Genomic DNA, 115,343 nt, shown 5'->3' on the forward strand with positions numbered 1-115,343 from the left:
AAGCGCAAACCTTAAACCGGTGGGAGCGGGCTTGCCCCGCGATTGCGATACAACTGACACGCCGCAATCGCGGGGCAAGCCCGCTCCCACAGGTGGTGCAAGACAGTTCCCTCCGTCGGTGAAAAGCGGGCAAAAAAAAGCCCCGCCAAAGTGGCGGGGTTGAGGTACGAGCGTGGCAGCTCGAAAAGGGAGCCTGTCTCCCCCGGCAGAGGGAGACAGGGAACAGCATTACAGCAGCATGGTGCGGATGTCGGTCAGCAGGTCGCCCAGACGCTTGGTGAAGCGTGCAGCAGCTGCGCCGTTGATCACGCGGTGATCGTAGGACAGCGACAGTGGCAGCATCAGCTTCGGCTGGAAGGCTTTGCCATCCCAGACTGGCTGGATGGTGGCCTTGGAAACACCGAGGATCGCCACTTCCGGCGCGTTGACGATCGGCGTGAAGCCGGTGCCGCCAATGTGACCGAGGCTGGAGATGGTGAAGCAAGCGCCTTGCATGTCATCAGCCGAGAGCTTTTTGGTCCGGGCTTTTTCAGCCAGGGCCGCCGCTTCGCCAGCCAGTTGCAGCAGGCTCTTCTGGTCGACGTTTTTGATCACAGGTACCAGCAGGCCATCCGGGGTATCAACGGCGAAACCAACGTTGACGTACTTCTTGCGGATGATCGCTTTGCCGCTAGGGGCCAGCGAGCTGTTGAAGTCTGGCAGTTCCTTGAGCAGGTGTGCACAGGCCTTGAGCAGCAGCGGCAGTACGGTCAGCTTGACGCCAGCCTTTTCTGCAACGGCTTTCTGCGCAACGCGGAAGGCTTCCAGTTCAGTGATGTCGGCCGAGTCGAACTGGGTCACGTGAGGTACGTTCAGCCAGCTGCGATGCAGGTTGGTCGCGCCCATCTGCATCAGACGGGTCATCGGCACTTCTTCGACTTCGCCGAAGCGGCTGAAATCGACTTCCGGAATCGGCGGGATGCCTGCACCACCGGTTGCACCGGCGGCTGGAGCTTCCTTGGCCTTCTGCATCATGGCCTTGACGTAAACCTGCACGTCTTCCTTGAGGATACGACCGTGCGGGCCAGTGGCGGCAACGGCGCTCAGCTCGACGCCGAACTCACGGGCCAGCTGACGTACGGCAGGGCCGGCGTGAACTTTGGCACCGCTGACAGCGGCAGGCGCGGCAGCCGGTGCTGCTGGAGCAGCTTCAGCCTTGGCAGCTGGCGCCGGAGCAGCAGCGGCCGGAGCGGCAGCAGCAGGTGCAGCGGCGGGTGCTGGAGCTGCTGCAGGCGCAGCGCCAGCGACTTTCAGCTTGAGGATCAGGTCGCCAGTGCCGACTTCGTCGTCCAGCTTGGCCACGATGGCTTCGACCACGCCAGCGGCTGGAGACGGGATCTCCATCGAGGCTTTGTCCGATTCCAGGGTGATCAGCGACTGGTCAGCTTCGACGGTATCGCCGACTTTGACCAGCATTTCGATGATCTTGGCTTTGCCCGACGAGCCGATGTCCGGGACATGAATGTCCTGAACAGCGGCAGCAGCCGGTGCAGCAGCCGGGGCCGGAGCGGCCTCGGCAACTGGAGCAGCAGGCGCCGGTGCAGCAGCCGGTGCGGCAGCGGCAGGAGCCTCAGGCGCAGCAGCTGCGCCCTCGACTTCCAGTTCCAGCAGTTCGTCGCCTTCCTTCAGACGGTCGCCCAGCTTGACCTTCAGCGCTTTGATCACGCCGGCCTTAGGGGCCGGGATCTCCATGGAGGCCTTGTCGGACTCCAGGGTCAGCAGGCTTTGGTCAGCCTCGATGCGGTCGCCGACTTTGACGAACAGCTCAATGATTTCACCTTCACCGCTGCCGATGTCAGGTACGCGAATGAGTTCGCTCACTTAAAAATACTCCTCAGCAGTCCAGTGGGTTGCGCTTGTCCGGGTCGATGCCGAACTTGGTGATGGCATCGGCCACAACCTTAGGTTCGATCTCGCCACGGTCAGCCAGGGCTTCCAGGGCAGCCAGCACCACGAAGTGACGGTCGACTTCGAAGAAGTGACGCAGCTTCTTGCGGCTGTCGCTGCGACCGTAGCCATCGGTACCCAGGACTTTGAATTCTTTGCTCGGCACCCACTGACGGATCTGCTCGGCGAACAGTTTCATGTAGTCGGTAGAGGCAATGACCGGACCTTTGCGACCGTTCAGGCACTGCTCGACGTAAGTCTGCTGTGGCTTCTGACCAGGCTTGAGGCGGTTGCTGCGCTCTACGGCCAGGCCGTCGCGACGCAGTTCGTTGAAGCTGGTGACGCTCCAGACGTCGGCGCCGACGTTGAACTCTTCACGCAGGATCTTCGCCGCTTCACGCACTTCACGCAGGATGGTGCCGGAGCCCATCAGCTGAACGTGGTGTGCCGCTTCGCGGGTATCTTCCTCGAGCAGGTACATACCTTTGATGATGCCTTCCTCGACACCGGCCGGCATGGCTGGCTGCTGGTAAGACTCGTTCATCACGGTGATGTAGTAGAAGACGTCCTGTTGCTCTTCGGTCATCTTCTTCATGCCGTCCTGGATGATCACCGCCAGCTCGTAGCCGTAGGTTGGATCGTAGGTGCGGCAGTTCGGGATGGTACCGGCCATCATGTGGCTGTGACCGTCTTCGTGCTGCAGGCCTTCACCGTTGAGGGTGGTACGGCCGGCGGTGCCGCCGATCAGGAAGCCACGGGTACGGCTGTCGCCAGCGGCCCAGGCCAGGTCGCCGATACGCTGGAAGCCGAACATCGAGTAGAAGATGTAGAACGGCAGCATCGGCTGGTTGTGGCAGCTGTACGAAGTACCGGCAGCGATGAACGACGACATGGCGCCGGCTTCGTTGATGCCTTCTTCGAGGATCTGACCTTTCTTGTCTTCGCGGTAGAACATCACCTGGTCTTTATCGACTGGCTCGTAGAGCTGGCCGACGGACGAGTAGATGCCCAGCTGGCGGAACATGCCTTCCATACCGAAGGTACGGGCTTCGTCCGGGATGATCGGAACGATGCGCTGGCCGATTTCTTTGTCTTTGACCAGTTGCGCGAGGATCCGCACGAAGGCCATGGTGGTGGAGATTTCGCGGTCGCCCGAGCCGTCCAGGATCGCCTTCAGGGTTTCCAGTGGCGGGGTTGGCACGCTGAAGCTCTTGGCGCGGCGCTGTGGAACGAAACCACCCAGTGCGGTGCGGCGTTCGGCCAGGTAACGGGCTTCGGCGCTGCCTTCTTCTGGTTTGAAGAACGGCAGGTTTTCCAGTTGGTCGTCTTTGACCGGGATGTCGAAGCGGTCACGGAACTGACGCAGGCTCTCGACGTCGACCTTCTTGGTGTTGTGCGCGGTGTTCTTGGCTTCGCCAGCACCGGTGCCGTAACCCTTGATGGTCTTGGCCAGAATAACGGTTGGCTGGTCTTTGTGGTTGACCGCCTGGTGGTAGGCCGCATAGACCTTGTACGGGTCGTGGCCGCCACGGTTGAGCTTCCAGATTTCTTCGTCGGACAGGTCTTCGACCATGGCCTTGAGTTCTGGGGTGTTGAAGAAGTGCTCACGGACGAACGCGCCGTCTTTGGCTTTGTAGTTCTGGTACTCGCCGTCGATGACTTCGTCCATGCGACGCTGCAGGGCGCCGTTGGTGTCTTTGGCGAACAAAGGGTCCCAGAAACGGCCCCAGACCACTTTGTTGACGTTCCAGCCACCGCCACGGAACACGCCTTCGAGTTCCTGGATGATCTTGCCGTTGCCGCGAACCGGGCCGTCGAGGCGCTGCAGGTTGCAGTTGATGACGAAGATCAGGTTGTCCAGCTTCTCGCGGCCAGCCAGGGCGATTGCACCCAGGGATTCTGGCTCGTCGCACTCGCCGTCGCCCATGAAGCACCAGACTTTCTGCTTGCCAGCCGGGATGAAACCACGGGCTTCCAGGTACTTCATGAAGCGTGCCTGGTAGATCGCCTGGATCGGGCCCAGACCCATGGAAACGGTCGGGAACTGCCAGAAGTCAGGCATCAGCCATGGGTGCGGGTAGGACGACAGGCCTTTGCCATCGACTTCCTGACGGAAGTTGTTCATCTGGTCTTCGTTGATGCGGCCTTCCATGAAGGCGCGGGCGTAGACACCAGGCGAGGCGTGGCCCTGGAAGAAGATCAGGTCGCCGCCGTGTTCTTCGGTCGGGGCCTGGAAGAAATAGTTGAAGCCAATGTCATACAGAGTGGCACTGGAGGCGAAGCTCGAAATGTGGCCACCCAGATCCGAGTCTTTCAGGTTGGTGCGCATAACCATTGCCAGCGCGTTCCAACGGACCATCGAGCGAATGCGGCGTTCCATGAACAGGTCGCCAGGCATGCGTGCTTCGTGGGTGACAGGGATGGTGTTGCGGTATGGCGTGGTGATGGCATATGGCAGCTGGGAGCCACTACGGGTGGCCAGCTCGCCCATACGGGTCATCAGGTAGTGAGCGCGGTCTTCGCCTTCTTTGTCGAGAACCGACTCCAGGGCGTCCAGCCATTCCTGGGTTTCGACGGGATCGAGGTCTTGCATGGCTTGCTCCAGGGCGGAAAGGCTTCCAGAATCGGTTGCCTGAGTTTGCGACTGGCCTTTTGGGCAGACGACATGAAATTCTTGGATTACCGGAGAGTGTACCGGCGTTGTGTAGTTTTACTACAAATGAATCGCCATTTCATGCTTTTGAAGTGAAGAAGCAGTAGTAAAACTACAGAAAACTGGCTTATGGCCTCAGTTCAGGTTGTGGGGAAAAACGATACCGGTGGTTAAAAGCAAGTTAAGAAAAGGTTTGCTGCGATGGTTTCTGCCAGAGAATCATGTTTTTCAGCTATTTCTAACTTTTGTATGACAGTCCATGTGGGAGCGGGCTTGCCCCGCGATTGCATTTCGTCAGGCGTATCGCATCGCGGGGCAAGCCCGCTCCCACATGTCGCCGCTAATCTTTTCTCGCCGATCAAGGATAGACCATGAGCCTGCCTTTGCTGGTTGATCTGCCCGCCACCCTTGCACCGTTAGTCAGTCGCAACGAGCAATCGCTGCGTGCCGCAGTTGCCCAGGTGCCGGATTTATCCCTTGATAGCTGGACGGCTGAACGTTGGGCGCAGTTCGCCCGAGTGACGGCAGCTAGCGATTTTGTCCTTGAACAGGCATTACGCGATCCGGCCATGCTGCTTGAACTGGTTGCCAGCGGCGAACTCGACCGCAGTTTCGCGCCGGGCGAACTGTGCGCGCAGATTGCTGGTGCTGCTCAGGCAGCCGACAGCGAAGACGCGCTGGCGCGTAACCTGCGCCGCCAACGTAACCGCCAACAGGTACGGATCATCTGGCGCGACCTGAACCGCCAGGCCGACCTGGTGCAAACCTGCCGCGACCTCTCCGACCTGGCCGACGCCTGTATCGACCAGGCTTACCACTGGCTGTACCCACGTCACTGCCAGCAGTTCGGTACGCCGATCGGCCATCGCAGCGGCCTGGCGCAGCACATGGTGGTGCTGGGCATGGGCAAGCTGGGTGCGGTCGAGCTGAACCTGTCATCGGACATTGACCTGATTTTTGCCTTCCCTGAGGGCGGCGAGACTGAAGGCGTCAAACGTTCGCTGGATAACCAGGAGTTCTTTACCCGCCTGGGCCAGCGCCTGATCAAGGCCCTGGACCCGATTACCGTCGATGGTTTCGTGTTCCGCGTTGATATGCGCCTGCGGCCTTATGGCTCGTCGGGGGCGCTGGTGCTTAGCTTCAACGCGCTGGAGCAGTACTACCAGGACCAGGGCCGCGACTGGGAACGCTACGCGATGATCAAGGCGCGAGTGGTGGCCGGCGACCAGCAGGCCGGAGCTCAGTTGCTGAATGTGCTGCGACCGTTCGTTTACCGGCGATATCTGGACTTTTCTGCCATCGAAGCGCTGCGCACCATGAAGCAGCTGATCCAGCAAGAAGTGCGGCGCAAGGGCATGGCCGACAACATCAAGCTGGGAGCGGGCGGTATTCGGGAAGTCGAGTTTATTGCCCAGGCTTTCCAGCTGATTCACGGCGGGCGCGACCTGAGCCTGCAGCAGCGGCCCTTGCTCAAGGTGCTGTCGACCCTTGAAGGGCAGGGGTACCTGCCGCCTGCGGTGGTCACTGAACTGCGCGAAGGCTATGAATTCTTACGCTACACCGAGCATGCGATCCAGGCCATTGCCGATCGCCAGACTCAAATGCTACCGGACAGTGACCTCGACCGTGCGCGTATTGCCTTTATGCTCGGTTTTGCCGACTGGGCGAGTTTCCATGCCCAACTGATGCACTGGCGCGGGCGAATTGACTGGCACTTCCGTCAGGTCATTGCCGACCCGGACGAAGATGAGAGTGAAGAGGGCGAAGTCATCGTTGGCGGTGAATGGCTGCCGCTGTGGGAAGAAGCCCAGGATGAGGAAGCCGCCTGCCGTCAGCTGCAGAACGCCGGTTTTGCCGACCCAGGCAAGGCGCTCAGGCATCTGGCCGGGCTGCGTAACAGTGGCCAGTTGCGCGCCATGCAGCGTTTGGGGCGCGAGCGTCTGGATGCATTTATTCCCCGCTTGTTGGCGCAGGCGGTGGAGCATGCTGACCCGGATCTGGTGCTGGAGCGAGTATTGCCGTTGGTAGAAGCGGTGGCTCGGCGTTCAGCGTATCTGGTGCTGCTGACCGAAAACCCAGGGGCGCTGCGGCGCTTGTTGACCTTGTGCGCTGCCAGCCCATGGATCGCTGAGCAAATCACCCGCTTTCCGCTGCTGCTCGATGAGCTGCTCAACGAAGGCCGTTTGTTCAGCCCGCCGAAGGCGCCGGAGCTGGCCGCCGAGTTGCGTGAGCGACTGACGCGCATTCCCGAAGACGACTTGGAACAGCAGATGGAGGCGTTGCGCCATTTCAAACTGGCTCACAGCTTGCGGGTGGCTGCTTCTGAAATCGCCGGTAACTTGCCGCTGATGAAAGTCAGCGATTACCTGACCTGGCTGGCTGAAGCCATCCTCAACCAGGTGTTGGCGCTGGCCTGGCGCCAGACAGTCACGCGCCATGGCCAGCCCAAGCGCAGTGATGGTAGCCTGTGCGACCCGGGTTTCATTATTGTTGGCTACGGCAAAGTCGGTGGTATCGAGCTTGGCCACGGTTCAGACCTTGATTTGGTGTTCATCCATGATGGCGACCCGCAGGCGGAGACCGACGGTGCCAAGCCTATCGATAGCGCCCAGTTCTTCACGCGCCTGGGCCAGCGCATCATTCACCTGCTGACTACCCAGACCAACTCCGGGCAGCTGTATGACGTGGACATGCGCTTGCGTCCTTCCGGCGCCTCGGGGTTGTTGGTCAGTTCTGTGGGCGCCTTTGAGCGTTATCAGCAGAACGAGGCCTGGACCTGGGAGCATCAGGCGCTGGTGCGCGCCCGCGTGCTGGTGGGTTGCCCGCAGGTGGGCGCGGCATTTGAGGCCGTGCGTGCGCGGATTCTCGGCCAGGCTCGGGACTTGCCCAAGTTGCAGGCCGAAGTCAGCGAGATGCGCGCCAAGATGCGCGATAACCTCGGGACCAAGGTCAGCGCTGCGGGTACCGGCGCCAACGCTTTTGAGCCTGGCGTGCCCTTTGATATCAAGCAGGATGCCGGTGGTATCGTCGATATCGAATTTATGGTGCAATACGCCGCTTTGGCCTGGTCTCACGACCATCCGGAACTGCTGCGCTGGACCGACAACATCCGCATCCTTGAAGAGCTTGAACAAGCCGGGCTGATGCCCGCCAGCGATGCTGTGCTGTTGCGTGAGGTGTACAAGGCGTTCCGCTCGGCTGCACACCGCCAGGCCCTGCAGAAGCAGGCCGGGGTGATCGATGCCTCGCAGTTTGTTCAGGAGCGTCGTGAAGTGCGGCGCATCTGGGCTGAGATGGGACTGACCTGAGCGGTTGAACCAGGCGAATCAGGCGGCAGGAAGCCTGCCACGACCACACTACAGCCCGAGTGGCGTACACTGGTCGCTATATAGCCTGAATATAAAGAAGGGAGGCCAGGCTGTTCGCGGACAGGCTGCAGCCTCCCTGATCGTTTCTGGATAAAGCATGAGAATTTTGATCATTGGCCCCAGCTGGGTGGGCGACATGGTAATGGCGCAAACCCTGTTCCATTGCCTGAAGCAGCAACATCCGGCGTGTGTGATCGACGTGCTGGCCCCCGAGTGGAGCCGGCCGATCCTCGAGCGCATGCCTGAAGTGCGCCAGGCCTTGAGCTTTCCGCTCGGCCACGGCGCGCTGGAACTGGCGACCCGGCGGCGTATCGGCAAGTCCCTGGCGGGTCAGTATGACCAGGCGATTCTGCTGCCCAATTCGCTGAAGTCGGCGTTGGTGCCGTTCTTTGCCGGCATTCCCAAGCGTACCGGTTGGCGCGGCGAGCTGCGGTTCGGCCTGCTCAACGATGTGCGCAAGCTGGACAAGGCGCGCTACCCGCTGATGATCGAGCGCTTCATGGCCTTGGCCTACCCGGTAGGCACCGAGCTGCCTAAGCCTTACCCGCGCCCGAGCCTGCAAATCGAGGCTGCCAGCCGCGATGCCGCCTTGGCCAAGTTCGGCCTGAGCCTGGATCGCCCGGTGTTGGCGTTGTGTCCGGGCGCCGAATTCGGCGAGGCCAAACGCTGGCCTTCGGAGCATTACGCCAAGGTGGCCGAGGTCAAGATTCGCGAAGGCTGGCAGGTATGGCTGTTTGGCTCGAAGAATGACCACGCGGTGGGTGAGTCGATTCGTGAGCGGTTGATTCCAGGGCTGCGTGAAGAATCTTATAACCTCAGCGGTGAAACCTCGTTGGCCGAAGCTATCGATCTGCTGTCGTGCAGCGATGCAGTGGTGTCCAACGACTCCGGCCTGATGCATGTCGCCGCTGCGTTGAACCGTCCACTGGTGGCGGTCTATGGCTCAACCTCGCCGGGTTTCACGCCGCCGTTGGCCGATCAGGTCGAAGTGGTGCGCTTAGGGTTGGAGTGCAGCCCGTGTTTCGACCGTACCTGCCGTTTTGGCCATTACAACTGCCTGCGCCAACTCGAACCTGACGCTGTGGTGGCTGCCTTGCAGCGCCTCGATGGTCCGAGCCTTGTCGATGTTTTGGCTGAGGTCGACTAAGTGCGGGTATTGCTGATCAAGACCTCTTCCCTGGGCGATGTGATTCACGCGCTGCCGGCACTCACCGATGCGGCCCGGGCGATTCCAGGTATTCGCTTCGACTGGGTGGTTGAGGAAGGCTTTGCCGAGATTCCCAGCTGGCACCCGGCGGTCGACAAGGTTATCCCGGTAGCGATTCGCCGCTGGCGCAAGAACCTCTGGCAGACCTTCAAAAACGGCGAATGGCGCCAGTTCAAGCAGCGCCTGCGCGAAACCAAATATGACTTGGTGATCGACGCCCAAGGCCTGGTCAAATCGGCCTGGCTGACCCGTTACGTCAAGGCACCGGTGGCCGGGCTCGACCGGTATTCGGCCCGTGAAGGGCTGTCGAGCCGCTTCTATGACCGCCGCTTTTCAGTGCAGCGTGGGCAGCATGCGGTTGAGCGGGTGCGCCAATTGTTCGCTTTGGCCCTGGGGTATGACCTGCCAGCTGGCCTGGGTGACTACGGCCTCGACCTTAACCGCCTGCAGTTGCCGCCGGCAGCGCCGTTCGTGGTGTTTCTGCATGGCACGACCTGGGCCACCAAGCACTGGCCTGAGGCTTACTGGCGCCAGTTGGCCGAGCGTCTTGGCCAGCAAGGCCTGCAAGTGCGCCTGCCATGGGGCAACGCGGCCGAGCAGGCCCGCGCCGAGCGTATTGCCAAGGGCTTGAGCAACTGTCAGGTGCTGCCAAAATTGAACCTGGTCGGTGTCGCCCGCGTGCTGGCGGCGGCAAAAGCCTGCGTAGCAGTGGATACTGGTCTGGGCCATCTGGCGGCAGCGCTGGATGTGCCGACCCTGTCGCTGTTCGGCCCGACCAACCCAGGGCTGACCGGCGCTTATGGCAAGTCGCAGGTGCACTTGGCCAGCGACTTCGCCTGTGCACCGTGTTTGCAAAAGAAATGTACCTATAAACCGAGTGCTGAAGATCAGCGCCGGTTCGATCTCAAACGCGAGTGGCCACTGTGCTTCACTCGCCTGAATCCCGAGCGTGTGGCGAGCCAATTGCGCGCGTTGCTGCTGGCTGAGGATGTTCGTTAATGCAACTGGCTTTTGTGCTGTACAAATATTTCCCCTTCGGCGGGCTGCAACGCGATTTCATGCGAATTGCCCTGGAGTGCCAGCGCCGTGGCCACAAGATCCGTGTTTACACGTTGATCTGGGAAGGCGATGTGCCGGAAGGTTTCGAGGTGCTGGTGGCGCCGGTCAAGGCGCTGTTCAACCATCGCCGTAACGAAAAGCTCAGTGCCTGGATGGAAGCAGACCTGGCCAAGCGCCCGGTCGACCGCCTGATCGGCTTCAACAAGATGCCGGGGCTGGATGTCTACTATGCCGCCGACGGCTGCTTCGAAGACAAAGCGCAGAACCTGCGCAACTCGTTGTACCGCCGCTGGGGCCGTTACCGGCACTTCGCCGAGTACGAGAGGGCAGTGTTTGCCAAGGATGCCAAGACCGAGGTGCTGATGATCTCGGAAGTCCAGCAGCCCTTGTTCATCAAACACTACGGCACGCCGCTGGAGCGCTTCCATCTGCTGCCACCGGGGATTTCCCACGACCGTCGGGCACCGGCCAATGCCGCTGAGATCCGTGCTGAGTTTCGCCGCGAGTTTGACCTCAAGGATGACCAGTTGCTGATGGTACAGATCGGCTCCGGGTTCAAGACCAAGGGTGTCGACCGCACGCTCAAAGCCTTGGCAGCCTTGCCTTCGGCCCTGCGCAAACGCACCCGGCTGATGGTGATCGGCCAGGATGACCCCAAAGTATTTCAACTGCAAAGCACGGCACTGGGCCTGAACGATCAGGTGCAGTTTCTCAAGGGCCGCAGTGATATCCCGCGATTCCTGCTCGGTGCAGATCTGTTGATTCACCCGGCCTACAACGAAAACACCGGCACGGTGCTGCTTGAGGCGCTGGTTGCCGGGCTGCCGGTGCTGGTATCGGCAGTGTGTGGCTATGCCCATTACATTGCCGAGGCCGACAGCGGCCTGGTGCTTGATGAGCCGTTTGAACAGGAGCAGCTCAACCAGTACCTGCAACGTATGCTCGAAGACGATGCCGCCCGCGCCAGCTGGGCACGCAATGGGTTGGCTTTCGCCGACACCGCCGACCTCTACAGCATGCCTGAGCATGCCGCCGATGTGATTCTGGCCCCGGAGCGTAAATGAAACTGATATTGGCCGAGCCGTTCAAACGCCTGTGGGCCGGGCGCGATGCCTTCGACGCTGTGGAGGGCCTGCAGGGGCAGGTGTACCGCGAGCTGGAGGGCCGCCGCACGCTGCGCACCGAGGTCGAGGGGCGTGGCTACTTCGTCAAGATTCACCGTGGCATCGGTTGGGGTGAAATCTTCAAGAACCTGTTCACCGCCAAGCTGCCGGTGCTCGGCGCCGGTCAGGAATGGCAAGCGATTCAGCGCCTGCATGAAGTCGGAGTGCCGACTATGACTGCCGTGGCGTACGGTGAGCGTGGCAGCAATCCGGCGGCGCAGCATTCATTCATCGTGACTGAAGAGCTGGCACCGACCATCAGCCTGGAAGATTTCAGCATCGACTGGGTCAAGCAGCCACCACCGCCGCGCCTCAAGCGCGCGCTGATCGCTGAAGTGGCGCGCATGACCGGGATGATGCACCGCGCTGGGGTCAACCATCGTGACTGCTACATCTGTCACTTTCTGTTGCACACCGACCGGGAAGTGACGGCCGATGACTTCAAACTGTCGGTCATCGACCTGCACCGTGCGCAGACACGTGCGAGCATTTCGCGTCGCTGGCGTAACAAGGACCTGGCCGCGCTGTATTTCTCGGCGCTGGACATCGGCCTGACCCGGCGCGACAAACTGCGCTTCTTGCGCGGCTACTTCCAGCAGCCGCTGCGTCAGATCCTTGCTGAGGAAGCCGCGCTGTTGCGCTGGCTGGAAGGCAAGGCCCAGAAGCTCTACGAGCGTAAACAACGATATGGGGATGCGCTCTGATGGCGGGATGGACACTGGCGCCTGATTATCAGGCACTGGCGGCGGATTTTGGCAGTATCGAGGCAGTCTTCGCCTTGCAGGGTGAGCGGCTGACGCACGACCCCTTGAGTGAAGTGATTCGGGTCGAACGCGACGGAGTTAACTACTACGTCAAGCGTTACACCGGTGCTGGTAAAGGCTTGCGTCGCTATCTGGGACGCCCGCGTATCAAGGCCGAGTGGCAGAACCTCAAACAGTTCGCCAAATGGGACATCCCGACCGCCGACGTGGTGGCCTGGGGCCTGGAACGTAATGGCCTGGCCTTTGGCCGCGGGGCGATGATTACCCGTGAGCTGCCGCGCACCGAAGACCTTTCGGCGTTGGCTGATCGCAAAGACCCACGCTTGGCCGATCGCGGTTGGGTCGACCATATCAGCCGTCAGCTGGCCCGGCATACGCGGGTCATGCATGATCACCACTTCACTCATAACGACCTGAAGTGGCGCAACCTGTTGGTGGATGACCAAGCGCGGCTATTCTTCATCGATTGCCCGACGGGCGACTTCTGGTGGGGCTTTATGCTGCGCTACCGGATCACCAAAGACTTGGCGTGCCTGGATAAAGTGGGCAAGTATCACCTGTCGGCCACGCAACGTTTGCGCTTTTACCTGCAGTATCGCGGGCGCGAGCGCCTCAATGCTTCGGACAAGCGCCGCATTCGGCATGTCGTGACGTTTTTCGAGGGACGCGAATGACTGATTTTCTCGCCAGTGCCGACATCGCACTGCTTGAACGCCATGGACTGAACGGTTTCGACCAGCTCTGGGCGCTGCAGCTTGATGCGGTGGATGAGCCCAACACTGGCCGTGGCGGCTGGAGTAGCGTTTATCGTCTGGAACTTGAGGGCAAGGGTTACTACCTCAAACGCCAGAGCGACTACCTGACCCGCACCTTGCATCGGCCCTTCGGTGAACCGACCTTTGCCCGTGAGTTTCGTAATATCAGCCGCTATAAAAAGCTCGGTATCCCCGCGCTGCAGGCGGTTTATTACGGCGAGCGCAAGGTTGATGGCGAGCGCCGGGCGATCCTGCTGACCCGCGCCCTGGACGACTGGAGCGATCTCGATAACCTGCTGGGGCTGTGGCCGACGCTGGAGATTGGCCAGCGCCAAGGCATTCTGCGCGCTTGTGGCCTGTTGGCCCGCACCCTGCATTCGGCCGGTCAGGTGCATGGCTGCTTCTATCCCAAGCACATCTTTCTGCGTGAGCGTAGCGATAGCTGGCAGGCGCAACTGATCGATCTGGAGAAAACCCGACCGCTGCTGCTGGGCATGCGCGACCGCCTCAAAGACCTTGAGCCGTTGTTGCGCCGTGCACCGGTCTGGAGCGAGGCTGAAGTGCGTGTGATGCTGGCATCCTATCTGGACCAGCCCACCGACAGCTCGCTGGTTGATACCTGGCTGCAGCGCCTGTCGCTGCGCCGCCGTGTGAAAGAGGCTCGCTGATGCGTTTGTCCGAACTCAAGGATGCCGGGCGTCACCCGGACCTGCCCCTGAACATAACCCTGGCCGATGCTGCGGGCACGGCTGATTTGCAACTCCTCAGCTTGCTGCGGGTGCTACCCGGACAACGCTATGTCGGTGCCGGTGTCTGGCGCGGCAAGCCGGTGTTGGCCAAATTGCTGGTGGGCAGCAGTGCGCCCCGGCATTTTCAGCGTGAGCTCGAAGGAGCACGGCTGTTGGCGGCCCAAGGGCTGACCACTCCGCTGTTGCTGGCAGATGGTTTGCGCGAGGGTGAGGGCGGCTGGTTACTGTTTGAATTCCTCGAAGGTGCCCAGAGCCTGGCGGACGCCTGGGCCGCGGTTGAAGCGTTGCCGCCGCTGGCAGACGAGCAAACCCTGGTACTCGGTGAAGCATTGACGGCGGTGGCGCAGATGCACGCCAAAGGTCTGTGGCAGGAAGACCTGCACCTGGACAACCTGTTGCGTCATGGCGGTCAGCTGTACCTGATCGACGGCGCGGGTATCAAAGCCGAGACCTTGGGCAAGCCTCTGTCGCGCCCGCAGGTGTTGCAAAACCTCGGTGTACTGTTCGCGCAACTGCCCAAGCGCCTGGAGCCGTTCATTGAAGAACTGCTGGTGCATTACCTGCTGGCCAACGCAGAACATGCGTTGCCACTGGAGGCGTTGCAGAAGCAGATCGACAAGGTGCGCAGCTGGCGCTTGAAGGATTACCTGGAAAAGGCCGGGCGCGAATGCACACTCTTTAGTGTTGAGCGCGGTCTGAGCGGACTGCGCTCGGTTCGCCGGAATGAATTGGCCGTCATGCTGCCGGTGCTGGAGCAGGCCGATAGCCTGATTGACCAGGGGCACCTGTACAAGACCGGTGGCGCGGCCAGTGTCGCGCGGATCGAGGTGGATGGCCGACCGCTGGTGCTCAAACGCTACAACATCAAGAACACCGCCCATTGGTTCAAGCGCTTCTGGCGCCCAAGCCGGGCTTGGCACTCGTGGATCGAAGGGCATCGCCTGGAGTTTCTCGGCATTGCCACACCACGGCCACTGGCAGTGTTGGAGCAGCGGGTCATGGGCTTACGCAGCCGTGCCTACCTGGTGACCGAGTACGCCGACGGCCCGGACTTGATCGAATGCTTCGCGCCTTACGTCGACAGCGGCGAGGTGCCTGAAGCGCAACTTCAGGCTTTGCAGGCGTTGTTGAAGCAGTTGATCCATGAGCGCATCAGCCACGGCGACATGAAAGGCCACAACCTGTTCTGGCAGGCGGGCCAATGGTCGCTGATTGACCTGGATGCCATGTGCCAACATGCGACCCAGCTCAGCTTCGCCCCGGCCTTTGCCCGTGACCGGGCGCGGTTGCTGCGTAACTGGCCGAGTGCCAGTGCCTTGCACAAGCGCCTGGATGAATGCTTGCCCAAGCTGACTGACTAGGGTCCCTTCCTCTGTGGGAGCGGGCTTGCCCCGCGATGCGGTGTGTCTGTTATGCCGCTATCGCGGGGCAAGCCCGCTCCTACCGAAAGAGCCCGCGCAGGCTCAGCAGCGCGGGAATGCCTAGCCCCAGCCAGGCCAGGACATCCCAGCCGCCATCGCCGAGCAGCGCGGCAAACAGCCCGGCTGCCCCTAGCAGGCCGATCAGCAGTGGCCAGGCAAAGATCGTGCGGGTTGATTGCGAGCGATGGCTCATACGCTGGCCTCCTGCACCCGAGGGCGCCGATGTTTGCTCCACCACAGGTATAGGCCGCTGCCCAGCACAATGATGGTCAACACATCGAGTACGGCCCAGAGGATCTGCATCGGACGGCCACCGTAGTCACCGAAGTGCAGGGGTTGCGATAGCAACATCGCGTCCATGTACCAGGGGCGGTCACCCACAGCAGTCACCGCCAGCGTTTGCGCATCGATCAGTACCGGAGTGAGCAGGTGTGAGGTGAGGTGAGTACCGCCTTTCATGAATACCGCGTAATGGTGCTCACTGGAAAAGCGTGTGCCGGGAAACGCGATGAAGTCCGGTTCCATGCCGGGAGCGGCTTCGCCTGCAATGTCCAGGACGCGGCTGACGGGCGCCAGTTCGGTCAATGGCGGAGCATCGCGGTAGGGGGCCACCAACGCGCTCAAACTGTCATTGCGCCAGGCAGCGATTACCAGGTCTGACAGGGCGCTGATCACGCCGGTTACGCCGACCACCAACGCCCAGGTCAGGGTAACGATGCCGATCAGGTTGTGCAGGTCGAGCCAGCGCAGCCGCTGCGATTTTTCGTTGCGCACGGTGGCGAACTTCAGGCGGCGCATGAACGGGGCGTAAAGCACCACGCCGGAGATGATTGCCACCACGAACAGCAACCCCATGAACGCCAGCAGCAGCTTCCCGGGCAACCCGGCAAACATGTCTACGTGCAGGCGCAGCATGGTCATCATGAAGCCGCCGTTGGCCGACGGCATCTCGACTGCTTCGCCTGTGCGGCCATCGAGCATGAAGGTGTGAGACAAGTCAGGGTGGGTGCCAGCTGTGGCCGCCATGATTGCGATCACACCGTTGCTGTCGTCCTCATCCCAGCCGAAGTACTGCATGGCTTCGCCCGGGCGATGGGCTTGGGCTTTGAGTACCAGCTGTTGCAGGTCCAGCTTCGGCGTGTCGGCAGGCATCTCTTTCAACTCCGGAGCATCGCCCAGCAAGTGGTCGATCTCGTGGTGAAAGATCAGCGGCAAACCGGTGACTGCCAGCATCAGCAGGAACAGGGTGCAGATCAGGCTGGTCCAGGTATGGATGAAGGACCAGCGGCGTATGGTTGAGCTTTTCATTACATTTTATTTCTCAGCTTTCAGAAATACCAAAGCCGTCCACAGGGGGACGGCTTGGTTGTTACGCAGCTTATATCAGGCCGTTACCACTTGTAGGTGGCGCTGGCGACGACGCTGCGCAGGTCTCCGTAATAGCAGTAGAAGCTGTCGCAGGTGGAGATGTAATCCTTGTTGAACACGTTGGTCGCGTTGACGGCCAGCGATGCGCCTTTGAGGCTGTTGTCCAGGCGGCCCAGGTCGTAATGCACAGCGGCATCAAACACGGTGTAGGCATCAGCCTTGCCCAGCCAGGTATTGGCCTGGTCACCATAGGTATTGCCGGTGTAGCGCGCACCACCACCGATACCGAAGCCGTCGAGTACGCCGGTGTGCCAGGTGTAGTCAGCCCATACCGACGCTTGCTGGTTCGGCATCAGTTGCAGGCGGTTGCCTTTGTACTGGCCGTCCTGAACTTCGGATTTGGCCAAGGTGTAGGCGGCGATCACTTTCAGGTTTTCGGTAACGTCGGATACGGCTTCGAGCTCCAGACCACGGACTTTCACTTCACCGGTCTGGCTGGTGACGGTGATGTTGCCGACGTTGTTGGTTACTTCCACGTTTTTCTGGGTGAGGTCATAAATTGCCGCACTCAACAGCGTGTTGGAACCCGGCGGTTGGTACTTGATACCCAGTTCCCATTGCTTGCCTTCAGTAGGCTTGAAGGATTCTTCCGGATCAGCACTGGCGTTGCTGGTTGGCTGGAAGGATTCGGCATAGGACAGGTATGGCACAAAGCCCGAGTCGAACACATAGCTGATTGCAGCGTTGCCACTGAATTTTTTATCGCGTTCGGTGTTGGTGGCATCGCCTTTGTTATAGAACTTGGTGCCGGTATGTACCCAGTCTTCACGCCCACCCAGGGTCAGACGCCAGTTGTCGAGTGCCATTTGGTCCTGGATGTAGAGACCGGTTTGGCGAGTTTTCTGGTTGTAATCGAAATCGAAAGGGCCGGGTACAGTTGGGCGAACAATTGGCAGCCCGTACTCCGGGTGGTTCACATTAACGCCTGGCGCAGTACCAAATATCGACAGATAGTTGGTGTTGATGCGCTGGTGATCCAAGCCAATCAGTAAGGTGTGGTTAATGTCGCCTGTGGCGAAGTCGGCCTGGAAGTTGTTATCCACCGCGAACTGGCTGATGTCTTCATCCACGTTGGTGGTAGACCTGCCAGTGTTTCCTTGATCGTCGACCTCAAGGCCAAACTCGGGGAAATAGGCGCTGACGGTAATTGTCTGGAAAGCCAAGTCCGATTTGGTATAGCGCAGATTCTGGCGGAACTGCCAGACATCATTGATGCGATGCTCGAAGGCATAGCCCAGCGCGTAGTAAGTACGGTCATAGAACTCGTAGTTCGGGTCGCCCAGGTTCTTGTGGTGCGAGATATCGCCGAACGGCATGTCGATCTTCGTGCCCTGGATCGGGCGAAATTGGCTGGTTACGCCCGTATCGTCGCGGGTGAATTGCGACAGGAAGGTCAGTTTGGTGTCTTCGTCGATGTTCCAGGTCAGGCTTGGCGCAATGTTGTAGCGCTTGTCGTCGATATGATCGACCTGAGTGCCGCTGTCACGCAGTACACCGCTCAGGCTGTAGAGAAACTGGCCTTCATCATCGATTTTACCGGTGCTGGCAAAGTTGATCTGGCGATGATTATCACTGCCGTACTGGAGCTGAATCTCGTGACTGCTTTCAGCCTGCGGTCGACGGCTGACCATGTCCAGCAAGCCGCCGGGAGGTGTCTGGCCGTAGAGTGAGGACGCAGGGCCGCGCAGCAAGGCAAGGCGGTCCAGGTTCCAGGTTTCGGCTTTTGGGTTGGCATACACGCCGCGTGGTAGCGGAAGGCCGTCGAGGAACTGAGTAGGTTCAAATCCACGCACGCGCATCCAGTCGTAACGCGTGTCACTGCCATAACTGGCAGAAACGATTCCCGGCATATAGCGCACGGCATCATCAAGGCTGTGGACACTGCGGTCATCCATTTGCTCACGGGTAGCAATGGAAATAGAGCGAGGCGCCTCGACGAGAGCAGTATCTGTTTTCGTGCCTGCGGCGGTACGTTTGGCGAGATAACCCTCTACAGGCCCCCAGGCACTTTCAGAATCGCCAACGGCATTGATGCTGGTTTCCGGCAAGGCCATGGCGCCTTCCGGCGTTGCCACCAGGGTGTAGGTGCCCGCGCTGCTTTGCTCCAGTTGCAGACCAGTGCCGCGCAAGGCTGCCTGCAGGGCGCCGACGCCGTTGTACTGGCCGTTGACCGGTGCCGAGGTGCGACCGTTGGCCAAGCTCGGGTCCAGGCTCAGGGCAATGCCGGCCTGGCTGGCGATCTGGTTCAGGGTGCTCGACAGCGGGGCAGCGGGCAGGTTGTAGCTGCGCAGGCCCGATTGTTCGGCGGCGATCAGCGAGCTGCTCACCACCGGGGCGGACAGGGCAATGGCCATGGCCAGCAAGCTGGGGCGCAGGAAGGATTTAACAACGCGGGACATGCAGCAACTCCTCGACGAATAAGTGCTAACTAGCTTCCTTGCCGAGTGAGATGAGAAAAGTGTTAGGGCTTAGTGAAAATAATTTAGATTTTGATTGCACGGCACGCTGAAGGCGCAGCAAATCGCGGGGCAAGCCCGCTCCTACACGGTAGGAGCGGGCTTGCCCCGCGATAAATTCTTCAAGGCGTACCGGGTTTGGCCACAACCGTCACCCACCACGGGGTGTGCTGTTCGATCTGTACTGGCAGCGTCGGCAGCAATGAAGTCAGGGCCAGGTCGGTATCTTTCAGTGGGAAGCTGCCAGTAATTCGCAGGTTGGCCACCTCTGGTGCCACGCCAAGATGGCCAGTGCGGTAACGGCCCAGTTCATCGATCAGGTCTTCCAGGCGCACGTTGTCGACCACCAGCATGCCGCGAGTCCAGGCATCGGCGCCGATGCCCAGGCCAGCAATCTCGCTGAGGCGGTCATGGCTCATGAGCACTTGCTGGCCTTCACGCAGAACCTGTTCGTCGCCACTGTCTTGAGGTTTGGCCGCTACGGCTGACTGTAAGACGCTCAGGCGCGTGCCTTGATCTTCCACTTTGACCAGGAAGCGGGTGCCGAGCGCACGCATGCGTCCGTCTTCGGTGGCAACCACAAACGGACGGTCGTCCTTGTGGCCGGTCTCGATAGAGATTTCGCCTTCGTGCAATACGATCAGGCGCTCTTTTTCACCGAAGCGAATATCCACTGCCGAATGAGTATTGAGGCTGATCAGGGTGCCGTCGGTCAGGCGCAGGCTGCGCTGCTCGCCGGTGGCCGTGCGTTGGTCGGCGAGCCAGTAGCCCAGCGACTGATAGGTGCTGACCCAACTCAGCAAGCCCGCCACCAGTACCACACTGGCCAGGCCACTGCCGACTTTGCGTACGCGCTGGCGCAGGCTGGCGCGCGATTGCAACAAGGCCTGGCGCGCCGGCCCTGCGGCAGCGCTGAAACGTTGGTCAAGCATGCCCAGTTGCATCCAGGCCCGGGCGTGCTCTTCACTGGCGGCATGCCAGTGGGCGAATTCGGCGTGCTCTTCCGCGCTGCCGCTGCCTGAATCCAAGCGCAGCTGCCAGGCGATTGCGGCGTCGAGGACGCGAGCACTGACCGGTTTGGTGTTCATGTCGGCTCGCCGTACAGAGCGATGTAGCACTGGCGCATGCCTTGGGCCAGGTACTGGCGCACGCGAGAAACCGAAACACCCAGGCGTTCGGCTATTTGCGCGTGGTTCAGGCCGTCCAGACGATTGTAGAGAAACGCCGCACGGGCTTTGCTCGACAACTTGCTTAGCAGGCGGTCAATGGCCTTGAGGTCTTCGAGAATCAGGTGTTGTTCTTCCGGGGAAGGTTGTTCGGCTTCGGGGATCAGCATCAGCTCGGCCAGGTAGGCCTGCTCCAGCGCCGCGCGGCGAAAATGATCGAACAACAGACCCTTGGCAATGGCCATGAGGAAGGCTCGAGGTTCACGCGGTGCGGGCAGGTCGTCACGACCGAGCAGGCGCACGAAAGTGTCCTGGCTCAGGTCTTCGGCTCGCTCGGCGCAGGCGATATTACGCCGTAGCCAGCCAAGTAGCCAACTGCGATGGTCGCGGTAGAGCGTACCGACCAGCTCACTGTGTGGGCTTTGTGCGGACGACAAGGCGTTCCCCGAAAAAGATACGTTAACTAACGATAATTATTCGCAATTGTTACAGAGTCTTCCGGGAAAACGCAATTGACGCTCATCGGATGTCGCTAGAAGCCAAGGCTTTGTTGCCGCCTGCGCCGCGAACGCTGCAGGTGCTGGTCGAGCAGAGCCGAGCTGTCCAGGTGCTGGCGCCGGGCCTGGCTGAACAGAATCAGGGCCAGCTCGGCGGTGACCATGGCATCGGCACTGGCGTTGTGCCGTTCGATAGCTTCCAGGCCAAAACACGCGGTCCAGTCATCGAGCCCGGCTTCGCGCAGGGTGATCTGCGGGTTCAGCAGCGGCGCCAGTTCGGCCACATCGAAGAACGGGTGCTGCAAGCGATAGCCCAGGTGGTCTTTCAGCGCCCGGGCCAGCATGCGCTGGTCGAAGGGGGCATGGAAGGCCAGCACTGGGCTGTCACCGATGAAGTTCATCAGGTCGAGCAGCGCCTCGGCCGGATCACAACCCGCCGCGATGGCGCTGGGGCCCAGGCCATGGAGCAATACACTGGAGGTCAGCTTGTGGTCGCGCTGATGCAATGTGCGCTCGAACTGCTGGCTGAAGTCGATGGCGCCGTCTTCGATAACCACCGCACCAATCGACAGCACGTGGTCACGTTGAGTGTTCAGGCCGCTGGTTTCCAGGTCCAGCACCACCCAGCGCTGTGCACGCAGTGAGCTTTCACTGAGTGTGGCCGCAGATGGAAGCCGGGCGACGCGCTGGCTGATGTGGTCATCGATCTGGCGCGGACGCAGCCAGGCAAACAGGCTCACAGCTGGTACCTCAGGCTCAGGCTGCTTTGCAGGCGCTGGGCCTGACGCAGGGACTCACGCAGGATCCGCCGATCGAGGTGGTTAAGGCTGTCGGGATCGACCCGGTTGGAGTACGGCAAATTCTGCCGGCTCTGCAACTGGTGTTGCTGCATGCGGGTTTGCTGGATGAAGTGATAGGCCTCCTCGTAGGCGGCGCCATCAAGTGGGTCGATCACTTCGCGAGTAACCAGTTCACGCAGGCGTTCCAAGGTGTTGTTGGCGCTGATGCCGTTGGCCAGGGCCAACAGGCGGGCGCCGTCGACGAACGGAGTCAGGCCTTGCACCTTGAGGTCCAGGGTAGCTGCCTTGTCACTGCCCTGGCGGGTCAATACGAATTCACGGAAACGCCCTACCGGTGGTCGCTGGCGCAAAGCGTTATCGGCCATCATGCGTTGGAACAGGCGGTTATCCGCAACTTGCTCAAGAATGCTCTGGCGCAGCTGTTCACAGGCCTTATCGTCGCCCCAGACCACGCGCAGGTCGAAGTAGATGCTCGACGCCAGCAGGTTCTCCGGGGTGGCCTCGCGAATGAATGCGGCAAAGCGTCGGGCCCATTCGGCGCGCGACAGACACAGCTCAGGGTTGCCGGCCATGATATTGCCCTTGCACAGGGTAAAGCCGCATTGCGCCAGGCTCTGGTTGATGTGCTGGGCGAGTGGTAGCAGACGTCCGCGGATTTCGGCGGCGTGGGCAGCATCGCGGGCTTCAAACAGAATGCCGTTGTCTTGATCGGTGTGCAGGGTTTGTTCGCGGCGGCCTTCACTGCCAAAACACAGCCAGCTGAACGGTACGCCTGGGTCGCCTTTCTCTTGAATCGCCAGCTCGATCACCCGGCACACGGTGTGGTCGTTGAGCAGGGTGATGATCTGGGTGATCTGCGTCGAGGAGGCACCATGGGCGAGCATGCGCTCGACCAACTGACTGATCTCGCCACGCAAGGACACCAAGTGCTCGATTCGTGTGGCATGGCGAATGGTTCGCGCCAGGTGCACCAGGTCGACCCGTTGCAGGGAGAACAAGTCACGTTCGGAAACGACACCGCACAGGCGCTTGTCTTCGACCAGGCAGACGTGGGCAATGTGCCGTTCGGTCATGGCAATGGCCGCATCAAAGGCACTGGCCTGCGGGCTCAGGTAGAACGGGTTGACGGTCATGTGGGCGCCGATCGGCTGGACGAAGTCGGCGCTGGCGTCGGCCACCACCTGGCGCAAGTCGCGCAGGGTGAAGATACCAATCGGAAAGCGCTGCGCATCGACAATGACGATACTGCCGACCTGCTGCTCGTGCATCAAGGCCACGGCTTCGCGTAGGGGTGTGTGCTGATCGCAGACCACCGGATGACGCATGGCCAGTTCGCCTAGGCGAGTATTGAGCGAGTATTGGGTGCCGAGAGTCTCCACGGCACGCCGCTGGACCTGCTGATTGACCTGGTCGAGCAGGCTGCTGACACCGCGCAGGGCGAAATCGCGGAACACTTCAGACAGGGCAAACAGGCGAATGAACGCCGCTTTGTTCAGTTGCAGGCAGAAGGTGTCTTCGCCGGCCAGATGCTCGGTGCGGGTCGCACGTTCGCCGAGCAGGGCGGCCAGGGGAAAGCATTCGCCAGTGGTGATTTCGAAGGTGGTTTCCGTACCTGCGCGGGTCACATGCTGGCGTTCACCAACTACACGACCCTGCTTGACGATGTAAAAGTGCTCGACCGGGCCGTCGCTGGGTTTGATGATGCTGTCATTGGCAGCATAGAAACGCAGTTGGCACTGTTCGACGAGAAACGCCAGGTGGGCGTTCTCCATCTGATTGAAGGGTGGAAAGCGTTGCAGAAACTGCAGGGTTCCCTGGATGTTCTGCAGCACTGCAGTTTTTCCAGCCTGGGTGAAGGCGTCCATTTTGCTCATGAGCATTACCGCGTATTTATGTCGAGCTGTGTACATCGACCTTGTTGTTTTCAGTGCTCATGGTCGGTCGCAGGGTGCGTAGTGCCCATTGGACGTAAGTCTAAATGGTGCGGCGGGGCAGATGAGAAACACGACCTGTGTCAAATTGCCGACGAGAGGTGGGTTGCAAGGCGATCAAAAGCAGTCTGAACTTGATTTGAGGGACATTTTTCCGGTCATTGATGATGAGACAGCCATGCCCGACCCAGACGACCTACTGAGTGACGCCGAACGTGAAGCGCTGGCAACGGTTACAGCGCCGCGTGCTGCGCCACAGAAGGTATTGGTCGTTGATGACAACCAGAGCGCGCGTGATGCACTTGTCAGCTACCTGAAGACCAAGGGCATAAAATGCCTGGTCGCGCAGAATGCCGAGCAAGCGCTAAGGTGCCTGGAAGACGAGCGTGATATCGGTCTGTTGATCACTGACCTGCGAATGAAACCCTTGGATGGTCTGGAACTGATTCGGCAAATCCGCGAGTCGGACAAAGCGGCGTTGCCGATCATTATCGTGTCCGGGGATGCCGATGTGCCGGATGCCATTGCGGCGATGCACTTGAGTGTCGTCGACTTCTTGCTCAAGCCGGTCGATACGGACAAGTTAATGGGTTTGGTACGTAAAGAGTTGGGGATTGTTTGAAAAGATCGCGGGGCAAGCCCGCTCCCACAGAATGAACTCTGTGGGAGCGGGCTTGCCCCGCGATGGGTTAGTTACAGACCGTTTTTGGCCTTGAACTCACGACGACGACGGTGCAGCACTGGCTCGGTGTAGCCGTTTGGCTGCTTGGTGCCTTCAACCACCAGTTCGATTGCCGCCTGGAAGGCGATGTTGTTATCGAAGTCGGGTGCCAGCGGGCGGTACAGCGGGTCGTTGGCGTTTTGCTTGTCGACCACTGGAGCCATGCGCTTGAGGCTTTCCACTACTTGAGCCTCGGTGACGATACCGTGGCGCAGCCAGTTGGCCAGCAGTTGCGCGGAGATACGCAGGGTGGCGCGGTCTTCCATCAGGCCGACATCGTTGATGTCTGGCACTTTCGAGCAACCGACGCCCTGGTCGATCCAGCGTACAACGTAGCCAAGGATGCCCTGGGCGTTGTTGTCCAGTTCGTTGCGGATTTCTTCTTCCGACAAGTTGGTGTTTTCCGCCAACGGGATGGTCAGGATGTCATCCACCGATGCTGGTGTACGCTTGGCCAGTTCTGCCTGACGAGCGAACACGTCGACTTTGTGGTAGTGCAGCGCATGCAGCGCAGCAGCAGTCGGCGACGGTACCCAGGCGGTGTTGGCGCCGGCCAGCGGGTGAGCGATCTTTTGTTCGAGCATGTCGGCCATCAGGTCCGGCATGGCCCACATGCCTTTACCGATTTGGGCGCGGCCTTGCAGGCCGGTAGCCAGGCCGATATCGACGTTGGAGTTCTCGTAGGCGCCGATCCACTTCTGGGTTTTCATCGCGCCTTTGCGTACAACAGCGCCGGCTTCCATGGACGTGTGAATTTCGTCGCCGGTACGGTCGAGGAAGCCGGTGTTGATGAACACCACGCGCTCGCTGGCAGCCTGGATACAGGCCTTGAGGTTGACCGTGGTGCGGCGCTCCTCGTCCATGATGCCAACCTTCAGCGTATTACGCTTCATGCCCAGCACGTCTTCGATGCGACCGAACAACTCGTTGGTGAACGCCGCTTCTTCAGGGCCGTGCATCTTCGGTTTAACGATGTACACAGAACCGGTACGGCTGTTCTTGCGGCTGGTATTGCCGTTGAGGTTGTGGATCGCGGCAAGGTTGGTCACCAGGCCGTCGAGAATGCCTTCAGGTACTTCGTTGCCGTCTTTGTCGAGGATGGCGTCGATGGTCATCAGGTGACCGACGTTACGCACGAACAGCAGCGAACGACCGTGCAGGGTGACAGTGCCACCGTTCGGCGCGGTGTATTCGCGGTCCGGGTTCATGGTCCGGGTGAAGGTCTGGCCGCCTTTGCTGACGCTTTCTGCCAGGTCGCCCTTCATCAGGCCTAGCCAGTTGCGGTAAACCACAACTTTGTCGTCGGCATCAACCGCAGCAACCGAGTCTTCGCAGTCCATGATGGTGGTCAGGGCGGCTTCCATCAGCACGTCCTTGAGCCCGGCAGCGTCGGTTTGGCCGACCGGGGTGCTGGCGTCGATCTGGATTTCGAAATGCAGGCCGTTGTGCTTGAGCAGAATGGCGGTCGGAGCTGCGGCGTCGCCGTGGTAGCCAATCAGCTGTGCGTCATCGCGCAGGCCGCTGTTGCTGCCACCCTTGAGTGCAACAACCAGCTTGCCACCTTCGATGCGGTAAGCGGTGGAATCAACGTGAGAGCCGGCAGCCAGTGGCGCGGACTCATCGAGGAAGGCGCGAGCGAAGGCGATGACCTTGTCGCCGCGAACCTTGTTGTAGCCTTTGCCTTTTTCTGCTCCACCGGCTTCGCTGATGGCATCGGTGCCGTACAGGGCATCGTACAGCGAGCCCCAGCGGGCGTTGGAAGCGTTCAGGGCGAAGCGCGCATTCATTACTGGTACGACCAGTTGCGGGCCGGCCATACGGGCGATTTCGTCATCGACGTTCTGGGTCGAGGCCTGGAAATCTGCGACTTCTGGCAGCAGATAACCAATTTCCTGGAGGAAGGCTTTGTAAGCCACTGCATCGTGAGCCTGGCCTTTACGCGCTTGGTGCCAGGCATCGATCTGTGCCTGCAGTGCGTCACGTTTGGCCAGCAGTGCTTTGTTCTTTGGAGCGAGGTCGTTGATGATCTTTTCTGCCCCCACCCAGAATTGCTCGGCGTTGACGCCGGTTCCGGGAATGGCTTCGTTGTTCACGAAGTCGAACAGGACTTTGGCGACCTGAAGGCCACCGACTTGAACGTGTTCAGTCATTGCTTGCCTCACTCTGCTCAGCTATTGCTCTTCTATTTAAGCCTTACGCGCTTCTCTAAACACGGCACCAGAACATGCCCGATGGGCGGCTGGGTGCGGCCAGCCAGACAGGCTGGCGAGCGGTTGCGTATTTTCACAGGCGCCTTGGCAGACATCGATTTGACGTTTTGTAGTCCGCGCTGCGGCATACTACATGATGCGCTGCGGATGTGAAAATCAGACTAAATACGTCGTTCTGCGACCAATTGGTCGCATAAGGTCACGCTGGGAGACAGTATGTTCTCAAAAAAGTGGCAGATTGTTCCAGATAAATCTTGAAACAGTACACGATTGGTCGACGAAAGCTGCTGCGGCAGGTTGCCGCGCCTTGCCTATACTTTCTGCGCACCCCTTGAATTCAGGGGCTGAACCTTTAAAAGCAGAGGGTTACCGCGTGGATCATCTCGTACTGACAGTGATCGCCCCCGACAAGGCCGGCCAGGTCGAACGTATCGCTCAATGCATTGCCGAGCACAACGGTAACTGGTTGGAAAGCCGTATGTCGCGCATGGCCGGGCAGTTTGCCGGGATCCTCAAGGTAGCGGTGCCGGCTGAGTCCTACGACGAGCTGGTTGAAGCCCTGCAAGCGTTAGGCAAACATGACATTCGTGTGCTGATTGCCGAAAGCGGCATCGAGCCTTCTTGCACCTGGAAGCCGATTGCCATGGAGCTGGTGGGCAATGACCGTCCGGGTATCGTGCGTGACATCACCCGTTTGTTGGCCGAGCTGGGCATTAATGTCGAACGGCTGGCTACAGATGTGCGCCCGGCGCCGATGAGCAGTGAGCCACTGTTCCACGCTGATGCTTTGTTGGCGATGCCTTTGACGCTGTCGCTCGATGTGCTGCAGAGCAAACTGGAAGCCTTGGCGGATGACTTGATGGTGGAATTGAAGCTGCGACCTGAGGAATAAAGAGTTATCCCGGTTTGTCGGGGACCGGCCTGTGGATAAGCTGGGGGAAGCCTTCGCCAGCCCAGGCAGGCTGTGGCTTTGCCGTAGTTGAGCAAAAAACCACCAATAATCAGTGGCTTGTGCACAAAGCACGGGGATGAGGGTGTGGATAACCTTGGGAGAGGTTGCTGTAGGCCACGGATTACGTGGCCTACAGAGCTTTGTGCGTTTTTTGATCAGCTACGCTTGCGCAAGCTCAGCCAGGCATCGACGCTGTAGAGGGCAAGGCCTGCCCAAATGAACATGAAAGCAACCAGCGTGCTGCTCGACAGGTGTTCACCAAACAGCAGCACTGCTTGCAGCAGTACCAGCGTTGGTGCCAGGTACTGCAGAAAGCCTAGTGTGGTGTAGGGTAGGTGGCGCGCCGCCGCGTTGAAACATACCAGAGGGATCAGAGTGACTGGGCCTGCGGCCATCAGCCAGAGTGCTTCGCTGCTGGTGTAGAAACTGGGGTTGGCGCTGGTTGCCGTGGGGTTAAGCAGCAGCCAGCCAAGGGCCAACGGCACCAGCATCCAGGTTTCCACTACCAACCCTGGCAAGGCGGCGACGGGGGCTTTTTTGCGGATCAGGCCGTAGAAGCCAAAGCTCAGGGCCAGGAACAACGAAACCCAGGGCAGGCTGCCAACCTGCCAGACCTGCTGGGCCACACCGAGGGCGGCCAGGCCGACGGCAACCCACTGCAGGCGGCGCAGGCGCTCACCTAACAGCAGCATGCCCAGCAGCACGTTGACCAGCGGGTTGATGTAGTAGCCCAGGCTGGCTTCGAGCATGCGGTCGTTGTTTACCGACCACACATAGATCAGCCAGTTGCCCGCGATCAACGAGCCGCTGAGGGCCAGGATCGCCAGGCGCTTGGGGTTCTCGCGCAATTCGCGCCACCAGCCGGGATGCTTCCAGACCAGCAGCAGCAGCGAACCGAACAGGGCCGACCAGAGCACGCGATGGACGATGATTTCGACTGCTGGGATGCTTTGCAGCGCTTTGAAGTAGAGCGGGAACAAACCCCAGATGATGTAGGCACTCAGGCCCAGGATGTAACCGCGGCGCGGGTTGGCAGCGTGCATGCAATTTCCTTGCTTAGGTAGCTATCTAAAAGCCCCGCTATTGTAGACAGACTTGCCCGCGCTTCAGAACAATTTCAGTGGCTCTTCATCCAGTGCGGCCATCTGTTCGCGCAAGGCGAGAATCTGGTCGCCCCAATAACGTTCCTGCCCGAACCAGGGGAAGCTGCGCGGAAATGCCGGATCGTCCCAACGACGCGCTAGCCAGGCGCTGTAGTGCAGCAAGCGCAAGGCACGCAGCGGTTCGATCAGCGCCAGCTCACGCGGGTCGAAATCGTGGAATTCATTGTAGCCGTCCATCAGTTCGGCCAATTGACCCAGACGCTCCTGGCGGCTACCAGCGAGCATCATCCACAGGTCTTGAACTGCGGGGCCCATGCGGCAGTCGTCAAGATCGACAATGTGGAAAACCTCATCGCGGCACATCATGTTGCCGGGGTGGCAGTCACCGTGCAGGCGAATGACGTGGTGCGGGGTGTTGGCATAGATGGCTTCAACGCGCTTGAGCAGGTCGCGCGCAACCGATTCGAAGGCGGGCAGCAGGCTTTGCGGAACGAAATTGCCTTCAAGCAGCGTGTTGAGTGAGGCGTGGCCGAAGTTATCCACCGCCAGCGCTTCACGGTGCTCGAACGGGCGGGTAGCGCCGACCGAATGCAAACGACCGAGCAACTGGCCGAGGCGATAGAGTTGGTCCAGATTACCGGGCTCTGGCGCGCGGCCCCCGCGGCGAGGGAACAGGGTGAAGCGAAAACCGCTGTGTTCGAACAGCGTTGAGCCGTTGTGGATAAGTGGTGCCACTACCGGAACTTCGCATTCGGCCAGTTCGGCGGTGAAGGCATGCTCTTCAAGAATGGCCGCATTGCTCCAGCGGTCCGGGCGATAGAACTTGGCGATCAGCGGTTCATCGCCTTCGATGCCGACCTGGTAGACACGGTTCTCGTAGCTGTTGAGTGCCAGAACGCGGGCATCGCTGAGAAAGCCGATACTCTCCACCGCATCAAGGACCAGATCGGGGGTGAGTGTGTCGAAGGGGTGTGACATGACGGCTCCTGCTGTGCGGTTCCCTGCATGGTATCGCACATCCTGGTAGGAGCGGGCTTGCCCCGCGATTGTAGTGTGTCAGGCACATCGTAATCACGGGGCAAGCCCGCTCCCACAAAGTCATCACCGGCTATCAGGCGCCAACGATACCGCCGTCTTCGCGGACAATCGCCATCACGCAAGAGCGTGGCTTGCCGTTGGGCAGGTGCTCCGGGAAGGTCGAGCCGCCGGTTTCGCCCGGATGCTGAATCCCCACGAACAGGGTGCGCTGGTCAGGTGCAAAGGCAATACCCGTCACCTCGCATCCCACCGGGCCCACCATGAAACGGCGGATTTCGCCGCTGACCGGGTCGGCACAGAGCATCTGGTTGTTGCCCATGCCAGCAAAGTCACCGGTGTTGCTGTAGTCACCATCGGTGAGGATCCACAGACGGCCAGCGTCATCGAAGCCCAGGCCATCTGGGCTGTTGAACATGTTCTGCGGGGTAATGTTGCTTGAGCCGCCCTTGGCATCACCGGGGTGAACCGCAGGGTTGCCAGCAACCACGAACAGGTCCCAGTCGAAGGTCATTGCACCGTGATCATCTTGTGTTTCGCGCCAGCGCAGAATTTGCCCGTAGAGGTTCTTTTCGCGTGGGTTGGGGCCACCGGCTGGTTGGCCTTCTTCCCCGCGTTTGACGTTGTTGGTCAGGGTGCAATACACCTGGCCGTCTTTGGGGCTGACCACGATCCACTCCGGCCGGTCCATGCGCGTGGCCTTGAGCAGGCTGGCGGCCAGGCGTGCATGGATCAGCACCTGAGCCTGACTGGCGAAACCGTTGGCGGCAATCAGGCCATTCTTGCCGTGAGTCAGTTCAAGCCACTGGCCTTTGCCGCGAGGGTGGTTGGCATTCTGGTCGCCGTCGTCGAAACGGGCGACATATAGGGTGCCGTGATCGAGCAGGCTGCGGTTGGCACTGGGGTTCTTGTGGTCGATACGGTCACGGCTGATGAATTTGTAGATGAATTCACCGCGCTCATCGTCGCCCATGTAGACCACGGCGCGGCCGTCACGGGTTTCGCTCAGGGCGGCGTTTTCATGTTTGAAGCGGCCCAGGGCGGTGCGTTTGACTGGGGTTGAATCCGGGTTGAACGGATCGATTTCGACCACCCAGCCGTGACGGTTCAGTTCATTGGGGTTCTTGGCCAGGTCAAAGCGCGGGTCGTGCGGATGCCAGCCTACTTCTTTGCCCGTCACCGACGCGCCGTAGCGTTTTTGCCCGGCATCAAACACCTGAGCCGGATCGCTGCTGCCGAAACAGTCGGTGAAGTTTTCTTCGCAGGTCAGATAGGTGCCCCAAGGGGTCTTGCCGTTGGCGCAGTTCTGGAACGTACCGAGCACTTTGCGACCGCTGTTGTCTGCGGCGGTTTTCAGCCAGGCATCGCCGGCTGCCGGGCCGCTGACGCGAATCGGCGAGTTGCCATGAATGCGTCGGTTGTAGGGCGAGCCCTGTACGAACTGCCATTGGCCATTGTTGCGCCGCACCTCGATCACCGATACGCCTTCGGCGGCCTGTGCCTTGTGCACCTCTTCGGCGGAGTTTGGTTGCCCGCCATGGGCAAACAGGTAGCGGTAGTTGGTGTACTCGTTGTTGATCGCCATCAGCGCCCGATTTTCATCATCGGGGAAGGGAAACAGGCTCATGCCGTCATTGTTGTCACCAAATTGCAGTTCCTGAGCCTTGGCACTGCCGTTGCCGCTGACGTCGAAGGCCGGCGAATCGGCGTGCAATGGCTGCCCCCAACTGATCAGCACCGAAGCTTTGTAGCCCGGCGGTAGGCTGATGCTGTCAGCCGTTGCACTTGGAATGCTGGCAAAGCCGAGCAAGTTGCTGTTGGCAGCGCTGACGCTGGCGGCCATGACGCTGCGGCTGAGCAAGTTGCCACCGAGAAACAGCGCAGCGCCGCACAAGGCGCCGGCGCCTATAAAGCGACGACGGCTCAGGTTGACCAGTTGTTCGAGGTCGGTGGATTGGTGTTCTTCTAATAGGTTCATGACAGGCTTCCTGCGGGTTTGGCAGTCACCTTAGTCAGCACGTATGACGGTTTTGTGTCTGTTTTTATAAGGGCGTTCCGATAAGAACGTAGGACGGCTGGAACTGAACACGAATCTCGCTGCCTGCCGTCACGGTATGGCTGTTGAGCCAGCTGGGCTCTGCGAAGGCGCAAAGAGTCTGCCCATTGCTCAATGTCAGGCGAACTTCGGTGGGCCCCAAGGGTTCATCCAGCAGCTGTTCGACCTTGGCTTGCAAGCAGTTGTAGCCTTCCTGCGGGCTGTCCTGTGGCCCGAGCAGGGTCAACCAGCCGGCTTTGATCAAGGCCACCACGGCCGTGTCGGGCATCAGTTCCAGGCGCTGGGTGCTGTCGCGGGTGATCAGCGCGTCGATGCTCAAGTCACCGGCCAGTGCCAGGCTGATGCGGTCGTAATGCCCTTCGGCGTGAATGGTACTGACCCTTCCGTGCAACTGATTACGTGCACTGGTGCGTAGCATCAGGCGGCCCAACAGGTCGAGGTCGCTGGCATCTTCGGCAGCTTCCAGAATCTGCGCCTGCAGTGCTTGCAGGCGCTGATACAGGCGTAACACACGCTGACCTTCCTGCGACAGCTTGGCACCGCCGCCACCGCGGCCACCCACGCTGCGCTCCACCAAGGGGCTGGAGGCCAGATTGTTGAGTTCGTCGATGGCATCCCAGGCCGCTTTGTAACTCATGCCAGCGCTCTTGGCGGCACGGGTGATTGAGCCTTGTTCGGCGATGTGCTGCAGCAAGGCAATGCGCTGCGGGCGGCGAACGATATGTTGGGTGAGCAGGGCTGGCAAGGACATGTGCGGGCACGGGCTGTGGGCGGTATCAGCCACGAAAGTGCCCGCAGCCTTGCGGCAAGTCAAGCGCTGCCGGGCTTGGCCGTACGTGCCAGGCAATAGATATCGACCCGCCGGGCCCCGGCGTTGAGCAGCAGGTTGGCCAGCGCTTGTGCGGTGGCGCCGGTAGTCATTACGTCATCGATGAGCGCTACGTGACGGCCTTCGATGAGTTCGGGATTTTCCACGGCAAAGGCCTGGCGCAAGTTACGTTGGCGTTTCCGGGCGCTGAGGCCTTGTTGTGCCGGGGTGTCGATCACACGCTTGAGTGCTCGTTCGGTGTAGGGGATGTCGGTGTGCCCAGTCAGCCAGCGAGCCAGCATCGCGGCTTGGTTATAGCCGCGTTGACGCAAGCGGCGACGGCTCAGGGGCACTGGCAGGAGTAATGCCGGGCGGGGCAGCCCTTCGTTGAAACGGTGAGCCAACCACCGTCCAAGCAGTTGTGCCAGCAAATTTCCCAATGGCCACTGGCTGTTGTATTTGAACCGGCTGATCAGTGCATCGAGCGGGAATCCGTAGTACCAGGGGGCCTCTACCCGGTAGAAGGCCGGTGGTCGACGGCTGCATTGGCCGCACGTCATGCCGTGCATTGGCAAAGGCAAGGCGCAGACCTGACAGCCATCTTGTAGCCAGGGCAATTCGGCCTCGCAGGCAACGCAGAGCGGGTAATGCTGTTCGGCGGGTTCATCGCAAAGCAAACAGCTTTGGTTGTTATTTAACCACTTGTAAACCATGATTTTGAGAGGTGGTTGACAGCGCATCGAGCTTCCTTAACTATGCGAGCTATCCGTGATGCGCTGGCGGGCAGTCCTGCCCCGGCGCCAGACAAAGCCTAAAACAAGGAACCGCCGATGAGCGCCAGCACAACTGCAACAACACGTCACGACTGGTCCCTGGCCGAGGTCAAGGCGCTGTTCCAACAGCCGTTCAATGACTTGCTGTTCCAAGCGCAGACCGTGCACCGTGCGCACTTCGACGCCAACCGCGTGCAGGTCTCGACCCTGCTGTCGATCAAAACCGGCGCCTGTCCGGAAGATTGCAAATATTGTCCGCAGTCCGGCCACTACAACACCGGCCTGGAAAAACAAAAGCTGATGGAAGTGCAAAAGGTCCTGGAAGAAGCGGCCCGCGCCAAAGCTATCGGCTCCACTCGCTTCTGCATGGGCGCGGCCTGGAAGCACCCGTCGGCCAAAGACATGCCGTACGTGCTGCAGATGGTCAAAGGGGTCAAGGCCATGGGGCTGGAAACCTGCATGACCCTGGGCAAACTCGACCAGGAGCAGACTCAGGCGTTGGCCGCAGCCGGCCTGGACTACTACAACCACAACCTCGACACCTCGCCGGAGTTCTACGGCAGCATCATCACCACCCGTACCTACAGTGAGCGTTTGCAGACCCTGGCTTACGTGCGTGATGCCGGCATGAAAATTTGCTCGGGCGGGATCCTGGGCATGGGCGAGTCACTGGACGACCGCGCGGGCCTGTTGATTCAACTGGCCAACCTGCCAGAGCACCCGGAGTCGGTGCCGATCAACATGCTGGTGAAAGTGGCCGGTACTCCGCTGGAAAATGCCGAAGAGGTCGACCCGTTCGACTTTATCCGCATGCTCGCCGTGGCGCGGATTCTGATGCCCAAATCCCACGTACGCTTGTCGGCTGGCCGCGAGGCAATGAACGAGCAGATGCAGGCCCTGGCGTTTTTCGCTGGTGCCAACTCGATTTTCTACGGCGAAAAACTGCTCACTACCGCCAACCCGCAAGCCGACAAAGACATGCAACTGTTCGCCCGCCTCGGCATTCAGCCTGAAGCTCGCGAAGAGCATGCCGATGAGGTACACCAGGCGGCCATCGAGCAGGCCCTGATCGAGCAGAAGAGCAGCGAACTGTTCTACAACGCCGCCTCGGCCTGAGGCGGTCATGGCGTTCGATCTTCGTGCGCGGCTGGAACAACGCCGCGCCGCTGACCTGTATCGGCAGCGTCCTTTACTGCAAAGCCCGCAAGGCCCTGAAGTGGTGGTCGATGGCCAACCGTTGCTGGCTTTTTGCAGCAACGACTACCTGGGCCTGGCCAATCACCCTGAAGTGATTGCTGCCTGGCGAGCGGGCGCCGAGCGGTGGGGCGTTGGTGGTGGTGCGTCGCACTTGGTCATTGGCCACAGCACACCGCATCATGAAGTGGAAGAGGCGTTGGCCGAACTCACCGGCCGTCCGCGCGCGCTGCTGTTTACCACCGGCTACATGGCCAATCTGGGCGCACTGACAGCGCTGGTGGGGCAGGGCGATACGGTGCTGCAAGACCGCCTCAATCACGCCTCGCTGCTGGATGCCGGGTTGCTCAGTGGCGCGCGCTTCAACCGTTACCTGCACAACGATGCCGCCAGCCTGGCCAGCCGCCTGGACAAAGCGGTGGGCAATACCCTGGTGGTCACTGACGGGGTGTTCAGCATGGATGGCGACATTGCCGACCTGCCTGCCCTGGTCGCAACTGCCAAGGCCCGCGATGCCTGGTTGATGGTGGATGACGCCCACGGTCTGGGGACGTTAGGCCGCAACGGCGGCGGAATTGTCGAGCATTTCGGTTTGAGCCATGAACAAGTGCCAGTACTGATTGGCACGCTTGGCAAGGCGTGCGGTACGGCAGGGGCGTTTGTCGCGGGTAGCGAAGAGCTGATCGAATGCCTGATTCAGTTCGCCCGTCCTTATATTTACACCACCAGCCAGCCACCTGCGTTGGCCTGTGCCACGTTGCGCAGCTTGCAATTACTGCGCAGTGAGCACTGGCGGCGGGAACATCTGGCAGCGTTGATCCAACAATTTCGCAGCGGTGCCGAGCAGATCGGGTTGCAGTTGATGGATAGCTTTACCCCGATTCAGCCGATTCTGATCGGTGACAGTGCGCGGGCCTTGCGCCTGTCGCAGATGTTGCGTGAACGCGGCTTGCTGGTGACCGCGATTCGCCCGCCGACGGTGCCGGTCGGCAGCGCGCGCCTGCGGGTGACGTTGAGCGCGGCCCACAGCGCGGCGCAGGTGCAGCTATTGTTGGATGCGTTAGCCGACTGTTATCCGCTGCTGGAGCCTGCTGATGCGTAATCGACTGGTACTACTGCCGGGCTGGGGCCTCGGACGTTCTGCGCTGCAACCGCTGGTGGCCGCGTTGCGCGCCATTGATCCCGGTTTACAGGTCGAGATTCACGACTTGCCCAACCTGGTGTCGAGTGAACCGAAAGACTGGCTCGACAAACTCGATGGGCAATTGCCGCGTAATGCCTGGTTAGGCGGTTGGTCGCTGGGCGGCATGCTGGCTGCCGAGCTGGCGGCGCGTCGGGGTGATGACTGCTGTGGTTTGGTCACGCTGGGCAGCAATCTCAGCTTCATCAATCGACCCGACTGGCCGCACGGTATGGCTGTCGATACCTTCCAGACCTTTCTCGAAGGCTGCCGCTATCACACTCAAGTGACCTTGAAACGCTTCATTTCATTGTGCAGCCAAGGCGCTGAAGAACCTCGCAGCCTGGCCCGTTTGCTCGGTGCCAGCTTGCCGGAGCCTGCGCCTGAGCAACTGGTGGCCGGGCTGGAGGTTTTGGGCAAGCTCGACACCCGGGCTGCGCTGCAGGCCTATGGCGGCCCGCAACTGCATTTGTTCGCTGGCCGTGATGGCTTGGTACCGGCCGAGGTCGCCGGAGTGTTGCTTGAAGAACTGCCTGACGTGGAAGTTGGGCTGCTTGAAGACGCAGCTCATGGTTTTGTAATGGAAACCCCCCATGAGTTGGCGGCTGCCATAAAGGCCTTTGTACATGAGAGCGGCGATGACTGATCTTTCTCTACCGGGCCTGCCCGGTGCCTTGCCCGACAAGCGTCAGGTCGCCGCGTCGTTCTCGCGTGCAGCCGCCAGTTACGACAGCGTGGCCGAGCTGCAGCGCGCGGTGGGGCACGCATTGCTTGAGCAACTGCCCAGCGATGTCGAGCCACAGCACTGGCTGGACCTGGGCAGTGGCACCGGCTATTTCAGCCGTGCGTTGCGCAGCCGTTTTCCACAGGCCGCAGGCGTTGCCGTGGATATCGCCGAAGGCATGCTCCAGCATGCCCGTGGGCAAGAAGGCGCACACTATTATGTGGCCGGTGATGCCGAGCGTTTGCCGCTGCAAGATGCCAGCGTCGATCTGATTTTCACCAGCCTGGCGGTGCAGTGGTGCGGCGATTTCCGCGCCGTGCTCGATGAAGCATTCAGGGTTTTGCAGCCCGGTGGTGCGCTGGCATTTGCCAGCCTGTGCGCAGGCACCTTGCATGAGCTGCGCGAAAGTTGGCAGGCGGTCGACGGCCTGGTGCATGTCAATCGCTTCCGGCCATTGCAGGACTATCAGCGCTTGTGTGAGCAGAGTGCATTGCGAGTGTTAACCCTGCAGGTTCGCCCCCACGTGTTGCATTACCCCGATGTGCGCAGCCTGACCCATGAACTCAAAGCCCTCGGCGCGCACAACCTTAACCCGGGACGCCCAGCTGGGCTGACCGGGCGGGCGCGCATGCAAGGGTTGTTGCAGGCGTACGAGCAGTTCCGTCAAACGCAAGGGCTGCCAGCCACCTATCAAGTGGTCTACGGTGTACTGCAAAAGCCACTGATAGAAGGGGAATGAGATGAGCCCAGCCTATTTCATCGCCGGAACCGACACCGATGTCGGCAAAACCACTGTGGCTGCTGGGTTGTTGCATGCGGCACAACTGGCCGGCCTGAGCACCTTGGGCGCCAAACCGGTGGCGTCTGGATGCGACGCTACCAGCACCGGGCTGCGCAATAGCGATGCGTTGGCGCTGATCGCACAGAGTTCGATCAAGTTGCCGTACGAACAGCTCAATCCCTTTGCGTTTGAGCCTGCGATAGCCCCGCACTTGGCCGCCCGTGAAGCGGGTGTGGCGCTGAGTGTCCAGGCGCTGCTGGAGCCGATGCGTGAGATATTGGCTAAAAGGGCTGATTTCACGTTGATCGAAGGTGCCGGTGGCTGGCGAGTGCCGCTGTCTGATCAGGCCAATCTGTCGGACCTGGCGATTGCTTTGAAACTACCGGTCATTTTGGTGGTGGGGGTGCGTCTGGGGTGTATCAGCCATGCATTGCTCAGCGCTGAAGCCATTGCCCGCGACGGGCTGCAACTGGCCGGGTGGGTCGCCAACATCGTCGATCCGAAGACGTCGCGTCTTGAAGAGAACCTTGCCAGCCTGGCTGAGCGTTTGCCGGCGCCGTGCCTGGGGCGAGTGCCCAAGCTCAAGCAAGTGAGCGCGGAAGCGGTGGCTGAGCATTTGCAACTGGACCTGCTGGACTAGCCTGACTCTATTGCATGGCAACATGCTATTAGCGATTACAACGGGCCTTTTGCCGGTGGGTCTGCTTCAATAGGTGCTGTTCGCCTTCAGCGTCATGGAGTTTTGACATGGAAATCTCGGGCAACTCTGCATTCTACGCAGGGCTGGGCGCCATCCAGGCGGGGCAAAGCCGCGTCGACCAGGCCGCCAGCCAGATCGCCAACACCACCGTTGAACGTGCAGCCACCAGCCAGTCCAGTGACTACCAGGCCGAGCGCCTGCGTTCGGTCGATCGCAGCCAGCAAATGGATCTGGCCACCAGCACGGTGGAAATGGCCTTGGGTAAGCACCAGGTCGAATTGGGCGTCAAAGTGGCCAAAGCATCCGACGAAATGCTCGGCACGTTGATCGACACCTACGCCTGACCTTTCCGACGCGCCTACCGCGCGCCTTCAACTAACCTTTGAGTACCAGCGCCTGGCCTTGGCGGGCAGGCGTGCGGCTGTGTGTTCGTACGGTTTTTTACCGCCGAAACCGCGCAGTTTTACATGACTGACCAGTCTCCTGGTTGATGCTTGACAAGTTTTCGGCGTAAACGTATGTTTCAAACAACTGTTTGACCGAAAGCCACCAAGAGCTGGTCGGTCTGTCGCGGTCTCCCTATCCAGGATTCATCAGCAGAGGTTCATCGCTATGCCTGATTACAAAGCCCCCTTGCGTGATATTCGCTTCGTTCGTGACGAGCTGCTGGGTTACGAAGCGCATTATCAGAGCCTGCCGGCTTGCCAGGACGCCACTCCAGACATGGTGAATGCCATCCTCGAAGAAGGCGCCAAGTTTTGTGAACAGGTGTTGGCCCCGCTGAACCGTGTCGGCGATCTGGAAGGCTGCACCTGGAGCGAGTCGGGCGTGAAAACCCCAACCGGTTTCAAGGAAGCCTACAACCAGTTCGTTGAAGGCGGCTGGCCGAGCCTGGCCCATGACGTCGAACATGGTGGTCAGGGCCTGCCTGAGTCGTTGGGCCTGGCAATCAGCGAAATGGTCGGTGAGTCGAACTGGTCGTGGGGCATGTACCCTGGCCTGTCCCATGGCGCGATGAACACCATCTCCGAGCACGGCACCCCCGAGCAGCAGGAGACCTACCTGACCAAGCTGGTGTCTGGCGAGTGGACCGGCACCATGTGCCTGACCGAACCTCATTGCGGTACCGACCTGGGCATGCTGCGCACCAAGGCCGAGCCTCAGGCTGATGGTTCCTACCAAGTTACCGGCACCAAGATCTTCATCTCGGCCGGTGAACACGACATGGCCGACAATATCGTGCACATCGTGCTGGCGCGTCTGCCCGATGCACCGGCTGGCACCAAAGGCATCTCGCTGTTCATCGTGCCGAAGTTCCTGCCAACCGCTGAAGGCTCAGTCGGTGAGCGCAACAAGGTCAGCTGTGGCTCCATCGAGCACAAGATGGGTATCCACGGCAACGCCACCTGCGTGATGAACTTCGACGCAGCGACCGGTTACCTGATCGGCCCGGCCAACAAAGGCCTGAACTGCATGTTCACCTTCATGAACACTGCGCGTCTGGGTACCGCGCTGCAAGGCCTGGCCCACGCTGAAGTGGCGTTCCAGGGTGGCCTGAAATACGCTCGCGACCGCCTGCAAATGCGTTCGCTGACTGGGCCGAAAGCGCCGGACAAAGCCGCTGACCCGATCATCGTCCACCCTGACGTGCGTCGTATGCTGCTGACCATGAAGGCCTTCGCTGAAGGTAACCGTGCGATGGTTTACTTCACCGCCAAGCAGGTCGACATCGTCAAATATAGCCAGGACGAAGAAGAGAAGAAGAAAGCTGACGCACTGCTGGCTTTCATGACCCCAATCGCCAAAGCTTTCATGACCGAAGTCGGTTTCGAAGCAGCCAACCACGGCGTACAGATCTATGGCGGCCACGGCTTCATCGCCGAGTGGGGCATGGAGCAGAACGTTCGCGACAGCCGTATCTCTATGCTGTACGAAGGCACCACCGGTATCCAGGCGCTCGACCTGCTGGGCCGTAAAGTGCTGATGACCCAGGGCGAAGCGCTCAAGGGCTTCACCAAGATCGTGCACAAGTTCTGCCAGGGTAACGAAGGCAACGAAGCGATCAGTGAGTTCGTCGCACCGCTGGCCCAGCTGAACAAAGAGTGGGGCGAGCTGACCATGAAAGTGGGCATGGCCGCGATGAAAGACCGCGAAGAAGTCGGTGCTGCATCGGTGGACTACCTGATGTATTCCGGTTACGCCTGCCTGGCTTACTTCTGGGCCGACATGGCGCGCCTGGCTGCCGAGAAGCTGGCTGCCGGTACGTCTGACGAAGCGTTCTACACCGCCAAGCTGCAGACCGCGCGCTTCTACTTCCAGCGCATCCTGCCGCGTACCCGTACTCACGTGGCTGCCATGCTGTCGGGTGCCAACAACCTGATGGACATGAACGAAGAGCACTTCGGTCTCTCGTACTGAGTCATCTGCTGTAACGAAAACGCCTGCCCTTACCGGCAGGCGTTTTTTTTGCCTTGTGGTAGGAGCGGGCTTGCCCTGCGATTGTGGTTTACCTGTCACACCGCTATCGCGGGGCAAGCCCGCTCCTACAGACAGTTCCCGACCAAGTGCATTCATCTATTCATGTGCGCTGCCGACACATTAAAGGCACAATGCCATTATTGATCTGCCGGGTCGGAGATTACCCTTGTTTCGTTTATCCGCTGTACGCCCAAGCCACTTCCTGCCGTCAGTCTGTCTGCTGGTGTCTGGGCTCGCTGCTGCGTATGTGAAAGACCTCAACGTCTTTTTCACGTCGCTGTTCAATGTTTTGCCTACCCTGGTTTTGTTGCTGGGCGGCGCCTACTGCACCGTGTATCGCCGCCAGCGCGAGCTGTTCCTGATGGTCACGGTGTATATCGCTTATTTCCTGCTCGATACCCAGGCCGACTTTTACCGTGACAACAGTCGCGTACGGGAAGATGCGGCGATCGTTTTCCATCTGGTCTGCTTGCTGTTGCCGCTGATGTTCGCCCTTTACGGTGCTTGGCAAGAACGTACCCATCTGTTCCAGGACATGGTTGCGCGCTTTGCAGTTTTGCTGGCCGTTGGCAGTGTCGCCCTGGGCCTGGAGCAAAGTTTTCCACAAGCGCTGCTGGGCTGGTTGGCCGAGATCCGCTGGCCGTCGCTGCATGGCCAGTGGATGAGTTTGATTCAGCTGGCCTATCCGGTGTTCTTGATTGCTTTCGTGGTGCTCGTGGTGCAGTACCTGCGACAGCCCAGGCCCCTGCATGCAGCACAGATTGTCGGCCTGATCGGGATCTTCTGGATGTTGCCGCAAACCTTCATTCTGCCGTTCACCCTGAACATCATGTGCAGCCAGGTGATGCTGATGATCGCGGCGGCGGTGTCGCACGAGGCCTATCAGATGGCCTTTCGTGATGAGCTGACCGGCCTGCCGGGGCGTCGCGCACTCAATGAGCGCATGCAGCGTCTGGGGCGCAACTATGTGCTGGCGATGACGGATGTCGATCACTTCAAGAAATTCAACGACACCCATGGCCACGATGTCGGTGATCAGGTGCTGCGTCTGGTCGCCAGCAAGTTGTCGAAGGTCACAGGTGGTGGGCGTGCCTATCGTTACGGCGGTGAAGAGTTTGCCTTAGTGTTCGCCGGCAAAAGCATTGAAGAATGCTTGCCTCATCTGGAGGCGGTGCGCGAGGTGATCGCGAACTACAACATCCAACTGCGTAACCAGGAGAGCCGACCGCAGGATGATCATCAAGGTCGTCAGCGGCGCGGCGCCTCAGCGGCTTCCAGTGTGTCGGTCACCATCAGTATTGGTGTGAGCGAGCGTCTTCTCGATCATCGCTCACCCGACGAAGTGCTCAAGTCGGCAGACCAGGCGCTGTACAGCGCCAAAGGCGCAGGGCGCAACTGCGTTATGGCTTACGGTCATCAGGCCAAGCGAGGGGCGGTGCGCACGGCGTGACTGAAAGTGACTATTCGGTCGCTAGATGACCCTATGTCTCGCAAAAGTTGTTCGGTTACACTGGCTGCATAACAGTGAAACGGTCCTGCGGGGCCGTCCCCGACTCTAGTGTGAGAGGTTGCCATGGCTGACTATAAAGCGCCCCTGCGCGATATGCGCTTCGTCCTCAATGAAGTCTTCGAGGTTTCCAAGCTCTGGGCGCAGTTGCCCGGCCTGGCCGAAGCGGTCGATGAAGACACCGCGCTGGCGGTGCTGGAGGAAGCCGGCAAGGTCACTGGCAAGAGCATTGCTCCGCTCAGCCGCAGCGGCGACGAAGAAGGCTGCCATTGGGACAACGGTGCTGTAAGCACCCCGGCAGGCTTCATCGATGCCTACAAAACCTACGCCGAAGGCGGTTGGGTTGGCGTGGGCGGTGACCCGGCCTACGGCGGCATGGGCATGCCCAAGGTGATTTCGGCGCAAGTCGAGGAAATGGTCAACTCGTCGAGCCTGGCATTTGGTCTGTACCCGATGCTGACTGCGGGCGCCTGCTTGTCGATCAACGCTCATGCCAGCGAAGAGCTCAAGGAAAAGTACCTGCCAAACATGTATGCCGGTGTTTGGGCAGGTTCCATGTGCCTGACCGAACCGCATGCGGGTACTGACCTGGGCATCATTCGTACCAAGGCCGACCCTCAGGCCGACGGTAGCTACAAAGTCAGCGGCACCAAGATCTTCATCACCGGTGGTGAGCACGACCTGACCGAAAACATCATCCACCTGGTGCTGGCCAAACTGCCAGATGCGCCCGCTGGGCCGAAAGGGATCTCCCTGTTCCTGGTACCTAAGTTCCTGGTCAACCCAGACGGTAGCCTAGGCGCGCGTAACCCGGTCCATTGCGGTTCAATCGAGCACAAGATGGGCATTCAGGCCTCCGCCACCTGTGTGATGAACTTCGACGAAGCGGTAGGTTACCTGGTCGGTGAGCCGAACAAAGGCTTGGCGGCGATGTTCACCATGATGAACTACGAGCGTCTTGGCGTGGGTATCCAGGGCCTGGCTACGGCTGAGCGCTCTTACCAGAATGCCATTGAATACGCCCGTGACCGTCTGCAGAGCCGTGCTCCGACCGGCCCACAAGCCAAAGACAAGGTTGCTGACCCAATCATCGTTCACCCGGACGTGCGGCGCATGCTGCTGACCATGAAGGCGCAGAACGAAGGTGGTCGTGCCTTCTCTACCTATGTCGCCATGCAACTGGACACCGCCAAGTACAGCGAAGACGCCGGTACCCGCAAGCGCGCTGACGACCTGGTGGCGCTGTTGACTCCGGTTGCCAAGGCGTTCCTGACCGACCTCGGCCTGGAGTCTGCGGTACATGGCCAGCAAGTGTTTGGTGGTCACGGTTACATTCGTGAATGGGGCCAGGAGCAACTGGTGCGCGATGTGCGCATTACTCAGATCTATGAAGGCACCAACGGCATTCAGGCACTGGACCTGATGGGGCGTAAGGTGGTGGGCAGTGGTGGTGCGCTGTACAAAGTGTTCGCCGACGAAATCCGCCATTTCACCGCGAGTGCCGGCAGTGAGCTGGGCGAGTTCGTCAAGCCGCTGAACGCTGCGCTGGACAACCTTGATGACCTGACAGCATGGGTACTGGACCGGGCCAAGAGCAATCCGAATGAAATCGGCGCTGCATCGGTGGAATACTTGCAGGTATTCGGCTATACCGCTTATGCGTATATGTGGGCGCTGATGGCGCGCACGGCGTTGGCCAAGCAGGGCGAAGACGATTTCTACGCCAGTAAGCTTGGGACCGCGCGTTTCTACTTCGCACGTTTGCTGCCGCGGATCCACTCGCTCAGCGCCTCGGTGAAGGCCGGTAGCGAGTCGTTGTACCTGCTGGATGCGGCACAGTTCTGAAAAATTACGTCGTGTAAGCATTCTCGTACACGACGTGATGGTTTTTCGCCTCTATCGAAAGATTGGATCCACAGCTAATCTTCACACATGGACGTCGCGCAGGAAGCGCAATGTACAGAACAGGGACACGTAGGATTCCTGCCAGGATGGTGGGGCGAAATGGATGTCAGGGAAACAGTCTGCAAAGCCCCGCTTCGGCGGGGTTTTCTTTTGCCTGAAGAAAAGTTGCGACGCGCTTCAGCCCAGCACATCCAGCGGTGAAACACCCATGTGCCTTGGGTCGGCTTCCTCTTCCAGCAGTGTGCGCAGCAATTCAACCGATGCTTGCTGGCGCTGTGCATCACGAAATACCAGGCCAATCTTGAGTGGCACCCGTGGCTCGCTCAGCGGCTTCCACAGCAGTTCCTGATCGTCCTCGACCACTTCCTTGGCCCGCCCCGGCAACACGGTTGCCAGCGAGGTATGGCCCAGGCTGTCGAGAATCCCGCCCATGTTGTTCATTTCGGCTTGTACCTGTGGCCGTCGGCCGAGGTTGGCCAATTGCGTTTGCCAGATCTGTCGCACCTGAAATTCTTCGCCGAGCAGCAGCATGGGGAGTTCGGCAGCTTGTTTGAGCGAGACTTTCTTGAACTCCCGCAGTGGGTGCGTGTTAGGGATTACAAGCTGTAGCTCATCTTCGTACAGCAGCAAACCGTGCAAGCCGGGTTGGCGTGGGGGCAGGTAGCTGATGCCGATGTCCAGGCTGCCGTTGAGCAGGCGCCGCTCGATTTCCAGGCCCGACAATTCGTAAATCTGCACCACCAGGTGCGGCTGCGCCTTGCGTACCCGATCGAGCAATTGAGGTACCAGGCTCGGGCGCACGGTTTGCAGCACACCAATGGCCAGCGTGCGCAGCGACTGCCCCTTGAAGTTGCGCAACGCCTCGCGTGCGCGCTGCATGCCGTCGAGCAAGGGCAGGGCATGGTTGTACAGCGTGTGCGCAGCCAAGGTCGGCAACAGGCGCTTGTTGCCGCGTTCGAACAAGCTGACATCCAGGCTGTGTTCAAGCTGACGAATCTGTTGTGAGAGCGCTGGTTGCGACAACGACAGGCGCTCAGCGGCCCGGCCGACATGGCCTTCTTCGTAGACCGCGACGAAATAACGCAGTTGGCGAAAATCCATAAGTATTACTTATCAAAAATGCTCGAAAAACCAAATGGCTGTTGGCAGCCAATGCGCCTAGTCTATCCCGTATTCATAAGGCTTGCAGGGCCACAAGGCGGGATGAAAACTGTGTATCTCGATGTTGTTTACATAGGATTGGCAAAAGGGTTGAAAGCATGAATTTATTCAGTTTTCGCCGCCCGACGCCCGTAGTGGCTGAACGTAAGCCCGTGGCGGTTGCCGAAGCACCCCGCGAAGCACTGTCCCGTGAGTATCTGATGCCTGCCACTGAGCGTGCGCCCCAAGTGTTCGTGCGCGGTCAGGGCTCCTGGCTTTGGGACAAAGAAGGCCATGCCTATCTCGATTTCACCCAGGGGTGTGCCGTCAACAGCCTTGGCCACAGCCCGAACGTGTTGGTCAAAGCCCTGGGCAGTCAGGCTCAGGCGCTGATTAACCCGGGAGCCGGATTTCATAGCCGTGGCTTGTTGAAGTTGGTCAACTTGCTGTGCCAGAGCACTGACAGTGATCAGGCTTACCTGCTCAACAGCGGTGCCGAAGCCTGTGAAGGGGCGATTAAGCTGGCACGCAAGTGGGGGCAGCTGCATCGTAATGGCGCCTATCACATCATCACCGCCAGCCAGAGTTGCCATGGGCGCAGCCTGGGCGCGTTGTCGGCGTCAGACCCATCGCCGTGCAATCGCTGCGAGCCGGGTCTGCCAGGTTTCAGCAAGGTGCCGTTCAACGATCTGGAAGCACTGCACGCGGCTGTCGACTCGCGCACAGTGGCGATCATGCTTGAGCCTATCCAGGGCGAAGCCGGGGTGATTCCGGCCACGGCCGCCTACCTCAAGGGCGTCGAGCGGCTGTGCCGTGAGCTGGGTATTTTGTTGATCCTGGATGAAGTGCAGACCGGTGTTGGCCGATGTGGTGCTCTGCTTGCCGAGCAAACCTACGACGTGCGTGCCGACATCATCACCTTGGGCAAGGGCTTGGGCGGCGGTGTACCGCTGGCGGCCTTGTTGGCCCGCGGCAGCGCCTGCTGCGCCGAGGCCGGCGAGCTTGAAGGCAGCCATCATGGCAATGCGTTGATGAGCGCAGCGGGCCTGGCTGTGCTGGAGACCGTGCTGGAACCGGGCTTCTTTGAACACGTCCAGGATGCCGGGCGCCACTTGCGTGATGGCCTGAGTCGCCTGGCGGGTCGTTATGGCCAGAGCGAGGTGCGCGGCCAAGGCCTGCTTTGGGCGCTGCAATTGAGCGAAGACAACGCCGCCGAGCTGGTCAAGGCAGCGCTGCAGGAAGGCTTGCTGCTCAACGCCCCGCAACCCGATGTACTGCGTTTGTCACCCGCGTTGACGGTGAGCAAGGGCAACATCGATGAAATGCTCCTGCGCCTGGCGCGCGCTTTTGCCCGAGTGCATTCGGCACAGCAGCACCAGCGGCGTGAAGCCACGGCCTGAGCCCCTCGAATTAACGAATTTTCTGAACCGTCTAGCGTTCCTGCGCATCGCCCCGGGCCTGAAGTATTTGGCCTGGGGCGTTTTTTTATGGGTTGAACCCTGAGGCGGCGCTACAGTCAGTTCTATTACATTACCGAAGGGAGCTGCCCCATGGACTTCATCCGCATCATCATTGCCATTCTCCTGCCACCGCTTGGCGTGTTCCTGCAGGTTGGCTTCGGCGGCGCCTTCTGGCTGAACATTTTGCTGACGTTGCTGGGGTATATTCCGGGCATCGTGCATGCGGTGTATATCATCGCCAAGCGTTAAGTGCTTTTCGCGGGGCAAGCCCGCTCCTACCCTGTGGGAGCGGGCTTGCCCCGCGATTGCTGCAGTACCTGGCGATAAAACTTCCACTCCTCTTCCAGCGCATGGGCCAGGCTGGCCGCAGTGCGAAACCCATGACGTTCCGAGGGGTAGAAGTGGCCTTCAACGTGGATGCCATTGGCTTTGAGCGCCGCCATCATCGAGCGGGTCTGTTCGGGCACCACCACAGCATCCAGCTCTCCCTGAAAGAAGATCACCGGTACCTTGATGCGTGAGGCATGCAGCAACGGTGTGCGCTGTTGGTAACGTTCACTATCGGTGAGTGGGTCGCCGATCAGCCAGTCCAGGTAATCGCCTTCGAACTTATGCGTGGCCCGGGCCAACGCCTGAGGATCACTGACGCCGTAAAGGCTGGCACCCGCACGGAACACATCATGAAAAGCCAGCGCGCACAGGGTGGTGTAGCCACCGGCGCTGCCACCGCGGATAAACGCCAGGCTCGGGTCAATCAGCCCGCGTTTGGCCAGGTGGCCTACGACCGCGCAGGCATCTTCGACGTCGATCTCCCCCCAGCGCAGATGCAGGGCCTGACGATACGCCCGGCCATAACCGGTGCTGCCGCGGTAATTGAGGTCGGCGACCGCGAAGCCACGTTGGGTCCAGTACTGTATGCGCAGGTCGAGTGCCGGATAGCAGGCCGAAGTAGGACCGCCGTGTACGAACACGATCAACGGTGGGCGCTTGCTGCCGTTCATGGCCGGGTAGAAGAAGCCGTGAGCGGTGCCATCGCCACTGGGGTAACTCAGGGGCTGGGGGCGGCTGATGCATTCAGCCGGTAATGGAGAGGTGCCGCCAGCGAGGATCTGCACGCGATGGTCAATTCGATTGATGGCAATGACAGCAGGCGGACGAGTTGGCGATGCAGCGATGGCGTAGAAAAAATGCTGATCCAGATCCAGGCAGCGTAAGCGGCTGTAGTCGGTTTCCACCGACTGCTGTGAGCCGTCCGCCTGGCACAGGCCAAGGCGGTTGAAGCCGCCTTCGAACCAGGTCGCCAGATACAGCTGTTGCTCAAGTGGCAGCCAGGTGCAGGCCCCCAGTTGCCAGGGTGCAGCTGCATGGTCAGCGTTTGTCGCCGCTAGCGCACACCAGCCTTGAGCTGTTTCCCCCCAGGGCTGCCAGAAGCCATTGCGGTCAGACAGGCAATACAAGCGGCCCTGCTCATCGAAGCGCGGCTGTTGCAGGGATTGCGCAGGGCCTTGCTGACCCGCGATGCACAGCGCTGCGCCCCATTGGCCGTCGCCTCTACGTTCACGGCAGAGCAACCGGGTTGCAGTCCAGGGTTGTTCGGGGCGGCTCCATTCAATCCATGCCAAGCGTGCGCCATCGGCACTCAGGGTGGGCGCAGCATAGAAGTCAGCACCTTCGGCCAGCACTTCGCGCTGCTGCTGGCTAACTGCAACCAAACGGTGTTCAACGCCCTTGGCTGTATGAGTTTCCTCAACTGCTAATACTTGGCCCTCGGCCCAGCGCAGGTCGCCGTAACGGCGCTCGCCCAGTGTGATCGGCTGGGGAGCGTCACCTTGCAGGCCCTGACTGTAGAGCTGCTGGTCGGCTTCATTGACGAACACCAGACCTTCATCGCTCAGGCAGAAGCTACCGCCGCCATATTCATAAACCCGGCTGCGTACGCTGAAGCCATCTGGTGTCAGGCAATGCGCCTGGCCATCACGCCAGTGCCAGATACGGCAGGCACCATCGCGCGGGCGAAACTCGTTCCAGAACAGGCCCTGTGGACCAACCCGAAGCTCGGCGAAGTCGGTGCCGGCGGCAACGGCCTGTTCGGCACTGAAGCGCTCAGCCACGGGCGATGACACGGGAATTTCGCTCATTACGGAAGGTTAACTCATCAATATTCAACCGGGCGTGCTCGGCTTCTTCACGGGCCTTGAGGATGATGCCGTGGTCGGCTGATTTGGCGCACACCGGGTCGGCATTGCTGGCGTCACCGGTGAGCATGAATGCCTGACAGCGACAGCCACCGAAGTCTTTTTCTTTCTCGTCGCACGAGCGGCAGGGCTCGGGCATCCAGTCATAGCCGCGAAAACGGTTGAAGCCGAACGAGTCGTACCAAATGTGCTGCATGCTGTGTTCGCGCACATTGGGAAACTGCACCGGTAACTGGCGTGCGCCGTGGCAAGGCAAGGCGGTGCCGTCTGGGGTGACGGTGAGGAACACGCTGCCCCAACCGTTCATGCAGCCCTTGGGGCGTTCTTCGTAATAGTCCGGAGTGACGAAAATCAGCTTGCAGGGGTTGCCGGCAGCCTTGAGCCGTTCGCGGTACTCGTTGGTGATGCGCTCGGCGCGCTCCAACTGCGCGCGGGTTGGCAGCAAGCCAACGCGGTTGAGGTGGGCCCAACCGTAGAACTGACAGGTGGCCAACTCTACGAAGTCGGCATCCAGGGCGATGCACAGCTCGATGATGCGGTCGATCTTGTCGATGTTGTGCCGGTGTGTGACGAAGTTCAGCACCATTGGGTAACCGTGGGCTTTTACCGCACGGGCCATTTCGAGCTTTTGTGCGAAGGCTTTTTTCGAGCCCGCCAGCAGGTTGTTGACCTGTTCATCGCTGGCTTGAAAGCTGATCTGGATGTGGTCCAGACCGGCCGCTTTGAACGCGGCAATCTTTTCTTCGGTCAGGCCAATCCCGGAGGTGATCAGGTTGGTGTAGTAGCCCAGGCGCCGGCCTTCACCAATCAGCTCGGCGAGGTCCTGGCGCACCAGCGGCTCACCACCGGAAAAGCCCAATTGCGCCGCACCCATCTCGCGGGCTTCGGCCATGACTTTGAACCACTGCTCGGTGCTTAGCTCCTGGCCTTGGGCGGCAAAGTCCAGCGGATTGGAGCAGTAGGGGCATTGCAGCGGGCAGCGGTAGGTCAGCTCGGCGAGCAACCACAGCGGCAAGCCGACCTCGGGTTTTGCTGGTACCTCACTCAAGGACGATCCAGTGTTCGGCACGGGCGACCTCCATGAATTGCTCAATGTCGTCAGCCAGCTCGGCCACACCGGGGAACTGCTTGTCCAGCTCGGCGATGATTGCCGCGACATCTCGTTGGCCATCGATCAGCCCGCCGATCAGCGCCGCGCTCTCGTTGAGCTTGATCATGCCCTCGGGGTACAGCAGCGCATGCGCCTTTTGCGCCGGTTCGTACTGAAAGCGATAACCCGGTCGCCATTTCGGGATTTGCGCGCGGTCGAAACTCATAAGGCGATACCTTTGTGCCAGACCCGTTCGTTGGTGACACTGTGATAGGGCGGACGGTTCAGTTCATAGGCCATGCTCATGGCATCGAGCATGCTCCAGAGAATGTCCAGTTTGAACTGCAGAATCTCCAGCATGCGTTGCTGGGCCTCTACTGTAGTGTAGTGCTGCAGGGTGATCGCCAGCCCGTGTTCAACATCACGACGCGCCTGGCCCAGGCGCGTGCGGAAGTACTCGTAGCCCGCCGGGTCGATCCAGGGGTAGTGCTGCGGCCAGCTGTCGAGGCGCGACTGGTGAATCTGCGGGGCGAACAGTTCGGTGAGCGAACTGCTGGCCGCTTCTTGCCAGCTGGCGCGACGAGCGAAGTTGACGTAGGCATCGACGGCAAAGCGTACGCCGGGTAGTACCAGTTCCTGAGAGCGCAGTTGCTCAGGGTCAAGACCGACAGCTTGGCCCAGGCGCAGCCATGCTTCGATACCGCCGTCTTCTCCGGGGGCACCATCATGGTCGAGTAGGCGCTGTATCCACTCGCGACGCACTTCGCGGTCCGGGCAATTGGCCAGAATCGCAGCATCCTTGAGCGGAATGTTGACCTGATAGTAAAACCGGTTGGCTACCCAGCCCTGGATCTGCTCGCGGCTGGCGCGGCCTTCATACATCGCCACATGGTAGGGATGATGGATGTGGTAGTAGGCACCCTTGGCGCGCAGGGCCTGTTCGAACTCGGTGGGGGACAGTGCTTTGGCGTCGCTCATGTCGGCTCCTAGAGAGTGATGCTCATGCCGTCGAAAGCCACTTCGACGCCGCGGCGATCCAGCTCAGCGCGTTCGGCTGAAGCTTCATCGAGGATCGGGTTGGTGTTGTTGATGTGGATAAGTACCTTGCGCTGCGTCGGGAACTGTTCCAGTACTTCCAACATGCCGCCGGGGCCGCTCTGTGCCAGGTGGCCCATCTCCCGCCCGGTGCGCGTACCTACGCCACGGCGCTGCATTTCATCATCGTCCCAGAGCGTGCCGTCGACCAGCAGGCAGTCGGCCTCGCTCATCATCTGTAGCAGCTTATCGTCGACCTGGCCCAGGCCTGGGGCATAGAACAGCTTGCCGCCAGTGCGCAGGTCTTCGACCATCAGCCCGAGGTTGTCGCCAGGGTGGGGGTCGAAGCGGTGTGGTGAGTAGGGCGGCGCTGCACTGCGCAATGGAAACGGCGTGAATCGCAGATCCGGGCAGGCCTCGATGACAAAACTGCCGTTCAGCTCAATGCGGTTCCACTCAAAGCCACCGTTCCAGTGGCTGAGCATGGTGAACAGCGGGAAACCGGTACTCAGGTCTTGATGGACCATGTCGGTACACCAGACTTGGTGTGGGCAGCCTTCACGCAAGCTCAGCAAGCCGGTGGTGTGGTCGATCTGGCTGTCGAGCAGGATGATTGCATCGATACCGCTGTCGCGCAGGGCGCGCGCAGGTTGCATGGGGGCGAATGCTTGCAGTTGCGCGCGGATATCGGGCGAGGCATTGCACAGCACCCAGTGGACACCGTCGTCGGAGAGGGCAATCGACGACTGGGTACGCGCCGACGCACGCAAGGTGCCGTCACGCAAGCCTTTGCAGTTCACGCAGTTGCAATTCCACTGCGGGAATCCGCCACCGGCGGCGGAACCTAGAATCTGGATGTACATGGCCACTCCTGCCGCGTCTTGAAATAAAAACGCCCCGGCTGACCGAGGCGTTGGTACGCAAGCAAACTCAGCGGCTTGCGAAATACATGGTCACTTCAAAACCGATACGCAGGTCAGTGTAAGCAGGTTTGGTCCACATGGGATTACTCCTTCCGGATAGGTCTGGGGTTGGACAGCTACTTATTTAGTTCACCCTCGATGGGAGGGGTTCCAAAAGCAGAGATTGCGCTATCTTACTAAAAAACGACGTGCTGAAAGGTTAAATCTACGATAAACGTCGTTACATTTTTGACAAGAGTGGCTCGGTTACCCAGCCGCCCGCTTCCGGAGCTGGGCCATTGGCCAGGCAAAGCCAGCCGTGCCTGGCGTGTAACAGGTTGTCTGCACAGTGCCGTAACTGCTGATTATCTACGGCAAGAATTGCGGCCTTCAGTTCAGTCAGGCGTGCCTGGCTTCGGCCTGCCAGTTGGGCCTGCCAGGCCCACTCGGCGACATCGGCATTGCTCATGACAGCTTCGTCCATCTGCTCGGCGAGGGCCTGACGGGCCTCGGTGTCACACTTCAGGATAGACGGCAGTGGTGCTAAAAAATCATAGAGGTGGCCGAGGATTTGTTCATGGCTGGTCTGTGGTGACTGTACGCCGAACAGCAATCCTCCACAGCCCTGTAGCTGACGGAAGGCGCTGAACACGGCGTAGCCCAGCTGCAGCTCAACCCGCAGACGCTGGTAGCACGGCCCTTGAATATGCTGCGCCAATACGCGGGCGCAGGCTTCGTCAGCGGCAGCGACCGGGCAGAACAGAAGCAGTGCCTGCTCACTGGCCCGGGGCAGCGGCATTTGCCACCGACGAACTGCGTTCAGCGCCAGAGGCTGATGCTTGCCTGGGGCCCCCGGAACCTGTTGTAGCGCACCATTGAGCGCGTGCTGCAAACGCACGTCGAAGCCGCTCGCCATCGCTTGCCATTGTGCCTGTGCCCACAATGCCTGCAGATCGCTCTGATCCAGTGGGCCGACGACTGAGTTGGCTGCTTGGCGGCTGAAAAGCTGTTCAGGCAGTAGTCGCAGCAAGGCTCTGATCGGCATGTTCTCGGGTTCATCCGAGGGCACCGTGGCCCAGTCGGATGCGCTTGGGTGTTGCAGTGTGTACAGGGCGTGTTGGGTTATCGCGACCACGCGGTCGGGTATACCGGCGCAGCGCAATTGCCAGGCATCGCCGCTGGTATCGAATTGCAAGCTGGCACCAGCTTTCAGCGCACGCTGTTTTAGCGGTTGCAGCGCGCGATCAAGGACCGGCCAGAGCCGATCCCGTGTAGCTGCTGTGAGTTGCCAGCGCAGGTAAACGACACCATGTTGGCGCTCGGGGGGTAACAGCGGGCTAAAGGTCAGGCCGGCCGGAGCCTGGATGGCACTGTTGTTGGAGAAAACTACGTCGAGCAGCGGCTCCGGGGCAGGCAGATGCCAAGGTTCAGTGCTCGATGCTGGGGTGTCTTTAAGCAACTCCTTGAGCAGGCTGTCGAGCGCCCGCCGGGCTTGCGCGTCCATCGGCGTAAACGGCCGGGCGGCACTGTCACGGCATGCCAGTTCCAAGGCGCTGGCGGTCTGCGCACGGCACTGTTGCAGGCGCGCATATTCCTCATACAGCGGGCTACGGTCGGTACTGTGGAAAAACTTCAGCCAGTCTTGCAGCAGCGCTTGTGCAGAGGCGGCCGCATCGGTATCAGTGAGTTTCAGGCGGGTATGCAGCAGCGCCTGACCGGCGAAGCTGTACAAAGGCGTGCTCTCGATTGACTGCGCCACGCGCCGTTGTCGCAGCGCCGCCAGCAATCCGCCTGGCCGCGCATCGGTCAGCCAGGTCGTGAGGAAGTCGATAGCCTGCTCCAGGCCTGGCGGTTGTTGCTCGATGGCGTGCAGCAGGTTCAGCTGTTGGCCGTTCAGGTGCGCAGTGAGTATGGCGTCGGTCAGTGTTTCCGGGGGCTGCCGTTTGACCGGCTTGCCCCTCGCGAGGCTGCTTGCAGCGCTGTGCGCCAGCGCTTGAAGTTGCTCAAAACTCTGCGGGCCGCATAGGCTCAAGACCATTTGTCCCGTCTGGTAATACCGTTGGTGATAACCCTGCAAGGCGGCCTGAAACGCTGGGCTATGCACCGGCAGGCTGTAGCGATTGCCTGCCTGAAAACCGCGCAGGGGATGCCACCGGGAAACCCCTTGTAGCAAGGCGAATTGGGCCTGGGCCTGTGGATTGCGTGACCAGGCGATGAATTCGGCATGGATCACCTCGCGCTCGCGCAGTTGCTGCTGATGATCGAAAACGGGTTCGGCGAGCATGTTGCACAAGCGCTCAAGGCCACCGGCAAATGCCGCCTGCGGGACTTCAAAGAAGTAGTCGGTGGTGCGCTCCCGAGTGCTGGCATTGACCTGGCCACCATGGCGTTGCACATAGCGCATCAGGCCTTCGTCGACGGGGAAGCGTTGGGTACCGAGAAACAGCAGGTGTTCAAGAAAGTGTGCGAGCCCGCCATACGCATTCGGGGCGTCATGACTACCGGCCAGCACCCGCACTGCGGCAGCGCAGCGCTTTAACTGCGGGGCGTGCCGCAAGGTGACCTGCAGGCCGTTATCGAGGGTGAGGTGTTGCACAGTGCTGGGCATGACGGTTCCGTTGCAGCGCGAACCGTCATGCTAGCGGATTATCCGCGATCGCGCGGATCGCCATAGAGCTCAGGGCGCAGGTCGTGCAGGTAAGGCGTGCTGGCGCGGCCTTCGTGAACCCGTTGCAATTCCAGATCTGCTTGCAGCAAGGCGCTGTCGCGGCCCGCCATGGCCAAGATGCTGCCGTCTGGCCCGACAACACTGCTTTGCCCGCAGTAGTGAATCTCGTCCTCGCTGCCGCAGTAGTTGGCGTACACCAGGTAGCACTGGTTTTCGTAGGCGCGGGCACGCACGGTCACCTGCGCGACGAAGTCGTAGGGCACCATGTTGGCGGTTGGCACCAGAATCAGCTCGGCACCGGCCAGGGCCAGGCGTCGGGCATTTTCCGGGAACTCGATGTCGTAGCAGATCAACAATCCCAGACGCCAGCCATTGAGCTCCACCACCGGAAAGTGGTCAGGACCGGGGCTGAACATCGCCCGGTCGAGGCCGCCGAACAAGTGGGTCTTGCGGTAGTTGCACAGACTGCTGCCGTGGGCGTCGATCAACTGCACGGCGTTGTAAATCCGGCCGTCGTCGGACAGTTCGGGGTAGCCGTAGGCGATGGCGATACGGTGACTCTGGGCAATCTCCACAACAGCCATGGCCGAAGGCCCGTCTTCGGCTTCGGCCAGGCGAGCCACTGCTTCGCTGCCGATGTTGTAGCCGGTCAGGAACATCTCCGGGCACACCAGCAACTCAGCGCCACGCGCTGCGGCCAACTGCGCCTGCTGATGCAAGCGCTCAAGGTTGCCGGGTACATCCAAAGGCTGCGGTGCACCTTGATACAGCGCGATGCGCATGGCGTTTCTCCCGTCAGTCGGCCAGGGCGATCGGTCCGATTTCGTTGAACACATCGCCTGGGCCTGGGTTGTCCGGATGGGTATGCCCACCGAAGTGAGTCATGATACCCCACACCGCATTGAGCGAGGTCTGTACCGCGCCTTCGACCCAGGCCGGTGTCCACGACACGTCGTCGCCGGCGATGAAAATCCCGCGTTGCTCGGCAGGCATGTCCTGCTGCATGAAGTGCGCATACATGCGCTGGTTGTAGCGGTAGTGGCCGGGCAGGGCACCTTTGAAGGCGCCGAGGAAGTGCGGGTCGGCTTCCCAGGACACCGTGATCGGATCGCCGATGATGTGACCCGCGATGTCCACTTTCGGGTAGATCTTCTTCAAGGCGTCGAGCGCCAGCTTCACGCGCTTTTCCACCGGGTGCGGCAGCATCTTCAGGGCATCGCTCATCCACGAGTACGACAGGCAGATAACCCCTGGTTTGTCGTCACCGTTGTCGAACAGGTAGGTGCCGCGGGTCAGGCGGTCGGTCAGGGTCATGCTCATCAGGTCGCGGCCGGTTTCCGGGTCTTTGTCTTTCCAGAACGGGCGATCAACCATCACGAAGGTTTTGGAGGACTGCATGTAGCGGGTGCGGTCCAGGGCCATCCACATCTTTTGCGAGAACAGCGATTCTTCGCATTCGATCTGGGTGGTCAGCAGCCAGCTTTGACAGGTGGTGAGCACGGCGGCGTAGTGGCGCGTGTCACCCCAGTTGTCGGTGACTGCCAGGCGTCCATCGGCGTTGCGGGCAATGCTCTTCACACCTGGCCGCGGTGCACCACGGTGCAGGGAGCTGAGGCTGGTACCGGCTGGCCAGTGCGCACAACGCTCGGGGACATGGCGCCAGATGCCCAGAGGCACCTGCTCGACACCGCCCACCACCAGATGCTGGTGATCGTCGCAGTTGGTCATGACCACGCGGAAGATTTCCAGCATCGAATTGGGGAAGTCCGAATCCCAGCCCCCGGTGCCGAAGCCGACCTGGCCGAAGACTTCCCGATGCAGGAAGCTGAGTTTGGCAAACGCCTTGGAGGTGGCGACAAAATCGTAGAAAGTGCGGTCATCCCAGAGTGGAACCAAGGTGTTCCATAGCTCTTTGAGGCGTGGTACATCGCGATCACGGATTGCCTGCTGGATATCCCCGAAGCGGGCACCGTCTTCCAGGGCGTCGGCCCAGGCATCGGCAACTTCCTGGAACAGCTTGGGCAGGTCGGAGAGCTTTTCGGCGTAATGCGTCTGGCCTTCCAGATCAACCACCGTACTGCCCGATGCGGGGGTCAGCGGGTTGGGGAAAGGCTTGGTCTGCAGGCCCAGTTTATCGACGTAGTGGTAGAACGCTGTGGACGATACCGGAAAGCGCATGCCGCCCAGCTCGGCGATGATGCCGTCGGTGCCCTCGAAGGCTTGCGAGCGCAGCCGGCCGCCCATTTTCGATGCTTCGTAGACCACCGGCTTTAGCCCCAGCTTCATCAGCTCGTAGGCCGCCACCAGCCCCGCGATACCGGCACCGACAATCGCGACCTCTTCGCCGTGGCGTTCAGCCGGAATACTGCCCAGGCCTGCGGGATGCTCGATCCAGTCGTCAAAGGCGAAGGGAAAATCCGGGCCAAAGATGGTGACAGGTTTCTTGCCGTCGGCGGGGTGGCGATTGTTCTTGTTCATAGATGACCTTGCCAGTGCTGCGCAGGATGCGGAGCTTGAATGTAGGAGAGTGCTGGAGGTCAGTTTAGTGGGTGGTGATTACGTAATTAAGATGAATTGTGTCGTCGATATGCGGTGTTTTAAGTCGTTATGACTTACTGATAGAGCATATCGACAGCATCGGTGGGAGCGGGCTTGCCCCGCGATTGCGTTTTATCAACCACGCCGCAATCGCGGGGCAAGCCCGCTCCCACAGAAAATCCGCTCCCACCGTTAGCCCCGATCTACCTTGCTGCTGAGGATGATTGAGGTGGTGGTTTTTTCCACTCCATCGACACTGCCGATCTGGTCGAGCAACTGATCCAGTTGTTCGGGCGAATCACTGCGCAACCACGCCACATAGTCGAACTCACCACTGACCGCGCAGAGTTGTTGAACCTGCCCCATCGCGCTTAGTCGACGCACTACTTCCTTGCCTGAACGGGGTTGTACCTTGATCCCGACATAGGCTTGCAAACCGCCATCGATCAGGCGCTGCCCCAGGCGCACGCCGTAGCCACTGATGACCTTGGTTTTTTCCAGGCGGGCCAGGCGTGAAGTCACGGTGGTGCGGGCAATGCCCAGTTGCCGGGCGAGGGTGGCGACGCTTTCACGGGCATTGATTTGCAGCAGTGAAATCAGTTGGCGGTCGATATCGTCGAGGGCGACGGGGCGGCTGTCGGACATGAGAGCTCTCTGGCGGGCGCCGCTCGGTGTGGCGCAGAAAATGTCGCGCTAGCCTATCGACTCCCCTTGCCGGGCAGCAAGGGGCTATCAACCAATCAACCGGCGCGGAGCATGGCCTGGACTTGCTCCAGCGATTTGTAGGGGGCGACCGAGCGTGGCAACCGTGACGTTGGTGACAGGTTGTAGACGGCGAATTCGTCCCCTACCACCGAATCGGCCACAAGCTGGAAAGACGGCAGGATCCTTGATTCGAAGTGCTGATCCAGCCCACAGGGCGACAGCTTCGAGTGGTGGTTTTCATAGAACCTGCCGGCATTCTGGTTCAGGTCTACGCCAACCAGAAACACCTGGTTGAAGCCTGCATGATAGGCAATCTGCAGGGCTACATAGGCGACTGTGCGCGCATCGAAAAAGCCCCGCTGCAGGTTCTTGCTGAACCCCAGAGGCTTTCTGCCGCTCCCAGGAAAGGGGTGGTTGCGCACCAGTTCATGGTCTTTGCGCAACCTTTCCAGGAAGCGTGCCTTGGGAGGCTTGCGCAGAAAGTACAACTCACCCTTGGCCTCAACTTGTGCAGACGCGTAGTGATCCTCCCACAGCGCCACTCGCTCACTTCGACGCAGGGCTTCAGCGAACAATTCGGGTTGCTGATTGGAGAAGTCGCGGTCTGTGCAGACGTAAAAGAATGGCTTGATAGGCGTGTCGATGAACATCGATATCGCACCGTTCATCGTGATCATGGGAATGTCGGCAAAAGACTCAAAAGGAAAGCCTTTGGCTGAGCTTCCTGAGGCAATCACAAAAACGGCACCTGATCCTGCATTGCGGCAATCATCAAAATGGCCGGCTCTGATGGGCACGTTGGACATCAATCGTGCTGAGGAAGCGTCCATCTTACAAATCCTTAAACCTGTATCAGCGATGAAAAGCGATATGCGCGAATGGATAAATATCCGCGATGTCTACACGCAAAACGTCACAAAGTATTAGCAATTGTAAGTGTTTGTAATCAAATGCGTCCAGCTTGGGTTGTTATTTCTGCATGACCTGCATCTCGCGTAGCAAGCTCAAGCGGTGTGTAACATCTTGAGAAAAAGTTGACCGGGCAGCACCGCCCTCCCTCGTTAAAATCGCGCGCTTCCACGGTGGTGCGCTTAAGGAGAGGTTGGTGTTGCAAGGAATGGGCAGTGAGTAAAATTGAATTTGATGTTGATGCCGTGTACTGCATTTCTCTCAAGGAGCGTAACGATCGTCGCGAGTTGTTCAGGCGCACGGTGGGAGCTTTGTTGGAGAACCCTGTGGTTTTCCACATCGTCGAGAAAGACAAAGACCCGGTAAAAGGCTGCTACGAGTCCCACCAGGCAATTGCGAAAGCGGCCCTGGCTGAAGGCCGGAAGCGCGTCCTTATTTTTGAAGATGACGTGAAGGCCTACGAATTGAAGGCTGCACCGATTCGCTGGATAAACCGCTTCATGCGCACTCGAAGGTTTGAAGTGCTGCATCTGGGCTACAGCATGGGGAAAACCTGGCTCACGTGGTTTCCTTTCATTGCACGCGGTCGCGTCGTCGCGCTGCATGCCTATGTTCTGTCTCGCGAGGGCTGCCAGATTCTGGCTGACACGCCCTATACCGGCGTTCCTGTAGATGTGGTGTTCAAGCAGCGGATCAAACAGCACTGCGTGTTTCCGATGCTGTTCCGTCAGCATGCGGCTTCAGTGACGGGCAGTGATCTTGAAGCGGTAGTGAAGAATGAAGACGAGTGGTGGCAGCGCAATTGGGACAAGCATTGGAAGTCGCCGCTCAAGAACTTTTGGCGTACGGTGCTGCGCTTTAACTTTTGATCGTTACGTTGAACGTAGAGATGAAAAAACCGCGCAAAGCGCGGTTTTTTATTTTGGTGGGCCCACACGGACTCGAACCGTGGACCAAAGGATTATGAGTTGCTGGGCTAACCAATATGCCTAGCGTAATCTCTCAAAGCTGAGCGTAGGTTAGCATAGCTGGAAGCCTCGTAATACAAGGGTTTGAGAGTAGTTTAGTAAGGTTTGTCCAAGCTAGGTGCTGTACCGCCAGTGTACCCGTATATCTAGTGACGGTCTGGTACGAAGAAACTCGCGCTGGAGCAAGTAGCTGAGCCTGTTGTCCACGGCAGCCATTTGCTTCGCCTTCCATAAGGTAAATGAGCTGGACGGTGAGCCACGGCAGTGCAGAGTTTTGACTGACAGCTGCGGCATTTAGTCAGAATGCTACTCATAGTCTGTAGACGCATAGTCTTCATGGTTACAGCATTCCCAGATGAACGACGTCCAAAAATTATTGGGGAACAAGATCCGCTTAATGCGGATAGCGCTGGGACTTTCACAAGAAGGATTAGCCGACGCCACCGGCTTACATAGGACCTACATTGGTTCGATAGAGAGAGGTGAGCGCAATCTAAGCCTGAAGAACATTGTGATCATTACTAGGGCTTTGTCTACGACCCCATCAGAACTTTTTAAGGATATAGAATGAGTTCGCCTTATCTGGGGCAGCCGGTGGAGAACTGGCCTTGCATAACTAATAAGCTCATTGAAGATCATCCTCTCGAAGAGAGTCAGATAGTAGAGTGTTGCCTGGCAGCCTGGAATGATATCTATTATTCTAAGATTGGGAGGCATGGTTTTCGGATTGGAGTTGATATATTTGTTCGCCCTCAGATTATCGGCGCACTTCTCCATGAGCTGATTCCTGCGGAAATTGTAGCTAGTAACCCAGGGCTGTGGCAGCGTGAGCAGCGTTATGATGATAAAGATATCGTTTACATACCGAACAGTAATTATTCAATTGAATTGAAGACGTCCTCGAATGCTTCTAAAATCTTCGGGAACCGAAGCTACGCACAGGCTCCTACGGAGAGTAAGAAAAGTAAGGATGGATACTATTTGACGATAAATTTCGAACAGATCAAGGAGAGATCAGACTCGCCGCCCGATATCACCATAATCAGATTTGGCTGGATTGATCATACTGATTGGATCGGCCAGGCTGCTGAAACTGGGCAGCAAGCCCGGCTCTCTAAAGATGCATATGCGTATAAGCTAAAAACCTTATACTCAAAACGCTAGTTCGGGTTGGGTTTCGAGAGCTTTTTTTTCACTAAAATAGCTCTCGATCCTTGTTTTAGCTAGCTCTACATATGCTTGATTTATTTCAAAGCCAATTACTTTTCTATTATTAGAAAGCGCTGCAATGGCCGTGCTTCCTGAGCCCATAAATGGATCTAAAATTAAATCTGACTCGTTAGAGCTAGACTTGATGATGCGCTCGATCATCTCTGTCGGGAATTGAGCGGGGTGGGAGGTTCTCTCTTTTGAAGAACGATTGGCTCCTGAGGTGACTTTAGCTATTTGCCATACATCCGAAGGGTTCTTTCCCAATGGATTGCACTTAAGCTTCCCATTTTTTTTCTGGTTAGGGTATTTGACGTTGGGGTCTCGTACTGCGTCTAAGTTGAAAGTGTATTCTGCTGGGTTTTTTACGTACCAAAGAAGCTTTTCGTTTCTAGGTGAGAACCTTGTTCTACAAGCTACACCAGCAGAATAGTTCCAAACTACTTCTTGAAGGAAGTAGAAGGGGGTTTTATCCCAAAGTAGGTAAGAAATAGGCACGGCGAGGCCGCGATTTTTTACCTCGAAATAGCCAACATTCAACCAGAAGGTTCCATTGCTCCGAGTGATTCTATGTATTTCACTCATCCAAGAAGAACACCACTCTATATATTCCGACGTTTCGATTAGGGACTCGTACTCTTTTCCGATGTTATATGGAGGGGATGTAACAGTTAGGTTTATAAGTTCGGAAGGGATCGATTTCATGGCGTGAAGGCACTCCATGTTATATATCGCAACACCCTCGTTTTGATACGATGGCGGTCCCAGGTGTTCGATCGCCAAGTCAAAGCTGGAAGTTTTCATGCCTGTAGTGATGCTCAATAGCGAAGTTGATAATTTCCGAACTATACCACTAAACGCTTGTGAGCTCCAGTTTTGGCCGCCAGGTGGTATGGCAGGCATAAAGATAAAGTAAGTTATGATGGGTATGCTTTAGGTTGGCATGGGTATTAAAAGGGACGCGATTCAAGGGCAGGTGATACTGCTTTTTGGGTCTGGAGTTTTTAACCGCGCGGGCTTTGTTTTTTTGAGCGGCTCTCCTGAATCATGCTGTCTTTCCATCATTTACTGGTCGCGGCAGCGATCGTATGCCTCGCAGAGCTTCGCGAACTAGCTGATCCTAGCCGCCTACGCTACTTCACCTTCACCTTCAGTCTGACCTCTCTTTGAGGTTCACAGAGTCGCGGCAGCGACTGCCTCGCAGAGCAAGACAGCATTGAGCGCCGAAGGCGCGAATACGCGAGAGTGAAATTAGATAGCCGACTTGTCGGTTAGCTAACTTCACCTGTCTTGCCCTGAATATTCGTATGGCTGGCATGAGTGTCAGCAGTGCTCTCGGGTAAACAATAGGGTTGCTACAGCGTTCAGTTATGAGGTGATCGCTGAAACAATGGTATTGATCGAATATTGAACGCTTGTGCAACGATTGTTCGGCTCAGCAACGGTTTGCAATAGCTATTGAACGCCGCAGTGTACGGGTAGCAATCGCTTGGCGTAGCGACGAAACGCTTGATAGCCAAAGTCGATAGATCCCTCATCATGCAAGGTCGTCCATATCCCTAACAAAGACCAACCACCTTCAATCGCTTGCAGAATATCCTCGCGTAGCAGGATGAACTTGGCCAAGTTGGTAGCAGGGCTTGAGGGCGGATAGGTTGCAGCTACTCGTTCCGCGATCCGTACAGTAAGTGGTTTCATTTCGACCTCTTGGACGACTATGTCTCAGAGTTAGGCTCTGGACCCTCAACTGTCAAAATCCGAACTGGTGATAAGCCAGAGCTAGACCTGTTTACCTTTAACTTCTTTAAATATTCCTTTCCTACGGTAGACCGACTCTCGTTCTTGACAGTTGAGGGGCTTTCTTTCGGAGTTGCTGTTGGGGTCCTTGGAGGCGCGTTATCGGAACTCGCTGGCTCCCATGAAGATGATTGGTCCTTGAAGTTATAACTGCCGTCTCGGTAGCGCTTGATCACTCCGTGGAACCACCTGATCGCTGTGGTTTTGATCGATCCTGCTTTGATTGCAGCTGACAGCTCGTTCAGCATCCGCTGCTGGTCAATGGGCGCAACCTGCTCCAGCGCCTTGAAAATTTGGCTCCTGGTTTCTGCGGAGACCAATGCCGCCAACCGTAGCGGAGGATCCCCGGCCGCCGGGGCTGGGTTGGGCGACGTAGTAGTTTTTTTATTTTTTGGTTTTATTGTTTGTTTAGTATTTATATGTGCTTGTTTGTCCGGGTGCGGCTGATCCGTCTTCGGTTTATCCACGTTTGGGTTTTCGCAATATGGTGCAGAGTCGGCCCTTTCAGACGGTTCGTCAGAGATATGCCACACCGTCTTTGCGAATCGACCTCGGGAGTCGTGGGTGCGCTCGATGCTCAGATAGCCTGCGGTCTCAAGCTCTTGCAGTCCGCTCCTGGTTGCGGCTGCACCAGTGCCATTTTTCTTGGAGAGCGATTCCATTGTTAGATACGGATAGCCTGGGGGTAGGGACAGCAATTTCACCAATAGTCCTAACGATTTCCAACTCAGGTTTTGGTCACTTATTACATCGTTAGGGATAATTGTGAAATGACTGGACACTTTTCTTTTTACAATTAGGGATATAGACATTTTCGTCAGCCCTGCTCGAGAACCTTGGCTACATCTGCGGTTCTAAAGTAAATCCTTCTGCCAATTCTGACCTTGCAAGGAAGAAATTTTCTCGATACCTCATTGTCGCCACTCAGGCTGATTCTCAGGCCGTCCTTGCTTCTATGTAATACCTCTGCAAGCTGCTCAAGGGACAAAAGTGGAGCCCCAGAGAATAAGTCGCGTATGTATTCTTCCGTGGTCATGTTAGGTGTCCTCCGCTTAATTTCGGATATCCTATGACACCTAACGCAATTTTTAAAAGTATTTTTTCAAGCTCCACTTGACAGTGAAAAAGTTTAACTATAGTGCCTCTTGGTTGTTTAGTTAAACTTTTCCACAGCTGTAGTTTTTTAGCGGCTAAAATTTATTTCCAGCTTGCGGATTGCGATAAAAATAGCTAAGGACTTTAGCTAAACTACCTTCTGGGTTTTAGCTAGACTTTTCTTTCTTTTTGATATGCTATCTAGTCGGGCAACTAGATCTTCGGGGCGTAAGTGCGTATATCTCTTCAACATTTGCATTGATTTGTGGCCGCTGATGCTCGATACCTCTTGGTCGGAGAGACCGCCCTCCACAAGGCGGCTTACCGCCTCATGTCTCAAATCGTGAAATCTGAAGTCGGATAGCTGTAGCTTCTTGACCAGTAGCCCCCAGATTTTTGTGAACGCGTAGGGGCGGCGTTTCCCATCCTTCCCAGGTTCACCAAAAAACACCAGGTCGCATTCGCTAGGGCGAGCGGGGTTCATCATCGCGGCTTTGAAAAGCGCAGTCGCTCGCTTGCTCAGTGGGACAGTTCGTTGACCATCATTTTTCGTGTCAACGAGTCTTACGATACGTCGCTCTGTATCCACCTGAGGTCTGCGTAGCGACGCGATTTCACCTGAGCGCATACCAGTTTCCAGAGCGATGCCAACGATCCACCCAAGCATTGGATTGCTATGCCGATTCACCTCTGCGAACAGCCGCCGTTCCTCATCCGGCGAGAGTCTACGATTGCGACCCTCCCCGGGGCTTGGCTTGCGTATATTCAACACGGGGTTAAACGTCAGGCCCAGCCCCCATTCTTGGATCGCGACCGTGAAAACGTGGCTCAGTAGAGCCAGCTCCAGGCGAACGGTGTTGTTGCTGGTCGTGCCTGCGCGGCCTGGCTCGTTAAGGCGCTTGTCGCGATAGTTGGCAATGGTTTCAGCGGAAAGGGCTGCGAGAGAATACTTGCCCAGATGCTCCGTTAGCTTTTTAGCCTTGGAGATCTCACCGCGTTGAGTCGTAGGCTTCTTTGTAGGTGTAATGTCGGTCAGGTAGCGCTTGAGCGCTATTTCAAGCGTCATGCGCTCGTAGCCGCTGCGCTGGATGTACACACCGCGCACCATCTCGTCTTCGGTGCGTCGTGACCAATCCTCAGCGTCGCGTTTGGTGCGGAAGGTTTTGGCGTTGGTCGGCCATCCGGTCTTGCGGATAACGGCCTTCCAGGTGCCGGCAGGGGTTTTGACGATTGTAGCCATATGAAGGACTCCAAAGGCGTGCAAGCGAAGCCGCACTGTACCTAATTTGTACCTTTAGACCATAGGACTGTATCTGAGGTGGTTCCGCCAAAAACACGAAAGCCGCGCAGTGCGCGGCTTTGAGTATGGTGGGCCCACACGGACTCGAACCGTGGACCAAAGGATTATGAGTCCTCTGCTCTAACCGACTGAGCTATAGGCCCCAGTGGTCGCGGATTATAACGAGGGTTTCCTTGCGGTGCTATCCGAAAAGTCTGAAATAGCTGCGCTAAGAAATGAGGTGGCAAATTCTTCGGCGGGTAACGGCAAACTGACGATGTACCCCTGTATCTGCTCACAGCCTTCGGCAGCAAGAAATTGCTGTTGAGCCTGATTCTCGACGCCTTCGGCAATAATGGTCAGTTGCATGCTGCGCCCCAGGGCAATGATCGCGCGGGCAATCGCTGCGTCGTGCGGGTCGTCCGGCAAGCCGCGGATAAACGATTGATCGATCTTCAGGATGTCCAGGGGCAGGCGCTTGAGGTAGCTCAGTGACGAATAGCCTGTACCAAAGTCGTCGATAGCCAGTTGAACGCCTAGGTGTTTGAGTTGATGGAGCACGGCCAGGGATTCTTCGGCCTGGCTCATGATGAAGTTCTCGGTAATTTCCAGCTGCAGGTCTCCGGCTTTGAGCTGGTGGGTTTTGAGCAGATGCTCAATGCGTTTGATCAGGCCGGGTTGGCGCAGTTGTGCGCCCGCGAGGTTGACTGACAGCGGGCCGAAGGCCTTGTAATGTTTTTTCCATACCTGCATTTGCCGGCATGCATGTTCCAGTACCCAGTCGCCCAGTTGCAGGATCATGCCGTTCTCTTCAGCCAGGGCAATGAAATGCTCCGGAGGGACGTCGCCGAACAGTGGGTGAGTCCAGCGAATAAGCGCTTCGGCACCCACCAGACTCTGGGTTTTCAGGCTGAATTTGGGTTGGTAGTTCAGGCTCAGCTCATCACGCTCGATGGCCCGGCGCAATTCGTGCTCCAGCGCGATCCGTTCGCTGGCCTGGGCCGTCAGGTCGCGGGTGTAGGATTCGACGCGATTACGGCCTTTGGCTTTGGATCGGTACATGGCGGCGTCGGCATTGCGGATCAACGAGGCAACATCGCTTCCGTCCTGTGGATAAAGGCTGGTGCCAATGCTGGCGCTGGTGAAAAACTCATGTTCCCCGGCCTGGAAGGGGGCGCTGAAGCAGGCCAGCAGTTTATTGGCGATCAGGCTGGCATCACTGGGTTGGTGCAGGCCAGGCAATAGAATGATGAATTCATCGCCACCCAGACGCGCGACCGTGTCGACATCACGTACCTGCTCCTTCAGCCGTTGGGCAATGCCCTTGAGCAGCAAGTCGCCCACGGGGTGGCCAAGGCTGTCGTTGATGTGTTTGAAGCGATCCAGGTCGAGGAACAATACCGCACCCTGGCGTTTGGAGCTTTGCGCGCAGGTCAGGGCGGCTTGCAGGCGGCTTTCGAACAGCGTGCGGTTGGGCAGGCCGGTGAGCGGGTCGTGGTGCGCCTGGTAGTCGAGTTTCGCCTGAGCATGTTTGAGGCTGGAGATATCGGCGAACACCGCGACGAAGTGGGTGATCAAACGGTCGTTGTTACGTACGGCGCTGATGGTCAGCCAGCTGGGGTACAGCTCGCCATTTTTACGCCGGTTGTGGATTTCGCCTTGCCAGTGCCCTTCGGCATTCAGTTGGTGCCACATGGCGATGTAAAACGCACTGTCATGCTGGCCCGAGGCAAGCAGGCGTGGTGTTTGCCCCAGTGCTTCGAATTCGCTGTAGCCGGTGATTTCGCTGAAGGCGCGGTTGACGGCACTGATGCGTTGCTCAGTATCAGTGATCAACACACCTTCGGCGGTGTTTTCGAACACGGTGGCGGCCAGTTGCAGCTTTTCCTGCATCAGATGACGTTCGGTGATATCGCGGGCAATGGTCAGCATGCAATCTTCCCCGGCGATTGGCAGGGGGCGGGCAGACAGTTCACACAGGCGTATCTGGCCATCGCTGCGGCGAATGTGGCAGCTGAAATCGCGGACGAAACCGTCGCGCTGCAGCATATCCAGCAGGCGCCGACGTTCGTTCAGGTCAACCCAGATGCCCAGGTCCAGAGTGGTGTGGTCCAGTGACATATGGCTTTCAAAGCCTGTCAGGCGACAAAAGCCTTCGTTGACTTCGATGAGCAAACCATCGCTCTGGCGAGACAGCAGCAGGCCATCCGGGGAGGCGTGGAACGCTTTGGCGAATTTCTCCTCAGAGGTTTGCAGTTGCTCTTGGGTTTCCTTGAGTTGGCTGATGTCACGCACCGCCACCACCAGGGCGGGCGTGCTGTCGAGCTCGAAGCTTTCTGCCGATATCAGGCCTGTGAACAACTGGCCGTTGCTGCGGCGAAACAGGGTTTCCAGGTTACGAATGCTGCCAGACTGCAGGCGAAGGAGCAGCCCTGGGCCCAATCCTGCATTGCCCCAGATGTTCAGCTCCGTGGCTGTCCGTCCTACAACCTGCGCCGAGCTCAGGCCCATTTGCTCTTCGAAGGCCTCGTTGACTTCCAGCAGGCAACCGTCGCTGAGCCGGGCGATCAAAAGGATGTCAGGGCACTGCTGGAACACCGACGCAAACTTTTGCTCCGAGAGGCGCAGGGCGTCTTCGGTGTTCTTGGTTTCGCTGATGTCGATCATTAAGCCGCGCATTACCGGCTTATGCCCGTGCTCGATCAGGCTGACGATGTCGCGCACCCACAGTGTGCGGCCGTCAGCGCGAATCACACGGTAATCGAGGCTGTGGTCGCGCCCGGCGGCGGTTTCACTGTCGCAGAAGGCCTGGGCCCAGAGCGCATCGTCGGGATGGATGATGCTGCGCCAAAAACCTGGGCGCAGCCAGTCGTTCAGCGGATAGCCGAGTAGGTCTTCGGCGTGCGGTGAAACATAGTTGTAGGTGAAATCATTGGCGTCGGCTTCCCAGGCAATGGCCGAGAGGCTTTCGACCAAGCCGCGGTAGTGGTATTCGCTGCTGCGCAGTTCCTGCTCCAGGGCAATGCGTCGGGAAATCTCCGAACTCAGTCGGCGGTTGACCCGCACCATTGCCGCCAATATTGCCACCAGGATCAGTACGCCTGGCAGCCCGTAGATCAGCAAGTCGTACCATAGGGTGCGGTGATCCAGAACCTTGCCGACCCAGCGCTCCTGGATGTTGCTGATTTCACTCGCGCTCATGTCGGCCATGACTTTATCGATAATGCCGACCAGGATTTTTTTCTCACGCGGTACGGCCATGGCCAGTTGATAGCGGTAGGGGGTTTCACCGCTGACATACAGACCTTCGAGCTTTAGCTGGCGCAGGCTCCAGATACTGGAGGCAAGGTCGCCGACCACGGCATCGACTTCATCGGTGGCCAGTGCCTGCAACGCTGAGCTGACGTTGGGCAGGGGGACCAGGTTGAGGTCGGGGTGGTGAGTGCGTAGCAGCTCGTGTGGCGCATAGTTTTCGACAACGGCAATCTTCAGCCCGTACAGCTCTTTGAGCGTGCGCGGCTGTGCCCCGCCTTCATGGGCGAGGATGACAATCGGAAAGTCCAGATAGGGGCGGGTGAACGCCAGAAACCCCTGGCGTTCGGGGGTCGACATGATGCCGGGGAGCAGGTCCAGCTTGTTTTGACGTGCCTGTTCGAGCACAGCGGTCCAGCTGGACGGTTCAACCGGTTTGAACGCGACGCCCAGTCGCTCTTGAATCACAGCAATGTAGTCGGCAGCCAATCCCTGGTAGCGGCCATCCTGGTCACGGTATTCAAACGGTGGCCAAGACGCATCGACGCCCAGACGCAGCTGCGGATGCGCGCTGAGCCAGGCTTGTTCTTCTTCGGTCAGGGTCAAGGCGCCGGCCGTTGCACTCCAGAATATCTGGACCAGCAACAGGAGGGCCGGCAATTTGGGCATAGCGGCCTCGTTACACAAATGGATTGCTTCGAGTGTAGACGGGCATTTCTGCGGTGGGGTAGTGGCGAAAGTCTTAAAGTATCGGCGGCACAAAAGAAAAACCCCGGCCTGGGCCGGGGTTTTTCATCACTCGTCGAGGAAGGAGCGCAGATGCTCGCTTCGCGTCGGGTGGCGCAGCTTGCGCAGCGCTTTGGCTTCAATCTGACGAATCCGCTCACGGGTTACGTCGAACTGCTTGCCGACCTCTTCGAGGGTGTGATCGGTGTTCATGTCGATACCGAAACGCATGCGCAGCACTTTGGCTTCGCGTGCGGTCAGGCCGGAGAGCACGTCACGGGTTGCTTCCTTGAGGCTTTCGACCGTGGCCACGTCGATTGGCGATTGCATGGTCGAGTCTTCAATGAAGTCGCCCAGATGCGAATCTTCGTCGTCACCGATCGGGGTTTCCATGGAGATCGGCTCTTTAGCGATCTTCAATACCTTGCGGATCTTGTCCTCAGGCATTTCCATGCGTTCACCCAGCTCTTCCGGGGTCGGTTCGCGGCCCATTTCCTGCAGCATCTGCCGGGAAATACGGTTGAGCTTGTTGATCGTCTCGATCATGTGCACCGGAATACGGATGGTGCGCGCCTGGTCAGCGATCGACCGGGTGATCGCCTGACGAATCCACCAGGTGGCGTAAGTCGAGAACTTGTAACCACGACGGTATTCGAACTTGTCCACCGCCTTCATCAAGCCGATGTTGCCTTCCTGGATCAGGTCGAGGAACTGCAGGCCACGGTTGGTGTACTTCTTGGCGATCGAGATCACCAGACGCAGGTTGGCCTCGACCATTTCCTTCTTGGCACGACGAGCCTTGGCTTCACCGATCGACATGCGACGGTTGATGTCCTTGATCTCGGCGATGGTCAGGCCGGTTTCGCTTTCGAGGTCGATCAGCTTTTGCTGGCAGGCCACGATAGCGTCGCTTTTCTCACCCAGAGCAGCTGCCCACTTGGTGCTGCGCTTGGCCAGGTCGCTGGCCCAGGTCTGGTCGATTTCGTTGCTTGGGAACAGACGCAGGAAGTCGGCGCGTGGCATGCGTGCATCACGGACACACAGTTGCATGATCGCGCGTTCTTGCTGACGCAGACGGTCAAGGGCGCTACGAACGCGCTCTACCAGGACTTCGAACTGCTTGGGTACCAGCTTGATTGGCATGAACAACTCTGCCAGATCGAGCATCGACTGCAGGCTGTCCTTGTGCAGGCGGCCGTTCTTTTTCAGTACTTTGAGGGTAGCGTTCAGTTGTTCCTGAACAGCACCGAAGCGCTGGCGAGCAACTTCAGGGTCTGGACCGCTTTCGGCCTCTTCCTCTTCGTCGTCGCCTTCTTTCTCTTCGTCTTCGTCGTCAGATTCGTCTTTGGCCGGGGCCTTCGGATCGATCGGCGGCGGTACTTCGGCCGGAGGGGCAATGCCGTCATCCGGGTCGATGTAGCCACTGAGAACATCGGACAGGCGGCCACCTTCGGCGGTGACCCGATCGTATTCGCTGAGGATGTATTCGACAGTACCCGGGAAATGGGCGATAGCACCCATGACTTCGCGAATACCTTCTTCGATACGCTTGGCGATTTCGATTTCGCCTTCGCGGGTCAGCAGTTCGACGGTACCCATTTCACGCATGTACATGCGCACCGGGTCAGTCGTGCGACCGATATCGGTTTCCACAGCCGCCAACGCAGCAGCGGCTTCTTCAGCTGCAGCTTCGTCGGTGTCGGCTTCGGCCAACAAAAGGGCATCCGCATCCGGAGCACTCTCGAATACGTTGATCCCCATGTCGTTGATCATGCGGATGATGTCTTCCACCTGCTCCGGATCTGAAATATCCTCTGGCAGGTGGTCGTTGACCTCCGCGTAAGTCAGGTAGCCCTGCTCACGGCCGCGGGTGATCAACTCTTTGATGCGAGACTGCTGTTGCGCTTTTCCGGACATAACACCCTATCCACTGAAGGTCTTGGCGGGCAAAAAACAAGCCGAGGATTATACCCGAGCTAGGACCTCACGCGCCAGTTGAGGTCGGGGTTTGTGCGGGAACATTCCGGCTTAGCAGGTCGCGCAGCTGATTTTTTTCCTCTGCGCTTAACTCGCTTTGACGTGCTTTTCTGAGCAAATGTTCCAGGCTTCGCTCGCGTTGGCGAGCTGACAAGCTAGTTATAGTGTCGAAAAACTGTTGTTCAAGGTTGTCGGCATCGATCAGCCATTCCTTTTCCGCCAATGCCCGCAGCAACCGGCCTTGCTCGGTGCCGTGCCAGCGCGCGATCAGCTGTAGTGAGCGTAGCTCAGGATTCTTCTGCAAGGCTTCGAGCAGCGCCACCAGCAGTTGGGCGTAGACGTGTTCTTCGGCAGCAAAATGGCCGGCATCTTCGACTTTTTTGGCCAATTGCGGATGGTGCAGCAGGGTACGCAGGGCGCTCAAGGTCGGGGGTTCTACAGAGGTCGGCACGCGTGGTGGTGCGTCCTGGCGCTGGCCGTTACGCTCCCAGGGTTTGCCTTTCTTGTCCCACGGCTTGCCGTCCCACTTCTTCTTGCCGCCCTTGTTCGGAGTCCACTGCTGCTGTGGTGGCGCGTATTCGGGCTGGTGAAAATCGCTGTAATCCGGGGTGTAGTCGGGGATGGCGTCGTAATCGATACCCGGGTCGTAAGCGGGCGGCGCTTCGGGGGCGGCGCTGTGGCTCAGTTGCTCGACCTGCTGATTGTCGAGGCCGGTGATCTCTTTCAGGCGACTGCGCATCAGGGTGCGAAGGTTGGCGCCGGGTACTTTTTCGATCAACGGTGCTGCCAGGGTCGCCATGTGCGCTTTGCCTTCAAGCGAACGCGGGTCTGCTTCCTCGGTCAACTGCTGGAAAAAGTAGTCGGCCAGCGGTTGGGCGTGCTGGTTGATGCGGGCGCGGAATGCGTCAGTGCCTTCGGCGCGGATCAACGTGTCCGGGTCTTCACCTTCGGGGAGAAACAGGAAGCGCGCCTTGCGGCCATCCTGCAGGCTCGAAAGGGTGGCCTCCAGTGCACGCCAGGCAGCATTGCGGCCCGCCTGGTCGCCGTCGAAGCAGAACAGTACGCTGGGAACGACGCGAAACAGGCGTTTGAGGTGTTCTTCGCTGGTCGCCGTGCCCAGGGTTGCCACGGCATTGCGCAGGCCTTGCTGGGCCAGGGCAATGACATCCATGTAGCCTTCGACCACGATGATTTCATCGAGGTTGCGGTTGAACTTACGCGCTTCAAACAGCCCGTAAAGTTCCTGACCCTTGTGGAATACAGGGGTTTCCGGCGAGTTCAGGTACTTGGGCTTGTCGTCGCCGAGTACCCGGCCGCCGAAGGCAATGACCCGGCCGCGGCTGTCACGGATCGGAAACATCACCCGGTCGCGGAATCGGTCGTAGCGTTTGCCTGATTCGGCGTTCTCGATCAGCAGACCGGCATCGATCATGGCCTTTTGTTGCAGGGTGTCGCTGCTCAAATGCTTGAACAGGTTGTCCCAGCCCGGCGGGGCATAGCCCAGGCCGAAATCGCGGGCGATTTCACCAGACAGGCCACGGCCTTTGAGGTACTCCACCGCCGAGCGGCGGGTGGGGTGGCTTCGCAAGGCCTGACGATAAAATTCGGCAGCCGCTTCCAGTAGGGGGTACAGCGGCGAGTCGGTTGGTTGTCGGGGCTTGTGCCCGCGACCGCCTTCTTCGCGTGGCACTTCCATGCCGGCAGCTTTGGCCAGCTCTTCGACAGCCTGGGGAAAGTCCAGGTTGTCGTGGTCCATGATGAAGCCAAGGGCATTGCCGCCTGCGCCGCAACCAAAGCAGTAATAGAACTGCTTGTCGGGGCTTACGCTGAAGGACGGTGTTTTTTCCTTGTGGAATGGACAGCAGGCGGTGAGGTTCTTGCCGGCCTTTTTCAGTTGCACGCGCGAGCTCACCACATCGACGATGTCGGTACGGTTGAGGAGGTCGTCGATGAAACTTTGGGGAATCAGCCCGGCCATGGCACTCTCATCATCAGGCGATAAACAAGTGTAATCGCTAATGCTGCGGGAACGGCTTCGCGTTCGAGCGGTATCGAATGGCGTAACACAAAATTCGGAAAGACGTGCTCGTCTGCAGCCGGTTAGGGCTCGTCAGTAATGACGTGCACAGCTGGCGTTGAGGCCAGTTCTGACGATTCAGGCAGGTTGTTCACATTGCAGGGCAATGGAACGCCTCGGGCGCAAAGGCCAGAGGATCAAGCAACTACTGCCGGCAGCCCGGCTTTGGGCCGGGCGAGGCAGAAGCTTGCGACGGGCGTCTGTATTAGTACAGACGAACGGCGCGGCGCTGTTCGCGCTGAACTTTCTTGGCGTGACGTTTAACAGCGGCTGCTGCTTTGCGCTTACGCTCAGAAGTCGGCTTCTCGTAAAATTCGCGGCTACGAACTTCAGCCAGAACACCGGCTTTTTCGCAGGAGCGCTTGAAACGACGCAGAGCTACGTCGAAGGGTTCGTTCTCTTTAACTTTGACGGCTGGCATCCAGAGCTACCTTCATTCATTACCGGGGGTCAACGAACTCGTGGCAAAAATGTGCACTGGAGAACGTCGGTTTTTAAGGGTTGCGGATGTTAACCCTTAGCCAGCCGGAATGCAAAGCCTCTGATCGAAAACCGCTGGTCGGCATCGGGAGTGAGGACTATCATGCGCGCCTTCGAATTCAGCCTCCACAAGGCGCAGACCCATGCTAGTACTGGGATTGGAAACATCCTGCGACGAAACCGGCGTCGCATTATACGACAGTGAACGTGGCCTTTTGGCAGATGCACTGTTCAGTCAGATCGACCTGCACCGCGCCTATGGTGGCGTGGTGCCGGAGCTGGCCTCGCGTGATCACGTCAAGCGCATGCTGCCGTTGATCAAGCAGGTGCTGGCCGAGGCCGACTGCGTAGCCACCGAAATCGATGCCATCGCTTACACCGCTGGCCCAGGTTTGGTCGGTGCGCTGTTGGTAGGGGCCTCGTGCGCGCAGGCGCTGGCGTTTGCCTGGGGTATCCCGGCGCTGGGCGTTCATCATATGGAAGGTCATTTGCTCGCGCCGATGCTTGAAGAGCAGCCGCCTGAGTTCCCGTTCGTCGCCTTGCTGGTGTCCGGCGGGCATACCCAGCTGGTGCGTGTGGACGGCATTGGCCGTTATGAACTGCTGGGCGAAACCCTCGACGATGCCGCAGGTGAAGCCTTCGATAAGACCGCCAAATTGATGGGCCTGAATTATCCAGGTGGCCCGGAAATCGCGCGCCTTGCGACTCAGGGCATGCCCGGGCGCTTTGTGTTCCCGCGGCCGATGACGGATCGCCCCGGCCTTGATTTCAGCTTCAGTGGCCTTAAAACCTTTGCCTTGAACACCTGGCAGCAATGCCAGAGTGCCGGAGACGACGGTGAACAAACCCGTTGCGACGTGGCACTGGCCTTCCAGCAGGCGGTGGTAGAGACTTTGACCATCAAGTGCAAGCGGGCCTTGAAGCAAACCGGCCTCAAGCGCCTGGTGATCGCCGGTGGTGTCAGTGCCAATAAGGCCTTGCGCACTTCGTTGGAAGAAATGCTCGCGGGCATCAAGGGTAATGTGTATTACGCCCGGCCACAGTTCTGCACTGATAACGGCGCCATGATTGCCTATGCAGGCTGCCAGCGTCTGGCGGCAGGGCAGCATGAAAGCCTGGCGATCAGTGTGCAGGCTCGTTGGCCAATGGAGCAACTGGCGCCGTTGTAATGAACGGCGCTCATGCGCAGGATTCAGAAATGCCGTTCGCGGCCGGCAAAAAGGTCGCGTAAATTGCCACGGTGACGCCAGACGATCAGCACGGTCAGCACGCTGATCGGCAGCAACGCTTCTGGCTCGCGCCAAGCCAGCAACGGCAGGGTCAGGGGAGTGGCAATCAGTGATGCCAATGAACTGGTGCGGGTCAGGTAGAAGGTAAGTACCCAGGCGCTGATGGCCAGCAGTGCTGCGGGCGGGTAGAGGCCCAGCAGCAGGCCGGCGGCGGTGGCAACACCTTTGCCGCCACGAAAACAGAAGTACACCGGGAACAGGTGGCCGATGACTGCACACAAGCCAATCCAGGCCTGTTGTTGCAGGTCGAGGCCGGCAAGATTGGCGATCAGTACGGGTAGCAAGCCCTTGCACAGGTCGCCTAGCAGGGTCAGGATCGCCAATTTGCGGCCGGCCAGGCGCAGCATGTTGGTTGCACCGGCATTGCCTGAACCGCTCATACGCGGGTCCGGGCTGCCATTGAGGCGGCTGAGGAGAATGGCAAAGGACAGCGAGCCGAGCAGGTAGGCGAGCAACGCCAGTAACCAAAACATGCTAACTATTCCGGGCGAGGACGCCCTGATTCTAACGGCGCCAGTCGCCCTTGTCGTGCAGTGGAGAGAAGTGCTTGGACAGAGTGTTCATCGAAGGCCTGGAAGTCGATACCGTCATCGGTGCTTATGACTGGGAGCGGGGGATTCGCCAGTGCCTGCGTCTGGACCTGCGATTTGCCTGGGATAACCGTCCGGCAGCGGCGGGTGACGACCTGACCTTGGCGTTGGACTACGCCAGCGTGACTGCACGCATTCAGGCGTTTGCCGAAACATCCGAGTTCCAGTTGGTTGAAACCTTTGCCGAGCGGCTGGCAGCGGTGTTGATGCAGGAGTTCCAGATCCCCTGGTTGCAGCTCAAACTGACCAAGCCCGGCGCTGTGTCGGCCGCCACCGGTGTGGGCGTGGAGATTGAGCGCGGATGTCTCTGAACCGGGTTTATCTTGGCCTTGGCAGCAATGTCGAGCGAGAACGGCATTTGTGTGCGGGGCTGGATGCTCTGGCGGAAATATTGACCGATTTGCGCTGCTCGGCGGTATTCGAAAGCCAGGCGGTGGGCATCAAAAGTGGGCCTTTTTTCAATTTGGTGGTGACTGGGCTGACCGCTTTGCCACTGATGGAGCTAGACCGCCGGCTTAAGTTCATCGAAGCCGATAACGGTCGCTATGCGCCTGAGCGCAAGGGGTTGCCGTTGGATATCGATGTGCTGATGTACAACGATTTGCATGGCAGTTTTGATGGCTTGGTGCTGCCTCGGGCCGAAATTCTCAAGAACGCGTTTGTGTTGTGGCCGCTTTCGCTGCTTGCGCCGCAAATGGTGCATCCGGGCACAGGCAAGCCTATCGCACAGATGTGGGCCGAGGCGCAGATTGAGCAAGTGTTGGCACCGGTGCCGTTTGAATGGCGTGGCCAGCAGTTGACGAATCTCTGATCGCGGGGCAAGCCCGCTCCCACTGGAATGGTTTCTGTGGGAGCGGGCTTGCCCCGCGATGGTTTCAACCCTTATAGGCTTTCAGTGCCTTCAGGCGCTCCCCTTTAAGGGCCTCGCCCAATGCCTGCCCAGTCAGGCCCTTCTGCACCAACGGCTGCACCTGTACCGCCCGTGCAGCTGCCGCCGCGCCTCGCAGGTACTGCGCCTGTGGATAGTCGCGCTGTTCCAGCCCTTTGCGCCCTCGGGCGTCCATTTCGCACGCGGCAATGAACTCTTCAAAGCGCTGCGGCCGACGATAAACGTCAAAACTCTGTAGCAGTTCAAGTAAGGTCGAGGCCTTGAGCTCCAGAGCACGATGGCAATGGGTGTGGTACTCGCCGACCAGCATGGCCAGTTCCTGACATTCGCGGGGCACCTTGAAGCGCTGGTTGACGGCCTTGATCAACTTGAGCCCGCGATGCTCGTGTGCGATGTGCCGAGGCCACTCCGCTTCCGGCGTCAGCCCCTTGCCCAGATCATGCAGCAGGCAGGCCCAGCGTACGCTAAGAGGCTGTTGGTGCTGCGCAGCTTGCTCCAGCACGGCCAGGGTATGGATGCCGCTGTCGATCTCGGGGTGGTGGGCAGGTGGTTGGGGTACGCCAAACAGGGCGTCAAGTTCCGGGATCAGTTCCTTCAAGGCGCCGCAATCGCGCAGTACCTGGATAAACACCTGGGGTTGGTCTTCCATCAGTGCTCGGGAGATTTCCTTCCAGCTGCGTTCTGCGGTCAGTGCCTGGAGCTCACCGGATTCGCTGAGCTGACGCATCAGTTCAATGGTTTCGGGGGCCACAGTGAAACCCATGCTGGCGTAGCGCGCAGCGAAACGGGCGACACGCAGGACACGCAAGGGATCTTCGGCGAACGCCGGGGATACATGGCGTAAAATTCGGGCTTGCAGGTCTTTCTGGCCATTGTAAGGGTCGCTGATATTGCCCTGTTCATCTTCAGCCATGGCGTTGATGGTCAGGTCACGCCGGATCAGGTCTTCTTCAAGTGTGACCTCGGGGCTGGCGTGGAAAGTGAAGCCGCCGTACCCACGCCCACTCTTGCGCTCGGTGCGCGCCAATGCGTACTCCTCGCCGCTTTTGGGGTGGATGAACACTGGGAAGTCGGCACCCACAGGTCGATAACCGAGTGCCTGCATTTGCTCTGCGCTAGCGCCGACCACCACCCAGTCAATATCACTGACCGGTTGGCCGAGCAGGCGGTCGCGCACGGCACCGCCGACTTTGTAGATCTGCATGAAAATCCTCCGTTGATACCACAGGATACCCTGTCTGGTCGCAACGGAGGGGTAGGCTAGAGGTGCACGACGGCCAGGTCCAGGCGTCCGTACTCTGCTTCGCTGTGTTCGCCTTTGGGCGGCACGTGGTGGGTTTTCATGATCTGGTCACCTTGCAGGGTTTCCAGGTGGATGTCGAAGCCCCAGAGGCGGTGCAAGTGCTTGAGGACTTCTTCGGTCGAGTCGCCCAGTGGCTTGCGGTCGTGTTGCTGGTGGCGCAGGGTCAGAGAGCGGTCGCCGCGGCGGTCGATGCTCCAGATCTGCACGTTGGGTTCACGGTTGCCCAGGTTGTATTGGGCTGCCAGGGTTTCGCGGATGATCCGATAGCCGCTTTCGTCGTGGATAGCCGGTACCAGCAGGTCATCACGTTGGTCGTCGTCGAGGATGCTGAACAGCTTGAGATCCCGGATGACCGTAGGTGACAGGTACTGCAGGATGAAGCTCTCATCCTTGAAGCTGCTCATGGCGAACTTGATGGTCGACAGCCAGTCGCTGCCAGCGATGTCGGGGAACCAGCGACGGTCTTCTTCCGTGGGGTTTTCGCACATGCGACGTATGTCGCGGTACATGGCAAAGCCCAAAGCGTAAGGGTTGATGCCGCTGTAGTAGGGGCTGTCGAATCCGGGTTGAAACACCACGCTGGTATGCGACTGCAAGAACTCCATCATGAAGCCTTCGGTCACCAGGCCTTCGTCGTACAGGTCGTTCATCAGGGTGTAGTGCCAGAAGGTGGCCCAGCCTTCGTTCATCACCTGGGTCTGGCGTTGTGGGTAGAAGTATTGGGCAATCTTGCGCACGATGCGCACGATCTCGCGCTGCCAGGGCTCAAGCAGCGGCGCATGTTTCTCGATGAAATAGAGGATGTTCTCCTGAGGTTCGGCCGGGAAGCGCGCATTGTCGCGTTCGCTGTTTTTGTCGGCGCCTTTGGGAATGGTGCGCCAGAGATCGTTGATCTGTTTCTGCAGATGCTCTTCGCGTTCCTTCTGGCGCCGCCGTTCTTCTTCAGCGGAAATCGGGTAAGGGCGCTTGTAGCGGTCGACACCGTAATTCATCAGGGCATGACAAGAGTCGAGCAAGTCTTCCACCGCATCAATGCCGTGGCGTTCTTCGCACTGGGTGATGTACTGCTTGGCAAATACCAGGTAATCGATGATCGAGCTGGCGTCCGTCCAGGTGCGGAACAGGTAATTGCCCTTGAAGAAGCTGTTATGACCGTAGCAAGCGTGGGCAACCACCAGCGCTTGCATGCAGATGGTGTTTTCTTCCATCAGGTAGGCAATGCACGGGTCGGAGTTGATCACGATCTCATAGGCCAAGCCCATCTGGCCTCGGCTGTAGGATTTCTCGGTACTGAGGAAGTGTTTGCCGTAGGACCAGTGGTGATAGCCCAGGGGCATGCCGACGGAAGCATAAGCGTCCATCATTTGTTCAGCCGTAATCACTTCAATCTGGTTGGGGTAGGTGTCCAGGGCATAGCGCTCGGCCAGGCGGCTGATTTCCCGGTCATAGGCCTGGATCAGTTCGAATGTCCATTCGGACCCGGTGGAAATGGGTTGGCGCTTCTGCTCTCTAGCGGTCATGTCACTAACCTGCGCTGGAAGAGTTCACGGAAGACCGGATAGATATCGCCGGCCGACACCAGCTGTTGCTGGGCGAATGTATCGGCAAAGGCTTCGCCGATCCGTTCATATTCGTACCACAATGCCTGATGTTCGCGAGGGGTGATCTCAACGTAAGTGTAGTACTGGACGAACGGCATGATCTGCTTGGTGAGGATCTCGCGGCAGATCGGCGAGTCGTCGTTCCAGTTGTCACCGTCCGAGGCTTGGGCGGCGTAGATATTCCACTCATTGGCCGGGTAGCGTTCGGCCATGACTTCCTGCATTAGCTTCAGGGCGCTGGAGACAATGGTGCCGCCGGTTTCCCGGGAGTAGAAAAACTCCTCTTCATCGACTTCGCGTGCGCTGGTGTGGTGGCGGATGAACACCACTTCGATTTTTTCGTAATTGCGCTTGAGGAACAGGTACAGAAGGATGAAAAAGCGTTTGGCGATGTCTTTGGTGGCTTGGGTCATTGAGCCAGACACGTCCATCAGGCAGAACATCACGGCTTTGCTGCTGGGGTTGGGTTGTTTGACCAGCAGGTTGTATTTGAGGTCGAAGGTATCCAGAAACGGCACGCGGTTGATGCGTGCGCTCAAACGCGCGATTTCCGCTTCAATTTCCTGGATATCGCCGAAGTTGTCTGGCTCTTCTCGTTTAAGGCGCGCCAGTTCCTCTTGCGCTTCGCGCAGCTTGGCACGGCTGCTGCCGGACAAGGCAATACGCCTGGCGTGAGCGGAGCGTAGGGTGCGGATGATATTGATGCGTGAGGGGTTGCCTTCGTTACTGATGCCGGCGCGGACTGTCTTGAAGGTGTCAGTACCAGCCAGGTGACGTTTGACCAGGTTGGGCAGCTCCAGGTCTTCAAACATGAATTCGAGAAATTCTTCCTGGGTAATCTGGAAGACGAACTCGTCCATGCCTTCGCCGGAGTTGCCGGCCTTGCCGCGGCCGCCACCTCCGCCGCCGCCTTGTGGGCGGGCAATGTGTTCCCCCGCGGTGAACTCCTTGTTGCCTGGGTGTACTACCGTCTGTTTGCCGCCGCGGCCATGATGAAGCACCGGCTCGTCGATATCGCGTCCGGGAATGCTGATCTGCTCGCCATGCTCCATGTCGGTAATGGAGCGGCGGCTTACGGCCTCTTCGACGGCTTTCTTGATGTGGTCACGGTAACGCCGCAAAAAGCGCTGGCGGTTGACCGTACTCTTGTTTTTGCCGTTAAGGCGTCGGTCGATCACATAGCTCATAGGTCCCTCCGGGGGTAGGCGGTAGCTGCGCAAGCTGCAAGCTTCAAGTCGCAAGCTTCAAGATCGGGCACGCAGGTAATGCGATGCGTGCGCCGGACTTGCAGCTGAAAGCTTGCCGCTTGCAGCTCCTGCCGCTTATTGCGATTTCCTGACCCGCAGGTACCATTCCGAGAGCAGACGAACTTGCTTGTCTGTGTAGCCGCGTTCCACCATTCGGGTGACGAAGTCGTTGTGTTTCTGTTGGTCCTCTTTGCTGGCTTTGGCGTTGAAGCTGATAACCGGCAGCAGGTCTTCGGTGTTGGAGAACATTTTCTTCTCGATCACCACCCGCAGTTTTTCGTAGCTCAGCCAGGTCGGGTTTTTGCCGTTGTTGTTGGCCCGCGCGCGCAATACGAAATTGACGATCTCGTTACGGAAGTCTTTCGGGTTGCTGATGCCCGCTGGTTTTTCGATTTTCTCCAGTTCTTCGTTGAGCGCGATCCGGTTGAGGATTTCGCCGGTTTCCGGGTCGCGGTATTCCTGATCCTGGATCCAGAAGTCGGCGTACAGCACATAGCGGTCGAAGATGTTCTGGCCGTATTCGCTGTAGGACTCCAGGTAAGCGGTCTGGATTTCCTTGCCGATGAACTCGATGTAGCGCGGTGCCAGGTACTCCTTCAGGTAGCGCAGGTAGCGTTCGCGCACTTCGGCCGGGAATTGTTCCTGTTCGATCTGCTGTTCCAGCACATAGAGCAGGTGTACCGGGTTGGCGGCGATTTCGTGGGGGTCGAAGTTGAAGACTTTCGACAGGATCTTGAAGGCGAACCGGGTCGACAGGCCATTCATGCCCTCATCAACGCCGGCCGCGTCACGGTACTCCTGGATCGACTTGGCCTTTGGATCGGTGTCTTTGAGGTTTTCCCCGTCGTACACGCGCATCTTCGAGTAGATGTTCGAGTTCTCCGGTTCCTTGAGCCGCGATAGCACGGTGAACTGCGCAAGCATCTTCAGGGTGTCGGGTGCGCAGTGAGCTTTGGCCAGCGAGCTGTTGAACAGCAACTTGTCGTAGATCTTGATCTCGTCGCTGACGCGCAGGCAGTAAGGCACTTTGACGATGTAGATCCGGTCGATGAATGCTTCGTTGTTCTTGTTGTTACGGAAGCTGTGCCATTCCGATTCGTTGGAGTGGGCCAGCAGGATCCCTGAATACGGGATCGCGCCCAGGCCTTCGGTACTGTTGTAGTTACCTTCCTGGGTCGCAGTCAGCAATGGGTGCAGCACCTTGATAGGCGCCTTGAACATTTCGACGAATTCCATCAGGCCTTGGTTGGCCCGGCACAGTGCGCCCGAATAGCTGTAGGCGTCGGCGTCGTTCTGTGGGTATTCCTCGAGTTTGCGGATGTCGACTTTACCCACCAGAGCAGAAATGTCCTGGTTGTTTTCGTCACCGGGCTCGGTCTTGGCCACCGCGATCTGATTAAGGATCGACGGGTACAGTTTGACCACTTTGAACTGGCTGATATCGCCCCCGAACTCAGCCAGCCGTTTGGTCGCCCAGGGCGACATGATGGTGTTCAGATAACGCCGTGGGATGCCGAAGTCTTCTTCGAGGATCGCGCCATCTTCCGTAGCGTTGAACAGCCCCAGGGGCGATTCGAAGACCGGCGAGCCTTTGATGGCGTAGAACGGGACCTTTTCCATCAGCTGCTTGAGCTTCTCAGCCAGGGACGACTTACCGCCACCCACAGGGCCGAGCAGGTAAAGGATCTGTTTCTTCTCTTCCAGGCCTTGGGCCGCGTGACGGAAGTAGGAAACGATCTGGTCGATGCATTCTTCCATGCCATGGAAGTCTTCAAAGGCTGGGTAGCGACGGATCACCTTGTTGGAGAAGATTCGCGATAGCCTGGAGTTGTTCGAGGTATCGACCAGTTCCGGCTCACCGATGGCCATCAACAGGCGCTCAGCCGCCGACGCGTAAGCGCTACGATCGCTTTTGCAGAGCTCAAGGTATTCCTGCAGCGAAAGTTCTTCCTGACGGGTGGACTCGAAACGTTGTTGGAAGTGGCTAAAAATACTCATGACGTCACCTCGCTCGATACGTGGAGCCGACGCCGGATCAGTCAGCTGATGCTGGCATGCAATCGGCGCTACCGATTGCTGTATACCCCCCAGAACACCTGTAAAGTCGCTACCGATGACCCGCACGCCGGTGTACCGGCTCTCCCCTTTTTGGATGGCCTGGACTTAAGGATAGTTGGTTCTCGGCGAGGTCAAGGGCGCGTGGATGAATTGTTGCGCGTTACCGTTCGTCAGGTCAGGCGCGAGCCCGCGCGGGACGCGGGCTGCAGGAGAAGAAAAAAATTATTCGGCAGAACCCTGAGCGGTTTCTGTCGGGTAGGTGCCGCGCCACAGCTCAAAGCCGCCGTCGAGGCTGTAGACGTCCGAAAAACCTTGGCTTACCAGATACGCAGCAGCGCTCTGGCTGGAGTTGCCGTGATAGCAGACCACTACAGTGGGGGCATCGAGGTCAGCGCCACGAATGAAGTCTGCTACCGAGTGGTTGTCCAGGTGCCGGGAGCCGGTGATGTGGCCGAGGGCATAGGTTTGCGGGTCGCGAATATCGACCACGACCGCACCTTGCTCACGCAGCGCCTGGGCCTGCTCGGGAGGGATGCGTTTGAATTCGCTCATGGGTACGGTTTCCTTCAAGACTGGTCGTTCATTCTAGCCGGTTGCTCAGGTGTCGGCTGCACCCTTGGGGTGCCGTCATCGGCGCAGTCGCAACGATAAAAGGCGCCGGTATCGACGTTGTACAAGGTCAATGCACCGCCCCAGACGCAGCCGGTGTCCAGTGCAATCACGTCAGGCTCTTTGCAGCGCCCTTCGAGCGCGGCCCAGTGGCCGAAGATGATCTTCACATGGCGTGAGCGTCGGCCTTTATGGGCAAACCAGGGCTTGTAGCCTGGCGGGGCGGTTTCGGCGCCTTCCTTGCCTTTGAGGTCTAGCTTGCCCTCGCTGGTGCAAAAACGCATGCGGGTGAAGTAATTGGTGATCACCCTCAGGCGAGTGACGCCGCTGAGGTCTTTGCTCCACTTGTTTGGCTCGTTGCCGTACATGCCATCGAGGTAGGGTTTGAGGCGATTGTCGTCGCGCAATACTTCCTCGACTTCGCCAGCCAGTTCCAGTGCCTTGCCTAGCGTCCACTGCGGTGGGATACCCGCATGGACGAGTACTACGCCACGTTGTTCGTCGTAGTGCAGCAGCTTTTGCCGACACAGCCAGTCGAGCAGTTCGCCCGCATCGGGAGCATCGAGAATCTCGCGCAGCGTGTCACTTTTCTTCAGGCGCTCGATGTTATGCCAGGCCGCGAGCAGGTGCAGGTCATGGTTGCCAAGGACGCAGACCAACGAATCACGAATGGAGTAGAGGAAACGTAAGGTTTCAAGGGACTCCGGACCGCGGTTAACCAGGTCGCCTACCAGCCACAAACGGTCGACTGCGGGGTTGAAGTGAACGCGTTCAAGCAGGCACTTCAAGGGTTGAAGGCAGCCTTGCAAGTCGCCAACTGCGTATACCGCCATCAGTGCAGGGCTCCGGGGACAGCAAGGCGGAACGGGGCGATGATGGCATCGAAGTGTTTACCGTCTTCGGCATGCATCTGATAGGTGCCCTGCATGGTGCCGACTTGAGTGCTGATCACGGCGCCGCTGCTGTAGGTGTGGCTTTTACCTGGCTCGATCAGCGGCTGTTGGCCAATCACGCCAGCGCCTTTTACTTCTTCGACTTGGCCGTCACCGTTGGTAATCAGCCAATGGCGTGACATCAACTTGGCCGGGATCAAGCCGTTGTTCTGCACGGTGATGGTGTAGGCGAAGGCGAAACGTTCGTTTTCGGGATCGGATTGTTCTTTGAGGAAACGGGTCACGACACTGACGTCGATCTGGTAGCGGGGATCTGACATGCAAGGGGCCTTGGAAACAGACGCGGATACGGCAATTGCGTCCAGTCTAGGCCATTGGCGGGGTTGCCGGCCAGTCATGAGGGTATGACTGGCCGTTGTGATACCTCAGTGGCTGCCTTGTTGCTCGGCGAGTTTGTCGGCCAGGCGGACGAAAGCGGCGAGGTCCAGTTGCTCTGGGCGCAGGCTGCCGTCGACCCCGGCGGCCTCGATTGCATCGCTGCTGAGCAGGGCTTTGAGGGTATTGCGCAGGGTTTTGCGGCGCTGGTTGAAGGCCTCGCGAACGATGCGCTCCAGCAGGCGATGGTCTTTGGCCGGGAAGGGCAAGGTTTCGTGCGGAACCAGGCGCACGATGGCTGAGTCGACCTTCGGTGGCGGGTTGAACGCGCCGGGCCCGACGTTGAATAGGTGTTCGACCCGGCAGTGGTACTGCACCATGATCGACAAACGGCCCCAGTCACCGCCGCCAGGCCCTGCAGCCAAGCGCTCGACCACTTCTTTTTGCAGCATGAAGTGCATGTCGCGGATCAGTTCGGCGTTGTCCAGCAGGTGGAAAATCAGCGGGGTGGAAATGTTGTACGGCAGGTTGCCGACCACGCGCAGGCTGTTCGGTGCCGCACCAAGGCTGGTGAAGTCGAACTTCAGTGCGTCACCCTGGTGCAGGCGGAAGTTGTCCCGACCAGCAAACTGCTGGTTGAGAATCGGCACCAGGTCTTTATCCAGCTCAACCACGTCGAGCTGTGCACCGCTGCCCAGCAAGCCTTCGGTCAGGGCTCCCTGCCCCGGGCCGATTTCCAGCATGCGGTCGCTGGCCTTGGCGTTGATCGAGCGCAGAATGCGGTCGATGACGCCAGCGTCGTGGAGAAAGTTCTGGCCGAAGCGCTTGCGCGCCCGGTGTTGGTATTGCTCACTCATATTCGGGTCTCGGCCATCTGGTAGGCGGTTTCCAGGGCGACTTGCAGGCTGCCAGTATCGATCCGGCCGCTACCGGCCAGGTCCAGGGCGGTGCCGTGGTCGACCGAGGTGCGGATGATCGGCAATCCCAGGGTCACGTTCACGGCAGCACCAAAACCCTTGTACTTGAGTACCGGCAGGCCTTGGTCGTGGTACATCGCCAGCACTGCGTCGCAATGCTCCAGATATTTGGGGGTAAACAGGGTGTCGGCCGGCAGTGGGCCGCGCAGGTCCATGCCTTCGCTGCGCAGGCGTGCCAACGTGGGTTCAATAGTGTCGATTTCTTCAGAGCCGAGATGGCCACCTTCGCCGGCATGCGGATTCAGGCCACAGACCAGAATGCGCGGGCTGGCGATGCCGAACTTCTGCTGAAGGTCGGCGTGCAGGATGCGGGTGACCCGCTCCAGGCGCTCGCTGGTAATGGCGTCGGCAACGTCACGCAAGGGCAGGTGAGTGGTCACCAAGGCTACACGCAGGCCACGCGTGGCGAGCATCATCACCACTTGCGCGGTGCCGGTAAGGTCGGCGAGGAACTCGGTGTGACCGGAGAAGGCGATACCACTCTCGTTGATCACGCCCTTGTGTACCGGGGCGGTGATCATCCCGGCGAAATGCCCATCCAGGCAGCCCTGGCCTGCGCGGGTCAGGGTTTCCAGGACGAACGCGGCGTTGGCTTTATCCAGCTGGCCAGCGACCACAGGGTTCTGCAGCGGCGTGTCCCAAACATACAAGCTGCCAGCAGGGGCAGGTTGATCCGGTAGGGTGTCAGGAGTGACCGGCAGCAGGCTGACGGCCACACCCAGCTGTGTGGCCCGCTCGGCGAGCAGGTCACAGCTGGTAATGGCAATCAGGGGGTGCGGCTGGGCTTGCGCGGCGAGCAGCAGGCACAGGTCAGGACCTATGCCGGCTGGTTCGCCAGGTGTGAGGGCGAAGCGTTGAGGTTTCACGGGGAGACCTGATTAGCGCCAGGAAGCTTGATTTCAACGTAGGCTTCGTCGCGGATCTGACGCAGCCAGGTTTGCAGCTCTTCGTCGTACTTACGGTTACGCAGTACGTTCATCGCCTGTTGTTCACGGGCCTGCTCGGTGCTGTCAGTGGCGCGGCGGCCAAGGACTTCGAGCACATGCCAGCCGTACTGGGTCTTGAACGGCTTGGTGACCTGACCTTGCTGGGCACTGGCCATTTCCTCGCGGAACTCAGGTACCAGTGCGTTCGGGTCGATCCAGTTCAGGTCGCCGCCGTTGAGGGCCGAACCCGGGTCCTCAGAGAAGCTCTTCGCCAGTTGGGCGAAGTCTTCGCCATTCTGAATGCGCTCGTAGAGTTTCTCTGCAAGGGCCTTGGTGGCCTCTTCGCTACGAATCTCGCTTGGCTTGATCAGGATATGGCGCACGTGGACTTCGTCTCGCACCATGCTCGAGCCGCCACGTTTTTCCTGCAACTTGAGGATGATGAAACCGCCAGGCGTGCGAACCGGCTCGGTGACATCACCGACCGACATTGAGCTCAGTAGGCGGTCGAACGGAGGTGGCAGTTGAGCTGCTTTACGCCAGCCCATCTCGCCGCCTTCCAGCGCGCTTTCACTAGCCGAACGGGCCATCGCCATTTGAGCGAAGTCGGCACCTTGCTTGAGTTGCTGATAAACCTCACCCGCTTGTCGGGCTGCGGCCTGAATGGTGGCCGAATCAGCACGTTCAGGGGTCGGGATCAGGATGTTGGCCAGGCGATACTCTTCGGACAGTTGCATCTTGCCCATGTCCGAGGCGAGGAAGTTTTTCACTTCCTGCTCCGATACCTGAATGCGCTCAGCCACGCGACGTTGGCGCACGCGGCTGATGATCATCTCGCGGCGAACCTGCTCACGGGCATCTTCATACGACAGACCGTCACGTGCCAGGGCCGCGCGGAACTGCTCAAGGCTCATGCCATTGCGCTGGGCAATGGTGCCAATGGCCTGGTTCAGTTCTTCATCGGTGATGCGGATGCCGGAGCGCTCGCCGATCTGCAGTTGCAGGTTCTCGACGATCAGGCGTTCCAGCACCTGTTGATCAAGCACGCCTGGAGGTGGTGCAGAACCACCGCGTTTGGCGATGGTTTGCTCGACTTCGCGCACGCGCTGGTCCAGTTGGCTTTTCATGACCACGTCGTTATCGACGATGGCCACAACGCTATCCAGAGTCTGCACGGCGGCATGCGCCGTGCTGCTCAGCAATACAGCGCCCAGCAACAGCGGGCGCAGACAATCAGTAAGCTTGGTCTTCACGTGTACGATAACCTTGAATGCCCTGGTCGAGGAACGACTCGACCTTGTTGCCCACTACGCCGCCGAGGCCTTTCAGCACAATCTGCAGGAAGACGCCGTGGTCGCCTTTTTCGTTTTGTGGAGTTGCCTGGCTGAAGTCGTCGTAATCGATCCAGTAACGGTTGATCAGACGCAGCTTCCAGCAGCAGTTGTCGTACTCGAAACCACCAAAGGCTTCCAGGGTACGGTTCTGGCTGTAGTCATGCTGCCAGCGAGCAATCGCGGTCCACTGAGGAACGATTGGCCACATGACCGAGAAGTCATGTTGCTGGATCTTGTAGTAGTCCTTGACGTAGTTCGGGCTGCCAGGAGTGCCGTAGTCACTGTTGCCGCCAGCAGACCAGGTGCCTGTAGCCGAATCGTACCGAACGGTGTCGTTGCGATAGCGATAGCCCAGGTTAACAATCTTGTTCACTTCATCTTCAGGCTGGTAGTGGAAGACCGCGCTGCCCGAACGGGTGCTGCGGCTGTCTGGATCCCAGTTGAAGTCGGAGTTGAAGCGCCAGTCGCGGTTGAAGCGGTAGGCGTATTCCAGGGCGTATGGTGAGACGTCAGCCAAGGAGTCGCTGCGGGTGCGGTAGTCGATGCCAGGCAGCTGGACTTTACGGTCTTTGAAGTAGACTGCTTGGCCAATGCTGAACCGTTGACGCTCAAACCCGTTTTCTTCAATCCAGCGGTTGGTCACACCCAGCGACAGTTTGTTCTCGTCGCCAATGCGATCGCGTCCACTGAAGCGATTGTCACGGAACAGCGAGCTGTAATTGAACGTGCTTTCACCGGTGTCGAAAACCGGGATGTCCTTCTGATCTTCATAAGGTACATACAGGTAGTACAGGCGCGGTTCCAGCGTCTGGCGGTAGTTTTTGCCAAACCATTGGGTGTTGCGATCGAAATACAGGCCGCTGTCGACGCTGAAAATCGGTACGTTACGATTCTGCGTGCTGCTGAATTCGCCTTGTACGTCGGGGTTTCTCGCAAACTGCGCCGCTGCCTGCTGCTTGCCCTGGCTATCCAGATCCAGCTCGTAATGAGTGGTGGTGTACTTGATGGAAGGCTTCAGGTAGCCATATGTAGCTGTCAGAGGCAGGCTGATTTCTGGCGCTGCATAGAAGCGATCACCATTGGCCCGGGCCAAGCCAGACACGTTCTGGTCGATCCGGCCACCGTCTGCACGTACGCTGGTGTCCAGATTGCCGTCTTCGTCAAACACCTGTCCGCTTTTCAGGTCACGGTCGAAGCGGACGGCTTCAGTCTGATACTTCAAGTCAAGGCCGCCTGGATGATACGGCAGCATTCCGTTGAAAGTGATCTGCGGCAACCGGTCATACGGGGTGATCTTGGAGATGGTGGCCATCTCGTAGGCATGCGCATTCAAGCGTGCGACATAGCTATCGCCACGATAGGTCAACGCACCTTGCTGGTTGACGAAGTCCTTGCTCTCAACTCCAATCTGCTCAGATTCCAAGTCCTGGAAGTAGAACGGATCACTGATGTCGGTGTAGTCGACCTCAGCCAGCAAGCGCTTGTCTAGGCCGCCTTTGTGCTGCCAGTTATACATCCAGCGCTTTTCTTTGTAGTCCGTTTGCTCTTTGCGATCATCATTCTTGTCGTTCAGGTAAGCACCACCGAACTGACCTTCACTGGACTTGGTCAGGTAGCGGAACTCACCTTCCATCAACAGGCCGCGCTTGGCCATGTAGCGTGGATACAAGGTGGCGTCGTAGTTTGGCGCCAGGTTGAAGTAGTACGGCGTGACCAGCATGAAGCCGGTGTCGCTGCTGGTGCTGAACGACGGCGGCAGGAAGCCGGACTGGCGACGGTCGTCAATCGGGAAGTAGATATACGGGGTGTAGAACACCGGGATATCTTTGACCCGCAGGGTAACGTTGGTCGCGGTACCGAAGCCGGTGGCCGGGTTCAAGGTGATGTTGTTGCCCTTGAGCTGCCAGGCGTTGCTGTTCGGCTCACAGGTGGTGTAAGTACCGTCTTTGAGGCGAATGATGGCGTTTTCGGCACGTTTGGCGTACAGCGCACTACCGCGGATACGCGACTTGTGCATGACGTACTCGGCGTTGTCGACCTTGGCCTCGCCAGTGTCGAGCTGGATGTCGGCGTGATCGCCCACAACCAACGAGCCGTTGTCACGAATCTTGACGTTGCCGCTGAGTTCACCGCGATTCTCGGCCTGATACAGGTTGGCCTCATCAGCCTCAACCTGCATGCTGCCTTGGCGCATGACCACGTCACCGGCGAGGGTGGCGATCTGCTGCTCCTGCTGGTAGCGGGAAACCTTGGCGCCGATGAAGGTCGGTGCTTCGTCTTTGGGGGTGGTGTCATCCATGCCCGGACGAGTCGGCTCGATGTAGGCGCCGGCACAGTACGGCCCGGTTTCGGCAAGCTGGGCAGGCGTCAGCTGATCGCGTGGCACCCAGTCCAGGTGGCTGGCGTCGACACTGCGGGTTTTCAGGGCGCGGCCTTTACTCTCGGTAACGAGCATCGGACCTTTGCCGGCCTCAGCTTCACCAGCCTCAGCCGTAGCTTCTCCGGTCGAGCTGGCAGCTGCGCCCGGATGTACCGGACGAGGCGGCAGCGCCGCAGCGTTGGTCTTGGGCTTGCAGTCCCAGCCTCCGGCAGCAGACACTTGGCAATCGAATTGCTCTGCGGCAACCACATACGAGGTGGCCAGAGGTTGCAGCGCCAGCAGACCGCCGGTGACCAGCAACGGGAATTTTTTACGAAACGCGGGGGATTTCAATGCCATCTTATTAGTCCGGGCTTCCTGCGTGCCATCTGCCCGCGTGTGGGGCCGCACGCCTCTCGATGGTCTGAAAAAGATGCTGGATAATAAAGCATGACCCGCTTGACGGCTAGGGCCGTCGGAGACCCTTGTAATGCCTGAACATGATGTACGCCTGCAACACCTCACCGTCTGGCTCCAAGAACAACTGACCCTTCTGTTCCAGAAACAGGGCTGGGGTGCGGTTCCAGCGGGCAATCTGACCGCTGCCAGCAGCGACGCCAGCTTCCGTCGCTACTTCCGCTGGCAGGCTGAAGGCCATAGTTTTATCGTCATGGATGCACCACCGCCCCAGGAAAACTGCCGCCCCTTCGTCGATATTGCCCATTTGTTGGCCACTGCTTCGGTCAATGTGCCGGTCATTCATGCCCAGGACTTGGAGCGTGGCTTTTTGCTACTGAGCGACTTGGGTACCCAGACTTACCTCGATGTAATCAATGCCGACAATGCCGATGGCCTGTTCGATGACGCCATCGAAGCGCTGTTGGCTTTTCAGCAGTTGCCAATGGAAGCGCCGCTGCCGAGCTATGACGTCGCTCTCCTGCGCCGTGAACTTGAACTGTTTCCTGAGTGGTATGTGGGCCGCGAGTTGGCGATCGGCTTTACCGACGCGCAACTGGCCCTCTGGCAGCGCGTCAGCGCCTTGCTGATTGACAGTGCCCTGGCCCAGCCCAAGGTATTGGTGCACCGCGACTATATGCCGCGCAACCTGATGCAGAGCGAACCTAATCCGGGCGTGCTGGATTTTCAGGATGCTGTTTACGGGCCCGTCACCTATGACGTTACCTGTTTGTTCAAGGATGCGTTCCTCAGCTGGCCGCAAGCACGGGTCGAGGGTTGGCTGAAAGACTACTGGCAGCGCGCGCAGGCCAAGGGCGTTCCGGTGCAGGCTGACTTTGACGCGTTCTACCGCGCCAGTGACCTGATGGGCGTGCAGCGTCACCTTAAGGTCATCGGCATTTTTGCCCGCATCTGCCATCGCGATGGCAAACCGCGTTACCTGACCGATGTTCCGCGCTTCTTTGCCTATATAGATGAAGTGATAGCCCGCCGCCCGGAGCTGGCCGAACTGGATGAACTGATCGAGAGCCTGCAGGCTGCAGGCGGAGCACGTGCATGAAGGCGATGATTCTTGCGGCGGGCAAAGGCGAGCGCATGCGTCCGCTTACTTTGCACACCCCAAAGCCGTTGCTACCAGTGGCGGGTGTGCCACTGATCGAGTACCACCTGCGAGCCCTGCAGGCTGCCGGCTTTAAAGAGGTGGTGATCAACCATGCCTGGCTCGGCGAGCAAATCGAGGCGCACCTTGGTAATGGGGCTGGCTGGGGATTGAGCATCAGTTATTCGCCGGAGGGCGAACCGCTGGAGACCGGTGGTGGGATCTTCAAGGCGTTGCCCTTGCTCGGCACCCAGCCCTTTGTACTGGTCAACGGTGATGTCTGGACCGACTACGACTTCAGTCGTTTGCCGCAACAGCCGACAGGCCTTGCTCATCTGGTGTTGGTCGATAACCCTGGCCATCATGGTAAGGGTGACTTCTGCCTGCAGCAGGGCCTGGTCAGCGATGGTCAGGATGGTGCAGTTACCTTGACCTACAGCGGCATTGCGGTAATTGATCCTGCTCTGTTCGATGGCTGTAGCGCGGGGGCTTTCAAGTTGGCGCCACTGCTGCGAGAGTCGATGGCTTTGGGGCAGGTCACGGGCGAACACTTTGCCGGTCACTGGGTTGATGTCGGGACGCAGGAGCGTCTGGCAGAGGTCGAACAATTGATCAAAGGGCGCGGTTGAAATGCTTTGGCCGAGCACAGTGATTGGTGCCGGAGCCGGCTTCGCCATTGCCAGCATTCCAGGGGCATTGCTGGGGGCGTTGTTGGGCCAGGCGATGGATCGCCGCTTGCAATTGCATAGCTGGGCCCATGTGCGTGAGCGCCTGGGCGGGCGCCCGGTATTGCTGGACGATGAGGTGTTATTCGTTTTGCTAGGGCGGTTGGCCAAATGTGATGGACGGGTGGTCGATGGGCATATTCAGCAGGCGCGCCAGGAGATGCAGCGCCTGGAAATGAATGAGCCTGCGCGCCGTCGGGCCATTGCGGCGTTCAATCGTGGCAAAAGCGGCCAGGATCGCCTGAGCGCCCACCTGCGGCGCTTGAAACAGCAGCCCAATGCCGCCGAAGGCATGTTGCGGGCGTGTTGGCGCATGGTCTGGGCCGATGGCCGAGCGGGCCGACAGGAGCGTGAGCTATTGCTTGATTGGGGGCGGCAGCTGGGTTGGTCGGCACCCAAGGTCAAGGCCTTGGCGCTGGAGTACGAGCCCCAGCGTCCAGGTTTATCCGGCGTTAGCTTTGGTTACCATGACGCGTTGCGTTTGCTGGGTGTCGAAGCTCACGCTGAATCAGGCCAGATCAAGCAGGCGTACCGGCGGCTGGTCAGTCGTCACCACCCCGACAAGCTGGTCGGCAGTGGTGCAAGTCCCTCCCAAGTGCGTGAAGCCACTGAGCGCACCCGCGAGCTGCACCAGGCTTACGCGATCATTCGTAAGCATCGCGGTTTCTAGTCGGTACTCTCCGGGCTGAGCCAACCACGCACCCGGCGGAACAGCTGCTCCTGTTCCGCCGCGTTGTTGCCAGGCATGGCGGTCAGGCCGATCTGCCGATACTGATTGTCTTTGAGGCGTTTGCTCGCTTGCAGGCGTAGCTCGGCGGCACGCCGCGCTTGTGCCTGGCTGGTGTAGAAAAAGTCAGCAGTGGGGACTTTCAGCGCAGGCGCCAGGGCGTCGAGGCTTTGCTCAGCCTGTGCAGGCGACTGTGCGGAAACCATGACCAGCTTCTGAATCTGTGCCGGTTGCCGTTCACTCAGATAACGAGCCGCCCAGTACGCACCGCTGCCGTTGCCCAGCAGAGCAATAGTGCGGGCATTGTGTTGCTGGGCGTAGGCTACCGCGGCATCCAGGCGGGCAAATATCCGCTCGGCATCGGCCTTGTCGTCAAGACCCGGTTCCTGGGATGAGGCAATATTTTCACTGCCGTCGTTCTCGACTGCCGTGGCCTTTTCGACACTGGCATTAGCGTCGTCAGGCGTGGCTTTGGCCGGTGCGCTCTGGCCTTGTGCTACCGGCTGGCTGGGTGCAGGAGCGGTTTGCACCCGTGCCTGCGGGTTGTCGACCAGCAGATCGGGCAAGCTCAGGCTCAGGCTATGCCAGCCCACGTCAGGAAATTTGTTGCGCAAAGGGCCGACAGTCTTCGGCCAGTCTGCCGTTTCGCCTGCTCCGGCCAGAATGATCAGCGCACCTTTGGGTTCGCCGCTGTTGGCGGGTTTCCACAGGGCGAGGAAGTTGTCAGTGCCTGCTTGCAGCATTTGTTGCTCGGCCTGAGGAACTTGCCGTCCCAGCGCCAGGGCATCTTCCTGGCTGCGTTCAGCCAGAGGTTGGCGCTCAATGGCAGTTGGCTGGGGGGCTGCAGCCGCCTCGGGAGTTTCACCTGCGGCTGCTTGTGCGCTACAAGGTAGTATCAGTGAGAGGCAAAACGCCGGAAGCGCTGTGCGTAAAAGTGCGAACATGAAGTGGTCCAGGCCAGAGTAATACCGGCAGCCTAATAGTATTTGTCCGGGACGGCCATGCTCGGTGACCCTCCCTTCTTTGATGAGCGTTTAGATGAAGTCAGTGCGCTGTCTGTTGGTTATCGGCTGTTTATGCTGGTCCTTGATCGCCTGGGCAAGCCCTGCCAGCCCATCGGCCACGGTGGTGCTGGACCCTGCACAGCAGCAGTGGCTTGAACAACATCGCAGCTTACGGGTCGGGCTGGTGCTGCAAGCACCGTTTGCCCAGTTTGATCGCCGCTTGCAGCAGCTGTACGGCGTCAATGTCGAGTTGATGAACTGGTTGGGCCGTTCGCTGGGGCTGGACCTCACCTGGCGCAACTACCCGGACCAGGCGACCCTTGAGCGGGCATTGGTGGCCGGTGAGGTCGATCTGGCGCCTGGCCTGACCCAAACACCAGCCGGACTGCGCTTGTGGCTGTTCAGCGACCCATATATGCGCGTGCCGCAATTGATTGTCGGGCCACGCAGTGGTGCTCGGGCAGTGGATCTTGAGAAGCTCAGTAGCGAAGAGCGGGTGGCGGTACGCATGCCCAGTGCGGTGGCTGACTATCTGCGTGCCACCTATTCGAACCTCAATCTGCAAGGTGTACCCCAAGAGCGTCAGGCGTTGCAGCTGTTGTTGAGTGAGCAAGCGCGCTATGCCGTGGTAGATGAGGCGCAGTTGAGCCGCTTGTCGCGAGAAAGCGAGTTCAGCGATCTGGCTGTGGTCGGCGATATTGGCTTGCCGCAGCTGTTGCGTGTGGCCTCTCGGCGCGATTGGCCGGTGCTGGCGGAGATTCTTGAGCGTGGCTTGCAAGCTATTCCGGCCAAAGACCTGGAGCAGTTGCACCAGCGCTGGCTGGAGCCCAAGTACCCGCGCCTGAGCGAGTCGCCGGGGTTCTGGCAGAATCTGGGATTGTTGCTGGGTGCACTGTTGTTCAGCAGTGTGCTCATTGTGATCTGGCAGCGCCGCCAGTTGCGTCAACTGGAGCACAGCCTGTTGACGGCGCGAGACACTCTTAACCAGCGCCAGGCTCGTGAAGAGGCGCTGCGCTTGAGCCAGTTTTCTATCGACCAGAGCACCGTCGGTATCCTCTGGGTCAATTGGGACAGTCACGTACGCTACGCCAACCGCGCCGCCGAAAGCATGCTGGGTTACCCGGAAGGCGCGGTGATCGACCGGCCGCTGATCGACTTCGAGCCTGGCTTGCACATGGATCGCTGGCTTGAATTGTGGAAGGGCGCACGGGCCAGCATCGATGCCGCCCAGCACTTCGAGACTCAATGCTTGCGCGCCGATGGCAGTCTGCTGCCGGTGGACGTATCGCTGAGTTTCCTGCGGTTCCGCGATGCCGAGTATCTGGTGGTATTTCTCACTGATGTCACTGAGCGTCGTCGAGCCCTGGCGGCTTTGCGCGAAAGTGAAGCCCGGCTCAAAGGCATCGCCGGCAATGTGCCGGGGCTGGTGTTCCGGCTTGAGCGCAACCCGGCTGAAGGCGAGCTGGAATTCCCCTACATCAGCGAAGGCAGCGAGGCCTTGGTCGGTTATAGCCCCGCCGCACTGCAGCACCCGGACATGGGCCTGCGTAACCTGGTTCACCCGGAAGACCGCGCCGATTACCACCAGGTTCAGGATATGGCCTTGGCCACTGATCAGGACTGGTCGTGGCAGGGCCGCATCCTGACTCGTGACGGCGAGCAGCGCTGGGCGGATATCAAAGCCAGTACCCGCAGCCTGGGCGATGGACGGGTGGTTTGGGATGGCGTGGTCTGGGACATCACTCAGAGCAAAAGGGTCGAGTTGGAGCTGGCACGTTCCCAGGAACAACTCCGTGATTTGTCGGCGCACATGGAAAGTGTTCGTGAGGAAGAGAAAGCCCGCATCGCCCGAGAGGTGCATGATGAGCTGGGGCAGATGCTGACTGTACTCAAGTTGGAAACGTCCATGTGTGAGCTGGCCTATGCCGATCTTGACCCCGGCCTGAACGAGCGTCTGGCCAGCATGAAGCGGCTGATTGCTCAGTTGTTCCAGCTGGTACGCGATGTCGCCACGGCATTGCGCCCTCCGATTCTGGATGCCGGCATCGCCTCGGCGATCGAGTGGCAGGCGCGGCGTTTTGAAGCGCGCACGCAGATCCCTTGCCTGGTCCAGGTGCCGGAGAATCTGCCACCGTTAAGTGACGCCAAGGCCACCGGCCTGTTCCGTATCCTGCAAGAGGCGCTGACCAATGTCATGCGCCACGCCCAGGCGCATACTGTTCAAATCAGCTTGAGCCTGGACGGGCGCACTTTGCGTTTGACCGTGATCGACGACGGCGTCGGTTTTGCGCTGGACGAACGCCGCCCGTCCTCTTTCGGCCTGGTGGGGATGCGCGAGCGCGTGCTGATGTTGGGTGGAACAATGACCTTGGAGAGTGAGCCGGGCGAGGGCACCAGCCTTAGCATTGGCATACCCCTGAAATAGGAGCGGTTTTGTGATTCGAGTTCTGGTTGCCGAAGACCACACCATCGTCCGTGAAGGCATCAAGCAATTGATAGGCCTGGCCAAGGATATGCAAGTGGCCGGGGAGGCCGCGAACGGCGAGCAGTTGTTGGAAGCGTTGCGCCATACCGAGTGCGAAGTGGTGTTGCTGGATATCTCCATGCCCGGGGTCAACGGCCTTGAGGCGATTCCGCGGATCCGGGCATTGAACAACCCGCCAGCGATTCTAGTGCTGTCGATGCATGACGAAGCGCAAATGGCCGCCCGGGCACTGAAAATCGGCGCAGCCGGCTATGCGACCAAAGACAGCGATCCGGCCTTGCTACTGACGGCCATTCGACGAGTGGCCGGAGGCGGGCGCTACATTGACCCGGACCTGGCCGACCGGATGGTGTTCGAAGTGGGCCTGACAGACGCCCGGCCTTTGCATTCACTGTTGTCGGAGCGTGAGTTCTCGGTATTCGAGCGCCTGGCCCAAGGCGCCAATGTCAACGACATCGCTCAGCAACTGGCGCTGAGCAACAAGACCATCAGTACCCATAAGGCGCGGCTGATGCAGAAACTCAATGTGACCTCGCTGGCGGAGCTGGTGAAGTACGCCATGGAGCACAAGTTGCTCTGAGTGTTCTGTTCGCGACATCGCGGGGCAAGCCCGCTTCCACAGAAGCACTGTAGGAGCGGGCTTGCCCCGCGATCGCTTATCCAAATACGCCACCCGTGTAGGGCAATCCCTACCCCAAGCCTTCCATCTCGCTGATATCAATCTCTCTTCGCCGCCGATTTGCGCCGACTTGCCCCTTCACTAGGCTGTAGACACGGCAGTCATCCAACAAGAAGGTACGGGTATGAGTGAGGTGAATTCGAGCGCTGCAGCCGGCGAAGTGCTGGTCAGCTTTCGCGGTGTGCAGAAGAGCTATGACGGCGAGTCGCTGATCGTCAAAGACCTCAATCTGGATATTCGCAAAGGCGAGTTCCTGACCTTGCTCGGCCCTTCCGGCTCCGGCAAGACCACCAGCCTGATGATGCTCGCAGGCTTCGAGACCCCGACTGCTGGCGAGATCCAGCTGGCCGGGCGCTCGATCAACAACGTGCCGCCGCACAAGCGCGACATCGGCATGGTGTTCCAGAACTATGCTCTGTTTCCACACATGACAGTGGCCGAGAACCTGGCGTTCCCGCTGACCGTGCGTAACCTGAGCAAAACTGACATCAGTGAGCGGGTCAAGCGCGTACTTAGCATGGTCCAGCTCGATGCCTTCGCCAAGCGTTACCCAGGCCAGTTGTCTGGCGGCCAGCAACAGCGGGTGGCCTTGGCCCGGGCGCTGGTGTTCGAACCCCAGTTGGTGTTGATGGACGAACCGCTCGGCGCGCTCGACAAACAGCTGCGAGAACACATGCAGATGGAAATCAAGCACCTGCACCAGCGCCTTGGCGTCACCGTGGTTTACGTCACCCACGACCAAGGTGAAGCGCTGACCATGTCCGACCGTGTTGCCGTGTTCCACCAGGGCGAAATCCAGCAGATCGCCGACCCGCGCACCCTCTACGAAGAGCCGAAGAACACCTTTGTGGCCAACTTCATCGGTGAGAACAACCGTATCAACGGCCGCCTGATCAGTCAGGACGGTGAGCGTTGTATGGTCCAGCTGGCGCGTGGTGAGAAGGTTGAAGCGCTGGCGGTGAACGTCGGCCAGAGCGGTGAACCGGTAACTCTGTCGATTCGTCCTGAGCGCGTTCGCCTCAATGGCCACAGCGAGAGCTGTGTGAACCGCTTCTCTGGCCGGGTGGCCGAATTCATTTACCTGGGCGACCACGTGCGGGTTCGTCTGGAGGTCTGCGGCAAGGCCGATTTCTTCGTGAAGCAGCCGATTGCCGAACTCGACCCGGCGCTGGCCGTGGGCGATGTGGTACCGCTTGGCTGGGAAGTGGAGCACGCTCGCGCGCTCGATCCGATCCAGGAAGCCAATTGAAGGTTTGCTTCACCAACCCTGTACTGTGGAGAAAATAATAATGCTCAAACACTTGAAGTTGACCGCTCTGACATTGGGGCTGTTTGCGGCGGGCCAGGCCATGGCGGCGGCTGACTTGACCGTGATCTCTTTCGGCGGCGCCAACAAGGCTGCCCAGGTCAAAGCGTTTTACGAGCCATGGGAAAAGGCAGGCAACGGCAAGATCGTTGCGGGTGAGTACAACGGTGAAATGGCCAAGGTCAAAGCCATGGTCGACACCAAAAGCGTGTCCTGGAATCTGGTTGAGGTCGAATCGCCAGAGCTGGCGCGTGGCTGTGACGAGGGGATGTTCGAAGAACTCGACCCTGCCTTGTTCGGTGATGAGGCCGACTACGTTCCTGGCGCCATCCAGCCTTGCGGTGTGGGTTTCTTCGTATGGTCCACCGTGATGGCCTACAACGCCGACAAACTGAAAACTGCGCCTACCAGCTGGGCTGATTTCTGGGATACCAAGCAGTTTCCGGGCAAGCGCGGCCTGCGCAAAGGCGCCAAGTACACCTTGGAATTCGCCCTGATGGCCGATGGTGTTGCGCCCAAGGATGTTTACAAAGTGCTCGCCACTAAAGAAGGCCAGGATCGCGCCTTCAAGAAGCTCGATGAACTCAAGCCAAGCATCCAGTGGTGGGAAGCTGGCGCTCAGCCGCCACAGTACCTGGCTTCGGGTGACGTGGTCATGAGCTCGGCCTACAACGGTCGCATCGCCGCTGTACAAAAAGAAAGCAACCTGAAAGTGGTGTGGAACGGCGGTATCTACGACTTCGACGCCTGGGCCATTCCGAAAGGTGCGAAAAACGCCGATGACGCCAAGAAGTTCATCGCCTTCTCGGTCAAGCCTGAGCAGCAGAAGACCTACTCGGAAAACATTGCCTACGGCCCAGCCAACTCCAAGGCGGTCAGCCTGCTTTCTGACGAAATCAAGAAAGACATGCCGACCACCCCGGAAAACATCGCCAACCAGGTGCAGATCGATGTTGCCTTCTGGGCTGACAACAGCGAGCAGCTGGAGCAACGCTTCAACGCCTGGGCTGCCAAGTAAGGTCGGCTGACGGAGCGTCGGCGCTTTGCCGACGCTTCCTGTTCTCAAGATTTCGGAGTTCGCTATGGCCATCGCAGTGCCCCTGAATGAAGGCGCAGGTTCCACACTCAAGCAGCGCCTCGCGCGCGCCGAGCGGGTCAACCGCTGGAAAGCGCAAGCGCTGATTGCGCCGCTGGCGTTGTTCCTGCTGCTGGTTTTCCTCGTGCCCATCGCCGCGTTGCTCTACAAAAGCGTGGGCAACCCGGAAGTCGTCACAGGTTTGCCGCAGACCGTCGCTGCGGTTTCGCAATGGGACGGCAAGGGCCTGCCGGGTGAGCCGGTGTACAAAGCACTGAGCGAAGACCTGGGCCAGGCGCGCAAGAACCAGACCCTGGGCGACACCTCCAAGCGTCTGAACATGGAACTGGCCGGCTATCGCAGCTTGCTGGCCAAGACGGCCCGCGCCTTGCCGTTCAAGTCCGAGCCGGCTTCCTATAAAGACGCCCTGCAAGAGCTGGATGAGCGTTGGGGTGATCCTGCCTACTGGCAGGCGATCCGTCGTAACACCAGCAGCGTCACACCGTTTTACCTATTGGCGGCGCTGGATCATCGTATTGATGACCTCGGTGAGCTGGCCAAGGCTACCCCTGACCAGGCCATTTACCTGGACATCTTCACCCGTACTTTGTGGATGGGCTTCGTGATCACGGCCATTTGCCTGGTGCTGGCTTATCCATTGGCCTACCTGCTGGCCAATCTGCCAACCCGGCAGAGCAACCTGCTGATGATTCTGGTGTTGCTGCCGTTCTGGACATCGATCCTGGTGCGGGTTGCGGCATGGATTGTGTTGCTGCAATCGGGCGGATTGATCAACAGCGCGCTGATGGCCCTGGGCATCATCGATAAACCGCTGGAGCTGGTGTTCAACCGTACCGGTGTGTACATCTCCATGGTTCACATTCTGCTGCCGTTCATGATTCTGCCGATCTACAGCGTGATGAAGGGCATTTCGCCGACCTACATGCGTGCGGCCATTTCGTTGGGCTGTCATCCGTTCGCCAGCTTCTGGCGGGTGTACTTCCCGCAGACCTACGCCGGTGTCGGAGCAGGCTGCCTGTTGGTGTTCATCCTGGCTATCGGCTACTACATCACCCCGGCACTGCTCGGCAGCCCTAACGATCAGATGGTCAGCTATTTCGTGGCGTTCTACACCAACACCAGCATCAACTGGGGTATGGCGACGGCGCTGGGTGGCCTGCTGTTGCTGGCAACCGTGCTGTTGTACCTGATCTATAGCTGGCTGGTCGGCGCCAGCCGCCTGCGTCTGAGCTGAGGAGCGTTGTCATGCTGAGCCCTTACATGTCGCCCGTCGAGCGGGTCTGGTTCTACAGCTTGCGCATCCTCTGCGGGCTGATTCTGTTGTTCCTGGTGTTGCCGGTGCTGGTGATCATTCCGTTGTCGTTCAACTCCGGCAGCTTTCTGGTTTACCCGCTGCAAGGTTTTTCGCTGCAGTGGTACCACGACTTCTTTGCCTCGGCCGAGTGGATGCGGGCGCTGAAGAACAGCATCATCGTTGCCCCGGCGGCGACGCTGCTGGCCATGGTGTTCGGCACCCTGGCGTCGATCGGCCTGACGCGCGGTGATTTTCCCGGTAAATCGTTGATCATGGCCCTGGTGATTTCACCGATGGTGGTGCCCGTGGTGATCATCGGTGTAGCCAGTTACTTGTTCTTTGCGCCACTGGGCATGGGTAACAGCTTCATCTCCTTGATCCTGGTGCACGCGGTGCTGGGTGTACCGTTCGTCATCATTACCGTGTCCGCGACACTGCAAGGCTTCAACCACAACCTCGTGCGTGCAGCCGCCAGCCTCGGCGCTTCGCCGCTGACCACGTTCCGTCGGGTGACCTTGCCGCTGATTGCTCCCGGGGTGATTTCCGGGGCTTTGTTTGCCTTTGCCACCTCGTTCGATGAAGTGGTGGTGACCCTGTTCCTCGCCGGCCCCGAGCAGGCGACCCTGCCACGGCAGATGTTCAGCGGCATTCGGGAGAACCTCAGCCCGACCATCGCGGCGGCGGCAACCTTGTTGATTGCCTTCTCGGTGTTGCTGTTGCTGACCTTAGAGTGGTTGCGCGGGCGTAGCGAAAAACTGCGAACCCAGCAGCCTGCTTGAATGCATCGCGGGGCAAGCCCGCTCCCACAGGCGCAATCTGTGGGAGCGGGCTTGCCCCGCGATCAGCTTTCATCCGACGACCGCTTTGATACCGGTCAGCCGATGGCTATTCGCCTGAGGTACAATGCGCGCCACCGTGATTCTGCCCTACAGGTGCGCCATGCAGCCCTACGCTATTGCCCCCTCTATTCTTTCTGCCGATTTCGCCCGTCTGGGTGAGGAAGTCGACAATGTACTGGCCGCGGGTGCCGACATTGTTCACTTCGACGTGATGGACAACCACTACGTACCGAACCTGACGATTGGCCCTATGGTCTGCACCGCGCTGCGCAAGTACGGCATTACCGCGCCAATTGACGTGCACCTGATGGTCAGCCCGGTCGACCGCATTATCGGCGACTTCATCGAAGCAGGTGCCAGCTACATTACCTTCCATCCGGAAGCTACCCTGCACATCGATCGTTCACTACAGTTGATCCGTGACGGTGGTTGCAAAGCCGGCCTGGTGTTCAACCCGGCAACCCCGCTCGACACCCTCAAGTACGTCATGGACAAGGTCGACATGATCCTGCTGATGAGCGTCAACCCAGGTTTTGGCGGTCAGAAATTCATCCCCGGCACCCTCGACAAGCTGCGTGAAGCGCGTGCGCTGATCGATGCCAGCGGCCGCGACATCCGCCTGGAAATCGACGGCGGGGTGAATGTGAACAACATTCGTGAGATCGCTGCCGCTGGCGCCGATACGTTCGTCGCCGGCTCGGCCATCTTCAATGCGCCGAACTACCAGGAAGTGATTGCCAAGATGCATGCCGAACTGGCCCTGGCCCGCCCATGAGTGGCTTCGAGCAGCTGTTTCCCGGTGCGCTGCCCAAACTGGTGATGTTTGATCTGGACGGTACCCTGATCGATTCGGTACCAGACCTGGCCGCAGCGGTAGACCACATGCTGCTCGAAATGGGGCGCAAGCCCGCTGGCCTGGAGGCAGTACGCCACTGGGTCGGCAATGGTGCCCCGGTGCTGGTGCGCCGGGCCCTGGCAGGTGGGCTGGACCATGCCGCTGTCGATGACGACGAGGCAGAAAAGGGCCTGGAGTTGTTTATGCAGGCCTATGCCGACAACCACCAGCTGACTGTGGTGTACCCCGGTGCGCGTGACACCCTCAAGTGGTTGCACAAGCAGGGCGTGGAGATGGCCCTGATCACCAACAAGCCGGAGCGCTTTGTCGCGCCGTTGCTTGATCAAATGAAAATCGGTCGTTATTTCCGCTGGATCATTGGTGGCGATACGCTGCCGCAGAAGAAGCCTGATCCGGCAGCTTTATTGTTCGTCATGAAAATGGCCAACGTCCCGGCTGAAGCCGCCTTGTTCGTTGGCGACTCGCGCAGCGATGTGCTGGCGGCGAAAGCTGCTGGCGTCAAATGTGTGGGCCTGACCTATGGCTACAATCACGGGCGGCCAATCAGCGAAGAAGGGCCGTGCATGGTCATCGATGACCTGCGCGCACTGTTGCCCGGTTGCTTAGATGCGGCCACTGGGATAACGTTGGCGGACGTTCATTCCTCCTCAGATCGAGATTCCATCGTGGCGGTTACCGGCAAACTCTGGATGAAAGTTATCAAGGCCTTGGCCCGTTGGCGTTGGCGCGCCTGACTTTTATCTGCCGACCCCTGTCGGCCCGTTTGCCTATTCGACCTATTTGCTGTTTGCCACGAGGCTATCATGACCCGCGAAGAATTCCTGCGCCTGGCCGCTGCCGGCTATAACCGTATCCCCTTGGCCTGCGAGACACTCGCCGACTTCGACACGCCGCTGTCGATTTACCTGAAACTGGCCGACCAGCCTAACTCCTACCTGCTTGAGTCTGTTCAAGGTGGTGAGAAGTGGGGGCGTTATTCGATCATCGGTTTGCCGTGCCGCACCGTGCTGCGTGTGCATGACCATCAGGTGCGGATCACCCATGACGGCGTCGAAGTTGAGCAGCATGAGGTGGAAGATCCGCTGAGCTTCGTCGAAGCCTTCAAAGAACGCTACAAGGTGCCAACTATCGCTGGCCTGCCGCGTTTCAACGGTGGCCTGGTCGGCTATTTCGGCTACGACTGCGTGCGCTATGTCGAGAAACGTCTGGGCAAGTGCCCGAATCCTGACCCTTTGGGTGTGCCGGACATCTTGTTGATGGTGTCCGACGCCGTCGTGGTGTTCGACAACCTGGCGGGCAAGATGCACGCCATCGTGTTGGTCGACCCCGCCCAGGAGCAGGCCTACGAAAACGGCCTGGCGCGTCTGGAGGAGCTACTCGAGCAACTGCGCCAACCGATCACTCCACGCCGTGGTCTGGAGCTCGGTGGGCCAGCCGCAGCCGAGCCGGCGTTCCGCTCCAGCTTCACCCAAAGCGACTACGAGCGTGCGGTCGATACCATCAAGGAATACATCCTGGCTGGCGACTGCATGCAAGTGGTGCCGTCGCAGCGGATGTCGATCGACTTCAAGGCCGCCCCCATCGACCTGTACCGGGCGTTGCGCTGCTTCAACCCGACACCGTATATGTACTTCTTCAATTTCGGTGACTTCCATGTGGTGGGCAGTTCGCCAGAGGTACTGGTCCGGGTCGAAGACAACCTGGTAACCGTTCGTCCGATCGCCGGCACCCGCCCACGCGGTGCGACTGAAGAGGCGGACCGGGCGCTGGAAGAAGATCTGCTGTCAGACGACAAGGAAATCGCCGAGCACCTGATGCTGATCGACCTTGGCCGTAATGACGCCGGTCGGGTGTCGGCAACCGGTACGGTCAAGGTCACCGAGAAAATGGTGATTGAGCGTTACTCTAACGTCATGCACATCGTGTCCAACGTTACCGGTGAACTGAAGGAAGGCCTCAGCGCGATGGATGCATTGCGCGCCATCTTGCCCGCCGGGACCTTGTCTGGGGCGCCGAAAATTCGCGCCATGGAAATCATCGATGAGCTGGAGCCGGTCAAGCGTGGCGTCTACGGCGGTGCTGTCGGCTACTTTGCCTGGAACGGCAACATGGACACCGCCATTGCAATTCGCACCGCGGTCATCAAGGACGGCGAACTGCATGTTCAGGCCGGTGGCGGCATCGTCGCCGACTCAGTGCCAGCACTGGAATGGGAAGAAACCATCAATAAACGCCGGGCGATGTTCCGGGCGGTGGCGCTGGCCGAACAGACGCCACGTAGCTGATTGAAACCCACGGCGCCTACCGTGCGCCGTCTTGCGCCTGTTCACCCGGCGAACTTGATTCTAGAGGTTGTACCCAGATGCTACTGATGATCGACAACTACGACTCCTTCACCTACAACGTCGTGCAATACCTCGGCGAGTTGGGTGCAGAGGTCAAAGTCATTCGCAACGACGAACTGACTATCGCCCAGATTGAAGCCCTGAACCCCGAGCGCATTGTGGTCTCTCCGGGTCCATGCACTCCAACCGAGGCTGGCGTTTCCATCGAAGCCATTCTGCACTTTGCTGGCAAGCTGCCAATCCTCGGCGTGTGCCTGGGCCACCAGTCCATTGGTCAGGCCTTCGGCGGCGATGTCGTACGGGCTCGCCAAGTGATGCACGGCAAAACCAGCCCGGTTTTCCACAGGGATCTGGGTGTATTTGCCGGCCTGAACAACCCGCTGACGGTTACCCGCTACCATTCACTGGTGGTTAAGCGCGAAACCTTGCCTGAGTGCCTGGAGGTTACGGCCTGGACGGCGCTGGAAGACGGCTCGGTTGATGAGATCATGGGCCTGCGCCACAAAACCCTGAATATAGAAGGGGTGCAGTTCCACCCTGAGTCGATTCTCACCGAGCAGGGCCACGAGCTGTTCGCCAACTTCCTCAAACAGACCGGCGGCCGCCGCTAAGGATCGATCATGGATATCAAGAGTGCGCTCAGCCGCATCGTCGGCCACCTGGACCTGAGCACTGAAGAAATGCGCGATGTCATGCGCGAAATCATGACCGGTCAGTGCACCGAAGCGCAGATCGGCGCTTTCATGATGGGTATGCGCATGAAAAGCGAAAGCATCGATGAAATCGTCGGTGCGGTAACCGCTATGCGTGAACTGGCTGAGAAGGTCGAACTGCAGTCCCTCGACGGTGTGGTCGACATCGTCGGCACCGGGGGTGATGGCGCCAATATCTTCAACGTGTCCACCGCTTCAGCCTTCGTTCTCGCGGCGGCCGGCTGCACCGTGGCCAAGCACGGTAACCGTGCAGTCTCTGGCAAGAGCGGCAGCGCCGATCTGTTGGAGGCGGCAGGAATTTACCTGAACCTGACACCTGTGCAGGTAGCGCGCTGCATCGATAGCCTCGGCATCGGCTTCATGTTCGCCCAGACCCATCACAAGGCGATGAAATTCGCTGCTGGCCCGCGTCGAGACTTGGGTCTGCGTACCCTGTTTAACATGCTTGGCCCGCTTACGAATCCGGCCGGGGTTAAACACCAGGTGGTCGGTGTGTTCACTCAGGCCCTGTGCCGTCCATTGGCCGAAGTCCTGCAGCGCCTGGGCAGCAAGCATGTGCTGGTGGTGCACTCGAAAGACGGCCTGGACGAGTTCAGCCTGGCAGCGCCGACCTTTGTCGCCGAGCTGAAAAATGACCAGATCACAGAGTATTGGGTCGAACCGGAAGACCTCGGTATGAAGAGCCAGAGCCTGCATGGCCTGGCAGTTGAAGGCCCGCAGGCGTCACTGGATCTGATCCGCGATGCGCTGGGCCGACGCAAAACCGAAAACGGCCAAAAGGCCGCTGAAATGATTGTGCTCAACGCTGGCGCAGCGCTCTATGCCGCTGATCATGCAATGAGCCTCAAATCCGGTGTCGAACTGGCCCATGACGTGCTGTACACCGGGCTGGCCTGGGAGAAGCTGCAAGAGCTGGGCGCCTTTACTGCGGTATTCAAGGTGGAGAATGAAGGATGAGTGTACCGACGGTTTTGGAAAACATTCTGGCGCGTAAAGTCCAGGAAGTCGCCGAGCGTAGCGCTCGCGTGAGTCTTGCCGAGCTTGAGCGTCTGGCTGCCGCCGCCGATGCACCGCGTGGGTTCGCCAAAGCGCTGATCGAACAGGCGAAGCGCAAGCAGCCTGCGGTGATTGCCGAGATCAAAAAAGCCTCACCGAGCAAAGGTGTGATCCGCGAGAACTTCGTGCCTGCCGACATCGCTGTCAGTTACGAAAAAGGCGGCGCGACCTGCCTGTCGGTACTGACGGATGTCGATTATTTCCAGGGCGCCGATGTGTACCTGCAACAAGCGCGTGCAGCCTGCAAGCTGCCAGTGATCCGCAAGGACTTCATGATCGACCCGTATCAGATCGTCGAAGCCCGCGCCTTGGGCGCCGACTGCGTGCTGCTCATCGTTGCCGCGTTGGATGACGTGAAAATGGCCGAGCTGGCTGCTACAGCGAAAAGTGTCGGCCTGGATGTGCTGGTCGAAGTGCATGACGGTGACGAGCTGGAGCGGGCGCTGAAAACCCTCGATACGCCGCTGGTCGGTGTCAACAACCGCAACCTGCACACCTTTGACGTCAGCCTGGAAACCACTCTCGACCTGCTGCCACGTATTCCCCGTGACCGCCTGGCAATCACCGAAAGCGGTATTCTCAACCGTGCAGATGTCGAGCTGATGGAAATCAACGAGGTCTACTCGTTCCTGGTCGGCGAAGCCTTCATGCGTGCCGAGCATCCTGGGCTGGAGTTGCAGCGCCTGTTCTTCCCTGAACGCGCAGTGCAGAATCTGGTGCCTGAACTGGATTGATTCGACGATGAAGCCGGCATTGCCGGCTTTTTTGTATCTACAAGGTTGCTGTGATGACTGATCAAATACTGGATGTGACTGTCGAGGCCGGATTGCAGGCCGAACAGGATCTGCTGGCGGCCGTGTGCAAAGGCGAAAAAGAATACGGCCTGTTGTTCTGGCGTCCGACGGATCGTGCCTTGGTCATGCCTCGGCGCATGAGTCGCCTGGAGGGGTTCGAGGCTGCTTGTGCCGAGCTGGCGATTGCCGGATGGCCGGTGCTGTTGCGCGAAACCGGGGGCGAGCCGGTGCCTCAGTCGCCAGCTGTGATCAACATCGCCTTGATTTATGTCGCGCCACGCAGCGAAGGCGATCATGGGCGTATCGAAAATGCCTACGAACGTCTGTGCCTGCCGTTGTGTGATGTATTGCGCGAATGGGGCGGGTTGGCGTCAGTTGGGGAAATTGAAGGGGCGTTCTGTGACGGCCGCTACAACGTTAATCTCAATGGCCGCAAGCTTGTAGGTACCGCTCAGCGCTGGCGACAGGGGCTCAATGGCAAGCGTCCGGTGGTGCTGGTGCATGGCGCCTTGCTGTTGGACAACGAGCGTGAGTCGATGGTGGCTGCGGTCAATCGCTTCAACGAATGTTGCGAGTTGGAACAGCGTTGCCTCGCCGACAGCCACATCGCGCTGCACGAAGTTGTGCCCCAGGCGCCAGTGCTTGAGCGCCTTGGCCAGGCCTATGCGGACGTCATCAAGGGCATCGCTCGCGATTAGCGGGTGCCAAAGACCACCATGGTCTTGCCTTTGACGTGAACCAGGCTGCGTTCTTCAAGGTCTTTGAGTACGCGGCCGACCATCTCTCGTGAACAACCGACGATTCGACCAATCTCCTGACGGGTGATCTTGATCTGCATGCCGTCAGGGTGGGTCATGGCATCGGGTTGCTTGCACAGCTCCAGCAAGCAGCGGGCAACGCGCCCGGTAACATCGAAAAAGGCCAGGTCGCCGACTTTTCGGGTGGTATTGCGTAAGCGTTGCGCCATCTGACTGCCCAGCGCATAGAGAATGTCCGGATCCTGACGGGCCAGCTCGCGGAATTTCTCGTAACTGATTTCTGCTACCTCGCACTCGCTTTTTGCTCGCACCCAGGCACTGCGTCGCTGTTCCTGCCCGGTTGGCTCAAACAAACCCAGCTCACCAAAGAAATCACCGCTGTTGAGGTAGGCAATGATCATTTCATGGCCGTCGTCATCCTCAATCAAGATAGTTACCGAGCCTTTGACGATGAAAGACAGGGAGTCGGCTTTATCGCCGGCACAGAGAATGTTGCTCTTGGCCGCAAAGCGGCGCCGCTGGCAATGGGCGAGCAGCTTGTCGATGTTCTTGATCTTGGCTGGAAGGGCTGAGGCGACCATGGCTGAATCCCGGTAAGAGGCAACGCTTGTAAACTTTTATAGGTTGTCTGGCGTGCTGCGCCAGTGATTTGGCGTCAGCTTATCAGACACTTGTTGGTATATCGGCAGATTTACTCGCACGCTTGAGCTTTTCCGTCGGCCTTTCTGGGTCTAAGCTGGCAGCCTTTTTTCAAACAAGGGAGTCCAGGTGATGAAGGCGCGTATCCAGTGGGCAGGTGAAGCCATGTTTCTGGGTGAATCGGGTAGTGGCCATGTTGTGGTCATGGACGGCCCGCCCGAGGCCGGCGGGCGTAACCTGGGTGTTCGACCCATGGAAATGCTGCTGTTGGGCCTGGGTGGCTGCAGCAACTTCGATGTGGTCAGCATCCTGAAGAAGTCCCGCCAGGCAGTGGAAAGCTGCGAAGCCTTCCTGGATGCCGAGCGCGCCAGCGAGGATCCGAAGGTGTTCACCAAGATTCACCTGAACTTCGTGGTCAAGGGTCGTGGCCTCAAAGAGGCTCAGGTCAAGCGTGCGGTAGAACTGTCGGCAGAGAAATACTGCTCGGCGTCGATCATGCTTGGCCGTGCAGGCGTTGAGATCACCCACAGCTACGAGATTGTCGAACTCGGCTGATCAGTACATCCCGGTGGGAGCGTGCTTGCCCCGCGATGCGGTCTATCAAACACACCGCATCGCGGGGCAAGCCCGCTCTCACCGTCTATCGGCGTAGCGCAGGCAGCAATTGCTGCAGGCCAACTGGCAGCTTGGACCGCAAGCGAACAGTCAATGCTTCCCGATGCTTCTGGTACAACAATCCCAGCGCAATGACCCCCAGGCCGATCACGCTCAGTACCACCGGGAACAGCAGGGAATCGGCAAACACTTCGTACGACAGATAACCCAGATACGCCGCTACGCCCATGGCCCCAAAGACCATGAACATCGGCCTGCGCAACAAGACCGCCACGCCCATCAGACCTACGTTGATCAGGCAATACAGGGCTTTGTTCAACTCGCTGTCGCTCTCCATCAGGCTAAGCCCAAACCAAAAAGCGAGTAGCCCGGCAAGATAACCCCAGAACGCAAAGTCCTGCCGGGTACGCCCATCGATCACCAGGAACACGGCTAGCAACACCAGGCCGAACCACAACGACACGGCCAGGCGTTGTTCCCAGGTGAAGGTATGGCCGTAAAACCACTCACTCAGGTCCATGGACATAAACCACAAGGCCACAGCGATGGGCATGACGATGAAGGGGAAGGGGATCAAGCGCAGCATTAGCAGGCCAGCGACAACCGTTGCCGCTTCCATCAACAGCCAGCCTGCCTGCACGTAGGAGTAGTAGTTATGGTAACCGGTCTGAGTGTCATCAAGTGGCCAGATGCCGGTAAGCCGTTCTACCGCGAAAACCGCCAGTGGCACGATACTGACGGCCACCGCTGCAAGTACGCCGGCCGGGATGATCTGGCCGCGGCGTTGCATTAGCAAGCCGGCGAAGGTCAGGCAAACGATATAAGCCAATGCGATTACCAGCAACGCCACATCGCCAATGCGCATCCAGGCTTCGGTGAGTAACCAGCCCATGGCAGCCATGATCAGCAGTGCGCCAAGGTAGAACGCAACATGGGCTAATTGGAAGCTAGGCTGTGTACCGGGTTGGCGTTTGAGAAACTCAAGCAGCGCCTGATCCTGGCCTGGGTTCAGAACGCCTGCACTGACCGCTCGGGCCAGATCCTTGGCATCGAAACGTTCCTTCATGATGGTATGACCTAAATACGGTAGGTACTTTTGGTCATGACCTTGGCCATCAGGCTCATGCCAAAACGTACGGGGGCAGGGAAGCGATAGCCGCCAGCCTCCAGGGCTGATTCGGCGTGTTGTTCTTCATCGACGCGCATTTGTTCAAGAATCGCCCGGGATTTTTCATCCTCGCTCGGAATCTGCTCCAGATGTTCGTCCAGATGTTTGCATACCTGATGCTCGGTGGCGGCAACGAACCCCAGGCTGACTTTATCGCTGACCAAGCCGGCCAACGCACCGATGCCGAACGACATGCCGTAAAACAGCGGGTTCAGCACGCTAGGGTGGCTGCCCAACTGACGGATGCGCTGTTCGCACCAGGCCAGGTGATCGATCTCTTCTTCGGCCGCATGCTCCATGGCCTTGCGTACTTGTGGCAACTTGGCGGTCAACGCCTGGCCCTGGTAGAGCGCCTGAGCGCAGACTTCACCGGTATGGTTGATGCGCATCAGCCCGGCCACATGGCGGGTTTGAGTATCGTCCAGGCTGACATCCGGCTGGATGATAGCCGGAGAAGGGCGGGATGGTTGGCCGCTGAAGGGCAGCAAGGTGCGCATGGCTGTATCGGCCTGCAGCAACAAGCGGTCGAGCGGCGAGTATTGACGTTCGGTAGCCATCGGGCACCTCCGCAAGAATGTGCCCGATAGTTTACCGCAATCGTGAAGATCGGGCTTGTCCTGGATCAGCCCGGCGGCCAGTGCATCTGGCGCTGACCCAGCACGTGCATGTGGATGTGGTAGACCGTCTGGCCACCCAGTTCGTTGCAGTTCATCACCACGCGGAAACCGTCTTCGCAGCCCAGCTCTTTGGCCAGACGCTGTGCGGTGAACAGGATATGCCCGGCCAGACCTTTATCTTCTTCGGTCAGGTCATTGAGCGTACGAATCGGCTTTTTCGGGATGACCAGAAAATGAACCGGCGCTTGTGGCGCGATATCGTGGAAGGCCAGAACCTGGTCGTCCTCGTAGATGATCTTGGCCGGGATTTCCCGGTTGATGATCTTGGTGAACAGAGTATCCACTACGGTTGCTCCATGTGAGAGGTCGGGCTTGAGTGTACTCAGGCCGAGTGGTGACGCCCAGCCCTGCGTCTTCAGCGTGGGCAGTAGGCCTGATTGATTGCGCCGGACAGCTTGCGCACCATCCAGCGCGACAACAGGCGGGGGCTGAACGCCAGCCACCGATTGCGTCGCCCGGGGATGATCAGAGCGCGGTTCTTGTCCAAGGCGCGAACGGTGTACAGGGCTACTTCTTCCGGGCTCAGGCAGCGTTGGCCCTTCTCCAGGCGCGGGATTTTGCGCAGCGGCGAGCGGACCGGGCCTGGGCACAGCACCGAGACCTTGATACCGGTGCGTTTGAGCTCTTCGCGAAGGCCTTCGGAAAAGTGCAACACATAGGCCTTGCTCGCGGCATAACTGCTCATCCAGGGCCCAGGGGCAAAGGCAGCAAGGGACGCGACGTTGAGGATCTGCCCGCCGCCCTGAACGGCCATGGCATTGCCCAGCGCATGGCATAGCCGGGTCAAGGCGAGGATATTCACTTCGATCAGGTCCTGCTCGTCGCCCCATTCTTGGGCCAGGAACGGACCGTAGGTACGAATCCCGGCACAGTTGACCAGCAGATCAATCCTTCGCTCACTCTCTTCAAGCTCCAGCAGAAACCCGGACAAGCGCAGTGGTTCGCCCAGATCGCAGGCGCGAAACAGTACTTCAACGCCAAAGCGTTGGGTGAGTTCGATAGCAATGCTTTCCAGCGGGTCGCGCTGACGTGCCACCAGGATCAGGTTGCGTCCCCGACGAGCCAGCGCCTCGGCCAGTGCCAGGCCTAAGCCACTGGACGCACCGGTGATCATGGCGTAACGGGTCATGCAGTTCTCCAGGGGGAAGGGCGGCCAAAGCGCGCAGTTTACTGAGGTTTGTGTGCCGATGAGAGCGTAAGGGTATTACTCATGCAGCCGTCCAGTGCCGTAGTAAGGCTCAACCTGGCCAGTGATGGCTCAGGGCTGCAGCGGAGGCCTGGGCCTGGCGGTATTCGTCATCCAGACTGGTGATCAGTTGCTCGACAGAGCACAGACTGTCGATGGCACCGACGCCTTGACCTGCCGACCAGACGGTCTTCCAGGCTTTGGCCTCATCGTGAATGGGTTTGAGCTTGGCTTCGGTGTGACTACGTAAGGCCGCCATGTCAAAACCGGCGGCTTCCAGACTCTGACGCATGAAGCTGGCAGGCACCCCGGAAACCGCAGCAGTGTGGATGATATCGGCTGCCTTGGCCTCTAGCATCATTTCTTTGTACGGGCCTGGGGCCTGGCTTTCGTGTGTCGCGATAAAGCGGGTACCCAGGTAGGCGAGGTCTGCACCCAGCAACTGTGCAGCGAGAACCTCGTGGCCTCGGTTGATGCAGCCGGCCAACAGCAGTGTCTTGTCGAAGAACTGGCGGATTTCGGCGATCAGTGCGAAGGGGCTCCAGGTGCCAGCATGGCCCCCCGCACCAGCGGCCACAGCAATCAAGCCGTCTACGCCAGCCTCGGCAGCTTTTTCGGCATGGCGCCGAGTGGTGACGTCATGGAACACCAGGCCGCCGTAACTGTGCACAGCATCAACCAACTCCTTCACCGCCCCGAGGCTGGTAATGACGATGGGGACTTTATGCTCTACACACAGCGCCAGGTCTGCCTGCAGGCGTGGATTGCTCTGGTGCACGATCAGGTTGACCGCATAGGGGGCTGGTTTTTCCAGCGATGCCAGGCCTGTTTCGATTTCCTCAAGCCAGGCTTTGAAGCCGCCGCTGTCACGCTGATTCAGCGCCGGGAAACTGCCGACGATTCCATTGGTACAACAGGCGAGCACCAGTTGCGGGTTGGAGATCAGAAACATGGGGGCCGCAACCACCGGCAGGCGCAAGCGTTGTTCAAGCAGGGCAGGCAATGACATGGCAAGTTTCCCGAGGCTGAGTAAGGGCTTAGGTTAGAACGGTTTGACCACCACCAGAATTACGACCGCCAGCAGAATCAGTACCGGCACTTCGTTAAACCAACGGTAGAACACGTGGCTGCGTGTGTTTTCACCGCGCGCGAAGCGTTTGAGTTGAGCTCCACACATGTGGTGGTAGCCAATCAACAGAATCACCAGGGTGAGTTTGGCGTGCATCCAGCCCTGGCTGAGAAAGCCGGGAGTCAGGCTCATCAGCCAGATACCAAAGACCAGCGTGGCAATCATCGACGGGAGCATGATGCCGCGATACAGCTTGCGCTCCATGGTGATGAAGCGCTCCTGGCTGATGCTGTCCTGGCTTTGCGCGTGATAGACAAACAAGCGCGGCAGGTAGAACAGCCCGGCAAACCAGCAGACCACGCTGACGATGTGCAGCGCTTTGATCCAGAGAAATAGCATGGAGTTGAGTTCCTTCAGGGTTCACGGTCGTCAGATAGTAGAGGCTAGGCGCCTGGCGGGCCATCTCAACAGTTGTAGGCGTGTTTCCGGCCCCCTATTATCGTGGGCTTTCCTGTAGGTTCGTTGATAAGGGGCACGCGTTATGGTCAAGGTCGGTATCGTTGGCGGCACGGGTTACACCGGCGTCGAATTGCTGCGTTTGTTGGCGCAGCATCCACAGGCAGAGGTCGCGGTCATTACGTCGCGTTCCGAGGCTGGCCTTGCGGTGGCCGATATGTACCCGAACCTGCGTGGTCATTACGATGGCCTGGCTTTCAGCGTGCCTGATGTGAAAACCCTGGCAGCCTGTGACGTGGTCTTCTTCGCCACCCCTCACGGTGTTGCACATGCATTGGCAGGTGAATTGCTGGCCGCCGGCACTAAGGTCATTGACCTGTCTGCCGACTTCCGCCTGCAGGACGCCGATGAATGGGCCAAATGGTACGGCCAGCCCCATGGTGCTCCTGAGCTGCTCAAAGATGCGGTCTATGGTCTGCCTGAAGTTAACCGCGAGCAGATCCGCCAGGCGCGCCTGATCGCCGTCCCGGGTTGCTACCCGACAGCAACCCAGCTGGGCTTCCTGCCGCTGTTGGAGGCTGGTATTGCTGATGCTTCGCGCTTGATCGCCGACTGCAAGTCAGGTGTGAGCGGGGCTGGTCGCGGGGCCTCGGTTGGCTCGCTGTTCTGTGAGGCGGGTGAAAGCATGAAGGCTTATGCCGTCAAAGGTCACCGCCACCTGCCGGAAATCACCCAAGGCCTGCGCCGGGCTGCTGGTGGTGAGGTTGGCCTGACATTTGTGCCGCACCTGACGCCAATGATCCGTGGTATCCACTCCACCCTGTACGCAACCGTCGCCGACACCTCGGTCGATCTGCAAGCACTGTTCGAGAAGCGCTACGCCGATGAGCCGTTCGTCGATGTGATGCCTGCCGGCAGTCACCCTGAAACCCGCAGCGTTCGCGGCGCCAACGTCTGCCGCATCGCCGTGCACCGCCCGCAGGGTGGTGATCTGGTGGTGGTGTTGTCGGTCATCGACAACCTGGTCAAAGGCGCGTCGGGCCAGGCAGTACAGAACCTCAACATCCTCTTCGGGCTGGATGAGCGCATGGGCCTGTCGCACGCCGGTCTGTTGCCTTAAGCCCGCAGCGGCAAGCCAGAAGCTACAAGCTAAGGCCTTGGGCAATTAGCTTGTAGCTTGCAGCTAATCACTTACAGCTTTCGTATTCTTGACCGATTTTCTCGGAGAAGCGGATAATGCGCGTCATCACGCATTATGGCGGCATAGCGCCGGGAGATAGTCAGCATGAGCGTCGAATCCTTCACCCCCGTGGCATTGCAGTTCACTGAGGGTGCAGCGCACAAGGTGAAGACCCTGGTCGATGAAGAAGGCAACGATCGCCTGAAGTTGCGAGTGTTCGTGACCGGTGGCGGTTGCTCGGGTTTTCAGTACGGTTTTACTTTCGATGAAGACGTCGCTGAAGACGACACCATTGTTGAGCGCGAAGGCGTGGCTTTGGTAGTTGATCCGATGAGCTTCCAGTACCTGGCAGGAGCCGAAGTGGATTACCAGGAAGGCCTGGAAGGCTCGCGTTTTGTCATCAAGAACCCGAATGCCAGCACCACCTGTGGCTGCGGCTCTTCGTTCTCGATCTGACGACAGGGTAGTGACCGCAAACGCCGCGCATATGCGCGGCGTTTTACTTTGTGCGGATCAGGCGGGGTAAATGGCGCCAAGTACCCGTAGGCCACGGGCACCAGTGACGCTGGGGCGATTGCCCGGGATACCTTGCAGGCAGCAATGGGCGAGCCAGGCAAAAGCCATAGCCTCGACCCAGTCAGGGTCAACGCCGTGAGCTGCAGTGCTGCTGACGCGAGCACGAGGTAGCAGCGCAGCCAT

General features: G+C 59.2%; 102 protein-coding genes and 1 tRNA gene (1 of these 103 running past the window's edge). 46 read left to right on the forward strand and 57 right to left on the reverse strand.

Going from position 1 to position 115,343, the window contains the following annotated elements:
- Positions 1–228: 228 nt before the first annotated feature.
- Together aceF and aceE are read right to left on the reverse strand one after the other, a co-directional pair.
- Positions 229–1,860, reverse strand: coding sequence for a dihydrolipoyllysine-residue acetyltransferase (gene aceF / locus E1573_RS12605; RefSeq protein ID WP_133214108.1), 1,632 nt, complete (start codon positions 1,858–1,860; stop codon positions 229–231).
- Between the two features lie 13 nt (positions 1,861–1,873).
- Positions 1,874–4,519, reverse strand: a complete 2,646-nt coding sequence (aceE, locus tag E1573_RS12610) for a pyruvate dehydrogenase (acetyl-transferring), homodimeric type (protein WP_133214110.1) — start codon at positions 4,517–4,519, stop codon at positions 1,874–1,876.
- Positions 4,520–4,950: 431 nt separating this feature from the next.
- Here aceE and glnE point away from each other — a divergent pair, with 431 nt between their 5' ends.
- From glnE to E1573_RS12650, 8 genes are all read left to right on the forward strand, one after another.
- A complete protein-coding gene (gene glnE / locus E1573_RS12615) occupies positions 4,951–7,887 on the forward strand; it encodes a bifunctional [glutamate--ammonia ligase]-adenylyl-L-tyrosine phosphorylase/[glutamate--ammonia-ligase] adenylyltransferase (RefSeq protein WP_133214112.1) in 2,937 nt (978 codons plus the stop codon).
- 157 nt (positions 7,888–8,044) lie between these two features.
- On the forward strand, positions 8,045–9,094 hold the full coding sequence (waaF, locus tag E1573_RS12620; protein WP_133214114.1) for a lipopolysaccharide heptosyltransferase II: 1,050 nt from the start codon (positions 8,045–8,047) through the stop codon (positions 9,092–9,094).
- Positions 9,095–10,153 (forward strand): lipopolysaccharide heptosyltransferase I, encoded by a 1,059-nt coding sequence (waaC, locus tag E1573_RS12625; protein ID WP_133214116.1) that lies wholly within the window; start codon positions 9,095–9,097, stop codon positions 10,151–10,153.
- Positions 10,153–11,277: a glycosyltransferase family 4 protein gene (locus E1573_RS12630; RefSeq protein WP_133214118.1), complete on the forward strand. Its 1,125-nt coding sequence runs from the start codon at positions 10,153–10,155 to the stop codon at positions 11,275–11,277. Before waaC ends, E1573_RS12630 begins: the two co-directional genes overlap by 1 nt.
- Complete coding sequence (rfaP, locus tag E1573_RS12635) at positions 11,274–12,080, forward strand: lipopolysaccharide core heptose(I) kinase RfaP (RefSeq protein ID WP_133214120.1); 807 nt, start codon at positions 11,274–11,276, stop codon at positions 12,078–12,080. Before E1573_RS12630 ends, rfaP begins: the two co-directional genes overlap by 4 nt.
- Positions 12,080–12,814: a lipopolysaccharide kinase InaA family protein gene (locus tag E1573_RS12640; protein ID WP_133214122.1), complete on the forward strand. Its 735-nt coding sequence runs from the start codon at positions 12,080–12,082 to the stop codon at positions 12,812–12,814. The genes rfaP and E1573_RS12640 overlap by 1 nt, the downstream gene beginning before the upstream one ends.
- Positions 12,811–13,563 (forward strand): lipopolysaccharide kinase InaA family protein, encoded by a 753-nt coding sequence (locus tag E1573_RS12645; protein ID WP_133214124.1) that lies wholly within the window; start codon positions 12,811–12,813, stop codon positions 13,561–13,563. The genes E1573_RS12640 and E1573_RS12645 overlap by 4 nt, the downstream gene beginning before the upstream one ends.
- Complete coding sequence (locus E1573_RS12650; protein WP_133214126.1) at positions 13,563–15,005, forward strand: lipopolysaccharide kinase InaA family protein; 1,443 nt, start codon at positions 13,563–13,565, stop codon at positions 15,003–15,005. Before E1573_RS12645 ends, E1573_RS12650 begins: the two co-directional genes overlap by 1 nt.
- A gap of 79 nt (positions 15,006–15,084) precedes the next feature.
- Here the strand turns inward: E1573_RS12650 and E1573_RS26720 are convergent, their stop codons facing one another.
- The 7 genes from E1573_RS26720 to E1573_RS12680 all read right to left on the reverse strand — a co-directional run bounded on the left by E1573_RS26720 (position 15,085) and on the right by E1573_RS12680 (position 23,286).
- Positions 15,085–15,258: a hypothetical protein gene (locus tag E1573_RS26720; protein WP_165957325.1), complete on the reverse strand. Its 174-nt coding sequence runs from the start codon at positions 15,256–15,258 to the stop codon at positions 15,085–15,087.
- Complete coding sequence (locus tag E1573_RS12655; protein ID WP_133214128.1) at positions 15,255–16,373, reverse strand: PepSY domain-containing protein; 1,119 nt, start codon at positions 16,371–16,373, stop codon at positions 15,255–15,257. The genes E1573_RS26720 and E1573_RS12655 overlap by 4 nt, the downstream gene beginning before the upstream one ends.
- A gap of 83 nt (positions 16,374–16,456) precedes the next feature.
- The gene (locus E1573_RS12660; protein ID WP_133214130.1) at positions 16,457–18,892 is read right to left on the reverse strand and encodes a TonB-dependent siderophore receptor; all 2,436 of its coding nucleotides are present in this window, start codon (positions 18,890–18,892) and stop codon (positions 16,457–16,459) included.
- A gap of 179 nt (positions 18,893–19,071) precedes the next feature.
- On the reverse strand, positions 19,072–20,037 hold the full coding sequence (locus tag E1573_RS12665; protein ID WP_133214132.1) for a FecR domain-containing protein: 966 nt from the start codon (positions 20,035–20,037) through the stop codon (positions 19,072–19,074).
- Positions 20,034–20,552, reverse strand: coding sequence for an RNA polymerase sigma factor (locus tag E1573_RS12670; protein ID WP_133214134.1), 519 nt, complete (start codon positions 20,550–20,552; stop codon positions 20,034–20,036). The genes E1573_RS12665 and E1573_RS12670 overlap by 4 nt, the downstream gene beginning before the upstream one ends.
- A gap of 95 nt (positions 20,553–20,647) precedes the next feature.
- Positions 20,648–21,352, reverse strand: coding sequence for a PolC-type DNA polymerase III (locus E1573_RS12675; protein ID WP_133214136.1), 705 nt, complete (start codon positions 21,350–21,352; stop codon positions 20,648–20,650).
- Positions 21,349–23,286, reverse strand: coding sequence for a DUF294 nucleotidyltransferase-like domain-containing protein (locus E1573_RS12680; protein ID WP_133214138.1), 1,938 nt, complete (start codon positions 23,284–23,286; stop codon positions 21,349–21,351). The genes E1573_RS12675 and E1573_RS12680 overlap by 4 nt, the downstream gene beginning before the upstream one ends.
- 235 nt (positions 23,287–23,521) lie before the next feature.
- On the opposite strand from E1573_RS12680, the gene E1573_RS12685 reads away from it, so the two are divergent.
- Positions 23,522–23,965, forward strand: coding sequence for a response regulator (locus tag E1573_RS12685; RefSeq protein WP_133214140.1), 444 nt, complete (start codon positions 23,522–23,524; stop codon positions 23,963–23,965).
- A 71-nt stretch (positions 23,966–24,036) separates the two neighbouring features.
- Here E1573_RS12685 and E1573_RS12690 read toward each other — a convergent pair whose 3' ends face one another.
- Positions 24,037–26,214, reverse strand: a complete 2,178-nt coding sequence (locus tag E1573_RS12690) for a malate synthase G (RefSeq protein WP_133214142.1) — start codon at positions 26,212–26,214, stop codon at positions 24,037–24,039.
- 433 nt (positions 26,215–26,647) lie between these two features.
- Between E1573_RS12690 and E1573_RS12695 the strand changes: the two genes are divergently transcribed.
- The gene (locus E1573_RS12695; RefSeq protein ID WP_133214144.1) at positions 26,648–27,166 is read left to right on the forward strand and encodes a glycine cleavage system protein R; all 519 of its coding nucleotides are present in this window, start codon (positions 26,648–26,650) and stop codon (positions 27,164–27,166) included.
- A gap of 215 nt (positions 27,167–27,381) precedes the next feature.
- Here the strand turns inward: E1573_RS12695 and rarD are convergent, their stop codons facing one another.
- From rarD to E1573_RS12720, 5 genes are all read right to left on the reverse strand, one after another.
- Positions 27,382–28,269: an EamA family transporter RarD gene (gene rarD / locus E1573_RS12700; RefSeq protein ID WP_133214146.1), complete on the reverse strand. Its 888-nt coding sequence runs from the start codon at positions 28,267–28,269 to the stop codon at positions 27,382–27,384.
- A 63-nt stretch (positions 28,270–28,332) separates the two neighbouring features.
- Entirely contained in the window at positions 28,333–29,307 is a 975-nt protein-coding gene (locus E1573_RS12705) for a serine/threonine protein kinase (RefSeq protein ID WP_133214148.1), read from the reverse strand.
- A gap of 133 nt (positions 29,308–29,440) precedes the next feature.
- Positions 29,441–31,342 carry a PhoX family phosphatase gene (locus E1573_RS12710; RefSeq protein ID WP_133214150.1) on the reverse strand — a complete coding sequence of 634 codons (1,902 nt, stop codon included), beginning with the start codon at positions 31,340–31,342 and terminating at the stop codon, positions 29,441–29,443.
- A 64-nt stretch (positions 31,343–31,406) separates the two neighbouring features.
- Positions 31,407–32,171 carry a TOBE domain-containing protein gene (locus E1573_RS12715; protein ID WP_133214152.1) on the reverse strand — a complete coding sequence of 255 codons (765 nt, stop codon included), beginning with the start codon at positions 32,169–32,171 and terminating at the stop codon, positions 31,407–31,409.
- A gap of 59 nt (positions 32,172–32,230) precedes the next feature.
- Positions 32,231–32,968 carry a ComF family protein gene (locus E1573_RS12720; protein WP_133214154.1) on the reverse strand — a complete coding sequence of 246 codons (738 nt, stop codon included), beginning with the start codon at positions 32,966–32,968 and terminating at the stop codon, positions 32,231–32,233.
- 90 nt (positions 32,969–33,058) lie between these two features.
- Here E1573_RS12720 and bioB point away from each other — a divergent pair, with 90 nt between their 5' ends.
- The 9 genes from bioB (at position 33,059) to E1573_RS12765 (ending at position 43,410) form a co-directional block, all read left to right on the forward strand.
- Positions 33,059–34,117: a biotin synthase BioB gene (gene bioB, locus E1573_RS12725; protein WP_133214156.1), complete on the forward strand. Its 1,059-nt coding sequence runs from the start codon at positions 33,059–33,061 to the stop codon at positions 34,115–34,117.
- A gap of 7 nt (positions 34,118–34,124) precedes the next feature.
- The gene (gene bioF, locus E1573_RS12730) at positions 34,125–35,297 is read left to right on the forward strand and encodes an 8-amino-7-oxononanoate synthase (RefSeq protein WP_133214158.1); all 1,173 of its coding nucleotides are present in this window, start codon (positions 34,125–34,127) and stop codon (positions 35,295–35,297) included.
- A complete protein-coding gene (locus E1573_RS12735) occupies positions 35,290–36,021 on the forward strand; it encodes an alpha/beta fold hydrolase (protein ID WP_133214160.1) in 732 nt (243 codons plus the stop codon). The genes bioF and E1573_RS12735 overlap by 8 nt, the downstream gene beginning before the upstream one ends.
- The gene (bioC, locus tag E1573_RS12740) at positions 36,014–36,838 is read left to right on the forward strand and encodes a malonyl-ACP O-methyltransferase BioC (protein ID WP_133214162.1); all 825 of its coding nucleotides are present in this window, start codon (positions 36,014–36,016) and stop codon (positions 36,836–36,838) included. Before E1573_RS12735 ends, bioC begins: the two co-directional genes overlap by 8 nt.
- A gap of 1 nt (position 36,839) precedes the next feature.
- Positions 36,840–37,520, forward strand: coding sequence for a dethiobiotin synthase (gene bioD, locus E1573_RS12745; RefSeq protein ID WP_133214164.1), 681 nt, complete (start codon positions 36,840–36,842; stop codon positions 37,518–37,520).
- A gap of 107 nt (positions 37,521–37,627) precedes the next feature.
- Complete coding sequence (locus E1573_RS12750; RefSeq protein ID WP_133214166.1) at positions 37,628–37,924, forward strand: pyrroloquinoline quinone biosynthesis protein PqqE; 297 nt, start codon at positions 37,628–37,630, stop codon at positions 37,922–37,924.
- Positions 37,925–38,192: 268 nt separating this feature from the next.
- Positions 38,193–39,998, forward strand: a complete 1,806-nt coding sequence (locus E1573_RS12755) for a phenylacyl-CoA dehydrogenase (RefSeq protein WP_133214168.1) — start codon at positions 38,193–38,195, stop codon at positions 39,996–39,998.
- Between the two features lie 226 nt (positions 39,999–40,224).
- Positions 40,225–41,508, forward strand: coding sequence for a GGDEF domain-containing protein (locus E1573_RS12760; protein WP_133214170.1), 1,284 nt, complete (start codon positions 40,225–40,227; stop codon positions 41,506–41,508).
- Between the two features lie 123 nt (positions 41,509–41,631).
- Positions 41,632–43,410, forward strand: a complete 1,779-nt coding sequence (locus E1573_RS12765; RefSeq protein ID WP_133214172.1) for an acyl-CoA dehydrogenase C-terminal domain-containing protein — start codon at positions 41,632–41,634, stop codon at positions 43,408–43,410.
- Between the two features lie 237 nt (positions 43,411–43,647).
- On the opposite strand, the gene E1573_RS12770 is transcribed toward E1573_RS12765, so the two are convergent.
- The gene (locus tag E1573_RS12770) at positions 43,648–44,571 is read right to left on the reverse strand and encodes a LysR family transcriptional regulator (protein ID WP_133214174.1); all 924 of its coding nucleotides are present in this window, start codon (positions 44,569–44,571) and stop codon (positions 43,648–43,650) included.
- 158 nt (positions 44,572–44,729) lie between these two features.
- Here E1573_RS12770 and E1573_RS12775 point away from each other — a divergent pair, with 158 nt between their 5' ends.
- Both E1573_RS12775 and E1573_RS12780 read left to right on the forward strand, forming a co-directional pair.
- Positions 44,730–46,010, forward strand: coding sequence for an aspartate aminotransferase family protein (locus E1573_RS12775; protein ID WP_133214176.1), 1,281 nt, complete (start codon positions 44,730–44,732; stop codon positions 46,008–46,010).
- Positions 46,011–46,160: 150 nt separating this feature from the next.
- A complete protein-coding gene (locus E1573_RS12780) occupies positions 46,161–46,319 on the forward strand; it encodes a YqaE/Pmp3 family membrane protein (RefSeq protein WP_003177654.1) in 159 nt (52 codons plus the stop codon).
- A gap of 26 nt (positions 46,320–46,345) precedes the next feature.
- Here E1573_RS12780 and E1573_RS12785 read toward each other — a convergent pair whose 3' ends face one another.
- The 11 genes from E1573_RS12785 to E1573_RS12835 all read right to left on the reverse strand — a co-directional run bounded on the left by E1573_RS12785 (position 46,346) and on the right by E1573_RS12835 (position 58,033).
- On the reverse strand, positions 46,346–48,208 hold the full coding sequence (locus E1573_RS12785; RefSeq protein WP_133214178.1) for a S9 family peptidase: 1,863 nt from the start codon (positions 48,206–48,208) through the stop codon (positions 46,346–46,348).
- A complete protein-coding gene (gene pqqE / locus E1573_RS12790; protein ID WP_133214180.1) occupies positions 48,174–49,334 on the reverse strand; it encodes a pyrroloquinoline quinone biosynthesis protein PqqE in 1,161 nt (386 codons plus the stop codon). Before pqqE ends, E1573_RS12785 begins: the two co-directional genes overlap by 35 nt.
- A complete protein-coding gene (gene pqqD / locus E1573_RS12795; RefSeq protein ID WP_133214182.1) occupies positions 49,306–49,581 on the reverse strand; it encodes a pyrroloquinoline quinone biosynthesis peptide chaperone PqqD in 276 nt (91 codons plus the stop codon). The genes pqqE and pqqD overlap by 29 nt, the downstream gene beginning before the upstream one ends.
- The gene (pqqC, locus tag E1573_RS12800) at positions 49,578–50,333 is read right to left on the reverse strand and encodes a pyrroloquinoline-quinone synthase PqqC (RefSeq protein ID WP_133214184.1); all 756 of its coding nucleotides are present in this window, start codon (positions 50,331–50,333) and stop codon (positions 49,578–49,580) included. Before pqqC ends, pqqD begins: the two co-directional genes overlap by 4 nt.
- Before the next feature lie 8 nt (positions 50,334–50,341).
- Positions 50,342–51,253, reverse strand: coding sequence for a pyrroloquinoline quinone biosynthesis protein PqqB (gene pqqB / locus E1573_RS12805; RefSeq protein ID WP_133214186.1), 912 nt, complete (start codon positions 51,251–51,253; stop codon positions 50,342–50,344).
- A 67-nt stretch (positions 51,254–51,320) separates the two neighbouring features.
- Entirely contained in the window at positions 51,321–51,392 is a 72-nt protein-coding gene (pqqA, locus tag E1573_RS12810) for a pyrroloquinoline quinone precursor peptide PqqA (RefSeq protein ID WP_008365141.1), read from the reverse strand.
- Positions 51,393–51,533: 141 nt separating this feature from the next.
- The gene (gene pqqF / locus E1573_RS12815; protein WP_133214188.1) at positions 51,534–53,900 is read right to left on the reverse strand and encodes a pyrroloquinoline quinone biosynthesis protein PqqF; all 2,367 of its coding nucleotides are present in this window, start codon (positions 53,898–53,900) and stop codon (positions 51,534–51,536) included.
- A gap of 38 nt (positions 53,901–53,938) precedes the next feature.
- Complete coding sequence (locus E1573_RS12820) at positions 53,939–54,742, reverse strand: carbon-nitrogen hydrolase family protein (protein WP_133214190.1); 804 nt, start codon at positions 54,740–54,742, stop codon at positions 53,939–53,941.
- 13 nt (positions 54,743–54,755) lie between these two features.
- Positions 54,756–56,438, reverse strand: a complete 1,683-nt coding sequence (locus E1573_RS12825; protein WP_133214192.1) for an NAD(P)/FAD-dependent oxidoreductase — start codon at positions 56,436–56,438, stop codon at positions 54,756–54,758.
- Between the two features lie 252 nt (positions 56,439–56,690).
- Positions 56,691–57,143: an Lrp/AsnC family transcriptional regulator gene (locus E1573_RS12830; RefSeq protein WP_133214194.1), complete on the reverse strand. Its 453-nt coding sequence runs from the start codon at positions 57,141–57,143 to the stop codon at positions 56,691–56,693.
- Between the two features lie 95 nt (positions 57,144–57,238).
- Positions 57,239–58,033: a lipopolysaccharide biosynthesis protein gene (locus tag E1573_RS12835; RefSeq protein WP_133214196.1), complete on the reverse strand. Its 795-nt coding sequence runs from the start codon at positions 58,031–58,033 to the stop codon at positions 57,239–57,241.
- A 294-nt stretch (positions 58,034–58,327) separates the two neighbouring features.
- On the opposite strand from E1573_RS12835, the gene E1573_RS12840 reads away from it, so the two are divergent.
- The 3 genes from E1573_RS12840 to E1573_RS12850 all read left to right on the forward strand — a co-directional run bounded on the left by E1573_RS12840 (position 58,328) and on the right by E1573_RS12850 (position 60,244).
- The gene (locus E1573_RS12840; protein ID WP_133214198.1) at positions 58,328–58,981 is read left to right on the forward strand and encodes a hypothetical protein; all 654 of its coding nucleotides are present in this window, start codon (positions 58,328–58,330) and stop codon (positions 58,979–58,981) included.
- A 454-nt stretch (positions 58,982–59,435) separates the two neighbouring features.
- Positions 59,436–59,651: a helix-turn-helix domain-containing protein gene (locus E1573_RS12845; protein WP_133214200.1), complete on the forward strand. Its 216-nt coding sequence runs from the start codon at positions 59,436–59,438 to the stop codon at positions 59,649–59,651.
- Positions 59,648–60,244 (forward strand): ScaI family restriction endonuclease, encoded by a 597-nt coding sequence (locus E1573_RS12850; protein ID WP_133214202.1) that lies wholly within the window; start codon positions 59,648–59,650, stop codon positions 60,242–60,244. Before E1573_RS12845 ends, E1573_RS12850 begins: the two co-directional genes overlap by 4 nt.
- Here the strand turns inward: E1573_RS12850 and E1573_RS12855 are convergent.
- The 9 genes from E1573_RS12855 to rpsU all read right to left on the reverse strand — a co-directional run bounded on the left by E1573_RS12855 (position 60,233) and on the right by rpsU (position 72,913).
- Complete coding sequence (locus tag E1573_RS12855; RefSeq protein WP_133214204.1) at positions 60,233–61,093, reverse strand: site-specific DNA-methyltransferase; 861 nt, start codon at positions 61,091–61,093, stop codon at positions 60,233–60,235. The two genes, E1573_RS12850 and E1573_RS12855, sit on opposite strands and share 12 nt — an antisense overlap.
- A gap of 651 nt (positions 61,094–61,744) precedes the next feature.
- Positions 61,745–61,987: a TraK family protein gene (locus E1573_RS12860; protein WP_133214206.1), complete on the reverse strand. Its 243-nt coding sequence runs from the start codon at positions 61,985–61,987 to the stop codon at positions 61,745–61,747.
- Between the two features lie 916 nt (positions 61,988–62,903).
- Positions 62,904–63,122: a hypothetical protein gene (locus E1573_RS27000; protein WP_028633554.1), complete on the reverse strand. Its 219-nt coding sequence runs from the start codon at positions 63,120–63,122 to the stop codon at positions 62,904–62,906.
- Positions 63,123–63,329: 207 nt separating this feature from the next.
- Entirely contained in the window at positions 63,330–64,421 is a 1,092-nt protein-coding gene (locus tag E1573_RS12875) for a site-specific integrase (RefSeq protein ID WP_133214208.1), read from the reverse strand.
- Between the two features lie 126 nt (positions 64,422–64,547).
- Positions 64,548–64,624, reverse strand: a tRNA-Ile gene (locus tag E1573_RS12880).
- Positions 64,625–64,637: 13 nt separating this feature from the next.
- Positions 64,638–68,381: an EAL domain-containing protein gene (locus tag E1573_RS12885; protein ID WP_133214210.1), complete on the reverse strand. Its 3,744-nt coding sequence runs from the start codon at positions 68,379–68,381 to the stop codon at positions 64,638–64,640.
- Between the two features lie 126 nt (positions 68,382–68,507).
- A complete protein-coding gene (rpoD, locus tag E1573_RS12890; protein WP_133214212.1) occupies positions 68,508–70,355 on the reverse strand; it encodes an RNA polymerase sigma factor RpoD in 1,848 nt (615 codons plus the stop codon).
- Positions 70,356–70,422: 67 nt separating this feature from the next.
- Positions 70,423–72,393, reverse strand: a complete 1,971-nt coding sequence (dnaG, locus tag E1573_RS12895; RefSeq protein WP_133214214.1) for a DNA primase — start codon at positions 72,391–72,393, stop codon at positions 70,423–70,425.
- A gap of 304 nt (positions 72,394–72,697) precedes the next feature.
- The gene (gene rpsU, locus E1573_RS12900) at positions 72,698–72,913 is read right to left on the reverse strand and encodes a 30S ribosomal protein S21 (protein ID WP_002551877.1); all 216 of its coding nucleotides are present in this window, start codon (positions 72,911–72,913) and stop codon (positions 72,698–72,700) included.
- Positions 72,914–73,115: 202 nt separating this feature from the next.
- On the opposite strand from rpsU, the gene tsaD reads away from it, so the two are divergent.
- Positions 73,116–74,141, forward strand: a complete 1,026-nt coding sequence (tsaD, locus tag E1573_RS12905; RefSeq protein ID WP_133214216.1) for a tRNA (adenosine(37)-N6)-threonylcarbamoyltransferase complex transferase subunit TsaD — start codon at positions 73,116–73,118, stop codon at positions 74,139–74,141.
- Between the two features lie 23 nt (positions 74,142–74,164).
- Here the strand turns inward: tsaD and plsY are convergent, their stop codons facing one another.
- Complete coding sequence (plsY, locus tag E1573_RS12910; protein WP_133214218.1) at positions 74,165–74,734, reverse strand: glycerol-3-phosphate 1-O-acyltransferase PlsY; 570 nt, start codon at positions 74,732–74,734, stop codon at positions 74,165–74,167.
- A gap of 74 nt (positions 74,735–74,808) precedes the next feature.
- On the opposite strand from plsY, the gene folB reads away from it, so the two are divergent.
- Together folB and folK are read left to right on the forward strand one after the other, a co-directional pair.
- Positions 74,809–75,162 carry a dihydroneopterin aldolase gene (gene folB / locus E1573_RS12915; protein WP_133214220.1) on the forward strand — a complete coding sequence of 118 codons (354 nt, stop codon included), beginning with the start codon at positions 74,809–74,811 and terminating at the stop codon, positions 75,160–75,162.
- Entirely contained in the window at positions 75,153–75,662 is a 510-nt protein-coding gene (gene folK, locus E1573_RS12920; protein ID WP_133214222.1) for a 2-amino-4-hydroxy-6-hydroxymethyldihydropteridine diphosphokinase, read from the forward strand. The genes folB and folK overlap by 10 nt, the downstream gene beginning before the upstream one ends.
- Before the next feature lie 64 nt (positions 75,663–75,726).
- Here folK and E1573_RS12925 read toward each other — a convergent pair whose 3' ends face one another.
- The 11 genes from E1573_RS12925 to E1573_RS12975 all read right to left on the reverse strand — a co-directional run bounded on the left by E1573_RS12925 (position 75,727) and on the right by E1573_RS12975 (position 89,782).
- Complete coding sequence (locus tag E1573_RS12925) at positions 75,727–76,944, reverse strand: multifunctional CCA addition/repair protein (protein ID WP_133214224.1); 1,218 nt, start codon at positions 76,942–76,944, stop codon at positions 75,727–75,729.
- Positions 76,945–77,000: 56 nt separating this feature from the next.
- Positions 77,001–78,563: a SpoVR family protein gene (locus tag E1573_RS12930; protein WP_133214226.1), complete on the reverse strand. Its 1,563-nt coding sequence runs from the start codon at positions 78,561–78,563 to the stop codon at positions 77,001–77,003.
- Complete coding sequence (locus E1573_RS12935) at positions 78,560–79,831, reverse strand: YeaH/YhbH family protein (RefSeq protein ID WP_133214228.1); 1,272 nt, start codon at positions 79,829–79,831, stop codon at positions 78,560–78,562. The genes E1573_RS12930 and E1573_RS12935 overlap by 4 nt, the downstream gene beginning before the upstream one ends.
- Positions 79,832–79,966: 135 nt before the next feature.
- The gene (locus E1573_RS12940) at positions 79,967–81,889 is read right to left on the reverse strand and encodes a PrkA family serine protein kinase (RefSeq protein ID WP_028942155.1); all 1,923 of its coding nucleotides are present in this window, start codon (positions 81,887–81,889) and stop codon (positions 79,967–79,969) included.
- Between the two features lie 282 nt (positions 81,890–82,171).
- Entirely contained in the window at positions 82,172–82,501 is a 330-nt protein-coding gene (glpE, locus tag E1573_RS12945) for a thiosulfate sulfurtransferase GlpE (RefSeq protein WP_133214230.1), read from the reverse strand.
- A 14-nt stretch (positions 82,502–82,515) separates the two neighbouring features.
- Positions 82,516–83,391 carry a symmetrical bis(5'-nucleosyl)-tetraphosphatase gene (locus E1573_RS12950; protein WP_133214232.1) on the reverse strand — a complete coding sequence of 292 codons (876 nt, stop codon included), beginning with the start codon at positions 83,389–83,391 and terminating at the stop codon, positions 82,516–82,518.
- Complete coding sequence (gene apaG / locus E1573_RS12955; protein ID WP_133214234.1) at positions 83,391–83,771, reverse strand: Co2+/Mg2+ efflux protein ApaG; 381 nt, start codon at positions 83,769–83,771, stop codon at positions 83,391–83,393. Before apaG ends, E1573_RS12950 begins: the two co-directional genes overlap by 1 nt.
- A 105-nt stretch (positions 83,772–83,876) precedes the next feature.
- Complete coding sequence (rsmA, locus tag E1573_RS12960) at positions 83,877–84,683, reverse strand: 16S rRNA (adenine(1518)-N(6)/adenine(1519)-N(6))-dimethyltransferase RsmA (RefSeq protein WP_133214236.1); 807 nt, start codon at positions 84,681–84,683, stop codon at positions 83,877–83,879.
- Entirely contained in the window at positions 84,680–85,669 is a 990-nt protein-coding gene (pdxA, locus tag E1573_RS12965; RefSeq protein WP_133214238.1) for a 4-hydroxythreonine-4-phosphate dehydrogenase PdxA, read from the reverse strand. Before pdxA ends, rsmA begins: the two co-directional genes overlap by 4 nt.
- Positions 85,666–86,982 (reverse strand): peptidylprolyl isomerase, encoded by a 1,317-nt coding sequence (locus E1573_RS12970; protein ID WP_133214240.1) that lies wholly within the window; start codon positions 86,980–86,982, stop codon positions 85,666–85,668. Before E1573_RS12970 ends, pdxA begins: the two co-directional genes overlap by 4 nt.
- Positions 86,963–89,782 carry an LPS-assembly protein LptD gene (locus tag E1573_RS12975; protein ID WP_133214242.1) on the reverse strand — a complete coding sequence of 940 codons (2,820 nt, stop codon included), beginning with the start codon at positions 89,780–89,782 and terminating at the stop codon, positions 86,963–86,965. Before E1573_RS12975 ends, E1573_RS12970 begins: the two co-directional genes overlap by 20 nt.
- Before the next feature lie 130 nt (positions 89,783–89,912).
- Here E1573_RS12975 and E1573_RS12980 point away from each other — a divergent pair, with 130 nt between their 5' ends.
- The 3 genes from E1573_RS12980 to E1573_RS12990 are packed head-to-tail and all read left to right on the forward strand — an operon-like array spanning position 89,913 to position 92,372.
- Positions 89,913–90,938 (forward strand): aminoglycoside phosphotransferase family protein, encoded by a 1,026-nt coding sequence (locus E1573_RS12980; RefSeq protein WP_133214244.1) that lies wholly within the window; start codon positions 89,913–89,915, stop codon positions 90,936–90,938.
- On the forward strand, positions 90,935–91,606 hold the full coding sequence (gene murU, locus E1573_RS12985) for an N-acetylmuramate alpha-1-phosphate uridylyltransferase MurU (RefSeq protein ID WP_133214246.1): 672 nt from the start codon (positions 90,935–90,937) through the stop codon (positions 91,604–91,606). Before E1573_RS12980 ends, murU begins: the two co-directional genes overlap by 4 nt.
- A 1-nt stretch (position 91,607) precedes the next feature.
- The gene (locus E1573_RS12990; protein WP_133214248.1) at positions 91,608–92,372 is read left to right on the forward strand and encodes a TerB family tellurite resistance protein; all 765 of its coding nucleotides are present in this window, start codon (positions 91,608–91,610) and stop codon (positions 92,370–92,372) included.
- Here E1573_RS12990 and E1573_RS12995 read toward each other — a convergent pair.
- Entirely contained in the window at positions 92,369–93,373 is a 1,005-nt protein-coding gene (locus tag E1573_RS12995; protein WP_133214250.1) for an alpha/beta hydrolase family protein, read from the reverse strand. The genes E1573_RS12990 and E1573_RS12995 overlap by 4 nt on opposite strands.
- A 94-nt stretch (positions 93,374–93,467) precedes the next feature.
- On the opposite strand from E1573_RS12995, the gene E1573_RS13000 reads away from it, so the two are divergent.
- The 13 genes from E1573_RS13000 to E1573_RS13060 all read left to right on the forward strand — a co-directional run bounded on the left by E1573_RS13000 (position 93,468) and on the right by E1573_RS13060 (position 107,594).
- A complete protein-coding gene (locus E1573_RS13000; protein WP_133214252.1) occupies positions 93,468–95,858 on the forward strand; it encodes a PAS domain S-box protein in 2,391 nt (796 codons plus the stop codon).
- Between the two features lie 10 nt (positions 95,859–95,868).
- Complete coding sequence (locus tag E1573_RS13005) at positions 95,869–96,498, forward strand: response regulator transcription factor (RefSeq protein ID WP_133214254.1); 630 nt, start codon at positions 95,869–95,871, stop codon at positions 96,496–96,498.
- A gap of 223 nt (positions 96,499–96,721) precedes the next feature.
- Complete coding sequence (locus E1573_RS13010) at positions 96,722–97,846, forward strand: ABC transporter ATP-binding protein (RefSeq protein ID WP_133214256.1); 1,125 nt, start codon at positions 96,722–96,724, stop codon at positions 97,844–97,846.
- 40 nt (positions 97,847–97,886) lie between these two features.
- On the forward strand, positions 97,887–98,921 hold the full coding sequence (locus E1573_RS13015; RefSeq protein WP_133214258.1) for an ABC transporter substrate-binding protein: 1,035 nt from the start codon (positions 97,887–97,889) through the stop codon (positions 98,919–98,921).
- 64 nt (positions 98,922–98,985) lie between these two features.
- Positions 98,986–100,233: an ABC transporter permease gene (locus tag E1573_RS13020; protein WP_133214260.1), complete on the forward strand. Its 1,248-nt coding sequence runs from the start codon at positions 98,986–98,988 to the stop codon at positions 100,231–100,233.
- A gap of 11 nt (positions 100,234–100,244) precedes the next feature.
- On the forward strand, positions 100,245–101,072 hold the full coding sequence (locus tag E1573_RS13025; protein WP_133214262.1) for an ABC transporter permease: 828 nt from the start codon (positions 100,245–100,247) through the stop codon (positions 101,070–101,072).
- Between the two features lie 160 nt (positions 101,073–101,232).
- Positions 101,233–101,907: a ribulose-phosphate 3-epimerase gene (rpe, locus tag E1573_RS13030; protein WP_133214264.1), complete on the forward strand. Its 675-nt coding sequence runs from the start codon at positions 101,233–101,235 to the stop codon at positions 101,905–101,907.
- Positions 101,904–102,722, forward strand: coding sequence for a phosphoglycolate phosphatase (locus E1573_RS13035; protein ID WP_133214266.1), 819 nt, complete (start codon positions 101,904–101,906; stop codon positions 102,720–102,722). Before rpe ends, E1573_RS13035 begins: the two co-directional genes overlap by 4 nt.
- Positions 102,723–102,791: 69 nt before the next feature.
- Positions 102,792–104,273 (forward strand): anthranilate synthase component I, encoded by a 1,482-nt coding sequence (gene trpE, locus E1573_RS13040; protein ID WP_133214268.1) that lies wholly within the window; start codon positions 102,792–102,794, stop codon positions 104,271–104,273.
- Positions 104,274–104,350: 77 nt separating this feature from the next.
- Positions 104,351–104,944, forward strand: a complete 594-nt coding sequence (locus E1573_RS13045; protein ID WP_133214270.1) for an aminodeoxychorismate/anthranilate synthase component II — start codon at positions 104,351–104,353, stop codon at positions 104,942–104,944.
- A 9-nt stretch (positions 104,945–104,953) separates the two neighbouring features.
- Entirely contained in the window at positions 104,954–106,003 is a 1,050-nt protein-coding gene (gene trpD / locus E1573_RS13050) for an anthranilate phosphoribosyltransferase (protein ID WP_133214272.1), read from the forward strand.
- Positions 106,000–106,836 carry an indole-3-glycerol phosphate synthase TrpC gene (gene trpC / locus E1573_RS13055; RefSeq protein WP_133214274.1) on the forward strand — a complete coding sequence of 279 codons (837 nt, stop codon included), beginning with the start codon at positions 106,000–106,002 and terminating at the stop codon, positions 106,834–106,836. The genes trpD and trpC overlap by 4 nt, the downstream gene beginning before the upstream one ends.
- A 53-nt stretch (positions 106,837–106,889) precedes the next feature.
- Entirely contained in the window at positions 106,890–107,594 is a 705-nt protein-coding gene (locus E1573_RS13060; protein WP_133214276.1) for a lipoate--protein ligase family protein, read from the forward strand.
- On the opposite strand, the gene crp is transcribed toward E1573_RS13060, so the two are convergent.
- Positions 107,591–108,235 carry a cAMP-activated global transcriptional regulator CRP gene (gene crp / locus E1573_RS13065; protein WP_133214278.1) on the reverse strand — a complete coding sequence of 215 codons (645 nt, stop codon included), beginning with the start codon at positions 108,233–108,235 and terminating at the stop codon, positions 107,591–107,593. The genes E1573_RS13060 and crp overlap by 4 nt on opposite strands.
- A 190-nt stretch (positions 108,236–108,425) precedes the next feature.
- Between crp and E1573_RS13070 the strand changes: the two genes are divergently transcribed.
- Positions 108,426–108,848, forward strand: a complete 423-nt coding sequence (locus E1573_RS13070; RefSeq protein ID WP_133214280.1) for an OsmC family protein — start codon at positions 108,426–108,428, stop codon at positions 108,846–108,848.
- A gap of 85 nt (positions 108,849–108,933) precedes the next feature.
- Here the strand turns inward: E1573_RS13070 and E1573_RS13075 are convergent, their stop codons facing one another.
- From E1573_RS13075 to hemJ, 6 genes are all read right to left on the reverse strand, one after another.
- Positions 108,934–109,974: a DUF2157 domain-containing protein gene (locus E1573_RS13075; protein WP_133214282.1), complete on the reverse strand. Its 1,041-nt coding sequence runs from the start codon at positions 109,972–109,974 to the stop codon at positions 108,934–108,936.
- A gap of 11 nt (positions 109,975–109,985) precedes the next feature.
- On the reverse strand, positions 109,986–110,633 hold the full coding sequence (gene coq7, locus E1573_RS13080; protein WP_133214284.1) for a 2-polyprenyl-3-methyl-6-methoxy-1,4-benzoquinone monooxygenase: 648 nt from the start codon (positions 110,631–110,633) through the stop codon (positions 109,986–109,988).
- A gap of 65 nt (positions 110,634–110,698) precedes the next feature.
- The gene (locus E1573_RS13085; RefSeq protein WP_045199336.1) at positions 110,699–111,037 is read right to left on the reverse strand and encodes a histidine triad nucleotide-binding protein; all 339 of its coding nucleotides are present in this window, start codon (positions 111,035–111,037) and stop codon (positions 110,699–110,701) included.
- Between the two features lie 71 nt (positions 111,038–111,108).
- A complete protein-coding gene (locus E1573_RS13090) occupies positions 111,109–111,882 on the reverse strand; it encodes an SDR family oxidoreductase (RefSeq protein WP_133214286.1) in 774 nt (257 codons plus the stop codon).
- A gap of 109 nt (positions 111,883–111,991) precedes the next feature.
- Positions 111,992–112,948 carry a nitronate monooxygenase family protein gene (locus tag E1573_RS13095; protein WP_133214288.1) on the reverse strand — a complete coding sequence of 319 codons (957 nt, stop codon included), beginning with the start codon at positions 112,946–112,948 and terminating at the stop codon, positions 111,992–111,994.
- Between the two features lie 33 nt (positions 112,949–112,981).
- The gene (gene hemJ, locus E1573_RS13100) at positions 112,982–113,407 is read right to left on the reverse strand and encodes a protoporphyrinogen oxidase HemJ (protein ID WP_133214289.1); all 426 of its coding nucleotides are present in this window, start codon (positions 113,405–113,407) and stop codon (positions 112,982–112,984) included.
- Between the two features lie 142 nt (positions 113,408–113,549).
- Here hemJ and argC point away from each other — a divergent pair, with 142 nt between their 5' ends.
- Both argC and erpA read left to right on the forward strand, forming a co-directional pair.
- The gene (gene argC, locus E1573_RS13105; RefSeq protein ID WP_133214291.1) at positions 113,550–114,584 is read left to right on the forward strand and encodes an N-acetyl-gamma-glutamyl-phosphate reductase; all 1,035 of its coding nucleotides are present in this window, start codon (positions 113,550–113,552) and stop codon (positions 114,582–114,584) included.
- A 165-nt stretch (positions 114,585–114,749) separates the two neighbouring features.
- The gene (erpA, locus tag E1573_RS13110) at positions 114,750–115,100 is read left to right on the forward strand and encodes an iron-sulfur cluster insertion protein ErpA (RefSeq protein ID WP_028942121.1); all 351 of its coding nucleotides are present in this window, start codon (positions 114,750–114,752) and stop codon (positions 115,098–115,100) included.
- Positions 115,101–115,157: 57 nt separating this feature from the next.
- Here the strand turns inward: erpA and E1573_RS13115 are convergent, their stop codons facing one another.
- A protein-coding gene (locus E1573_RS13115; protein ID WP_133214293.1) for an anhydro-N-acetylmuramic acid kinase crosses the window boundary here: on the reverse strand, positions 115,158–115,343 show its 3' end. Its footprint extends 906 nt past the window's final position; the window shows 186 of its 1,092 coding nt (coding positions 907–1,092); its start codon lies off the right edge, out of view — the gene reads right to left on this strand; it ends in the stop codon at positions 115,158–115,160.

The sequence above is a fragment of the Pseudomonas sp. H9 genome (genome assembly GCF_004353925.1).
Classification (GTDB): domain Bacteria; phylum Pseudomonadota; class Gammaproteobacteria; order Pseudomonadales; family Pseudomonadaceae; genus Aquipseudomonas.

Bases quoted from the DNA above. Each gene is read 5' to 3' on its own strand.
- E1573_RS13070 (WP_133214280.1), top strand. From the start codon at position 108,426: ATGAAGGCGCGTATCCAGTGGGCAGGTGAAGCCATGTTTCTGGGTGAA.
- folK (WP_133214222.1), top strand. From the start codon at position 75,153: ATGTCTCTGAACCGGGTTTATCTTGGCCTTGGCAGCAATGTCGAGCGA.
- E1573_RS12715 (WP_133214152.1), bottom strand. From the start codon at position 32,171: ATGTCCTTGCCAGCCCTGCTCACCCAACATATCGTTCGCCGCCCGCAG.
- E1573_RS26720 (WP_165957325.1), bottom strand. From the start codon at position 15,258: ATGAGCCATCGCTCGCAATCAACCCGCACGATCTTTGCCTGGCCACTG.
- bioD (WP_133214164.1), top strand. From the start codon at position 36,840: ATGAGCCCAGCCTATTTCATCGCCGGAACCGACACCGATGTCGGCAAA.
- E1573_RS12655 (WP_133214128.1), bottom strand. From the start codon at position 16,373: ATGAAAAGCTCAACCATACGCCGCTGGTCCTTCATCCATACCTGGACC.
- E1573_RS12850 (WP_133214202.1), top strand. From the start codon at position 59,648: ATGAGTTCGCCTTATCTGGGGCAGCCGGTGGAGAACTGGCCTTGCATA.
- E1573_RS12820 (WP_133214190.1), bottom strand. From the start codon at position 54,742: ATGCGCATCGCGCTGTATCAAGGTGCACCGCAGCCTTTGGATGTACCC.
- E1573_RS12640 (WP_133214122.1), top strand. From the start codon at position 12,080: ATGGCGGGATGGACACTGGCGCCTGATTATCAGGCACTGGCGGCGGAT.
- E1573_RS12860 (WP_133214206.1), bottom strand. From the start codon at position 61,987: ATGAAACCACTTACTGTACGGATCGCGGAACGAGTAGCTGCAACCTAT.
- argC (WP_133214291.1), top strand. From the start codon at position 113,550: ATGGTCAAGGTCGGTATCGTTGGCGGCACGGGTTACACCGGCGTCGAA.
- coq7 (WP_133214284.1), bottom strand. From the start codon at position 110,633: ATGGCTACCGAACGTCAATACTCGCCGCTCGACCGCTTGTTGCTGCAG.
- E1573_RS12770 (WP_133214174.1), bottom strand. From the start codon at position 44,571: ATGGATTTTCGCCAACTGCGTTATTTCGTCGCGGTCTACGAAGAAGGC.
- E1573_RS13015 (WP_133214258.1), top strand. From the start codon at position 97,887: ATGCTCAAACACTTGAAGTTGACCGCTCTGACATTGGGGCTGTTTGCG.
- E1573_RS12645 (WP_133214124.1), top strand. From the start codon at position 12,811: ATGACTGATTTTCTCGCCAGTGCCGACATCGCACTGCTTGAACGCCAT.
- E1573_RS12930 (WP_133214226.1), bottom strand. From the start codon at position 78,563: ATGACCGCTAGAGAGCAGAAGCGCCAACCCATTTCCACCGGGTCCGAA.
- E1573_RS12705 (WP_133214148.1), bottom strand. From the start codon at position 29,307: ATGTCACACCCCTTCGACACACTCACCCCCGATCTGGTCCTTGATGCG.
- E1573_RS13060 (WP_133214276.1), top strand. From the start codon at position 106,890: ATGACTGATCAAATACTGGATGTGACTGTCGAGGCCGGATTGCAGGCC.
- E1573_RS12925 (WP_133214224.1), bottom strand. From the start codon at position 76,944: ATGCAGATCTACAAAGTCGGCGGTGCCGTGCGCGACCGCCTGCTCGGC.
- E1573_RS12950 (WP_133214232.1), bottom strand. From the start codon at position 83,391: ATGGCGGTATACGCAGTTGGCGACTTGCAAGGCTGCCTTCAACCCTTG.
- E1573_RS12630 (WP_133214118.1), top strand. From the start codon at position 10,153: ATGCAACTGGCTTTTGTGCTGTACAAATATTTCCCCTTCGGCGGGCTG.
- E1573_RS12995 (WP_133214250.1), bottom strand. From the start codon at position 93,373: ATGTTCGCACTTTTACGCACAGCGCTTCCGGCGTTTTGCCTCTCACTG.
- E1573_RS12785 (WP_133214178.1), bottom strand. From the start codon at position 48,208: ATGAGCGAAATTCCCGTGTCATCGCCCGTGGCTGAGCGCTTCAGTGCC.
- rarD (WP_133214146.1), bottom strand. From the start codon at position 28,269: ATGCACGCTGCCAACCCGCGCCGCGGTTACATCCTGGGCCTGAGTGCC.
- E1573_RS13010 (WP_133214256.1), top strand. From the start codon at position 96,722: ATGAGTGAGGTGAATTCGAGCGCTGCAGCCGGCGAAGTGCTGGTCAGC.
- pqqB (WP_133214186.1), bottom strand. From the start codon at position 51,253: ATGTACATCCAGATTCTAGGTTCCGCCGCCGGTGGCGGATTCCCGCAG.
- E1573_RS12735 (WP_133214160.1), top strand. From the start codon at position 35,290: ATGCGTAATCGACTGGTACTACTGCCGGGCTGGGGCCTCGGACGTTCT.
- E1573_RS12660 (WP_133214130.1), bottom strand. From the start codon at position 18,892: ATGTCCCGCGTTGTTAAATCCTTCCTGCGCCCCAGCTTGCTGGCCATG.
- E1573_RS13020 (WP_133214260.1), top strand. From the start codon at position 98,986: ATGGCCATCGCAGTGCCCCTGAATGAAGGCGCAGGTTCCACACTCAAG.
- hemJ (WP_133214289.1), bottom strand. From the start codon at position 113,407: ATGCTATTTCTCTGGATCAAAGCGCTGCACATCGTCAGCGTGGTCTGC.
- rsmA (WP_133214236.1), bottom strand. From the start codon at position 84,683: ATGAGTGAGCAATACCAACACCGGGCGCGCAAGCGCTTCGGCCAGAAC.
- crp (WP_133214278.1), bottom strand. From the start codon at position 108,235: ATGGTCGCCTCAGCCCTTCCAGCCAAGATCAAGAACATCGACAAGCTG.
- E1573_RS12830 (WP_133214194.1), bottom strand. From the start codon at position 57,143: ATGTCCGACAGCCGCCCCGTCGCCCTCGACGATATCGACCGCCAACTG.
- E1573_RS12765 (WP_133214172.1), top strand. From the start codon at position 41,632: ATGGCTGACTATAAAGCGCCCCTGCGCGATATGCGCTTCGTCCTCAAT.
- bioB (WP_133214156.1), top strand. From the start codon at position 33,059: ATGAGCGCCAGCACAACTGCAACAACACGTCACGACTGGTCCCTGGCC.
- pqqD (WP_133214182.1), bottom strand. From the start codon at position 49,581: ATGAGTTTCGACCGCGCGCAAATCCCGAAATGGCGACCGGGTTATCGC.
- E1573_RS13025 (WP_133214262.1), top strand. From the start codon at position 100,245: ATGCTGAGCCCTTACATGTCGCCCGTCGAGCGGGTCTGGTTCTACAGC.
- E1573_RS12975 (WP_133214242.1), bottom strand. From the start codon at position 89,782: ATGGCATTGAAATCCCCCGCGTTTCGTAAAAAATTCCCGTTGCTGGTC.
- E1573_RS12685 (WP_133214140.1), top strand. From the start codon at position 23,522: ATGCCCGACCCAGACGACCTACTGAGTGACGCCGAACGTGAAGCGCTG.
- E1573_RS12755 (WP_133214168.1), top strand. From the start codon at position 38,193: ATGCCTGATTACAAAGCCCCCTTGCGTGATATTCGCTTCGTTCGTGAC.
- E1573_RS13075 (WP_133214282.1), bottom strand. From the start codon at position 109,974: ATGAAGGAACGTTTCGATGCCAAGGATCTGGCCCGAGCGGTCAGTGCA.
- trpE (WP_133214268.1), top strand. From the start codon at position 102,792: ATGACCCGCGAAGAATTCCTGCGCCTGGCCGCTGCCGGCTATAACCGT.
- aceE (WP_133214110.1), bottom strand. From the start codon at position 4,519: ATGCAAGACCTCGATCCCGTCGAAACCCAGGAATGGCTGGACGCCCTG.
- rpe (WP_133214264.1), top strand. From the start codon at position 101,233: ATGCAGCCCTACGCTATTGCCCCCTCTATTCTTTCTGCCGATTTCGCC.
- E1573_RS13000 (WP_133214252.1), top strand. From the start codon at position 93,468: ATGAAGTCAGTGCGCTGTCTGTTGGTTATCGGCTGTTTATGCTGGTCC.
- E1573_RS12710 (WP_133214150.1), bottom strand. From the start codon at position 31,342: ATGAACCTATTAGAAGAACACCAATCCACCGACCTCGAACAACTGGTC.
- dnaG (WP_133214214.1), bottom strand. From the start codon at position 72,393: ATGGCCGGGCTGATTCCCCAAAGTTTCATCGACGACCTCCTCAACCGT.
- E1573_RS12665 (WP_133214132.1), bottom strand. From the start codon at position 20,037: ATGAACACCAAACCGGTCAGTGCTCGCGTCCTCGACGCCGCAATCGCC.
- E1573_RS12885 (WP_133214210.1), bottom strand. From the start codon at position 68,381: ATGCCCAAATTGCCGGCCCTCCTGTTGCTGGTCCAGATATTCTGGAGT.
- E1573_RS12825 (WP_133214192.1), bottom strand. From the start codon at position 56,438: ATGAACAAGAACAATCGCCACCCCGCCGACGGCAAGAAACCTGTCACC.
- plsY (WP_133214218.1), bottom strand. From the start codon at position 74,734: ATGTTTTGGTTACTGGCGTTGCTCGCCTACCTGCTCGGCTCGCTGTCC.
- trpC (WP_133214274.1), top strand. From the start codon at position 106,000: ATGAGTGTACCGACGGTTTTGGAAAACATTCTGGCGCGTAAAGTCCAG.
- bioC (WP_133214162.1), top strand. From the start codon at position 36,014: ATGACTGATCTTTCTCTACCGGGCCTGCCCGGTGCCTTGCCCGACAAG.
- erpA (WP_028942121.1), top strand. From the start codon at position 114,750: ATGAGCGTCGAATCCTTCACCCCCGTGGCATTGCAGTTCACTGAGGGT.
- glnE (WP_133214112.1), top strand. From the start codon at position 4,951: ATGAGCCTGCCTTTGCTGGTTGATCTGCCCGCCACCCTTGCACCGTTA.
- E1573_RS27000 (WP_028633554.1), bottom strand. From the start codon at position 63,122: ATGACCACGGAAGAATACATACGCGACTTATTCTCTGGGGCTCCACTT.
- glpE (WP_133214230.1), bottom strand. From the start codon at position 82,501: ATGAGCGAATTCAAACGCATCCCTCCCGAGCAGGCCCAGGCGCTGCGT.
- E1573_RS12940 (WP_028942155.1), bottom strand. From the start codon at position 81,889: ATGAGTATTTTTAGCCACTTCCAACAACGTTTCGAGTCCACCCGTCAG.
- rpoD (WP_133214212.1), bottom strand. From the start codon at position 70,355: ATGTCCGGAAAAGCGCAACAGCAGTCTCGCATCAAAGAGTTGATCACC.
- E1573_RS12875 (WP_133214208.1), bottom strand. From the start codon at position 64,421: ATGGCTACAATCGTCAAAACCCCTGCCGGCACCTGGAAGGCCGTTATC.
- E1573_RS12855 (WP_133214204.1), bottom strand. From the start codon at position 61,093: ATGAAAACTTCCAGCTTTGACTTGGCGATCGAACACCTGGGACCGCCA.
- E1573_RS12750 (WP_133214166.1), top strand. From the start codon at position 37,628: ATGGAAATCTCGGGCAACTCTGCATTCTACGCAGGGCTGGGCGCCATC.
- E1573_RS12845 (WP_133214200.1), top strand. From the start codon at position 59,436: ATGAACGACGTCCAAAAATTATTGGGGAACAAGATCCGCTTAATGCGG.
- E1573_RS12780 (WP_003177654.1), top strand. From the start codon at position 46,161: ATGGACTTCATCCGCATCATCATTGCCATTCTCCTGCCACCGCTTGGC.
- rpsU (WP_002551877.1), bottom strand. From the start codon at position 72,913: ATGCCAGCCGTCAAAGTTAAAGAGAACGAACCCTTCGACGTAGCTCTG.
- E1573_RS13095 (WP_133214288.1), bottom strand. From the start codon at position 112,948: ATGTCATTGCCTGCCCTGCTTGAACAACGCTTGCGCCTGCCGGTGGTT.
- apaG (WP_133214234.1), bottom strand. From the start codon at position 83,771: ATGTCAGATCCCCGCTACCAGATCGACGTCAGTGTCGTGACCCGTTTC.
- E1573_RS12680 (WP_133214138.1), bottom strand. From the start codon at position 23,286: ATGAGCAAAATGGACGCCTTCACCCAGGCTGGAAAAACTGCAGTGCTG.
- E1573_RS12720 (WP_133214154.1), bottom strand. From the start codon at position 32,968: ATGCGCTGTCAACCACCTCTCAAAATCATGGTTTACAAGTGGTTAAAT.
- trpD (WP_133214272.1), top strand. From the start codon at position 104,954: ATGGATATCAAGAGTGCGCTCAGCCGCATCGTCGGCCACCTGGACCTG.
- tsaD (WP_133214216.1), top strand. From the start codon at position 73,116: ATGCTAGTACTGGGATTGGAAACATCCTGCGACGAAACCGGCGTCGCA.
- rfaP (WP_133214120.1), top strand. From the start codon at position 11,274: ATGAAACTGATATTGGCCGAGCCGTTCAAACGCCTGTGGGCCGGGCGC.
- waaF (WP_133214114.1), top strand. From the start codon at position 8,045: ATGAGAATTTTGATCATTGGCCCCAGCTGGGTGGGCGACATGGTAATG.
- bioF (WP_133214158.1), top strand. From the start codon at position 34,125: ATGGCGTTCGATCTTCGTGCGCGGCTGGAACAACGCCGCGCCGCTGAC.
- pqqC (WP_133214184.1), bottom strand. From the start codon at position 50,333: ATGAGCGACGCCAAAGCACTGTCCCCCACCGAGTTCGAACAGGCCCTG.
- E1573_RS13045 (WP_133214270.1), top strand. From the start codon at position 104,351: ATGCTACTGATGATCGACAACTACGACTCCTTCACCTACAACGTCGTG.
- murU (WP_133214246.1), top strand. From the start codon at position 90,935: ATGAAGGCGATGATTCTTGCGGCGGGCAAAGGCGAGCGCATGCGTCCG.
- E1573_RS12835 (WP_133214196.1), bottom strand. From the start codon at position 58,033: ATGGACGCTTCCTCAGCACGATTGATGTCCAACGTGCCCATCAGAGCC.
- E1573_RS12690 (WP_133214142.1), bottom strand. From the start codon at position 26,214: ATGACTGAACACGTTCAAGTCGGTGGCCTTCAGGTCGCCAAAGTCCTG.
- E1573_RS12990 (WP_133214248.1), top strand. From the start codon at position 91,608: ATGCTTTGGCCGAGCACAGTGATTGGTGCCGGAGCCGGCTTCGCCATT.
- E1573_RS13035 (WP_133214266.1), top strand. From the start codon at position 101,904: ATGAGTGGCTTCGAGCAGCTGTTTCCCGGTGCGCTGCCCAAACTGGTG.
- E1573_RS12775 (WP_133214176.1), top strand. From the start codon at position 44,730: ATGAATTTATTCAGTTTTCGCCGCCCGACGCCCGTAGTGGCTGAACGT.
- pqqF (WP_133214188.1), bottom strand. From the start codon at position 53,900: ATGCCCAGCACTGTGCAACACCTCACCCTCGATAACGGCCTGCAGGTC.
- E1573_RS12650 (WP_133214126.1), top strand. From the start codon at position 13,563: ATGCGTTTGTCCGAACTCAAGGATGCCGGGCGTCACCCGGACCTGCCC.
- E1573_RS12980 (WP_133214244.1), top strand. From the start codon at position 89,913: ATGCCTGAACATGATGTACGCCTGCAACACCTCACCGTCTGGCTCCAA.
- E1573_RS12935 (WP_133214228.1), bottom strand. From the start codon at position 79,831: ATGAGCTATGTGATCGACCGACGCCTTAACGGCAAAAACAAGAGTACG.
- E1573_RS13090 (WP_133214286.1), bottom strand. From the start codon at position 111,882: ATGACCCGTTACGCCATGATCACCGGTGCGTCCAGTGGCTTAGGCCTG.